General features: G+C 69.0%; 101 protein-coding genes (2 of these 101 only partly in view). 62 read left to right on the top strand and 39 right to left on the bottom strand.

Annotated elements, in window-relative coordinates; translation table 11 throughout:
* Positions 1-132, top strand: the 3' portion of a protein-coding gene (locus HWX00_RS22615; protein WP_049029118.1) for an OprD family outer membrane porin. It extends 1341 nt beyond the left edge of the window; 132 of the gene's 1473 nt are visible here — the last part of the coding sequence; its start codon lies off the left edge, out of view; its stop codon occupies positions 130-132.
* A gap of 54 nt (positions 133-186) precedes the next feature.
* Here HWX00_RS22615 and HWX00_RS22610 read toward each other — a convergent pair whose 3' ends face one another.
* The 3 genes from HWX00_RS22610 to HWX00_RS22600 form a co-directional block, all read right to left on the bottom strand.
* Positions 187-1179 carry a DedA family protein/thiosulfate sulfurtransferase GlpE gene (locus HWX00_RS22610; RefSeq protein WP_034187649.1) on the bottom strand — a complete coding sequence of 331 codons (993 nt, stop codon included), beginning with the start codon at positions 1177-1179 and terminating at the stop codon, positions 187-189.
* A 154-nt stretch (positions 1180-1333) separates the two neighbouring features.
* Positions 1334-1603 (bottom strand): hypothetical protein, encoded by a 270-nt coding sequence (locus tag HWX00_RS22605; protein WP_034187650.1) that lies wholly within the window; start codon positions 1601-1603, stop codon positions 1334-1336.
* 274 nt (positions 1604-1877) lie between these two features.
* Entirely contained in the window at positions 1878-4199 is a 2322-nt protein-coding gene (locus HWX00_RS22600) for a phosphocholine-specific phospholipase C (RefSeq protein ID WP_175027405.1), read from the bottom strand.
* A gap of 580 nt (positions 4200-4779) precedes the next feature.
* Here HWX00_RS22600 and HWX00_RS22595 point away from each other — a divergent pair.
* Entirely contained in the window at positions 4780-5280 is a 501-nt protein-coding gene (locus tag HWX00_RS22595; protein ID WP_175027406.1) for a GNAT family N-acetyltransferase, read from the top strand.
* A gap of 260 nt (positions 5281-5540) precedes the next feature.
* Entirely contained in the window at positions 5541-7142 is a 1602-nt protein-coding gene (locus HWX00_RS22590) for a thioredoxin family protein (RefSeq protein ID WP_059559137.1), read from the top strand.
* Between the two features lie 39 nt (positions 7143-7181).
* On the opposite strand, the gene HWX00_RS22585 is transcribed toward HWX00_RS22590, so the two are convergent.
* Together HWX00_RS22585 and HWX00_RS22580 are read right to left on the bottom strand one after the other, a co-directional pair.
* Complete coding sequence (locus HWX00_RS22585) at positions 7182-7436, bottom strand: DUF4148 domain-containing protein (protein WP_034187851.1); 255 nt, start codon at positions 7434-7436, stop codon at positions 7182-7184.
* Between the two features lie 342 nt (positions 7437-7778).
* A complete protein-coding gene (locus tag HWX00_RS22580) occupies positions 7779-9182 on the bottom strand; it encodes a GntP family permease (protein WP_034187654.1) in 1404 nt (467 codons plus the stop codon).
* 316 nt (positions 9183-9498) lie between these two features.
* On the opposite strand from HWX00_RS22580, the gene HWX00_RS22575 reads away from it, so the two are divergent.
* From HWX00_RS22575 to HWX00_RS22555, 5 genes are all read left to right on the top strand, one after another.
* A complete protein-coding gene (locus HWX00_RS22575; RefSeq protein ID WP_175027407.1) occupies positions 9499-10986 on the top strand; it encodes a sigma-54 interaction domain-containing protein in 1488 nt (495 codons plus the stop codon).
* 54 nt (positions 10987-11040) lie between these two features.
* On the top strand, positions 11041-11568 hold the full coding sequence (locus HWX00_RS22570) for a BON domain-containing protein (RefSeq protein ID WP_034187656.1): 528 nt from the start codon (positions 11041-11043) through the stop codon (positions 11566-11568).
* Positions 11569-11629: 61 nt separating this feature from the next.
* The gene (locus HWX00_RS22565) at positions 11630-11902 is read left to right on the top strand and encodes a hypothetical protein (RefSeq protein WP_080287802.1); all 273 of its coding nucleotides are present in this window, start codon (positions 11630-11632) and stop codon (positions 11900-11902) included.
* A 103-nt stretch (positions 11903-12005) separates the two neighbouring features.
* Complete coding sequence (locus tag HWX00_RS22560; protein ID WP_034187657.1) at positions 12006-12308, top strand: H-NS histone family protein; 303 nt, start codon at positions 12006-12008, stop codon at positions 12306-12308.
* A gap of 572 nt (positions 12309-12880) precedes the next feature.
* Complete coding sequence (locus HWX00_RS22555) at positions 12881-15238, top strand: bifunctional acetate--CoA ligase family protein/GNAT family N-acetyltransferase (protein ID WP_034187658.1); 2358 nt, start codon at positions 12881-12883, stop codon at positions 15236-15238.
* Between the two features lie 635 nt (positions 15239-15873).
* On the opposite strand, the gene HWX00_RS22550 is transcribed toward HWX00_RS22555, so the two are convergent.
* On the bottom strand, positions 15874-16425 hold the full coding sequence (locus HWX00_RS22550) for a hypothetical protein (RefSeq protein WP_034187659.1): 552 nt from the start codon (positions 16423-16425) through the stop codon (positions 15874-15876).
* Between the two features lie 193 nt (positions 16426-16618).
* Entirely contained in the window at positions 16619-17440 is an 822-nt protein-coding gene (locus tag HWX00_RS22545; protein WP_034187660.1) for an IclR family transcriptional regulator, read from the bottom strand.
* Between the two features lie 661 nt (positions 17441-18101).
* On the opposite strand from HWX00_RS22545, the gene HWX00_RS22540 reads away from it, so the two are divergent.
* On the top strand, positions 18102-18950 hold the full coding sequence (locus HWX00_RS22540; RefSeq protein ID WP_034187661.1) for an ureidoglycolate lyase: 849 nt from the start codon (positions 18102-18104) through the stop codon (positions 18948-18950).
* Between the two features lie 92 nt (positions 18951-19042).
* On the opposite strand, the gene HWX00_RS22535 is transcribed toward HWX00_RS22540, so the two are convergent.
* A complete protein-coding gene (locus tag HWX00_RS22535; protein WP_034187662.1) occupies positions 19043-19426 on the bottom strand; it encodes a VOC family protein in 384 nt (127 codons plus the stop codon).
* Between the two features lie 247 nt (positions 19427-19673).
* Here HWX00_RS22535 and HWX00_RS22530 point away from each other — a divergent pair, with 247 nt between their 5' ends.
* A complete protein-coding gene (locus HWX00_RS22530) occupies positions 19674-20318 on the top strand; it encodes a CGNR zinc finger domain-containing protein (protein ID WP_175027408.1) in 645 nt (214 codons plus the stop codon).
* 21 nt (positions 20319-20339) lie between these two features.
* Here HWX00_RS22530 and prpR read toward each other — a convergent pair whose 3' ends face one another.
* On the bottom strand, positions 20340-22322 hold the full coding sequence (prpR, locus tag HWX00_RS22525; RefSeq protein WP_175027409.1) for a propionate catabolism operon regulatory protein PrpR: 1983 nt from the start codon (positions 22320-22322) through the stop codon (positions 20340-20342).
* A 170-nt stretch (positions 22323-22492) separates the two neighbouring features.
* On the opposite strand from prpR, the gene prpB reads away from it, so the two are divergent.
* From prpB to HWX00_RS22495, 6 genes are all read left to right on the top strand, one after another.
* Positions 22493-23386: a methylisocitrate lyase gene (prpB, locus tag HWX00_RS22520; protein WP_059559132.1), complete on the top strand. Its 894-nt coding sequence runs from the start codon at positions 22493-22495 to the stop codon at positions 23384-23386.
* A 49-nt stretch (positions 23387-23435) separates the two neighbouring features.
* On the top strand, positions 23436-24608 hold the full coding sequence (gene prpC / locus HWX00_RS22515; protein WP_034187666.1) for a bifunctional 2-methylcitrate synthase/citrate synthase: 1173 nt from the start codon (positions 23436-23438) through the stop codon (positions 24606-24608).
* An 82-nt stretch (positions 24609-24690) separates the two neighbouring features.
* Positions 24691-27285, top strand: coding sequence for a Fe/S-dependent 2-methylisocitrate dehydratase AcnD (gene acnD / locus HWX00_RS22510; RefSeq protein ID WP_175027410.1), 2595 nt, complete (start codon positions 24691-24693; stop codon positions 27283-27285).
* Between the two features lie 24 nt (positions 27286-27309).
* Positions 27310-28500, top strand: coding sequence for a 2-methylaconitate cis-trans isomerase PrpF (prpF, locus tag HWX00_RS22505; protein ID WP_175027411.1), 1191 nt, complete (start codon positions 27310-27312; stop codon positions 28498-28500).
* Between the two features lie 159 nt (positions 28501-28659).
* The gene (locus HWX00_RS22500) at positions 28660-29718 is read left to right on the top strand and encodes a CaiB/BaiF CoA transferase family protein (RefSeq protein ID WP_175027412.1); all 1059 of its coding nucleotides are present in this window, start codon (positions 28660-28662) and stop codon (positions 29716-29718) included.
* Between the two features lie 367 nt (positions 29719-30085).
* Positions 30086-30367 (top strand): type II toxin-antitoxin system RelE family toxin, encoded by a 282-nt coding sequence (locus HWX00_RS22495; protein ID WP_175027413.1) that lies wholly within the window; start codon positions 30086-30088, stop codon positions 30365-30367.
* A 120-nt stretch (positions 30368-30487) separates the two neighbouring features.
* Here HWX00_RS22495 and HWX00_RS22490 read toward each other — a convergent pair whose 3' ends face one another.
* Entirely contained in the window at positions 30488-30931 is a 444-nt protein-coding gene (locus tag HWX00_RS22490) for a PaaI family thioesterase (RefSeq protein ID WP_034187670.1), read from the bottom strand.
* Between the two features lie 271 nt (positions 30932-31202).
* Here HWX00_RS22490 and HWX00_RS22485 point away from each other — a divergent pair, with 271 nt between their 5' ends.
* Positions 31203-32822, top strand: a complete 1620-nt coding sequence (locus HWX00_RS22485) for a methyl-accepting chemotaxis protein (protein WP_034187671.1) — start codon at positions 31203-31205, stop codon at positions 32820-32822.
* On the opposite strand, the gene HWX00_RS22480 is transcribed toward HWX00_RS22485, so the two are convergent.
* Positions 32795-33904 (bottom strand): AGE family epimerase/isomerase, encoded by a 1110-nt coding sequence (locus HWX00_RS22480; protein ID WP_124608512.1) that lies wholly within the window; start codon positions 33902-33904, stop codon positions 32795-32797. The genes HWX00_RS22485 and HWX00_RS22480 overlap by 28 nt on opposite strands.
* 115 nt (positions 33905-34019) lie before the next feature.
* Between HWX00_RS22480 and HWX00_RS22475 the strand changes: the two genes are divergently transcribed.
* On the top strand, positions 34020-34718 hold the full coding sequence (locus tag HWX00_RS22475) for an MgtC/SapB family protein (RefSeq protein ID WP_034187673.1): 699 nt from the start codon (positions 34020-34022) through the stop codon (positions 34716-34718).
* 346 nt (positions 34719-35064) lie between these two features.
* Here HWX00_RS22475 and HWX00_RS22470 read toward each other — a convergent pair whose 3' ends face one another.
* Together HWX00_RS22470 and HWX00_RS22465 are read right to left on the bottom strand one after the other, a co-directional pair.
* Positions 35065-38454, bottom strand: a complete 3390-nt coding sequence (locus tag HWX00_RS22470; RefSeq protein WP_175027417.1) for a GLUG motif-containing protein — start codon at positions 38452-38454, stop codon at positions 35065-35067.
* A gap of 161 nt (positions 38455-38615) precedes the next feature.
* Positions 38616-40250, bottom strand: a complete 1635-nt coding sequence (locus HWX00_RS22465) for a ShlB/FhaC/HecB family hemolysin secretion/activation protein (protein ID WP_244131186.1) — start codon at positions 40248-40250, stop codon at positions 38616-38618.
* Between the two features lie 295 nt (positions 40251-40545).
* Here HWX00_RS22465 and HWX00_RS37405 point away from each other — a divergent pair, with 295 nt between their 5' ends.
* The 4 genes from HWX00_RS37405 to HWX00_RS22445 all read left to right on the top strand — a co-directional run bounded on the left by HWX00_RS37405 (position 40546) and on the right by HWX00_RS22445 (position 43302).
* Positions 40546-40992: a hypothetical protein gene (locus HWX00_RS37405; protein ID WP_034187676.1), complete on the top strand. Its 447-nt coding sequence runs from the start codon at positions 40546-40548 to the stop codon at positions 40990-40992.
* The gene (locus tag HWX00_RS22455) at positions 40989-42350 is read left to right on the top strand and encodes a flagellar hook-length control protein FliK (protein WP_175027414.1); all 1362 of its coding nucleotides are present in this window, start codon (positions 40989-40991) and stop codon (positions 42348-42350) included. The genes HWX00_RS37405 and HWX00_RS22455 overlap by 4 nt, the downstream gene beginning before the upstream one ends.
* Positions 42351-42523: 173 nt before the next feature.
* Complete coding sequence (locus HWX00_RS22450; protein WP_167361908.1) at positions 42524-42679, top strand: hypothetical protein; 156 nt, start codon at positions 42524-42526, stop codon at positions 42677-42679.
* A 143-nt stretch (positions 42680-42822) separates the two neighbouring features.
* Positions 42823-43302 carry a GNAT family N-acetyltransferase gene (locus HWX00_RS22445; protein WP_124670397.1) on the top strand — a complete coding sequence of 160 codons (480 nt, stop codon included), beginning with the start codon at positions 42823-42825 and terminating at the stop codon, positions 43300-43302.
* 130 nt (positions 43303-43432) lie between these two features.
* On the opposite strand, the gene HWX00_RS22440 is transcribed toward HWX00_RS22445, so the two are convergent.
* A complete protein-coding gene (locus HWX00_RS22440) occupies positions 43433-46492 on the bottom strand; it encodes a heavy metal translocating P-type ATPase (RefSeq protein ID WP_175868145.1) in 3060 nt (1019 codons plus the stop codon).
* Between the two features lie 343 nt (positions 46493-46835).
* On the opposite strand from HWX00_RS22440, the gene HWX00_RS22435 reads away from it, so the two are divergent.
* Entirely contained in the window at positions 46836-48272 is a 1437-nt protein-coding gene (locus HWX00_RS22435) for a DUF1254 domain-containing protein (RefSeq protein ID WP_175029188.1), read from the top strand.
* Between the two features lie 151 nt (positions 48273-48423).
* On the top strand, positions 48424-52239 hold the full coding sequence (locus HWX00_RS22430) for a DUF748 domain-containing protein (RefSeq protein ID WP_175029189.1): 3816 nt from the start codon (positions 48424-48426) through the stop codon (positions 52237-52239).
* A 56-nt stretch (positions 52240-52295) separates the two neighbouring features.
* Here HWX00_RS22430 and HWX00_RS22425 read toward each other — a convergent pair whose 3' ends face one another.
* On the bottom strand, positions 52296-52517 hold the full coding sequence (locus tag HWX00_RS22425; RefSeq protein ID WP_034187681.1) for a hypothetical protein: 222 nt from the start codon (positions 52515-52517) through the stop codon (positions 52296-52298).
* A 252-nt stretch (positions 52518-52769) separates the two neighbouring features.
* On the opposite strand from HWX00_RS22425, the gene HWX00_RS22420 reads away from it, so the two are divergent.
* Positions 52770-54446 (top strand): alkaline phosphatase family protein, encoded by a 1677-nt coding sequence (locus HWX00_RS22420; protein WP_175029190.1) that lies wholly within the window; start codon positions 52770-52772, stop codon positions 54444-54446.
* A gap of 97 nt (positions 54447-54543) precedes the next feature.
* On the opposite strand, the gene HWX00_RS22415 is transcribed toward HWX00_RS22420, so the two are convergent.
* Positions 54544-55440 (bottom strand): LysR substrate-binding domain-containing protein, encoded by an 897-nt coding sequence (locus HWX00_RS22415; protein WP_124670392.1) that lies wholly within the window; start codon positions 55438-55440, stop codon positions 54544-54546.
* Between the two features lie 162 nt (positions 55441-55602).
* Here HWX00_RS22415 and HWX00_RS22410 point away from each other — a divergent pair, with 162 nt between their 5' ends.
* The 6 genes from HWX00_RS22410 (at position 55603) to HWX00_RS22385 (ending at position 60285) form a co-directional block, all read left to right on the top strand.
* Complete coding sequence (locus HWX00_RS22410; protein WP_034187684.1) at positions 55603-56454, top strand: ABC transporter permease; 852 nt, start codon at positions 55603-55605, stop codon at positions 56452-56454.
* Between the two features lie 7 nt (positions 56455-56461).
* Complete coding sequence (locus HWX00_RS22405; RefSeq protein ID WP_034187685.1) at positions 56462-57505, top strand: ABC transporter ATP-binding protein; 1044 nt, start codon at positions 56462-56464, stop codon at positions 57503-57505.
* 26 nt (positions 57506-57531) lie between these two features.
* On the top strand, positions 57532-58620 hold the full coding sequence (locus HWX00_RS22400; RefSeq protein WP_059559089.1) for an extracellular solute-binding protein: 1089 nt from the start codon (positions 57532-57534) through the stop codon (positions 58618-58620).
* Between the two features lie 10 nt (positions 58621-58630).
* Positions 58631-59461, top strand: a complete 831-nt coding sequence (locus HWX00_RS22395) for an ABC transporter permease (RefSeq protein ID WP_175029191.1) — start codon at positions 58631-58633, stop codon at positions 59459-59461.
* 76 nt (positions 59462-59537) lie between these two features.
* Complete coding sequence (locus HWX00_RS22390) at positions 59538-59993, top strand: TIGR00725 family protein (RefSeq protein WP_124608557.1); 456 nt, start codon at positions 59538-59540, stop codon at positions 59991-59993.
* 97 nt (positions 59994-60090) lie between these two features.
* Positions 60091-60285 carry a YqaE/Pmp3 family membrane protein gene (locus HWX00_RS22385; protein ID WP_034187689.1) on the top strand — a complete coding sequence of 65 codons (195 nt, stop codon included), beginning with the start codon at positions 60091-60093 and terminating at the stop codon, positions 60283-60285.
* Between the two features lie 18 nt (positions 60286-60303).
* On the opposite strand, the gene HWX00_RS22380 is transcribed toward HWX00_RS22385, so the two are convergent.
* Positions 60304-61209 carry a LysR substrate-binding domain-containing protein gene (locus tag HWX00_RS22380; protein ID WP_034187690.1) on the bottom strand — a complete coding sequence of 302 codons (906 nt, stop codon included), beginning with the start codon at positions 61207-61209 and terminating at the stop codon, positions 60304-60306.
* 179 nt (positions 61210-61388) lie between these two features.
* On the opposite strand from HWX00_RS22380, the gene HWX00_RS22375 reads away from it, so the two are divergent.
* Positions 61389-62000, top strand: a complete 612-nt coding sequence (locus tag HWX00_RS22375; RefSeq protein ID WP_244131185.1) for a hypothetical protein — start codon at positions 61389-61391, stop codon at positions 61998-62000.
* 79 nt (positions 62001-62079) lie between these two features.
* Here the strand turns inward: HWX00_RS22375 and HWX00_RS22370 are convergent, their stop codons facing one another.
* The 3 genes from HWX00_RS22370 to HWX00_RS22360 are packed head-to-tail and all read right to left on the bottom strand — an operon-like array spanning position 62080 to position 64680.
* Positions 62080-62259 carry a hypothetical protein gene (locus tag HWX00_RS22370; RefSeq protein WP_034187692.1) on the bottom strand — a complete coding sequence of 60 codons (180 nt, stop codon included), beginning with the start codon at positions 62257-62259 and terminating at the stop codon, positions 62080-62082.
* The gene (cydB, locus tag HWX00_RS22365; RefSeq protein ID WP_034187693.1) at positions 62231-63238 is read right to left on the bottom strand and encodes a cytochrome d ubiquinol oxidase subunit II; all 1008 of its coding nucleotides are present in this window, start codon (positions 63236-63238) and stop codon (positions 62231-62233) included. Before cydB ends, HWX00_RS22370 begins: the two co-directional genes overlap by 29 nt.
* A 29-nt stretch (positions 63239-63267) precedes the next feature.
* Entirely contained in the window at positions 63268-64680 is a 1413-nt protein-coding gene (locus HWX00_RS22360) for a cytochrome ubiquinol oxidase subunit I (protein ID WP_175029193.1), read from the bottom strand.
* 503 nt (positions 64681-65183) lie between these two features.
* Between HWX00_RS22360 and HWX00_RS22355 the strand changes: the two genes are divergently transcribed.
* From HWX00_RS22355 to ltaE, 3 genes are all read left to right on the top strand, one after another.
* On the top strand, positions 65184-65516 hold the full coding sequence (locus HWX00_RS22355; RefSeq protein ID WP_034187696.1) for a hypothetical protein: 333 nt from the start codon (positions 65184-65186) through the stop codon (positions 65514-65516).
* Between the two features lie 13 nt (positions 65517-65529).
* Positions 65530-66072, top strand: coding sequence for a YMGG-like glycine zipper-containing protein (locus HWX00_RS22350; RefSeq protein ID WP_175868144.1), 543 nt, complete (start codon positions 65530-65532; stop codon positions 66070-66072).
* A gap of 116 nt (positions 66073-66188) precedes the next feature.
* The gene (gene ltaE / locus HWX00_RS22345) at positions 66189-67202 is read left to right on the top strand and encodes a low-specificity L-threonine aldolase (RefSeq protein WP_034187698.1); all 1014 of its coding nucleotides are present in this window, start codon (positions 66189-66191) and stop codon (positions 67200-67202) included.
* 40 nt (positions 67203-67242) lie between these two features.
* On the opposite strand, the gene HWX00_RS22340 is transcribed toward ltaE, so the two are convergent.
* Positions 67243-68151, bottom strand: coding sequence for an HTH-type transcriptional regulator ArgP (locus tag HWX00_RS22340; RefSeq protein WP_069705697.1), 909 nt, complete (start codon positions 68149-68151; stop codon positions 67243-67245).
* 302 nt (positions 68152-68453) lie between these two features.
* On the opposite strand from HWX00_RS22340, the gene HWX00_RS22335 reads away from it, so the two are divergent.
* On the top strand, positions 68454-69524 hold the full coding sequence (locus HWX00_RS22335; RefSeq protein WP_034187700.1) for an MBL fold metallo-hydrolase: 1071 nt from the start codon (positions 68454-68456) through the stop codon (positions 69522-69524).
* 121 nt (positions 69525-69645) lie between these two features.
* Complete coding sequence (locus HWX00_RS22330; RefSeq protein ID WP_034187855.1) at positions 69646-70305, top strand: glutathione S-transferase family protein; 660 nt, start codon at positions 69646-69648, stop codon at positions 70303-70305.
* A gap of 103 nt (positions 70306-70408) precedes the next feature.
* Here the strand turns inward: HWX00_RS22330 and HWX00_RS22325 are convergent, their stop codons facing one another.
* Both HWX00_RS22325 and HWX00_RS22320 read right to left on the bottom strand, forming a co-directional pair.
* Complete coding sequence (locus tag HWX00_RS22325) at positions 70409-71101, bottom strand: phosphatase PAP2 family protein (protein ID WP_034187701.1); 693 nt, start codon at positions 71099-71101, stop codon at positions 70409-70411.
* Positions 71102-71530: 429 nt separating this feature from the next.
* Positions 71531-72763 (bottom strand): MFS transporter, encoded by a 1233-nt coding sequence (locus HWX00_RS22320; protein ID WP_175029028.1) that lies wholly within the window; start codon positions 72761-72763, stop codon positions 71531-71533.
* A gap of 101 nt (positions 72764-72864) precedes the next feature.
* On the opposite strand from HWX00_RS22320, the gene HWX00_RS22315 reads away from it, so the two are divergent.
* Positions 72865-73848, top strand: a complete 984-nt coding sequence (locus HWX00_RS22315; protein ID WP_175029029.1) for a LysR family transcriptional regulator — start codon at positions 72865-72867, stop codon at positions 73846-73848.
* Positions 73849-73878: 30 nt separating this feature from the next.
* On the opposite strand, the gene HWX00_RS22310 is transcribed toward HWX00_RS22315, so the two are convergent.
* Positions 73879-74517, bottom strand: a complete 639-nt coding sequence (locus HWX00_RS22310; protein WP_034187704.1) for a 2-hydroxychromene-2-carboxylate isomerase — start codon at positions 74515-74517, stop codon at positions 73879-73881.
* A gap of 142 nt (positions 74518-74659) precedes the next feature.
* Positions 74660-75403 carry an IclR family transcriptional regulator gene (locus HWX00_RS22305; RefSeq protein ID WP_404823865.1) on the bottom strand — a complete coding sequence of 248 codons (744 nt, stop codon included), beginning with the start codon at positions 75401-75403 and terminating at the stop codon, positions 74660-74662.
* A gap of 247 nt (positions 75404-75650) precedes the next feature.
* Here HWX00_RS22305 and HWX00_RS22300 point away from each other — a divergent pair, with 247 nt between their 5' ends.
* The 4 genes from HWX00_RS22300 to HWX00_RS22285 all read left to right on the top strand — a co-directional run bounded on the left by HWX00_RS22300 (position 75651) and on the right by HWX00_RS22285 (position 80440).
* A complete protein-coding gene (locus HWX00_RS22300) occupies positions 75651-76637 on the top strand; it encodes a hydroxymethylglutaryl-CoA lyase (protein WP_034187706.1) in 987 nt (328 codons plus the stop codon).
* The gene (locus tag HWX00_RS22295; protein WP_175029030.1) at positions 76634-77926 is read left to right on the top strand and encodes a CaiB/BaiF CoA transferase family protein; all 1293 of its coding nucleotides are present in this window, start codon (positions 76634-76636) and stop codon (positions 77924-77926) included. The genes HWX00_RS22300 and HWX00_RS22295 overlap by 4 nt, the downstream gene beginning before the upstream one ends.
* Positions 77927-78009: 83 nt before the next feature.
* Positions 78010-79317, top strand: coding sequence for an MFS transporter (locus tag HWX00_RS22290; protein WP_049031430.1), 1308 nt, complete (start codon positions 78010-78012; stop codon positions 79315-79317).
* Position 79318: 1 nt separating this feature from the next.
* Complete coding sequence (locus HWX00_RS22285) at positions 79319-80440, top strand: amidohydrolase family protein (RefSeq protein WP_124608526.1); 1122 nt, start codon at positions 79319-79321, stop codon at positions 80438-80440.
* Positions 80441-80455: 15 nt separating this feature from the next.
* On the opposite strand, the gene HWX00_RS22280 is transcribed toward HWX00_RS22285, so the two are convergent.
* The 3 genes from HWX00_RS22280 to HWX00_RS22270 all read right to left on the bottom strand — a co-directional run bounded on the left by HWX00_RS22280 (position 80456) and on the right by HWX00_RS22270 (position 81882).
* Positions 80456-80932 (bottom strand): SRPBCC family protein, encoded by a 477-nt coding sequence (locus HWX00_RS22280; RefSeq protein WP_034187710.1) that lies wholly within the window; start codon positions 80930-80932, stop codon positions 80456-80458.
* Positions 80933-81059: 127 nt separating this feature from the next.
* The gene (locus tag HWX00_RS22275; protein ID WP_059559063.1) at positions 81060-81545 is read right to left on the bottom strand and encodes an SRPBCC family protein; all 486 of its coding nucleotides are present in this window, start codon (positions 81543-81545) and stop codon (positions 81060-81062) included.
* Positions 81517-81882, bottom strand: coding sequence for an ArsR/SmtB family transcription factor (locus HWX00_RS22270; protein WP_175029039.1), 366 nt, complete (start codon positions 81880-81882; stop codon positions 81517-81519). The genes HWX00_RS22275 and HWX00_RS22270 overlap by 29 nt, the downstream gene beginning before the upstream one ends.
* Before the next feature lie 205 nt (positions 81883-82087).
* On the opposite strand from HWX00_RS22270, the gene HWX00_RS22265 reads away from it, so the two are divergent.
* From HWX00_RS22265 to HWX00_RS22255, 3 genes are all read left to right on the top strand, one after another.
* Entirely contained in the window at positions 82088-82618 is a 531-nt protein-coding gene (locus tag HWX00_RS22265; RefSeq protein ID WP_034187713.1) for a GNAT family N-acetyltransferase, read from the top strand.
* Between the two features lie 11 nt (positions 82619-82629).
* Positions 82630-83415, top strand: coding sequence for a YhfC family intramembrane metalloprotease (locus HWX00_RS22260; RefSeq protein ID WP_175029031.1), 786 nt, complete (start codon positions 82630-82632; stop codon positions 83413-83415).
* A 164-nt stretch (positions 83416-83579) separates the two neighbouring features.
* On the top strand, positions 83580-84158 hold the full coding sequence (locus HWX00_RS22255) for a hypothetical protein (protein WP_175029032.1): 579 nt from the start codon (positions 83580-83582) through the stop codon (positions 84156-84158).
* Between the two features lie 15 nt (positions 84159-84173).
* On the opposite strand, the gene HWX00_RS22250 is transcribed toward HWX00_RS22255, so the two are convergent.
* Complete coding sequence (locus HWX00_RS22250) at positions 84174-84758, bottom strand: TetR/AcrR family transcriptional regulator (protein WP_175029033.1); 585 nt, start codon at positions 84756-84758, stop codon at positions 84174-84176.
* 338 nt (positions 84759-85096) lie between these two features.
* Here HWX00_RS22250 and HWX00_RS22245 point away from each other — a divergent pair, with 338 nt between their 5' ends.
* Entirely contained in the window at positions 85097-85801 is a 705-nt protein-coding gene (locus tag HWX00_RS22245) for an SDR family oxidoreductase (protein ID WP_034187716.1), read from the top strand.
* Positions 85802-85859: 58 nt separating this feature from the next.
* Here the strand turns inward: HWX00_RS22245 and fabV are convergent, their stop codons facing one another.
* Entirely contained in the window at positions 85860-87062 is a 1203-nt protein-coding gene (gene fabV, locus HWX00_RS22240) for an enoyl-ACP reductase FabV (RefSeq protein WP_034187717.1), read from the bottom strand.
* 165 nt (positions 87063-87227) lie between these two features.
* Between fabV and HWX00_RS22235 the strand changes: the two genes are divergently transcribed.
* The 6 genes from HWX00_RS22235 to HWX00_RS22210 all read left to right on the top strand — a co-directional run bounded on the left by HWX00_RS22235 (position 87228) and on the right by HWX00_RS22210 (position 92794).
* Complete coding sequence (locus HWX00_RS22235) at positions 87228-87761, top strand: GbsR/MarR family transcriptional regulator (RefSeq protein ID WP_034187718.1); 534 nt, start codon at positions 87228-87230, stop codon at positions 87759-87761.
* Between the two features lie 88 nt (positions 87762-87849).
* Positions 87850-89172, top strand: coding sequence for an SDR family oxidoreductase (locus HWX00_RS22230; protein WP_124608528.1), 1323 nt, complete (start codon positions 87850-87852; stop codon positions 89170-89172).
* Positions 89169-89639: a DUF2269 family protein gene (locus HWX00_RS22225; protein ID WP_059559052.1), complete on the top strand. Its 471-nt coding sequence runs from the start codon at positions 89169-89171 to the stop codon at positions 89637-89639. Before HWX00_RS22230 ends, HWX00_RS22225 begins: the two co-directional genes overlap by 4 nt.
* Before the next feature lie 93 nt (positions 89640-89732).
* Complete coding sequence (locus HWX00_RS22220) at positions 89733-90602, top strand: thiol-disulfide oxidoreductase DCC family protein (protein WP_175029034.1); 870 nt, start codon at positions 89733-89735, stop codon at positions 90600-90602.
* On the top strand, positions 90599-92098 hold the full coding sequence (locus HWX00_RS22215; RefSeq protein ID WP_175029035.1) for a TIGR01777 family oxidoreductase: 1500 nt from the start codon (positions 90599-90601) through the stop codon (positions 92096-92098). The genes HWX00_RS22220 and HWX00_RS22215 overlap by 4 nt, the downstream gene beginning before the upstream one ends.
* Before the next feature lie 72 nt (positions 92099-92170).
* Positions 92171-92794: a glutathione S-transferase family protein gene (locus tag HWX00_RS22210; RefSeq protein WP_175029036.1), complete on the top strand. Its 624-nt coding sequence runs from the start codon at positions 92171-92173 to the stop codon at positions 92792-92794.
* A gap of 81 nt (positions 92795-92875) precedes the next feature.
* Here HWX00_RS22210 and HWX00_RS22205 read toward each other — a convergent pair whose 3' ends face one another.
* Positions 92876-94288 carry a serine hydrolase domain-containing protein gene (locus HWX00_RS22205; RefSeq protein ID WP_175029037.1) on the bottom strand — a complete coding sequence of 471 codons (1413 nt, stop codon included), beginning with the start codon at positions 94286-94288 and terminating at the stop codon, positions 92876-92878.
* A gap of 242 nt (positions 94289-94530) precedes the next feature.
* Here HWX00_RS22205 and HWX00_RS22200 point away from each other — a divergent pair, with 242 nt between their 5' ends.
* The 5 genes from HWX00_RS22200 (at position 94531) to HWX00_RS22180 (ending at position 98625) form a co-directional block, all read left to right on the top strand.
* Positions 94531-94950 carry an HIT family protein gene (locus tag HWX00_RS22200; RefSeq protein ID WP_034187724.1) on the top strand — a complete coding sequence of 140 codons (420 nt, stop codon included), beginning with the start codon at positions 94531-94533 and terminating at the stop codon, positions 94948-94950.
* 252 nt (positions 94951-95202) lie between these two features.
* Complete coding sequence (locus HWX00_RS22195; protein ID WP_167361907.1) at positions 95203-95367, top strand: hypothetical protein; 165 nt, start codon at positions 95203-95205, stop codon at positions 95365-95367.
* A 155-nt stretch (positions 95368-95522) separates the two neighbouring features.
* The gene (locus HWX00_RS22190) at positions 95523-96182 is read left to right on the top strand and encodes a methyltransferase family protein (RefSeq protein ID WP_175029038.1); all 660 of its coding nucleotides are present in this window, start codon (positions 95523-95525) and stop codon (positions 96180-96182) included.
* A gap of 379 nt (positions 96183-96561) precedes the next feature.
* Entirely contained in the window at positions 96562-97002 is a 441-nt protein-coding gene (locus HWX00_RS22185; protein ID WP_034187726.1) for a hypothetical protein, read from the top strand.
* A gap of 786 nt (positions 97003-97788) precedes the next feature.
* Positions 97789-98625 (top strand): bifunctional allantoicase/(S)-ureidoglycine aminohydrolase, encoded by an 837-nt coding sequence (locus tag HWX00_RS22180; protein WP_034187727.1) that lies wholly within the window; start codon positions 97789-97791, stop codon positions 98623-98625.
* 114 nt (positions 98626-98739) lie between these two features.
* Here the strand turns inward: HWX00_RS22180 and HWX00_RS22175 are convergent, their stop codons facing one another.
* Positions 98740-99675 carry a LysR family transcriptional regulator gene (locus HWX00_RS22175; protein ID WP_034187728.1) on the bottom strand — a complete coding sequence of 312 codons (936 nt, stop codon included), beginning with the start codon at positions 99673-99675 and terminating at the stop codon, positions 98740-98742.
* 377 nt (positions 99676-100052) lie between these two features.
* On the opposite strand from HWX00_RS22175, the gene HWX00_RS22170 reads away from it, so the two are divergent.
* The 3 genes from HWX00_RS22170 to HWX00_RS22160 are packed head-to-tail and all read left to right on the top strand — an operon-like array spanning position 100053 to position 102871.
* Positions 100053-101489 carry an NAD-dependent succinate-semialdehyde dehydrogenase gene (locus HWX00_RS22170; RefSeq protein ID WP_175029329.1) on the top strand — a complete coding sequence of 479 codons (1437 nt, stop codon included), beginning with the start codon at positions 100053-100055 and terminating at the stop codon, positions 101487-101489.
* 12 nt (positions 101490-101501) lie between these two features.
* A complete protein-coding gene (locus HWX00_RS22165) occupies positions 101502-101879 on the top strand; it encodes a carboxymuconolactone decarboxylase family protein (protein ID WP_034187730.1) in 378 nt (125 codons plus the stop codon).
* On the top strand, positions 101876-102871 hold the full coding sequence (locus HWX00_RS22160; protein WP_034187731.1) for an NAD(P)H-quinone oxidoreductase: 996 nt from the start codon (positions 101876-101878) through the stop codon (positions 102869-102871). Before HWX00_RS22165 ends, HWX00_RS22160 begins: the two co-directional genes overlap by 4 nt.
* Positions 102872-103048: 177 nt before the next feature.
* Here the strand turns inward: HWX00_RS22160 and HWX00_RS22155 are convergent, their stop codons facing one another.
* Positions 103049-103849, bottom strand: coding sequence for an aminoglycoside phosphotransferase family protein (locus HWX00_RS22155; protein ID WP_175029330.1), 801 nt, complete (start codon positions 103847-103849; stop codon positions 103049-103051).
* Between the two features lie 243 nt (positions 103850-104092).
* On the opposite strand from HWX00_RS22155, the gene HWX00_RS22150 reads away from it, so the two are divergent.
* On the top strand, positions 104093-106213 hold the full coding sequence (locus HWX00_RS22150; RefSeq protein WP_175029331.1) for a penicillin-binding protein 1A: 2121 nt from the start codon (positions 104093-104095) through the stop codon (positions 106211-106213).
* A gap of 8 nt (positions 106214-106221) precedes the next feature.
* Positions 106222-106833, top strand: a complete 612-nt coding sequence (locus HWX00_RS22145; protein ID WP_049030738.1) for a trimeric intracellular cation channel family protein — start codon at positions 106222-106224, stop codon at positions 106831-106833.
* A 31-nt stretch (positions 106834-106864) separates the two neighbouring features.
* On the opposite strand, the gene HWX00_RS22140 is transcribed toward HWX00_RS22145, so the two are convergent.
* The 6 genes from HWX00_RS22140 to HWX00_RS22115 form a co-directional block, all read right to left on the bottom strand.
* A complete protein-coding gene (locus tag HWX00_RS22140; RefSeq protein ID WP_175029332.1) occupies positions 106865-107248 on the bottom strand; it encodes a VOC family protein in 384 nt (127 codons plus the stop codon).
* Between the two features lie 84 nt (positions 107249-107332).
* Positions 107333-108154, bottom strand: coding sequence for a heme ABC transporter ATP-binding protein (locus HWX00_RS22135; protein ID WP_175029333.1), 822 nt, complete (start codon positions 108152-108154; stop codon positions 107333-107335).
* 19 nt (positions 108155-108173) lie between these two features.
* On the bottom strand, positions 108174-109262 hold the full coding sequence (locus HWX00_RS22130; RefSeq protein WP_175868143.1) for a FecCD family ABC transporter permease: 1089 nt from the start codon (positions 109260-109262) through the stop codon (positions 108174-108176).
* A gap of 15 nt (positions 109263-109277) precedes the next feature.
* Positions 109278-110195, bottom strand: a complete 918-nt coding sequence (locus tag HWX00_RS22125) for a heme/hemin ABC transporter substrate-binding protein (RefSeq protein WP_175868142.1) — start codon at positions 110193-110195, stop codon at positions 109278-109280.
* Positions 110192-111283: a hemin-degrading factor gene (locus tag HWX00_RS22120; RefSeq protein ID WP_175029027.1), complete on the bottom strand. Its 1092-nt coding sequence runs from the start codon at positions 111281-111283 to the stop codon at positions 110192-110194. The genes HWX00_RS22125 and HWX00_RS22120 overlap by 4 nt, the downstream gene beginning before the upstream one ends.
* A 49-nt stretch (positions 111284-111332) precedes the next feature.
* On the bottom strand, positions 111333-113049 hold the 3' portion of the coding sequence (locus HWX00_RS22115) for a TonB-dependent hemoglobin/transferrin/lactoferrin family receptor (protein WP_124608539.1). Its footprint extends 554 nt past the window's final position; the window shows 1717 of its 2271 coding nt (coding positions 555-2271); its start codon lies beyond the right edge, outside the window; the stop codon is at positions 111333-111335.

The raw sequence follows: 113049 nt of genomic DNA, 5'->3' as shown, positions 1-113049 counted from the left end.
TTCCAGAGCGGCAAGCTGAAGAACACGAAGGTCACGTTCATCGCGATGTGGCACAACGGTTCGGCACACTACTCGGACGCGACGAACAGGGAGTACCGCCTGGTCGTGAACCTGCCGCTGCACGCGTTCTGATCGACGGGGGCATCGCGCCCCCCGCATCGCGCGGCCGGCCTGCGGGCAGTGTGCTCAGGCCGGCTTGTGCAGCCCCGCGACCGGATCGTTCGCCGCGGGCATCTCTTCCGCGAGCGACGTGAGCTGGCGGCCCGTGTCGCGCCATGCGTCGAGGCCGCCGCGCAGCGCAAGCGCATCGGTGAAGCCCGCGTCGAGCAGGCGCTTCGCCATCAGCGCGGCCGTCACTTCGTTCGGGCACGAGCAGTACACGACGAACTTCTGCGAGAACGGATAGCGCGCGACGATGTCGGCGATCTGCCGCTCGTCGGCGAACTGGGCGCCGGGAATCGAGAACGGGTCGAGCTTGCGGTGCTCGGGCGAGCGCACGTCGAGCACCACCGGCGCGGTGTCGTCGCGCAGCAGGGTGTCGAGTTCGTCGACGCCGATCCGCGCATGGGCGAGCTGGCGGATCAGCGCGCGGCGGCGCATCCAGCGCACGGCCGCATAGATTGCCAGCAGCGCGACGATGACCAGCAGCACCGCGCGGCCGAGCCGGCTCGCGCCGGCGAACAGCCAGTCGATCTGCCGGTAGAACACGATGCCGGCCGCCAGCCCGGCGATCGTCCACAGTGCGGCGCCGAGCGCGTCGTAACCGGCGAACGTGCGATAGCGCGTGCCGAGCGCACCGGCCATCGGCACCGACACGAGCGACAGCCCGGGAATGAAGCGGGCGACCGCGAGCACGCGCACGCCGTAACGGCCGAAGAAGCGTTCGGTCTTTCTCACGCAGGTATCGCGCGACAGCGACAGCCGGCAGATCGTCTTCAGCGTCGTGCCGCCGTAACGGCGCCCCGCGACGTACCACACGGTGTCGCCGATCAGCGCACCGAGCACCGACACCGCCACCACCGTCACGAGCTGCGAGCCGATCATGTCCGGGTGCATCCCGGCCATCGCACCGAACAGCACGAGCGTCGGCATCGCGGGCACCGGCAGGCCGATGGCTGCCGCGAGCACGTTGGCGAACACGAGAAGCGGCCCGTACTGGGCGACGAGGTCACGGAGCATGACGGCTGGCCGAAAAGGAAAGGCGTGGGCAGGAAACGCAGATGGGCCGATTATCGGCCTTTTTCAAGACAACGGCGGGAATGACGGAAAGCGCCTGACGACGGCAGGGGGATGTCGGTGAGCCGGCGCGCTGCGCGTGGCTCACCGACCGGAATCAGGAGAGGGTGCGCGCGAGCGAGGCGGCGCCATGGTTTTCGCCGGGCAGCTCGGCGCCGTGCGAGCGGATCGCCGCGATCAGTTCGGCCGGCGTGATCTCGTAGCGGACCTCGCGGTGGATGCCGGGCTTGCGTTCGTCGATCTCGATCAGCAGCACGCTTTTGCCGTCGCCCGTTGCTTCCAGCCGGAGCGAGCGCAGTTCGCGGCCGTCGGCCGGATCGTGTTCGGTGAGCAGGGTCATTGCCCCGGATGAGCCGGTAGTGCGCATCGAACCTATCCTCGTATCGTGTCGTGGATGCCGTGACGGCAAAGATGTCTTTGTTGACTACAGCTTGACGCAGTTTAACGCGAACGGGCCGCAAGACGGAGCATTTTCGTGCGGTGAAATGAGGGCTACACCACCCATCCTTCTGATGTTTGAGCCATGCGGGGCGGGCGTTTCAGCCGGATCGGCCGCCGCCGCGGCCGGCGCGCGACCGGCGTTCGCGGCCGCGCCGGCGCGGGCGGCGACACGCGGTGCGATGCGTGTCGCCGCGGTGCCGTCAGAAGCGGTCGGCGAGACCCATCGCAGGGTCGCTGACCGAGTGGCGGCCGGTTTCGACGCGGCCGGCCACGCGGCGCGAGAAGCTCGCGTCGCTGTCGGCCGTGACGATGAAGTCGTACCAATGGCCGGTCGAGTCGAGCGCCCAGTGCAGCTCGGCCTGGTCGCCGGCGCGTACCGCGACGGTCCACGTGGTACCGGTGCCGTGGCCGTGGCCATGGCCATGGCCGTGGTCGTCGTCTCCGCCGCGGCCGGACAGCGGCCCGTAGACCTGGTTCGACTTCACCGTGAAGCGCACCGTGCCGCCGCCGTGGTTGCGCAGCCGCAGGTGCAGGTTGCCGCTCGCGCCCGCGTAGCCGACGCGCACTTCCGGATGCGGTGCGCGGGCGCCCGCCAGACGGCTCAGGTCGCCGGTGAAGCGGCGGTGATAGCCGTTCGGCCCGAGTACCCACAGGTCATATTTACCGCCATCGTCGGCGCGCGCGGCCCAGTCGCCGTGCAGCGTCTTGCCCGGCTCGACGACGTAGCGCTGCGGCAGGCGGTCGAGGTGGAGCTTGTCGTAGACGTGAAACACGGCGGCGGCGCGGCCCGTGTTCGCGAACTTCAGCGTGACCGTGCCGGCGCCGGCATCGGTGCGCGCGCTCGCATGCAGTTCGTACGGCAGCGCGCGCGACGGGCGCACGCCGGTGGCCTGCGCGGGCAGCACGGGCGCGGCGGGCGGCACGATCTTCGGGGCGGCCTGCTGCGCGGCGCTCAGCGCGTCGACCCGGCTTTTCGTCGTACGGCCCGCGAGCGTCGGCAGCGGTTCGTCGTTCGGCGTGCGGAAGTTGAACGCGCTCGTCAGATCGCCGCACACCGCGCGGCGGTACGCGCTGACTTGCGGCTCGGCGACGCCGAAGCGCTGCTCGAGGAAGCGCAGCGTCGACGTATGGTCGAACACCTGCGAGTTGACCCAGCCGCCGCGGCTCCACGGCGACACGACCCACATCGGCACGCGCGGGCCCGGGCCGTACGGACGGCCGTCGGTGGCCGGCTGGCTCGACGTGGCCGGCGTGAAGTCGTGGTATTCGACGGCGATGTCGGCGTCGCGCAGCGTATGGCCGCCCGCGAGCGTGCCGTCGGGGCGGCGCGACGGCACGGCCGGCGACGGCATGTGGTCGAAGAAGCCGTCGTTCTCGTCGTAGTTGACCAGCAGCACCGTCTTGCTCCACACCTCCGGGTTCGCCGTCAGCGCGTCGAGCACGGCCTGCACGTACCAGCCGCCCTGCGCCGGGCTCGACGGCCCCGGGTGTTCGCTGTACACGGACGGCGGGATGATCCACGACACTTCCGGCAACGTGCCGTTGCGAATGTCGTCGCGCAACGTTTCGAGAAAGCCGTACGGCATCGTGTTGCCGAAACCTTTCGCGAGCGGGCTCAGCGGATCGTCGATCGCCGGGTCGTAGAACGCGCCGGCAGCCGTCACCGGTTGCGTGATGTCCGTCGACGCCACGTACGCGGGCCGGCGCGCGGCCGGCATCTGCTCGATCGCCGCGCGCCAGTGGCGGAAGCTCATCATCTCGTTGCAGCCGAAGTTGTCGATCAGGCTCTGATAGACCTTCCAGCGCACGCCGGCCTGCTGCAGCCGGTCGGCATAGGTCGTCCAGGTCCAGCCCTGGCTCGACGGGCCGATGTCGTTGCCGCCGTTGAACTGGTTGTTCAGCGCGGCGATCTTCACGCGGCTGCCGTCGGCCGGGCTGATGCCGTTCGGGCCGTTGGTGCCGCTCCAGTAGAACAGGCGGTTCGCGATCGTGCCCGTATGCATTCCGCAGTGATAGTGGTCGCACAGCGTGAACGCATCGGCGAGCGCGCGCTGGAACGGTGCTTCCGCGGCGTCGTAATAGCCCATCGACAGCGGCGTCTTCGCGTCGGGCCAGCGGTTCATCCGGCCGTGATCCCAGGCGGCCTGCGCATCGGCCCACGTGTGCGGCGTGCCGCCCGCCCGCTGCGCGTTGCCCTGGCTCGCGTCGAGGTGATACGGCGTCACGGTCGCGGCGGGCGTCGCCTTCGTGTACGACTGGTAAAACACGTCGCGGCCGTTCGGCGACGGCACCGCGAAGCGGTCGCCGTAGCCGCGCACGCCCTTGAACGTGCCGAAGTAGCTGTCGAACGCGCGGTTCTCCATCATCAGCAGCACGACGTGCTTGACGTCCTTGATGGTCCCCGTTTCATGAAACGCGGGAATGGCGAGCGCGCGGCGGATGCTCGGCGGAAACGCGGACAGCGCGGCGGCGGCGAGGCCGGAAGCGGCGGTCTGTTGAAGGAATCTGCGGCGTGACGTCATGGCGTTCGGATCCTGTGAGGGTGGGAGCGTTCGTGACTTCTTCTGGGGGCGCCCGTGCGTCGTCCCGCAAGGGACGATCCGCGATGCGTGTGCGTTCGGTGCGCCGGCCGCCGGTGGCTCAGGTGCGCGCATCGCGTTCGGCAGACGGTGTCGCACCGAGGCGGCGGCCGTCGTCGCGATCCCGCGCACCGCGCGCTCGTGATGCGCGGGGCAGGGTGTCGGCACACGCCGGCCCGGTGCATGCCGGGCTGGGCGGCGCCCAGTCTAGGGAGGCGACATGACGTCGACGTGATGAAGGCGTGACATCGCGTGTCGCGTTGATGACGTTGCGTGCACAACGATTGGTGCCGGCGCGATGCGTGGTCGAAAAAGGTCAGGAATTACCGGTCGCCGCATGCGCGACCGGGCGGATTTTTCCGATTTTCGGACGAGTCGCGGGATCACTTCGTTGCGGATGCAACCCGGCGTGAGGCGACGTGACCCCCATGTTTCAAATGCATGAAATCGGATAAGCTCGACACGTTGCTGCGCATACGCGCAGTCCGCGCCTGCAGCGCGCCTTTCCGGAACCGGCCCACCCATGACCGACATCTCGATCCGGCACAGCGAGACGCACGACGTCGACGCAATCCGGCAAATCGCCGCGCATCCCGCGGTGTACACGAACACGTTGCAATACCCGTTTCCGTCGCTCGAAAAATGGCAGAAGCGGATCGAGAACGTGCACGAGCGCGGCGTGAGCCTCGTGGCCGAAATCGACGGCACGGTGGTCGGCCATCTCGGCCTGCACTTCGAGCCGAATCCGCGCCGGCGCCATGCAGCGGGGCTCGGCATGATGGTCGACGCGGCCCGTCACGGGCACGGCATCGGCGGCCGCCTGCTCGCGGCGGCGATCGACCTCGCGGAAAACTGGCTGAACATCACGCGTCTCGAGCTGACCGTGTTCACCGACAACCGCGCGGCGATCTCGCTCTACGAGAAGCACGGTTTCCGGATCGAAGGCGAATCGCCGGACTACGCGTTGCGCGACGGCGTGCACGCGCCCGTGTATCACATGGCGCGGCTCAAGGCGCGGCAGTGATGCGCCTGCTGACACGCATGTGACCGCGCGCGCGGCCACGATTCCGCGTGTCATATTCATTCGAGAATTCGTTCGTTTTCCACTGGCTTCACGCGTCGTATCGTCGAACGATTTACCGGTCGCCTCGGCCGGCGTTCGCTGTTCCGATTCGATGCATGCGCGGCGTTGCGCGCCGGCCGGCTTCATCGTCACGGCTTCCCGGCCCTCGTTTCGTGCGCCGCCCTTTCTCGCAACCGTCTCCTTCAACGGAACCCGCTTCGATGAAAACCGCTCTCCGGAATCTGACTGCCGCCTGCCTGTTCGCCGCCGCCGCGGGTGCGGCCTTTGCCGCCGCCACGCCCAGCGGTGCCCCGGTGGCGAGCGCATCGCCCGACGGTACCCATCTGCCGCCCGGCATCGCGTGGCAGCACGGCGACGTCGATGCCGCGTTCGCGCTCGCGAAGCGCACCGGCAAGCCGCTGCTGCTGTACTGGGGCGCCGTGTGGTGCCCGTCGTGCAACCAGGTGAAGTCGACGATCTTCAGCCAGCAGGCCTTCAAGACGCGCTCGTCGTTTTTCGTGCCCGTCTATCTCGACGGCGACACCGAAAGCGCGCAGAAGCTCGGCGAGCGTTTCAAGGTGCACGGCTATCCGACGATGATCCTGTTCCGCCCGGACGGCACCGAAGTGACGCGGCTGCCGGGCGAAGCCGATCTCGACCGCTACATGCAGGCGTTGTCGCTCGGGATGACGGCGGCGCACCCGGTGCGGCAGACGCTTGCCACGGCGCTGAAGAACGGCGCGTCGCTGACGCCCGACGAATGGCGCCTGCTGGCCGACTATTCGTGGGATACCGACGGCGCGCTGCCGGTGCCGGCCGATCGCGTCGCCGAGACGCTGCAGTCGCTCGCGCAGCGCGCGCGGGCGGCCGGCGCGAAGGCCGAAGCGGCGCGCTTCGCGTTGAAATCGGCGGTGGTTGCCGCCTCGGGCGATCCGGCGCAGGCCGGTGCGCTCGACAAGGCGGCGCTCGCCGAATCGCTGCGCGGCGTGCTGCACGATCCGGCGCTGTCGCGCGCCGATTCGGACGTGTTGGTCGCGGCGCCCGCACGCGTGGTCGCGTATCTCGGCGGCGGCGACGATGCGCCGCGCGCGAAGCTGCGCGGCGCGTACGACACGGCGCTCGCGCGCCTGTCGACCGACACGACGCTGTCGTCGATCGACCGGCTGATGGCATTGCACGGCCGCGTGCTGCTCGCGCGCGGCGACGCGCGCAAGGGCGCGCCGCTCGACGCGCCGGCGCTGGCCGACACCGCACGCAAGCAGATCGCCGCGTCGGTGCAGGGCGCCGCGAACGCGTACGAGCGGCAGGCGCTCGTCAGCGAAGGCGCGGACACGCTGACCGACGCGGGGCTGTACGACGAGTCGGATGCGCTGCTGAAGGCCGAGCTGCCGCGCTCGTCCACGCCGTACTACTTCATGTCCGGGCTGGCCGCGAATGCGAAGGCGCGCGGCGACAAGGCCGCCGCGCTCGACTGGTATCGCAAGGCGTACGACGCGGCGAGCGGGCCGGCGACGAAGCTGCGCTGGGGTGCCACCTACTTTGCGAATGCGGTCGAACTGGCGCCGGACGATTCGGCCCGTATCGAGGGCATTGCCGCGAACGTGCTCGCGCAGGCCGACAAGACCCGCGACGCGTTCTACGGAGCGAACCTGCGTGCGTTGACCAAGGTCGTCACGCAACTGAACCGCTGGCGCGGCAGCGGCGCACACGATGCGTCGGTCAGGTCGGTCGTGAAGCAGTTCGACGGCGTATGCGGGAAACTGCCGGCGGGCGATCCGCAGGCAACGGCATGCGCGAAGCTGATCCAGCCCGTGAAGGCGTAACGGCGCAGGGATGCATCGCCGGGCGGGCCGGACGCCGGATTACTGGCCCGACTCCGACGACGCGCCGCGATCGCTGCCGTACCCGGCGGCGTCGTGCTGGCGGGCAATCTTCGCTTCGGCGGAAACGATGCTGGCCGGGTAGAACCAGTCGCTCGACTGGAAGCCGGCCTGCTTCAGCGCCTTGACCTCGGCGCGGACCTGCGCGCGCGTCAGCGGCTGGTTCGACTGGGCTTGCGCGGCGAGCGGGGCCGAGATGGCAAGGGCAATGGCAACGGCTTGGATCAGGCGCTTCATGATCGGGACCTCCAGGATTCCGGTGAATCGCTGCACTTCGTTCGTCGAAGCGCCGCGCGACGTTGAACCCAGTGTAGGCCGGAGCACGCGTGCGAAAAATGCGGTCGCGCCCAACGCAGTGTTTTGTTGCGGGTAACAATGGGTGTGCGGCGGCGCGCCGGATGGCGGCCTGGGGGGGGCGGCGCAAATGCGCGGCGGTGCGGATCGACCGCGGCCGACGAGCGGAGAAATGAAATCGGACCGGATGCGATTTCCGGAAGGCGTTCCGGTTCGCAGGCGGTCCGATCCCGATACGCGGGTCAGGCGGGAGACGGCGTGCGGAACGCCGCCTCATGCCGGCACTTACACGAGCCCCGTCGCGTAGTACACGGCGATCACGAAGAACACCGCGAGCGTCTTGATGACGGTGACCGCGAAGATGTCGCGATACGACTCGCGGTGCGTGAGGCCCGTGACCGCGAGCAGCGTGATGACGGCGCCGTTGTGCGGCAGCGTGTCCATGCCGCCGCTGGCCATTGCGACGACCCGGTGCAGCACGTCCATCGGAATGTTCGCAGCCTGCGCACCCTTGATGAACAGGTCCGACATCGCGGCGAGCGCGATGCTCATGCCGCCCGACGCGGAGCCCGTGATGCCGGCGAGCGAGCTGACCGACACGGCTGCGTTGACGAGCGGGTTCGGGATGCTCTTCAGCGCATCGCTGACGACGAGGAAACCGGGCAGCGCGGCGATCACGCCACCGAAACCGTATTCCGACGCGGTGTTCATCGCGGCGAGCAGCGCGCCGCCGACGGCGGCTTTCGAGCCGGCCGCGAAGCGCTCGCTGACGCGCTTGAACGCGGTCAGCACGACCAGCACGATACCGAGCAGCAGCGCGGCCTCGACCGACCAGATCGCGACGACGGTCTTGATCGACGTCGTGACCGGCGCATGCACGCCCGGCAGCACGTCCGGCGCGACCGTGTACGACGCGGCGCCGTACCACTGCGGGATCAGCTTCGTGAACGCGAAGTTCGATACGCCGACGAGGATCAGCGGCAGGATCGCCAGCGCGGGATTCGGCAGCGACGTCGCCTCGACGCGCTCCGGCTCGTTGACCAGCGACGTGCCGTAACCCTCGCCCTTCGCCATGGCCGAACGGCGGCGCCATTCGAGATACGTGAGGCCGACGACGATGATGAACAGCGAGCCGATCGTGCCGAGCGCGGGCGCGGCCCACGCCGTCGTCTTGAAGAACGTGGTCGGGATGATGTTCTGGATCTGCGGCGTGCCGGGCAGCGAATCCATCGTGAACGAGAACGCGCCGAGCGCGATCGCGCCGGGCATCAGCCGCTTCGGAATGTTGCTCTGGCGATAGAGTTCGGCCGCGAACGGATAGACGGCGAACACCACGACGAACAGCGAGACGCCGCCATAGGTGAGCAGCGCACACACCGCGACGATCACCGCATTCGCGCGCGAGCGGCCGATGTAGCGGATCGCCGCATGGACGATCGACTCGGAGAATCCGGACAGTTCGATCACCTTGCCGAACACGGCGCCGAGCATGAAGACCGGGAAATACAGTTTGACGAAGCCGACCATCTTCTCCATGAAGATGCCGGAGAAGACCGGTGCGACGGCGGCGGGTTCGGTCAGGAGCACCGCGCCGAGCGCGGCGATCGGCGCGAACAGGATCACGCTGTAGCCGCGATACGCAGCGAACATCAGGAACGCCAGCGCGGCGAGGACGATCACGAAAGACAAGGGAGTCTCCTAATGGCTTTGGTTGTTGTTCGATCGCGCGACGCGCCGCGGACCGGCTCAGGGTCGTGCAGGTTTCGTGCCATCGGCCGGATTGCGCCGCCGGACATGGGTCCGCCGCAGGCAGGCGGGCCCGCGCCGGCCAATGTCTGACGATTCTACAGAAAACGTCTCCATCCGGAGACGATATGGCCGTCCGGCCAGCGCGCGAATTCGCGCAGGGCATGCCCGGGCAACGCATTGCGGCGTGTCTCCGGAGTGAGATAATCCGTCTCGTTCCGGAGACATCCGGTCGAAAATACATGGAGACGAAGACACGATGATGAACGACTGGGCCCGCCTGCCCGTCAACTACGGCGACGTGCTGCGGCGTGCCGCCGAGTCGCTGTTCCGGACCTTCGAGGATTCGAGCGCGGGCACGGTGGTCGTCGATCGCGATGCGCGCGTCGTGTGGATGAACGATCGTTACGCGGCGCGCTTCGGCTTCGCCGATCCGCAGCAGGCCGTCGGCCTCGACTGCGAAGCCGTGATTCCGAACAGCCTGATGCGCGAGGTTGTATCGACCGGGCAGCCGATCCTGCTCGACATCATGGAGACGGGCCGCGAGCCGCTCGTCGTCACGCGCCTGCCGCTGAAGAACGAGGCCGGCGAGACGGTCGGCGCGATCGGCTTCGCGCTGTTCGACCAGTTGAAGACGCTCACGCCGATCTTTTCCCGCTATGCGCAGCTTCAGCAGCAGCTGATCGCGACGCAGCGTTCGCTCGCGCAGGCGCGCCGCGCGAAATACACGTTCGCGAGTTTCGTCGGCACGAGTGCCGCGAGCCTCGAAACCAAGCGGCAGGCGCGGCGGGCCGCGCAGGTCGATTCGCCGGTGCTGCTGCTCGGCGAGACGGGCACCGGCAAGGAATTGCTCGCGCATGCGATCCACGCGGCGTCGGCGCGCGCGCTCCAGCCGCTCGTGACCGTCAACGTCGCCGCGATTCCCGATACGCTGCTCGAAACCGAATTCTTCGGCGCGGCGCCCGGCGCGTATACGGGCGCCGACCGCAAGGGGCGCGTCGGCAAGTTCGAACTGGCCGATCGCGGCACGCTGTTTCTCGACGAGATCGGCGACATGCCGCTGCCGTTGCAGGGCAAGCTGCTGCGCGTGCTGCAGGACAAGGAGTTCGAGCCGGTCGGCTCGAACCGGATCGTGCGCGCGGACGTCCGGATCATCGCCGCGACGTCGGCCGACCTGCCGGCGCTCGTCGCGGCCGGGCGTTTTCGTGCCGATCTCTATTACCGGCTGAACGTGCTGACGATCCATGCGCCGCCGTTGCGCGCGCGCGCATCCGACATCGCGGCGCTCGTCTACGCGACGCTCGAGGAGCTGGCCGCGCAGCACGGGCGCGCCGCGCACTGCGAACTGACCGACGACGCGCTGCGGATGCTGTGTGCGTATCCGTGGCCCGGCAACGTGCGCGAGTTGCGCAATACACTGGAGCGCGCGTTGATGCTGTCGGATCGTGCCGTGATCGATGCGCGCGCGCTCGCGCCGTTCCTCGGGCCGGTGCGCGTCTCGACGGACGCCGCGGCGCCCGCGCAGCGGCTTGCCGCGACGCCGGTCGAGCCGCGCGCGGGCGAAGCACCCGGCGCATCCGGGGCGCCGGTCGCCTCGTATGCGGATGCGTTCGCGGCGTGGGAGCGCCAGTTCCTGACCGATGCGCTGGCGGCCTGCGACGGGAAGGTCGTCGAGGCGGCCGCGCGCATCGGGATCGGCCGCGCGACGCTTTACAAGAAGCTTGCGGCACTGGGTATCGACCGGTAGGCCGATCGGCGATGCCGAGGCGCCCGGACGTGAAGCATCGAACAGGAGATCACGATGAAGCGGATCGGCATCGCTGGGTGGCTGGCCCTGTTGCTGGCGACTTCCTCGTTCGCGCAATCCGGCGACGCCGACGCGCCCGAGGCGCGGCGCAACTGGTACAACGATCCGTTCGTCGCGCTGTCGCGGGACGTGGCCGAATGCCCGCTGCCGCTCGGCCCGTGGATGACGCGTGCCGAGATGACGGACGATGCGCATTACCGCGCGGAACGCGGCACGACCTGCTGGCTCGCGCACCGCTGCACGAAGCCGAACTCGTATATGTATGACGCGTCGATCGCCGATGCCGCGAAGGCGCACTTCGCCGGCTCGGATCGCCTGCGCGGCACGAGCCTGTGGATCACCGTGCAGCGACGTTTCATCTACGTCGAAGGATGCGCGGATACGGCGTTCGATCGCCAGGCGCTGCAACGCGAATTCGAGGCGCTGCCGGACGTCGAGCAGGTTTTCGTTCGCATCACCGACGATCCCCGCCGGAGCTTGCCGTACAAGGCGCGCGGGCAACCGGACCGCGCGCCGAATTGACGACGGAAAGGCCGCGCATGGCATACTCGCGACATTCAAAAAAAGGTTGACGGGAAGAACAATGAAACACATGCTTGCGTCGGTCTGGCGGCGGTCTCGGGCGGCCGCATTGTTGGCTCTGGTTGCGGGGCTTGGCGGGTGTGGCGGCAGCGCGCCGCTGTTCACGTCCGACGGACGCCCGACGACACAGGTGCAATGCACCGGTCGCGACTGGAGCAATTGCACGGACAATGCCCGGGCGATGTGCAACGGGGATTTCGAAGTGATCCAGCAATCGACGGATGACGCCGTGCGAAATCTTCTCTTCGCATGCAAGAAGAAAAGCGGTTATTGATCCCGACATGACCGGCTGAGGAGACCACGATCGGGCGAAGCGCTTTTCTGTTTGCTTGGAGTTACCTATTTTTCACGAATAACACTCACGGAGTCCCATCCATATGGCGACCTACAGGCAACTGTCCGCACAGCTCGAACGGCTTCAGCAAAAGATCGACAAGGAACGTGAAAAGGCGATTGCCGAAGCGATTGCCGAAATCCGCGCGAAAATCGAGGAATACGACATTACGCCGGAGGAGCTCGGTTTTCGTCCGATAGGGTCCGCCGTCGCTGCCGCCGCGAAGCCGAAGCGGTCGTTGCCGCCGAAGTACCTGAATCCGAAGACGGGCGAGACGTGGAGCGGCCGCGGGCGGGCACCGACCTGGCTCGGCAAGAACCGCGCACGTTTCCTGATCAAGGACTGACTCCCGAAAATCCTCACCTTTCGTGTGCCGACCGACGGTGCGAATGGCCATGCGGCCGTCGCACCGTTTTGTTTTTGCGCAGTCGCCGTGCGATTTTCCCTGCCGAATGGATGCGCGATGCCGCGCAATTGACGGCCTCCGTTTTGCGAATTCACCGCGATTCGGCCGTATATCGCGTCGAAATCCCGTAAACAACCGTGCAATTACGCCGCGCATGCGCATGGGCATTCGCGATTTTCGCGGTGCAGGCGTGCCGCGGATTCTCATCACCTTTCGCGTATTTGCGCACGGCGTCGTGCTGATCCCGAAGATACTCACCATGGCTCCTGTAAACCCTCACCTTTGAGGAAGCGGCTGCAGCGTCGAGCCGGGTTGTGCGCGTTGTGCGGCGATGGGCTGCCGCGTGTGTTGCAGGTCCATGATGCGAGCGTTGATGCGCGTCGAGTAGTCAGCCGTTCGGCATATAGGCAGCCGCATGCGCTTCGCCTATGCTTGGGGTTCGCGTCGATCGGCGCACGGCCTGTCCGGCCGCATGCCGATCGTGTCGTCTTTCGTCACCGCAGGGAGTCGATGTGACCGTTCGCCATCTCGATGCGTTGTTCCAGCCCAAGTCCGTTGCCGTCGTCGGCGCGTCGTCGCGCGCGGGCAGTATCGGCGCGATGGTGTGGTCGCGTGTGCTCGACGGCGCGTTTCAGGGGCCCGTGTGGCCCGTCAATCCGAAGTACCGGGAACTGGACGGGCATGCGGTCGTGTCGGACGTCGACCGGCTACCCGCGCCGCCGTCGGTTGCCGTGATCTGCACGCCGCCCGCCACCTGGGCCGGCATCGTGCGCAAGCTCGGCGAACTCGGTACGCGTGTCGCGGTGATCGTCGGCGAGGCGCGCACGGACGCCGATCGTGCCGCGGTCGATCGCATGCTGAAGGCGGCGAAGCCGTTCGTGCTCCGTATCGTCGGGCCCGGCAGCCTCGGCGTGTTGTCGCCCGCGCGGCACGCGCATTTCGGTGCGCCGGCCTATACGGCGCGATCGGGCGGCGTTGCGTGGGTGTCGCAATCGAACGCGCTGACGAACGCGGTGCTCGGCTGGGCCGACGCGCGCGGCCTCGGCTTTTCGCATGTCGTCGCGCTCGGCAGCGAGTCCGACGTCGATGCAGGCGACGTACTCGATTATCTGGCGAGCGATCCCGGCACGCGCGCGATCCTGCTCGAACTCGATACCGTGCGCGCGGCGCGCAAGTTCATGTCGGCCGCGCGCGCGGCCGCCCGCAACAAGCCGGTCCTCGCGTTGCGCACCGGGCGTGCCGATCCCGGCGACGCACTCTATACGGCGGCGTTCCAGCGCGCGGGCATGGTGCGTGTCGATGCGCTCGACGATCTGCTCGACGAGATCGAGACGCTCGGCGTCGGCCGCGTCACCGCGCGCGGCGCGGCGACGCTCGTCACCAGCGACGCGGGTGTCGCGAAGCTGGCGGTCGATGCGGTCGCGGAAGTACGCGTCGCGCTGGCCGACTGGCCGCCGGCGGCAACCTCGGCCGTATCGGCCGCGCTGCCGCATCTGGCCGCGCCCGGCAATCCGCTGACGCTGGGCGACGATGCACGCCCCGAGCACTTTGCCGCGGCGATCCAGGCGCTTGCGCCGTTCCCGCAAACGGGCACGCTGTTCGTCGTCCATTCGACGTCCCACAGCGCGCCGGCCGATTCGGTTGCACGCACGCTGATCGACTCGCGGCAATACGCGCATCGCGGCATCCTCGCGTGTTTCTTCGGCGCGGTCGATGCGGCGACGCGCGATGCGCTGCACGCGAACGGCATTCCGGTCCATACGACACCGCAGCGGCTCGCGCGCGCATATGCGCGTCTCGTCGACTACAACCTCGGGCGACAATTGCTGATGCAGACGCCCGAAGGCACGCCGCCGCAGCCGGCCGAATGCGTCGCGTCGGCGCAGGCGGAAGCGCGCCGGATGGTCGAAACCGGCCAGCATGAACTGGCCGGCGATGCCGCGTTGCGCTGGCTTTCCCATTTCGGCTTGCATGGCGAGCAGGCTGACGAGCCGGCGGGCAGGAAAGTCGTCGATATCACGGTCGACATGTACGACGATTCGAACTTCGGTCCGGTGTTCCGCTATGCCGTGCCGCCCGCGGACGGTGTCTCGGCGCCATTCGTCGTCTACGGCCTGCCGCCGCTGAATACCGTGCTCGCGCGTGCGGTGATGGAGCGTTCGCCGTATGCGCGCAGTACGCCCGTCGAGCCGACGCTCGACGCGGTGACGGCGTTGTCGCAGGTCGTCTGCGACGTCCGCGAAGTTGTCGCGCTGTCGGTCACGCTGCGCGTGCTGTCCGACGGCGCGCGCGTGATCGCGCCGCGCATCACGCTGGCCACGGGGCGCAGCCGGCTCGCGATCATGCCGTATCCGCGGCACCTCGAACAGACGCTCGAGTGGCGCGGCGAGACGGTGACGATCCGCCCGATCCGTCCGGAAGACGAAGCCGCGCACAACGAACTGCTCGGCGCGATGACGCCGGACGATCTGCGGATGCGTTTCTTCGGCGCGGTGCGCAGCTTCGATCATTCGCAGGTGGCGCGCATGACGCAGATCGATTACGACCGCGAGATGGCTTTCATCGTGTCGTTCACCGACGCGTCGGGGCGCGACCACACGCTCGCGGTGGTGCGCGCGGTCGCCGACCCCGACAACGAGACGGCGGAGTTCGCGATCGCGGTACGTCCCGATCAGAAGGGCAAAGGGCTCGGCAGGCTGATGATGGCCCGCATCATCGACTACGCGCGTTCGCGCGGAACCGCCTGGATGGTTGGCGAGGCACTGCGCGAGAATTCGGCGATGATCTCGCTCGCGAAGTCGTGCGGCTTCACGGTGTCGACCACGGAGGAGCCTGGCGTCGTGGGCTTCAGGATGAAGCTGCAGCCGTAGCGGTGGTCGGCTGCGTGAAGCGAGGAGGCACCGTATGCAAGTGGACGGCTCCGGCATTCACCATGTTGCACATTCACTCAGGAATGCAAAGTATTGACATGCGCTTTCGGAAGAAGCGCCTGAATGTACCGAGCCGTTGCCAGGTCGATGCCGGCGGCGTCTGAAGGCGCTTGCCGAGCACCGCGTTGCCTGCTCCGCATGGCCTTTACGCGAGGTATTCAAGCGCTTTGCGCACCGCATGCCGGCGTCGCCAATTCGGATCGACCGTAAAGGTGAGATTTTTCGGGAGCGGCCAGTGAGCGTTTCCGGGAATGTGTGGTGAGCCGATACGGGAGCGTTCGGTGAGCCTTCCCGGGGGCGACCGGTGAGCCCTTGCGGGAGCCGCCGGTGAGCCTTTCTAGGACGTCTCGGTGAGGGCTTGCGGGAGCATCCGGTGAGGATATTCGGGAGACCTTGGTGAGCGTCTTCGGGAGCCTTCGGTGAGCGTGTTCGGGAGGTGTCGGTGAGCGCCTGCGGGAGGCTGAGGTGAGACTTTTCGGGAGCGGGTGGATGCACCGCTCCCGTGAGCGCGGCGCCGGTCAATGCGGGCGCCGCGCCGGGGTTCGGGCACGCATGAACCGTGCCCGAGGCCGCATTTACGCGGCGAGTTTCGACGCCGCGTCGTTCACCTGGTCGCGCGAAATCGCGAGTTCCTCGAGGTGCGGATCGGCATAGACGGCGCCGGTTTCGCGCTCGAGGCGGGCGATCGTCAATGCACAGCGCGCGGTGTCTTTCGGCATCGCGATGAAGCGCTTGACCGATTCGCCGGACGTGAATGCGTCGAACAGCGCGCCGCGCACGTCGTCCGGAAGCGTCTTGGTCCACTGGTACGGCTTGCCGTTGAACGTGATCGACGGCGGCAGCGTGCGTTCCTTCTTGGTCGCCGTGATGAGCCCGTAGGTGCGGGCCGCGTCGCCGATCTGCTCGGGCGAGAAGAGTTCGTCGGGTGTGATGTCGAACTGCTCGATGTAGTTTTCGATCGCCTGCATTGCGGCGGCGCGATCGTCGCGCTTCTGCTGCGCGCGCGCGACGATATCGCGCAGCTCGTCCGCTTCGTCGGGCGTGATCGTGAAGCTTGCCTGCTTCTGCTGAAGTTCGGAGAAACGCTGGAATTCTTGATCGTTCAGAAGTTTGGCCATGACATCCATCGGACACGACGGCCGCGACAACCGGCCATCGTAGTTTTTGAGAGGGCCGCTATTTTAGCGTAGCGCCGCGAGCGCACGATATGGCACCGCAAATCGTGCATCGCATATCGCGCACCGCACCTGCGTCGCGCGCAACCGGGGGGGGCGGCGCCGCTGCGCCGTCCCCCGGTGTGCATCGGGAAGCATCCGCGTGTCAGCAGATCTCGATGCGTCCCATCGACAGATGGGAGGCCGTGTCGCGCAACCCTTCGACGACGAGGTCGACGGACGGGGCCGCATGCGCATCGATCCGGCGCATGTACGGGCAGGTCAGCACCGCGATCGCATGGCCGGACGGCCCGAGGATCGGCGCGCTCAGGTCGGTCACGCCATAGGCCTGGCGGCTGTCCTGGCGCAGGTAGCCATCCTGCCGGATGGACTGGCACGCGTACGCGAGTTCCTGCTCGTTCAGCGGCGCCTCGCCCTTGACCTGGCGATGCTCGGCCAGCATGTGCGCGCGTTGCTCGGGGCCCTGGAACGACAGCATCACGCGTCCCGACGCCGTATCGGCGAGCCCGATGCGCGAGCCGAGCCGGACCGACACGCCCCACGGGCCGGGCCCGTCGACCTGTGCGATCACCAGCAGGTTGCCGCGATCGTAGACCGACAGGTGGCACGACTGTTCGGCCGCATCGGCGAAGCGCTGCATCGGCGGCAGGGCTTCGGCGATCAGCCGGCTCATCGGCGGATGCCGGTGCGCGAGCGCGAACAGCTTGAGGCTGAGCGTGTAGCGATCGCCGCCGGTCGAGCGCATCACGTAGCGGCGAGCGACGAGGCGTTCGAGCATCCGGTAGATCTCGCTCGCGTTGCGGCCGAGTTCCTTCGTGATTTCGGTGCGGGTGAGTCCTTCTTTCTGCTCGGACAGGAGTTCGAGAATGTCGAGCCCCTTGTCGAGCGCGGGGGCGCGATAGCGGTCGATAGCGGCCATCGATTCCCGTGCGTCGCAGCCGGGAAGCGGGTCGTTGGTTGTCTGCATTGTCGATGTGAGGTTGGGGGATTACCGTCAGTCGGTTGGCGACGCACGCTGGCCGGTTCTGCACGCGCATAGGGTGGGCCCGCGAATGGCGATGAAAGCCATCTGTTCGAGCTTAGCAATAAACATGCAGTGTGCAATGCAGCGTCTTTTTACCGATCATTACCGAACAAGAACGGATTGGCAAACGTTCTCGATGACAGGGGCACCCCGAATATCCAGTATTCATGGTCTGATGGCAGGCGATGCCGGCCAGCCCGACCGGTCGGTCGAGGGATGCGTATCCCATGCTGCGCCGCAATGTCCGCAGGCACGCCAATAGTCGGTATCCGTTGCGCGCCATTTCACGGTGCGCGGCCGATGGTACAAAGTCGGGCGGGCCAGCGACGGCGCGGCCGCGCGTGAAGCCGGCCGGCATGGTCCGGCACGCGTCGCGGGTGCCGGGCCGTCGTCGCCGATGCGCAGACCGGCGGCCGCCCGCTCGATGCGCGCCGTACTGTTCGTACGACGCCGCGATCGCTGCGCCCGCGCGACCTTCGCGCGTCGACGGCCCGCCGGGTGCGGTGTCGACGCGCGCAATCGACGATCGACAATCCGTCCGGTGCGCGGCCACGAAGGGCCGCGTCGCCGGTATCCTGTCCCATTCGACAACAGAGGTAGCACGATGAAACTGCTTCGCTATGGCCCGTCCGGCCAGGAAAAGCCCGGTATCCTCGACGCGGCCGGCCGGATTCGCGACCTGTCCGCACACGTGCCGGATCTTGCCGGCGACGTGCTGTCCGACGCGGGTCTCGCGCGGCTGCGCGCGATCGATCCGGCCACGCTGCCGCTCGTAGCCGGCGAGCCGCGCATCGGCGCGTGCGTCGGGCACGTCCGCAAGTTCATCGGCATTGGTCTGAACTATGCCGATCACGCGGCGGAAGCCGGCATGCCGGTCCCGAAGGAGCCGGTCGTGTTCGGCAAATGGACGAGTTCGATCTGCGGTCCGAACGACGGCATCGACATTCCGAAGGGTTCGGTCAAGACCGACTGGGAAGTCGAACTCGGCGTCGTGATCGGCACGACCTGCAAGGACGTCGCCGAAGCGAACGCGCTCGATTACGTCGCGGGCTATTGCGTCGTCAACGACGTGTCCGAGCGCGAATGGCAGATCGAGCGCGGTGGCCAGTGGGACAAGGGCAAGGGTTTCGACACGTTCGGCCCGATCGGCCCGTGGCTCGTCACGCGCGACGAAGTGCCCGATCCGCAGCGTCTCGACCTGTGGCTCGAAGTCGACGGCCACCGTTATCAGAACGGCAACACGCGCACGATGGTGTTCACGGTCGCACAGTTGATCGCGTATCTGTCGACCTGCATGACGCTGCAGCCGGGCGACGTGATCACGACCGGCACGCCGCCGGGCGTCGGCATGGGCATCAAGCCGTCACCGGTGTTCCTGAAGGCCGGCCAGACGGTGCGCCTCGGGATCGACGGGCTCGGCGAGCAGTTGCAGCCTGCGCGCGACGCGCGGTAACCGGCGCCGGCGTGCCAACACCCGAAAGGGCCCGATTCCGCAGGATGCGGAATCGGGCCCTTCGCATTTGTCTACGGTGAATCCACGCGGCGTCACACGATGTTGTCGAGTTCGCAATGCGCTTCCAGCCGATATCCGTCGGGATCGACGACGAACGCCGCGTAATAGCCGGGACCGTAGTGTTCGCGCTTGCCCGGCCCGCCGTTGTCCTGGCCGCCGTGCGCGAGCGCGGCGCGGTAGAACGCGTCGACCTCGACCGGCGACGCGGCCTTGAACGACAGGTGCAACCCCGAGTCGGGATCGGCGACGACGGGGCGCGCCGCGTGCTGCAACCACAGCTCCGGCTCGGTCGTGCCGTACCCGATGGAACCGTCGTCGCTATACAGCCGCTTGTAGCCGAGTGCGCCGAGCGCGTGGTCGTAGAAGGTGCGGCTGCGGCCGATGTGTGCAACGCCGAACGAAAGGTGATCGATCATTTGTGGCTCCTTGGACTGAAAGGGGACGTCGGTGCGGCAAACCTGCTCATGACCGCCATGCAAGCCGCTTGTAGCGGAGTGTGCCGAGCGTGCTGTCGTGGAACGTGCGGCCGTTGTGGATAACGCCATACGAAAGACGATCGATCGACTGTGGCTCCCTGGACCGAGGCGGTTGTCCGTGCAGCAGACCTATTTATAACTACCATGCCGGTTATGTTAGAAAGTGCCCGGAGGCTTGTCAACCGGCATGGTGGTTAGATACGATCGCATCATGAGCAAAACGCAACCTTCCGTCGCGACGGACTGCCTGATTCCATCGCCGCCCGAGACGCTGGGCATCGATTTCATGAACACGCTGTACTGGCGCGGCAGCGATCCGCCGACGGAAACCTTCGGCACGCTGGACGACCTGCTGGCGTGGTGCCGCGAGCACGCCGGCGTGCCGGCCGGCGTGGCGGAAGCCTGTCGTGCACGTGGGGTGGAGGAAGGCGAGCCGGCGCTGCTGGCGCGTGCGCTCGCGTTGCGCGAGGCGTTGTATCGGCTCTTTCATGCGCAGGCCGAGCAGCGCGAGCCGCACGCGGACGACCTCGCGCTGCTCGGCGGTTTTCTGGCGGAAGCGTCGCCGCGCGTCGCGCTGGCGCGCATCGACGGCGGTTATGCGTGGCGGGTCGGGAGCGCGGGCGCGACGCTCGCCGGGTTGCTGAGCCCGGTGCTGTGGTCGGCGATCGACCTGCTCGGCGGCGCGCGGTTCGCGAAGGTCAAGCGCTGCGCGAACGACGCGTGCCAGTGGTTGTTCATCGACGACAGCAAGAACGGCAGCCGCCGCTGGTGCTCGATGTCGTCGTGCGGCAATCGCGCCAAGGCGTACCGCCACTATCACAAGGCCGACTGACAGACCGGCCGTCCGCCGGGCTTATTTCGCCGACAGCTTCCGCCACAGCGTCGTCTTGCTGATGCCGAGCATCGCGCACGCGCGGTCGCGGTCGCCGCCGCACGCGTCGAGCACCGCGCGGATCTCGTCGGCTTCCGCGCGACGGCGGCGCGCGTGCAAGGTCTGCGCGTCGTCGGTGTCGGCCGCGTCGGGCGCCGCCGCGAACAGTTCGGGGGCGATCGTCCGCAGCGCGTCGGGATCGAGCGTGCCGCACGCGGCCGCGGGATCGTTTTCATCGGCTTCCTCGGCGAGTTCCACCGCGATCCGCTCGATCACGTTCTGCAGCTCGCGCACATTGCCGGGCCACCGGTAGCGCGCGAGCGTCGCCCCGGTCGCGTCGAGCACGCGCGCGGCGTCGCCGGCATCGCGCAGGCGTTCGGCGAGACGCGATTCGCGCCGTGCAGCCTGCACGAGCAGCGCCGCGGCGAGCGCGGGGATGTCGGCCGCGCGCTCGCGCAGCGGCGGCAGGCCGACGTTCAGGATGTTGAGCCGGTAATAGAGATCGGCGCGGAACGTGCCGGCCTCGACGGCCGCGAGCAGCGGCCGGTGCGTCGCGGCGATCACGCGCACGTCGATGCGGATCGGCTCGGTCGAGCCGAGCCGGATCACTTCGCGCTCCTGCAGCACGCGCAGCAGCCGGCTCTGCAGCGACGGCGGCATCTCGCCGATCTCGTCGAGAAACAGCGTGCCGCGATGCGCGGCCTCGAACAGGCCGGTCTTGCCGCCGCGCCGCGCGCCGGTGAACGCGCCTTCCTCGTAACCGAACAGCTCGCTCTCGAGCAGCGCTTCCGGAAACGCGCCGCAGTTGACCGCGACGAACGGGTAGCTGCGCCGCGCGGACAGCCCGTGCAGGCTCTGCGCGATCATTTCCTTGCCGGTGCCGCTTTCGCCGAGCACGAGCACGGTCGCATCGGATTTCGCGTAGCGGCGCACGAGGTCGCGCACGCGCGTCATCGGCGCCGAGGCGCCGACCACGTCGTCGAGCGCGTAGCGCGCGGCGAACTGCTGCGTGGTCGGCTGCGAACGCAACGCGCGGTCGAGCCGTTCGACCGCCCGCGATTCCTGGAACGTCAGCACGCTGCCCGACGTCACGCCGCGATCGACGAGCGGCCCGCGATGCACGACGTAGCGCACGCCGCGTACGGTGGCGAGCGCGTCGCCGTCCTCGCCGCGCAGCGTGCGCAGCTCGGGCCGCAGGTCGACGAGCGCGCGGCCGACCGCCGCCGCGGGTTCGACCCCGAGCGCCGACGCGAGCCGCTCGTTGATCGCCTCGACGCGGCCGTGTGCGTCGAGCGCGACCACGCCGTCGCGCAGATGCTGCAGCAGCGTGTCGAGCCGCTGGCGGCGGAACGCCTCGGCGTGCGTCGCATACGCGACCTCGAGCGCCGTCTCGACAGCCTTGCGCACGGAGGCGTGCGAATACAGGAACACCGCGCCCATGCCGGCACTCGCCGCGAGATCGGTGACGAGGCCGGGGCCGACGATCGTCTCGATGCCGCGATCGTGCAGGTCGTGCACGCAGGCTTCCGCTTCCTGCGCGGACTGATATGACGCAAACTGCACGTCGAGGCCGTACGCGGCGACGAAGCGGCGCACTTCAGGCGGGGTGTCCCCGGCGCTGACGAGCGCGATCCGCGACGCGTCGCGCCGGGCGCGCGCGAGTGCCTGCATCACGTCGAAGCCGGTCGGCGATACCACCACCACCGGCACCGGCGCACGCGTCTTCAGGAAGCCGCCGTTCGAGCCGGCCGCGACGATCACGTCGGGCCGCGCGGCACCGGCCTCGGCGATCGCGCCGAGCGCATCCTCATACGCGCGCGTCACGATGCGCACGTCGGCGCGTTCGTCGAATTCGCCGGCGATCTCGCGAAACAGGTCGCGCAGGCGGCTGATGCCCATCGCCCAGATGCGCGGGCGCACCGTGCGATCGGCCGGGCCGACGGGCTTGGTCGAGGAGAGGTCCATGACGATCGATTATGCGCGTGAGATTTCATTTTTGAAACATGAAATTGCCGAATTGAAATCGGTGGACATCGTGCCACCCGGACCGGTTGCTTAAGAATCAGGGGGTTAGCGACGTTTCGCGCGCTGGCCCGGTCCTTGCTGTTATCAGGCATTCCATCAGGAGGCCGTTCATGAGCAATACGCATCTTCAGAGCGCCGGCGCGAAATTTCGCGCGGCAGTCGCGGCGGAACAGCCGCTGCAGGTGGTCGGCGCGATCACCGCGTACGCGGCCAAGATGGCGCAGGCCGTCGGCTTCAAGGCCGTCTACCTGTCGGGCGGCGGCGTCGCCGCGAACTCGCTCGGGATCCCCGATCTCGGCATCAGCACGATGGAAGACGTGCTGATCGACGCGAACCGGATCACCAACGCGACCGACCTGCCGCTGCTGGTCGACATCGACACGGGCTGGGGCGGCGCGTTCAACATCGCGCGCACGGTCCGCTCGTTCATCAAGGCCGGCGTCGCGGCCGTGCACCTCGAGGACCAGGTCGGCCAGAAGCGCTGCGGCCACCGCCCGGGCAAGGAAGTCGTGCCGACCGAGGAAATGGTCGATCGCGTCAAGGCCGCGGTCGATGCGCGGACCGACGACCAGTTCGTGATCATGGCGCGCACGGATGCGGCCGCCGCGGAAGGGATCGACTCGGCGATCGAGCGCGCGGTCGCGTACGTCGAAGCCGGCGCGGACATGATCTTCCCGGAAGCGATGAAGTCGCTCGACGACTACCGCCGCTTCAAGGCAGCCGTGAAGGTGCCGATCCTCGCGAACCTGACCGAGTTCGGTTCGACGCCGCTGTTCACGCTCGACGAACTGCGCGAGGCGAACGTCGACATCGCGCTGTACTGCTGCGGCGCGTATCGCGCGATGAACAAGGCCGCGCTGAATTTCTACGAAACGCTGCGCCGCGACGGCACGCAGAAGGCGGCCGTGCCGACGATGCAGACGCGCGCCGAGCTGTACGACTTCCTCGGCTATCACGAATACGAACGCAAGCTCGACGAGCTGTTCGCGCAGGGCAAGAAGTAACGCGGCCCGCCCCCCGATACAGGCATCTGGAACATTGGAGAACGGAAACATGAGCGAGACGAAAGACGCAGCAGCACCGGCCGCCGCAGGCGCATTCAAGCCGAAGAAATCGGTGGCGCTGTCGGGCGTGACGGCCGGCAACACGGCGCTGTGCACGGTCGGCAAGACCGGCAACGACCTGCACTACCGCGGCTACGACATTCTCGACGTCGCCGAATCGTGCGAATTCGAGGAAATCGCGCACCTGCTCGTGCACGGCACGCTGCCGAACCTGACCGAACTGGCTGCATACAAGACCAAGCTGCGCGCGCTGCGCGGCCTGCCGAGCGCGCTGAAGGCGGCGCTCGAGCAGATCCCGGCGTCCGCGCACCCGATGGACGTGATGCGCACGGGCGTGTCGGTGCTGGGCACCGTGCTGCCGGAGAAGGACGACCACAACCTGCCGGGCGCGCGCGACATCGCCGACCGCCTGATGGCGTCGCTCGGCTCGATGCTGCTGTACTGGTATCACTTCTCGCACAACGGCAAGCGCATCGAGACGGAAACCGACGACGACTCGATCGGCGGCCATTTCCTGCATCTGCTGCACGGCAAGACGCCGTCGAAGTCGTGGGTCGAGGCGATGCACACGTCGCTGATCCTGTACGCGGAGCACGAATTCAACGCATCGACGTTCACGGGCCGCGTGATCGCGGGCACGGGCTCGGACATCTACTCGGCGATCACCGGTGCGATCGGCGCACTGCGCGGGCCGAAGCACGGCGGCGCGAACGAGGTCGCGTATGACATCCAGAGCCGCTACAGCTCGCCGGACGACGCCGAAGCGGACATCCGCCGCCGCGTCGAGAACAAGGAAGTCGTGATCGGCTTCGGCCACCCGGTCTACACGATCTCCGATCCGCGCAACAAGGTGATCAAGGGCGTCGCGCACAAGCTGTCGAAGGAAGCGGGCGATCTGAAGCTGTACAACATCGCCGAGCGCCTCGAGTCGGTGATGTGGGAGGCGAAGAAGATGTTCCCGAACCTCGACTGGTTCAGCGCGGTGTCGTATCACATGATGGGCGTGCCGACCGCGATGTTCACGCCGCTGTTCGTGATCTCGCGTACGTCGGGCTGGAGCGCGCACATCATCGAGCAACGCATCGACAACAAGATCATCCGCCCGAGCGCGAACTACACGGGCCCGGAAGACCTGCAGTTCGTGCCGATCGAGAAGCGCTGAAACACCTGCCGCGCGCGCCGATGCCCGTGATGCGGGCGGCCGGCGCGCGCGGAACGTCATACCCCGATTCCCGCCCCACATCATGAATACCGCCAACCGCAAACCCCTGCCCGGCACGTCGCTGGACTATTTCGACGCGCGTGCCGCGGTCGACGCGATCGCGCCCGGCGCCTACGACACGCTGCCGTACACGTCGCGCGTCCTTGCCGAAAACCTCGTGCGCCGCTGCGACCCGGCGATTCTCGCCGATTCGCTGAAGCAGATCATCGAGCGCAAGCGCGAACGCGACTTCCCGTGGTTCCCGGCGCGCGTGGTGTGCCACGACATCCTCGGGCAGACGGCGCTCGTCGATCTCGCCGGCCTGCGCGACGCGATCGCCGACGGCGGCGGCGACCCGGCGAAGGTGAACCCGGTCGTGCCCGTGCAGCTGATCGTCGACCACTCGCTCGCCGTCGAATGCGGCGGTTTCGATCCGGACGCGTTCGCGAAGAACCGCGCGATCGAGGATCGCCGCAACGAGGATCGCTTCCACTTCATCGAGTGGACGAAGAAGGCGTTCGAGAACGTCGACGTGATCCCGCCGGGCAACGGCATCATGCACCAGATCAACCTCGAGAAAATGTCGCCGGTGATCCAGGCGCACGACGGCGTCGCGTACCCGGACACCTGCGTCGGCACCGACAGCCACACGCCGCACGTCGACGCGCTCGGCGTGATCGCGATCGGCGTGGGCGGCCTCGAGGCCGAGAACGTGATGCTCGGCCGCGCGTCGTGGATGCGCCTGCCGGACATCGTCGGCGTCGAGCTGACCGGCAAGCGCCAGCCCGGCATCACCGCGACCGACATCGTGCTCGCGTTGACCGAGTTCCTGCGCAAGGAGAAGGTGGTCGGCGCGTACCTGGAATTCCGCGGCGAAGGGGCGGCGAGCCTCACGCTCGGCGACCGCGCGACGATCTCGAACATGGCGCCCGAATACGGCGCGACGGCCGCGATGTTCTTCATCGACGGCCAGACGACCGACTACCTGCGCCTCACCGGCCGCAGCGACGAGCAGGTCAGGCTCGTCGAGACCTACGCGAAGGCGGCCGGCCTGTGGGCCGACACGCTGGCCAACGCGCGGTACGAACGCACGCTGACGTTCGACCTGTCGAGCGTCGTGCGCAACATGGCCGGTCCGTCGAACCCGCACAAGCGGCTGCCGACGTCCGATCTGGCCGCGCGCGGGATCGCCGGCCAGTGGGAAGAGAAGCCGGGCGAGATGCCCGACGGCGCGGTGATCATCGCCGCGATCACGAGCTGCACGAACACCAGCAACCCGCGCAACGTGATCGCCGCGGCCTTGCTCGCGCGCAACGCGAACGCGAAGGGCCTCACGCGCAAGCCGTGGGTGAAGAGCTCGCTCGCGCCGGGCTCGAAGGCGGTCGAGCTGTACCTGGAAGAAGCGAACCTGCTGCCCGAACTCGAGAAGCTCGGCTTCGGCATCGTCGCGTTCGCGTGCACGACCTGCAACGGGATGTCGGGCGCGCTCGACCCGAGGATCCAGCAGGAAATCGTCGATCGCGACCTGTACGCGACGGCCGTGCTGTCCGGCAACCGCAACTTCGACGGCCGCATCCACCCATATGCGAAGCAGGCGTTCCTCGCGTCGCCGCCGCTCGTCGTCGCCTACGCGATCGCCGGCACGATCCGCTTCGACATCGAGAAGGACGTGCTCGGCCACGACCGGGACGGCAAGCCCGTCACGCTGAAGGACATCTGGCCGACCGACGAGGAGATCGATGCGATCGTCGCGTCGAGCGTGAAGCCCGAGCAGTTCCGCAAGGTCTACGAGCCGATGTTCGCGCGCAGCGCCGACGCCGGCGAGCGTGCGGCGCCGCTGTACGACTGGCGCGCGCAGAGCACGTACATCCGCCGCCCGCCGTACTGGGAAGGCGCGCTGGCCGGCGAGCGCACGTTGAAGGGCATGCGTCCGCTCGCGGTGCTCGGCGACAACATCACGACCGACCACCTGTCGCCGTCGAACGCGATCCTGCCGGACAGCGCGGCCGGCGAATACCTCGCGAAGATGGGCCTGCCGGAAGAAGACTTCAACTCGTACGCGACGCACCGGGGAGACCACCTGACCGCGCAGCGCGCGACCTTCGCGAATCCGACGCTGATCAACGAGATGGCGGTCGTCGACGGCGCGGTGAAGAAGGGCTCGCTCGCGCGCGTCGAGCCGGAAGGCAAGGTCATGCGGATGTGGGAGGCGATCGAGACGTACATGAACCGCAAGCAGCCGCTGATCGTCGTGGCCGGCGCCGACTACGGCCAGGGCTCGTCGCGCGACTGGGCCGCGAAGGGCGTGCGGCTCGCGGGCGTCGAGGCGATCGCCGCCGAAGGCTTCGAGCGGATCCACCGCACGAACCTGATCGGGATGGGCGTGCTGCCGCTCGAGTTCAAGCCGGGCACGAACCGCACGACGCTCGGCATCGACGGCACCGAGACCTTCGACGTGATCGGCGAGCGTACGCCGCGCGCCGACCTGACGCTCGTGATTCACCGCAAGAACGGCGAGCGCGTCGCGGTGCCGATGACGTGCCGGCTCGACACGGCCGAGGAAGTGTCGATCTACGAGGCGGGCGGCGTGCTGCAGCGTTTCGCGCAGGACTTCCTCGAATCGTCGCAGGCGGCCTGACGGGCGCACGGAGAGAACACAGACATGGCTCATATTCCTCAAATCAGGATTCCCGCGACCTATATCCGCGGCGGTACCAGCAAGGGCGTGTTCTTCCGGCTGCAGGACCTGCCGGACGCCGCGCAGGCGCCGGGCGCCGCGCGCGACGCACTGCTCCTGCGCGTGATCGGCAGCCCCGATCCGTACGGCAAGCAGATCGACGGGATGGGCGGCGCGACGTCGTCCACCAGCAAGACGGTGATCGTGTCGAAGAGCACGCGGCCCGGCCACGACGTCGACTACCTGTTCGGCCAGGTCGCGATCGACAAGGCGTTCGTCGACTGGACCGGCAACTGCGGCAACCTGTCGGCGGCCGTCGGCCCGTTCGCGATCAGCGGCGGGCTAGTCGATCCGGCGCGCGTGCCGCGCGACGGCGTCGCGACCGTGCGGATCTGGCAGGCGAACATCGGCAAGACGATCGTCGCGCACGTGCCGGTCACGAACGGCGCGGTGCAGGAGACGGGCGATTTCGAGCTGGACGGCGTCACGTTCCCGGCCGCCGAGGTGCAGCTCGAATTCATGGACCCGGCCGCCGAGGAAGAGGGCGCGGGCGGTTCGATGTTTCCGACCGGCAATCTCGTCGACGATCTCGCGGTGCCGGGCGTCGGCACGCTGAAGGCGACGATGATCAACGCGGGCATCCCGACGATCTTCGTCGAGGCGGAAGCGATCGGCTATACGGGCACCGAGCTGCAGGACGCGATCAACGGCGATGCGACGGCGCTCGAGAAGTTCGAGACGATCCGCGCGCACGGCGCGCTGCGCATGGGCCTGATCGATACGCTCGACGAAATCGCGACGCGGCAGCACACGCCGAAGATCGCGTTCGTCGCGAAGCCGGCCGACTACGTCGCGTCGAGCGGCAAGCGCGTGAACGCGGGGGATGTCGACCTGCTGGTGCGCGCGATGTCGATGGGCAAGCTGCACCACGCGATGATGGGCACGGCGGCGGTCGCGATCGGCACGGCCGCGGCGATCCCCGGCACGCTCGTCAATCTGGCGGCGGGCGGCGGCGAACGCAACGCGGTGCGCTTCGGCCATCCGTCGGGCACGCTGCGCGTCGGCGCGGAGGCGCGGCTCGAGAACGGCGAGTGGACCGTCACGAAGGCGATCATGAGCCGCAGCGCGCGCGTGCTGATGGAAGGCTGGGTGCGGGTGCCGGGCGACGCGTTCTGACGCGCGCACCGGCACGCGCATGACGCGCCGCGATCCCTGCGAAGCGGAACCCGCTGCGCAGGGATTTTTCGTTTGCGGCGCGTGTGCCGGATGCAAGCCGCCGCACGAAGCACCGCGCCGGCGCAAGTGCCGACGCGCCGACCGGGACAGGAGAATCGCATGCCACTCGATACGCCGCTTTCGGGCATCCACATCGTCGAATTCGAAGGTCTCGGCCCCGGCCCGCTCGCGGGCTGGATGCTCGCCGGGATGGGCGCGCGGATCACGCTGATCGCGCGTCCGTCCGGCCGGACGAGCGCGCCGGACGCGTTGCGGGCCCGCAACGGCGATCTGCTGCGCGAAGGCAAGACGATCGTCGAACTCGACCTGAAGGCGCCGGCCGGCCGCGACGCCGCGCTCGACCTGATCGCGCGGGCCGACGCGCTGATCGAGGGGCTGCGGCCCGGCGTGATGGAGCGGCTCGGCCTCGGGCCCGACGCTTGCGCGCGCCGCAACCCGAAGCTCGTGTACGGACGGATGACCGGCTGGGGCCAGCACGGCCCGCTCGCGGCCGCGGCCGGGCACGACCTGAACTACGTCGCGCTGACGGGGCTGCTGTCGCTGTCCGCGCCGCGCGACGGCCGGCCGGGGCTGCCGCCGACCGTCGTCGGCGATGCCGGCGGCGCGCTCGGGCTCGCGTTCGGGATCGTCTGTGCGCTGCTCGACGTGCGCGGCGGCGGCCCGGGGCGCGTGGTCGACGGCGCGATCGTCGACATCGTGTCGATGCTCGGTTCGCTCGCGCTGTGGGCGCGCGCGAACGGGCAGCTCGACGGCGCGCAGCCGAGCCTCTTTCACGATGCGCCGTTTTACGACGTGTACCGCTGCGCAGACGGAGAGTGCGTGACGATCGGCGCGCTGGAGCCGCCGTTCTATGCGCTGCTGGTCGAACGGCTCGGGCTGGCCGACGTCGATCCGGCATCGCAGTACGACCGCGCGCGCTGGCCGGCGCTGAAGGCGCGTTTCGCCGACGTGTTCGCTCGCCAGCCGTCCGCACACTGGCGCGCGCTGCTCGAAGGCACCGACGCGTGTTTCGCGCCGCTGCTGAGCGTGGCCGACGCGGCCGCGCATCCGCATAACGTGGCGCGCGGGATTTATCGTACCGACGAGAGCGGGAACCTGAGGGCGCGTGTGGCGCCGCGCTTTTTGCCGCTGGCGGGGGAGGAAGCGGATCCGGCGTAGCGTGCACGTCGATCTGGCCTGGTGCGTGAAAAACCGCGGTTCGGCACGGCAGCGGTGGATTTAATGGGTGCTTATTCAGGTGCTGAATTTGGGGCCAAATAAAGCATAATCGTTGCCTGGCTGGAGAAGGAATCGACATGCCTTACACCATGCTGGCCAGCGTGACCGCGAGCGTTTCGGCGCTGAAACGGAACCCGATGGGGACGGTCGCGGCAGGAGAGGGTTTCCCCGGTCGCGATTCTGAATCACAACGAGCCTGCGTTCTATTGCATTCCGGCGAAGACGTGGGGCGAACGTCTGCAAGACATTGAAGACAATGCGTTGGCCGATTCGCGCGCCAAGGAGAGGGTCGTCAAGGTCACGCTGAATGACCTTTGAACGTGCCTTTCTCGAATCTGCATTGAGGGAGTGGAAGAAGCTCGATCGCACTGGTCGCGATCAATACAAGGCCAGGCTTGCCGAGCGGATCGAGCATCCTCGCGTTCCCTCGGCCGAACTGCATGGCCACCCGGATCATGACAGGATCAAGCTGCGCGGCGTCGGCTACCGACTCGTCTACGAAGTACGCGATTCGGAAGTTGTCGTTCTGGTCGTCGCAGTCGGCCGGCGTGAAGGCGATGCAGTCTATCTTGCCGCGATGAAACGTTAGGTCGGGACGCGCTGTACATGTGAGCGGCGTGAGCGGTCTTGCTGCGGCGCCCGGCCATCGGGTTCGAATCCACCCACGTCGTTCGGCGTGCCGACAATCGCTTTCGCCCGTTCAGGTCGGTCAGGCCGTTTCCGCCGGGCCATCCGGCATCTTGCCGTCGCCGACGCGGTTGATCGTGCCTTGCGCGATCGCGACGAGGCGTTCGTGATCGCCGTCGATGACGAACACATGACACTGGCAGGTCGCCTGATGCCGCCCTGCGTAGACGAGCTTCGCGCGCGCGACGAGCGTGCCGTTCACGGCCGGCCGCAGGTAGTTGATCTTGTATTCGGCGGTGATCACGCGCGGGCCGAGCACGAGCGCGCCGGCGAACGTCAGCGCATTGTCCGCGAGATAGCTGATGACGCCGCCGTGCACGAAACCGTGCTGCTGCCGCAGTTCGTCGCGCACGGGCAGACACAGCGACACTTCGTTGTCGCCGATATGCATCAGCTCCGTGCCCAGCAGCATGCTGAACGGTTGCGCGCGCAATGCGCCGCGCGCGTGGTCCGTGATGTCGGTCATCGAACTTCCCTCGAAATGCGTGCCCGCTTGCGCTGAACTCTAGGAAGGGGGCTGCGGATAAGCAAGGAAATTCGTTCACGTTTCGTGCAAATTACGGCGTGACGCGACGCGATTATTGCGTCGAATACCGAAGATCTCCCCTGTTTGCGGGCGATTCCGAGGGAATGCGCGGGCAACGCGAACATTGCCGCCTTCCGCTCCTAAAGTCCGACGAAGAAATGCCGCTAATGCCGGGGCATTGCCTCATCGTCCGCTTTCCAGGAATCTCCCCATGTTCGGAAAAATCAAGCTCGCGTCGGGTCTGCTCGGCGTGTTGACCGTGTTTTGTCTCTTCCTGCTCGCGATCGAAGCGCTCGGCTTCTGGGCGCTCACGTCGACGCGCAGCGGCGTCGACGATCTGTCGAACGTCGCGATCGCGCAGGTCGACGCGGCCAGCCGGGCGACCGAGCAGTTGCTCGACGCGCGCATCAACCTGTCGCGCGCCGGTACGCGGATGGTGCGCGGCGGCCCGAAGCCGGAAGACATCATCCGCCATGCCGGCGCGTCGCTCGCGGAAGCGGACAAGGCGTTCGCCGTGCTGACGGCCGCGCAGCCGGTCGACGACACGAACCGCGCGCGCGTCGCGGCGCTCGCGGAGCGCTATCGCGCGCTGCGCGGCGCGCTGGGCGAACTCGTGCAGTTCCTCGACGCGGACAACATCCAGGCGTTCCTCGACCAGCCGACGCAAGGCATCCAGGACGCCTATATCGCCGAGCTGCACCGCTTCACCGACTATGGCGGCGCATCGAGCCGCGCGGCGCTCGACACGATCGACGGCGGCATGCTGTGGTTCAAGTCGGTCGGCATCGTGCTGCTGGTGGCGATGCTCGCGGCGAGCGCCGCGATCTACGCGGCCGCGCGGCGCGCGGTCGTCGCGCCGCTGGAGGACGCCGGCCGCCATTTCGAACGGATCGCGCAGGGCCGGCTCGACGAAACCGTGCGCGCGGGCGGCGTGTTCGAGATCGACCGGATGCTGCGCGGCCTTGCCGCGATGCAGACGAGCATCGCAAGCACCGTGCGCACGGTGCGCCACGCGTCCGACGCGATCCACCTCGGCGCGGGCGAGATCGCGGGCGGCAACGCCGACCTGTCGGCGCGCACGGGCACGCAGGCTGCGTCGCTCGAGGAAACCGCCGCGAGCATGGAGGAGCTGACCGCGACCGTCCGGCAGAACACCGACAGCGCCCGCGCGGCGAGCGCGCTGGCCGACGCGGCGCTCGAGGCGACGAGCCACGGCGGCGGCGTGGTCGACAGCGTGATCGACCGGATGCGCGGCATCGCGCAAAGCTCCGGGCGGATCGCGGAGATCATTTCGGTGATCGACGGCATCGCATTCCAGACCAACATCCTCGCGCTGAACGCGGCGGTCGAGGCCGCGCGGGCCGGCGAACAGGGGCGCGGCTTCGCGGTGGTCGCGGGCGAGGTGCGCTCGCTCGCGCAGCGCAGCGCGCAATCGGCGAAGGAGATCAAGGCGCTGATCGAGGATTCGGTTGCGCAGATCAACGGCGGCGCGGAACTCGTCGAGCGCGCCGGCGACGCGATGCGGACGGTGTCGGCGTCGATCACGCGCGTCGTGCAGACGATGTCGGAGATCACGGCCGCGTCGGTCGAGCAGAGCGTCGGGATCGAGCAGGTGAACCAGGCCGTCACGCAGATGGATCAGCTTACGCAGCAGAACGCGGCGCTGGTCGAGGAAGTCGCGGCGGCGGCGGCGTCGCTGAACGACCAGACCGCGCACCTGATGCAGGCCGTGTCGGTGTTCGAACTGGGTGACGGACGCGCCGCCCGCGGCGAACGCGCGGCGCCGTCGTTCGCCGGGACGGGTTACGAGCCGGCCGGCAGCGCCGCGTAGGCGGTGGCGAGGTGGTAGGGCGTCGTCGACGGCATGTCGGCGCGCGACACCTGCCCGTCCGCCGTCTTGCACTCGAACCAGCCGCGCGGATGCAGGAACCGCGCGGCGAACCGCTCGATCTGCCGCGCCAGCGGCGCGGAGGCCGGCGTGCCGCCGTGCGTCGCGAGCGCGCGCAGGTATTCGGTCTGCGCCCAGATCCGCTGTGTGCCGTCGACGCACGCGCCTTGCGCGTCGAGCGCCGCGCGGACGCCGCCCGTTTGCGGATCGACGCCGTATTGTTCCGCGAACGCGAACGCGCGCGACAGCGCGGCGGGGAGCCCGGTCTGCGCGAGCCGCGCGCCGGCCGCATCGACCAGATAGAACCACTCGAATTGATGGCCGGGCTCGAAGCGGTTGTCGGCCGCGCCCAGCGGCAGCTCGGCCACGCAGCCGGTCGCCGCGTCGACGAACGTGCGCTCGACGGCCTGCGCGGTGCGCAACAACGCATCGTCGAACGCCGCGTCGCCGAATGCGTCGGCGGCCGCGAGCCATGCTTCGGTCAGGTGCATCAGCGGATTCTGCAGCGCACCGCTGCCGGATGACGAGAAATCGGCGTGGCGCGCCGCATCGAGCAGTGCGTCGCCGGGGCGCGGGGCGAAGCGATCCTGGATCAGCGCGGCCGTCTCCGCGGCCACCGTGCGCGCGTCGGCGTCGCCCGAAGCCGCATGCCATGCGGCGCACGCAAACACGACGAACGCGTGCGTATAGAGATCCTTGGTCGTATCGAGCGGCGCGCCGCGCGCATCGACGCTGTAGATCCAGCCGCCGTGGCGCGCGTCGCGAAAGCGGCGGCACAGCGCGTCGAACAGCGTGGCCGCGTGCGCGGTGTCGCCGGCCTGCGCGAACACGAACAGTTGCCGAGCGCACGCCATTGCGCGATAACGGGTGACGGGCAGCGGCGCGTGGGTGGCCGGATCGACGGCCTCGAACGGCAGCTGCAATGACGGGTCGAACCCTGAACCTCGCCAGATCGGCAAGACGACGTGCGCGAAATGGTGGCGCAGCTGGGCGGCCTGGGCGGATGCGGAGTCGGAAACGGGCATGGCGGGGTTGAGCGCTTGGATCGAAACGTGTCGGCACGGCCCGGAGGATCGGCGCGGCCGGGGCCAAGGATAAAACATTCCGCGCGGCCGGCACCAAAAAAAGGAGAGAAATCGGATGCTCAGCAACCTGGAACTCGTGATGCGGCTCGTTCTCGCGGCGGCGCTCGGCAGCGTCATCGGCTTCGAGCGCGAGCGCCTGTCGTGGGCGGCGGGCCTGCGTACGCACATGCTGGTGTGCGTCGGCTCGACACTGATCATGATCGTGTCGGCGTTCGGTTTTGCCGATGTGCTCGGCAGCAGCGACCACATCATGCTCGACCCGTCGCGGATCGCCGCGCAGGTCGTGTCGGGCATCGGCTTCCTCGGCGCGGGCTCGATCCTGCTGCGCGGCGAGATCGTGCGCGGGCTGACGACGGCCGCGAGCCTGTGGTCGGTCGCCGCGATCGGTCTCGCGGTGGGCGGCGGGCTCTACGTCGCGTCGATTTCGGCGACGATCATCATCCTGATCATCCTGGCCGGCATCAAGCCGCTGGAGCGGCGCTACTTCACGGTGCGCCAGCGGCGCCAGCTCGCGCTGACGGTCGTGAGCGGCACGCTGACGTTCGACTCGCTGCATGCGGCGCTCGGCCCGGACAGTGCGCGCGTGAAGCAGTTCATCGTGCAGCGTGCCGACGACACGGGCGAGCACGACGAGGTGCGCATCGCGCTGGCGCGGGTGTCGGAACTCGAGTACCGGGCGATCTGCGACAAGCTGCGCGGGCTGAAGGGGGTGACGCGTTTCGAAGAAGGCAACGGATTGTCGGGCGACGAATAGGCCGAAGCGGTTGCGGGGCTGGCGACGATGGCCGATCACGGATTCCGTTCGACGACCGGTTGCGCGTCCGTAGGCCCCAACCCCTTTCCATGACCGACGCTTCGTAACGGGCCACGCGGTTCCGATGAACTGCGGCGCGCGGAACAACGCGACGCTCGATCAATGCCGCGTGTCGCTGCCGGGATCGGACTCGCACAACGTCGACACGGTAATGTGGTCGATGGCGAGACACGCGAACGGATGACCGGCGATGTGCGACCGCCCTTGCCCGGGCGGCCTGGATGCATGGCGGGCGTCGGACCTGCCTGTCTGGCTGGCGAGGCCCGACGCCCGCGCGCGTTCCCGCTTAGTCTTCCACGCGACCGCCGCCGATGTTGACCGCGACCTTCGGCGAACCGGCGGCGTCGCCCGTCGCCGTGTTGCCCGACAGCAAGGAAGCGTTGAAGCCGGCAAACGCACCGTATCTGCCGGCTTCGGTGGAGACGACGCGGCTGCTGGTCGTCGATCCCTTCACCACGCCGAAGTTGCCGCCGACGAGGCCGCCCACCCATGCGCCGCGCCCGCCATGGACCGCACCGCTCGAGGACGAGGCCGTGATGAACCCGGCGTTGTTGCCGACGAGGCCGCCGACGAAGTGTCCGCCCGAACCCTTGACGGTGCCCGACGCATGCGAGTTGTCGACTGAACCCATGAGCGAGCCGACGAGACCGCCGATGTCGCTCATCGGCCCCCCCTCGACGTCACCCGATGCCGAGGACGAGCGGATGTTGCCCTTTTCGTTCGCGCCGACGAGACCTCCCACCGTGCTGCCGGCGCCGGCTTTGACGTTACCGCTGGCTTTCGTGCCCTCGATGTTGCCCCGGTTGAGGCCGACGAGACCGCCCACGTTGCTGGCGGCCAGGGCCGTGACGTTGCCGGACGCCGCCGACGCGTTGATCACGCCGATGCTGAGGCCGGCCAGGCCGCCGGCCGTGCTCGCGTTGCCGGCCGAGACATTGCCAGACGCCTTCGAGGTGGCGATTCGGCCGTTGTTGATGCCGACGAGACCGCCGGCCGTGCTGTCGTTACCGACCAGCACCGCGCCTTCGGCTTCGGATGCCTCGATGGAACCGTCGTTCAGCCCGACGAGCCCGCCTGCCGTCGATGCGTAGCCGGCCGTAACGCTGCCGCGTGCCGACGCGTTGCGGATGAGGCCGTTCTTGTTGTGCGCGACGAGGCCGCCGACCAGGCTTTCATTGCCGGCCTTGACATTGCCGCTTGCCTTGACGTTCTGCAGCAGACCGGTGTTCAGGCCGATGAGGCCGCCCGCCATGCTCGACGCGCCCGCTGTCACGTTGCCCTTGGCCTCGGCATTGGCGACCTGGCCGGCGTTCGAGCCGATCAGGCCGGCCGCCTTGCTCAGTGCGCCTGCCGATACGTTGCCGCTGGCCGTCGACGACGAAATCTCGCCTTCGTTGACGCCGACCAGGCCGCCGGCGATGCTGATATCGCCGACCGTCACCGTGCCGGTTGCCTGCGTTTCGTCGATGCGGCCCGCGTTGCCGCCGACGAGGCCGCCGGCCACCGCGTTGGAACCGGCCGTCACGCTGGACGACGACGACGAGTGGCGGATGACGCCGCCGAAGTCGTTGACGCCGACGAGGCCGCCCAGCATCGCCAAAGGACCGTTGCCGGTTACGCTGCCGGCGCTCGACGAATTCAGGATGAGGCCGTTGTTATAGCCGGCGAGGCCGCCGGTCGCCCCGTCCCGTGCGACTGTCACGCGCATGTTCGCATGGCTGTCGGTGATCTCGCCGCCCTCCGAGAACTTGCGGTTGGCACCGACGAGGCCGCCGGCATAATAGGTCGATCGATCGGCGTCGAGACGGCCGGCCACGGTCGCGCCGTCGATCCGGCCGTTGATGTTGGCGCCGACCAGGCCGCCGGCTTCCGTCACGCCCCGAGCCGTGACCGTGATGTCCGTGGCCTTCACGTTCGAGATCGTGCCGAAGTTATAGCCGACCAGCGACCCGATCGATTCATTGCGCGCCGACGACGTCGCGCGGATGCCGTGCAGCGCGAGGTTGCCGATCCAGCCCATGTTGGAGCCGAACAGGCCGACGTTGGGGCCGTTGGGATTGCTGATGGCGAGTCGGCTGATCGAGTTGCCGAGGCCGTCGAATACGCCGACGAAGGCGCTGCCGTTGTCGATGGTGATGAAGTTCGCTCCGGCGCCGTCGATCGCATTGCCGAGCACATAGTTGCCGGCCATGTTCGACGCGATGTTGCGCAGATCGGCGAGGGTGTGCACCACCTTGTAGTCCTGGCCGTTCGCGCGATACGACGAATACGGGCCCGACAGCGTGACCACGGCCCGGGCATTCGCGAGCACGTGGCCGTTGCGCGAATTCAGTTCGAGATGCGCGTTGCGGCCGGTGAGCTTGACGGCATTGTTCAGGCGGATCCGGTCGCCCGCATTGAGCGTCAGGCGCGCGTTCGCGCCGGTCGCCGACAGCGTGTCGCGCAGGTCGACGTTGGCCTTGCGCGACGTCAGCGTCAGCGCGTTGTCGCTCGTCCACGACACCGGGGCGCCGACCGTCAAATCGCCTTGCGTGTTCGCCAGCTCGATGCTGGTGGTGTCGAGATTGCGCGACAGCGTATCCGTGTCGATCGAGCGCCCGCTGATGTTCGGACCGTTCACGCCGGCGTTCGCCGCTTCGATCGTCCACGTGCCGGCCGTGCTGCCCGAACGCGTGTCGACGCGCGTAGCGGCAGCGACATCCACACGCTCGCCGCGCGTCACGACCGCCCCCACCGGCGCGCCGTTATCCGCCGCGCTCGCGTCGAGCTTGCCGCCGACCTTGACCGTGCCGCCGTCGAGCGTGATCCGGCCGCCGCGACCGGACAGGCCGCGCGCCTCGATCACGCCGGTATTGTTGACCACCGCGCCGAGCAGATCGCCGGCCGCGCGTGCGTTCATCAGCACTGCGCCGCCGTCGGCCTTCAGCAGGCCGCCGTTGTTGACCTGCGCGTCGACGGCGCCGCGTTCGACCTGCAGGTTCAACAGCCCGTTGCCGTCGAAGTTGACGTTGAAGGCTTCGCCGGCGCCGAGTGCGACGCTGCCGAGCTTGGCCTGGATCACGCCCCGGTTCGACACGCGCGCGCCGAGCAGCGCGACGCTGCCGCCCTCCGCGGCGGTGAGGGTGCCTTCGTTGACGACGGAGGCGCCAGAGGTGCCGGCGAAGCGATAGCGGCCTGCGAGGAAGTCGGCATCGGACAGGTTCTGGGTCGACGCGACCAGGCCGCCGACGTTGACCTGCGCGCCGCTGCCGAACATCACGCCGTTCGGGTTGACCAGGAACACCTTGCCGTTGGCGTCGATGGCGCCGTGGATCTGGCTGCCCTGGTTGCCGAGCACGCGGTTCAGCGCGATCGACTGGCTGCCGGGCTGATGGAACGACACGCGCTCGCCGTGATCGACGCTGAAGTCTTGCCAGTTGGTGACGAGCTTGTCGGTGTGCTGATTGATCGACATCGAGCGGCCATCGTTCGAGCGGCTGATGTCGGCCTTCCCGTTGGCGACGGATTCGCCGCTGGGCAACGCGAACGCGGGCAGCGCGGCAAAGCCGAGCAGCGATACGGCGGCGACGGCCGCGCGCTTGCCGCTGCCGGTCTTGCCGCGGCGGCGCGCGGTTTCCCCGACCGCGGCCCAGCTGCGCCGGACCAGGTTCCATACCAGGGCATAGGTCTTGTTCATCGTTATTGTTTCCTCAAGGTTGGGTCGATTCGCCGACATCGACGGGCATGCGTGACGAATCGATACGGGCAGGGCGGGAATGAGCGCCCCGTCGTGTCGCGGACAGCGAAGCTGTCTGCGGTTGCCGTCCGGCCAGGGCCGGACGGGCAGTCGGCGGCCGCTCAGAAATACTGCGCGGCCTGCAGCCACACGCTCGGCGCGCGCGTGACCGTCTGGATCGAGTCGGCGGCGCCGAGCGGCCACGCGGCCGTGACGCCGAGTTGGCGGCCCGCGCCATACCAGTTCAGGCTGAGCCCCGTGCCCGACAACTGCAGCGTGTTGAGTTCGTTGCGCCAACGCTGCTTGTTGAACTGGACGCGCCCGGTATCCAGGAACGCGCCGAGTTGCCAGCCCGGGGCAGCGAGATAACGCAGCTCGACGCTCGCCTGCCAGCCCTGGTCGCCGCTGCCGGCGCCGAGCCCATACGCGCGCACGCCGTACGGGCCGCCGAGGCTGAATTTTTCCGACGCGTCGAGGTTGCGCGACGCGAGTTGCGCGCTGAACTGCGTGTAGAGCTGGAATGGCGCCCCGAGAGACTGCAGACGCAGTGCGTTGAGGTTCAGTTTCGCGAACGGGCCGTGCGTCTTTGCGAACGCATTCGCCTCGAAGGGATCGTTGCCGCGCAGCCGCCCGATGCCGAGCGTCATCGAGAACGCATTGCGGCCGCCGCCGAAGCGATCGTCGTCGCTGTTGCCGCTCAAACCGAACGACCACAGGCCGACGTTCTTGTCGCTGAGGGTGTCGAAACTGCCGTAGTACTCGTGGAGGTTCTTGTTCTCGTAGGACACCTGGGCGTCGAGGCGCGCGCGCCGGCCGCGCAGCAGCGGCTGGATCACGAACGCGCTCTGCACGTTCGCGCTGCCGCGATAGTCGAGCGCGCGGAAATCCCCGCCGAGCCGATAGGTCATGTCGGAATAGGCGACGCCGATCCGGGTCGACGCGGGGCCTACCGGCACCTGATAGGCGGCACGGTAGTAGCGCTGCCGGGTCTGACTGGTGAGGCCGCGCAACGACAGTTGATCGCCGAGCCGTAGCGGCGCGTTGACGTCGAGGATGCCGGTGGCCCGATAGCGGCCGGTGAGCGGATCGCCGAAGTTGTCGAGTTCGAGCGAGCCGGTGGCGAAGCGGGCGCGCTGCGCCGTGACGGCGAGATCGGTCGTGCCGGGTTCGGCGCCCGCGCGCAGCGTGCCTTTCGCATCGACCCCCGGCAACTCGTCGAGCAGGGTCAGGGCACGCTCGAGATCCGCGCCGCGTACCGCGTCGCCGGGCCGCAGCGCGCCGAGCGGCTGGCGCAGCACGCCGTCGAGCACGCGCGAATCGTTATCCAGTTCGATCTTCCCGTAGCGGCCTTCGACCATCGCGATGCGGACGACACCATCATCGATGTCCTGACGCGGCAGATAGGTGCGCGCCAGCACGTAGCCGCGGGCGCGATACCAGGCGGTGACGCGGTCCGCGGCGGCGCGCAGTTCGTCGAAGCCGAGGTCGCGGCCGACGAGATCGGCGAGCAGCGCCTGAAGCTGTGCATCGTCGGCGAGCCGGTTGCCGTCGAACGCGAACGCGCGCACCGGCACGCGCGGGCCGTCGGCCGAGTCGGGCGCGCGGCTGTCACCGTCAGCCGACGGTGGAAGCACGATGTCGGGTGTGACGGGGGCCGGCAGCGCAGGGCGTGTCGTTTCGACGTCGCGCAGTGATTGTCCGGCTTGCGGGACCTGCGCGTGGGCGAGGCCCGGGAGCGCGAGGGCAACGGCGAGCACCTGCGCGAGCGCGCTGGTTGTCGATGCGGCGGCGCAGCGGGTGCCGCGAGGCGGCGAATGCGCGTGGCCGTCCGGCGGGCGCGCGTTGCCGGCCGCCTGGCGTTCTCTGGCGTGAGTGACGGCGGTGGCCGGATCGTACGGGCTGCTGACAGGGAAAATTTCCGACCTCGGGCGATTGGGTTTGGGACTCGGCTCGGCTGGCGAATCGGTTGGTTCGAGCGTCGACGGATGTTATGAAACGTTCGTGCCGGTGAAAATTGAACGAGTACGAGAGGCGGTGGGTTGTTGATCTGTCTTGTCGGATTTTGCGAAGGCAGGTGACAAACGCGAGCGTGCGCGGGTGGCGATGACGTGGGCTCTCGCGATCTTGACGGCGATCCCGATCGCGTACGGATGGGATCAAGTCGATCGAATGGCTGGCCACCCCAAGTACCGCGACGGCTTCGTGAGCGACTGTCCGACCGGTCAGATCGAGTGCGAGCCGTTCATCGTGGAGCGTGCCGACGGCACGGGGGAGCATGACCCGGTGCGCATCGCGCTGGCGCGGGTGTCGGCACTCGCATACGCGGCGATCTGCGACGAGTTGCGCGCGTGGCCGGGTGTCGCGCGCCTCGACGGCGGACACGGCCGGTCGGGCGATGAATACCGTGAATCGGCTGCGGGGCGTGCGACAATGGCCGATCACCGATTCCGTTCGACATCCGGGTCCGCGCCTGTGGGCCCCGCTATCCGATTTCCATGACCGAATCCGTTTCCACGCCTCGCCCCCGTTCCCGTTCCACCCGTTCGTCGGCCCGTTCCCGCCAGCGCTCGGCCGCTGCCGCAGGCAGCACGTCCGCCCGGGCGACGGCACGATCCGGCAGTGCGCCGGCCGGCGACGTGCCGCGGGACGAACGGACGCTCGACCTGTTCGGCGATCCGGTGCTCGAGCCGGGCGAGCGCATGCCGGTTGCGGCGCGCGATGACGCGATCGGGGAAGCCGATGCGGCCGGTGCCGACGACGGGCGACAGGCCACGCTGGACGGGTTCATCGCGCCGGAGCCCGAGATTGCGGCCGGACACGCGGCAGCCGAAGGCGCGGCGCAGCCGGAAGGCGGGGGCGCGGCCGAGAGTATGTCGACACCTGAAGGCGGTTTGGCTGCGAACGTCGACGGTCCATCCGCCGATGGCGGCGCCATGAAGTCAGCCGATTTGCCTGCCGCCGACGGTGTTGCGACGACGGCCGAGGTCTTTGCGGCCGACGGCGCCGAGAAGGCGGCGGCCACGCTGCAAGCGGCCGCTGGCGCCGCGGCGAAGGCAGCCGAATCGCCAGCGGCAGAGGCTGAAGTTGCGAAGCCGGCCGCTGAGGCTGTGGCCGTCAAATCCCGCGAGGGGAAATTTTCCGGCGAGGCCGTGAGGGAGCGCCGCCCGTCGTCGGGCGGCAAGCGCCGGGCGGCTGCCGGTGCGAGCGAAACGGCGGCGAAACAATCCGCGCCGGCTGCGACGCGCGTCGACGCGGCGCCGGAAGCGGCTGAAGCGAACCGCTCGCCGGACATCGCCACCGCGCCTGTCGCGTCACCGATGCCGGTAGAGGCTGCCGAGCCGGCAAGCATCACGAATTCGGCGACAGCCAAGGAGGCTGCCGCGCAGCCCGACGTTCCGCAGCCGCCCGTCACGCAGCCGGTGGCCTCCGTTGCGTCCTTCGTCACGAAGCCGTCGTCGGAGCGCGCGCACCCGGCCGCGCCGGCCTTCGATCCGGATACGCACCTGCGCCCGCTGACCGACCGGCTCGCCGTGCTGCAGTCCGACGTGGACGGCGTGACCCGCGCGGCCGATCGCGAGATGCGTCGCGTCAACCGTCTGCTGCTGGCACTGGCCGTCGTCGTGTTGGCGGGACTCGTCGCGCTGGTGATGCAGACGCGGCAGATCGCGCACCTGAAGCAGGACGCGGCCGCGAAGCAGCAGCGGATCGATCGACTCGCGGCCGACCTGTCGACGCAGCAGGCGACGCTGATGACGCTCGAGGAACACCACGAAGCGCTCCTGTCGCAAGTCGACCGGCTGCAGCGCACGGCGAACCGCGAGGCGGCGGTTGCCAAGCGAACCCGTCGAACGCGTTAATTAATCCGACCCTATCCTGCGGCCCTTACGGGGCAAGGATTACCGTTTCGCGCCGACGATCCGCTGTCGCGCGCGTGCGGCAAACTGATGCGGCCCGCTGGCAGAGTTCAGGGAAAACCCTTAGAATGGAGTCAATCTAAGGGAAAACCCTAGCCCTCTGTCAGGAGTCTCAAATGAGCTTCATCTTCGCCCTGCTGCAAAAGATCGACGACCTGTTCGTGTCCCCGCACCTGCCGCTCGACGCCGAATATTCGTATGCCGCGCGTCGCGCCGAAGCCGAGCGCGTGCGTCGTGCGCACCTCGTACCGATCGTCCTGTATCGTCGCTGATTCGCTGATTCGCTGATTCGCTGATTCGCTGATTCGGCGCGGCGTCCGCCGAACCTGTCCGCCCGTTTTCCACCGCCGCATCGCGCGCCGGTGCGACTGTCCCGCTACACTGGAAGTCCGATTCCGTTCACGGCGACCGGGCCATGCTGCAGATGCGGCCGATGACGGCCGGCGAATTCCACGCGTACCGCACGCGCGCCATCGACGGCTACGCGCGCGATCTCGTGTCCTCCGGACAAAATGCTGTCGAAGATGCGGCCGAGCGTGCGCGCGCCTGCTTCGATACGCTGCTGCCGGACGGCCTGCTGACCGCCGGCCAGACCCTCGTCATGCTCGTCGACGGCGCCAGCGGCGACGCGGTGGGCGACCTCTGGTACGCGATCGTCCCCGAAGGGCCGAACCGCACGCTGTTCATCTACGACCTCGACATTGTCCCGTCCCGGCGCCGCCAGGGCTGGGCCACGCGCGCGCTCGATGCGCTCGATGCCGAGGCGCGCCGGTATGGTGTCACCGAGATCGGGTTGTCGGTGTTCAATCACAACACGGCGGCGCGCGCGCTGTATCGTGCGTGCGGCTTCGCGCCGATCACCACGACGTTGATCAAGCCGGTCGTGTCGGACTGAATCCGCCGACCGGCCCGTCCCGCCGATCCGGTGCGCCGCAACCGGCATATGCCGGCTACCCTCCCGACCCTTCCGGCTGGACGATGGCCGAACGGTCATTCTGCCGTCCGGCCATCGCCCCCCGCACGCATCAGCGTGCGCGGCCTTTCCATCTCCGCAGCAGCAATGCGTTGGTCACGACGCTGACGCTGGAAAACGCCATCGCCGCGCCCGCGATCACCGGATTCAGCCAGCCGAGCGCCGCGAGCGGCACGCCGACCAGGTTGTAGACGAACGCCCAGAACAGGTTCTGCTGGATCTTCCGGTACGTGCGTTTCGAGATGTCGATCGCGTCGGCGACGAGCGCCGGATCGCCGCGCATCAGCGTGATGCCGGCCGTGTGCATCGCGACGTCCGTGCCGGTCGCCATCGCAATGCCGACATCGGCCGCGGCGAGCGCGGGCGCATCGTTGATCCCGTCGCCGACCATCGCGACGATGCCGTCGTGCGTGCGCTTCAGTTCGGCGACGACGCGTGCCTTGTCGTCGGGCAGCACCTGCGCATGCACTTCGCCGATGCCGAGCGCCGCCGCGACGGCCGCCGCGCTGCCGCGGTTGTCGCCGGTCACGAGCACGCTCGCGACGCCGCGCGCCGACAGCGCCGCGATCGCGTCGCGGGCGCCCGGCTTCACGGTGTCGCCGAATGCGATCAGCGCGAGCAGTGCGCGCGGCGCATCGGCACGCATCAGCCACGAGATCGTGTTGCCTGCGCGTTCGAGTTCGGCCGCGCGCGCGCCGAGCTCGGGCGGCACCGCGATGCCGAGTTCGTCGCGCCAGCGCGTGCTGCCGAGCGCGAGCCGCTGCCCGCCGACGCGCGCTTCCACGCCGCGTCCGGCCACCGCGCGGGCATCGGTCGCGACGGCCGGCGGCGTCGTGTCGCCGCGCGCGGCAACGCCCGCATCGTGTGCGGCGACCACGGCACGCGCGAGCGGGTGGTCGCTCTGGCGCTGCACCGCCGCCGCGAGCGCGAGCGCTTCGTCGCGCGGCACGCCGACGGCGTCGAACGCCGTCACGGACGGCTTGCCTTCGGTCAGCGTGCCGGTCTTGTCGAAGGCGATCACGGTCGTGCGCTGCGCGAGTTCGAGCGCCTGCGCGTCCTTGATCAGCACGCCGTGCCGGGCCGCGACGCCCGTGCCGGCCATGATCGCGGCGGGCGTCGCGAGGCCGAGCGCGCACGGGCAGGCGATCACGAGCACCGCGACCGCGTTGAGGATCGCGGTTTCCGTCCCGGCGCCGGCGATCAGCCAGCCGACCAGCGTCAGCACGGCGATGCCGAGGATCGCCGGCACGAACACTTCGCTGACGCGATCGACGAGCCGCTGGATCGGCGCCTTCTCGGCCTGCGCGGATTCGACGAGGCGGATGATGCGGGCAAGCGTCGTTTCCGCGCCGATCGCGGTGGTTGCGACGACGAGCGCGCCTTCGCCATTGATCGAGCCGGCCGTGACGGGGTCGCCGTCGTCCTTCGGCACGGGCAGGCTTTCGCCGGTGATCAGCGATTCGTCGATGTGCGAGCGGCCCGACACGATCCGGCCGTCGACGGGCACGCGCTCGCCCGGCCGGATGCTGACCTGCGTGCCGACGCGCACCTGCGCCAGCGGCACGTCGCGTTCGACGCCGTGCTCGACGACGCGCGCACGGTCGGGCCGCAGCGCGTTCAGCGCGCGGATCGCCTCGGTGGTCTGGCGCTTCGCGCGCGATTCGAGCCATTTGCCGAAGCGCACGAGCGTGACGATCACGGCCGATGCCTCGAAATACAGGTGGCCGGGATGCGCGGGATCGCGCAGCAGCATCCACAGGCTCAAGCCATAGGCGGCCGACGTGCCGAGCGCGACGAGCAGGTCCATGTTGCCGGTGCGCGCCTTCACCGCGTGCCAGGCCGCGCGGTAGAAGCGCGCGCCGAAGCCGAACTGGACGAGCGATGAGAGCACGAGCTGGAGCCAGCCCGGCAACATCAGATCGATGCCGAACGGCGCGACGAGCATCGGCGCGATGAGCGGCGCGCTCAGCACGGCGGACCCGATCACGAGGTTGCGTTCGCGGATGGCTTCGCGGCGCTTGCGTGCATCGGCATCCTGCGCGGGGCGGGCCGGTGGCGCGTCGGCGCCGGCCGGTGCGCCGGCCGACGGCGCGGCGACGAGCGATGCCTGGTAGCCGGCCGTGGTGACCGCCGCGATCAGCGTGGCAGCGTCGAGTGCGCCGGCGCCGTGCACCGATGCGCGCTCGGTCGCGAGATTGACGGACGCGCGTGCGACGCCCGGGACGGCGGCCAGCGCCTTTTCGACGCGGCCGGCGCAGGACGCGCAGGTCATGCCGCCGATCTCGAGTTCGAGGTCGGCGGAGGCGGGCGAGGCTGTGGCCGGCGCGGCGGCGGCGACCGGCGTCGCGCCATAGCCGGCCTGCTTCACGGCGTCCGCCAGTTGCGATGCCGAAACGCCCGCCGCCGCGTCGACGGTGGCACGTTCGGTCGCGAGGTTGACCGACGCGCGCGTGACGCCCGGCACGTTGGCCAGCGCCTTTTCGACGCGCGACACGCACGACGCGCAGGTCATCCCGTCGATATCGAGTTCGATGCTGGCAGGCGTGGCGGGGGCGGCGCTCGGAATGGCGATATCGGGCGCCGTCGGCGTCGCGCCATAACCGGCCTGCTTCACGGCATCCGCCAGTTGCGACGCGGAGACGCCCGCCGCTGCGTCGACGGTGGCACGTTCGGTCGCGAGGTTGACCGACGCGCGCGTGACGCCCGGCACGTTGGCCAGTGCCTTTTCGACGCGCGATACGCACGACGCGCAGGTCATTCCATCGATATCGAGTTCGATCGTGGCCGCCGGAGCACGCGCCGTCGCTGCCGCGGACGGCGTGTCCTCATGCAACCCGTGAGCCGCGTGCGTCGTCGCGCCGGCTTCGAGCGCCGCGTCGCGCACCGCCGCACGGTAGCCGGCCTCGCCGATTGCGTCGACGAGCCGGCCGGGCTCGACCGTGTCCTGCGCGGTCACCGTCGCCGTGTGCGTGTCGAGATCGACTACCGCATCGACGACGCCCGGCACGGCGGCCAGCGCGCGCTGCACGCGGCCCGTGCAGCCGCCGCAATGCATGCCGTCGACGCTCAGTTCGATCGTTTGCAGCGCCGCGGAGGCAAGTGGTTCAGTCATGTCGGATTCCCCAGAAACGCGGTTCGTGCCGCGAATGATTCCAGTATCAACATTCCCATGATGGCAAGGTCAAGCGTCTGCAACGGTCTCATCCATCATTTGAATGGGGGTTGGATCACTCCGAGCCAGCGCCGCCCGTGCCGATCGCGCTCGAACTACCGCCCGACCCGTTATTCGGCATATTGGGGGATGCCCTTAGGCGCTATGATACCGGCCTGACATCAGCGCCCACCGTTGCGAAACGTTGCAAAACGGCATCCGGGCAGGCTGGGGTGCCTTGCATTCGCCGTTCGCGAGACGAACAAGGCGTTGACTCAAAAGAACGATATTCGGCCAGTAATCGATGATTGAAAACCTGCAGGAATCAGTTTCGCTGCGGCGCGCGTGCGCGTCGCTGGCCATGGCGGTGGTGCTCGCGGGGTGCGCGTCGCAACCGGACGCGATCCAGCGGAAAACCGGCTGGATGCGCGCCGAAGTCGCCGACTCCTATGTCTATGCGTATCCGCTCGTGCTGATGGACGTCGCGAAGGAAGCGGCGACGGGCGGTGACGGCGCGCAACCGGGGCAGGCGCCGCTCAACACGCTGCGCCACGCACAGGCGCTGCCGCCCGTCGGCGCGGTCAATCCGCCGCTGCCGGGCGTCGACACGCTCGATTCGACCGGCTGGCTCGACGTCGCCGCCGAACCCGTGATCGTCACGCTGCCCGATACCCGCGGCCGCTACTGGGACGCGCGCGCACTGGACATGTGGACGAACGTGTTGTGGTCGTCGTCGAGCGTCGCGGCTCGGGGTGCCCGCGGCGGCGCGCGGGCGCAAACGATTGCCTTCGCCGCGAAGGACTGGCAGGGCACGCTGCCGAAGGGCGCGCTGCGGATTGACGTGCCGTCCGCCAACGCGTGGCTCGAAGTGCGGCTGCAGACGAGCGGCGGGCGCGACCTGACGAACGTGAAGAAGCTGCAGCGCGCGATCCGCGTGGTGCCGCTGTCTGTTTACACAGGCGCCGCGCGCGGCGCGTCGGTCGCGGTCCATGCGGGCAGTGCGCCGGCCGAAGCGGTGAGCGGCGGCACGCCAGCCGAGCAGGTGGCCGCGCTCGACCCGAAGGCGTTCTTCACGCGCTTCGCGCAGGCGCTGCAGGACAACCCGGCGCCGGCCGACGACGCGCATGCGCAGGAACTCCTCGGGGACATCGGCGTGACGGCCGGCTATCCGGTGCTGTGGACGGGCGACCGCCTCACGGCCGCGACGGCCGGCGTGGCCGAGGCGCGCGCGCGGCTCGTGACGCCGCCGTCGAACCTGCTGAACGCGAACGGCTGGAGCTGGATCGGCGACACGGCCGGCAAGTACGGCCAGGACTACGCGCTGCGCGCCTATGCCGCCTACACGCAGTTCGGCACCGCGACGCGCGACGACGAGACGCTCGCGGTCGTCCGCGTCGACAGCGACGGCCATGCGCTGAACGGCGCGAACCGCTACGTGCTGCATTTCGCGCCGGGTGCGCTGCCGCCGGTGCGCGCATTCTGGACGCTCACGCCCTATACGACGAGCGGCGCGCTGCCCGACGTCGGGTCGGCGCGCCGCTCGCTCGGCGATCGCGACCGGCTGCGCCGCAACCACGACGGCTCGATCGACATCGTCGTATCGGCGTCGCCGGGCGCCGCGCATGCGGGCAACTGGCTGCCGGCGCCGCGCACCGATTTCGCGCTCGCGTTGCGCCTGTACGCACCGAAGCCGCAGGCAAGCGACGGCACGTGGATGCCGCCCGTCGTCGTCCGGAAATGAACGGTTGACCGCCGCGGTTGTCCGACCCGCGGGCGCGGCGGCCGCATCCGACCCTCGTACCGTCACCACCTGAGCCTATACTTTCGGGATAGCGTGCGCGGCCGCCCGGTTGTCCGGCGCGGCCCGGCATCCATTCCCGAGGCATTCAAGCATGGCAAGCGCAGACAAAGAAACCGTACCCTCGACCCTCCATGCCCTCGGTGGCATTGCACGCTCGCGCCGGACCCGGCGTATCGGCATCGGCGTGCTGATCTTCCTCGTATTGTTCGGACTGCTCGGGTTCTTCGCGGCGCCGCCGCTGATCCGCCACGTCGCCGAACAGCAACTGAGCAAGCAGCTCGACCGGCCGGCCACGATCCAGCGCATCGCACTGAACCCGTACACGCTGAACCTCGAGGCCGACGGCATCCACCTCGGCGAGCGCGGCGGCCAGGGCGACTTCATCGACATCGGCAAGCTCGTCGTGAGGCCGTCGTGGTCGTCGCTGTTCCGCGGCGCGCCGATCGTCAACGAAATCCGGCTCGATTCGCCGCGCTTTCACGTCGTCCGCTACGACGCGCAGCGCTTCAACTTCACCGACCTGATCGAGAAGTTCTCCTCCGGGCCGTCGCCGAAGCCCGACAGCAAGCCGACGCAGTTTTCGGTGTCGAACATCCAGGTCAACGACGGCCGGATCGACTTCGACGACCGCCTGCTGAATGAGAAGCACGTGGTCGACAACTGGACGCTCGGAATCCCGTATATCGCGACGCTGGCCTCGAAGACCGACATCTTCGTCGAGCCGAAGCTGCGCGCGCGCTTCGACGGCAGCCCGATCTCGATCGACGGCAAGACCAAGCCGTTCGCGCAGTCGCGCGAATCGGAGGTCGCGCTGAAGTTCGATCGCCTCGACGTGCCGAAGCTGATCTCGTACGTGCCGGCGAAGCTGCCGGTGGCCGTGACGAGCGGCCTGCTGAGCAGCAACCTCACGGTCAATTTCGTGATGAGCGGCGAGACGCCCGCGCTGCGCGTGTCGGGCACCGTCGACCTGAACGACGCGAAGGTGACGGACCTCGCGTCCGCGCCGCTGTTCGCCGCGCGCGGCGTCCACGTCGCGGCGGCCAGCCTCGAGCCGCTTCGCAACGCGATGCACTTCGACGAGATCAGGATCGACCAGCCGGTGGTCGACCTGTCGCGCGACAAGCAGGGTGTGCTGAACGTCGAGAAGCTCGCCGCGCAGCCGGCCGCCGCGCCGAAGGCCGAAGCCGGCAAGCCGGCCGCGTCGGGCGCTGCCGCCGCTTCCGGTGCCGCGGTCGCCGCGGCCAGCGGCGCGAAGGCCGACACCGCCGCCGCCGCCGCGAAGGAAGCGCCGCCGCTCGACCTGACGATCCGTCATTTCGCGATCGACGGCGGCACGGTCAACGTCGACGACCGCGTGCCGGCGACGCCGACCGCGATCTCGCTGACGAAGCTCGCCGCGACGCTCGACGGCTTCTCGCTGCGGGGCAAGACGCCCGCGAAATACACGGTGTCGACGTCGCTGTCGCGCGGTGGCGACCTGACGGCCGAAGGCGCGTTCAGTCTCGCGGCGAAGCAGGCCGACACGAAGCTGACGGTCGCCGCGCTCGCGCTGCCGGCGCTGCAGCCGTACCTCGGCGAGGCGACGCGCGCGCGCGTGCTCGACGGCACGCTCGGCGCGACCGTCAACGCGAAGACCGACTGGGGCAAGACGCCGCTCGCGGCGGAAGTCGCCGACAGCTCGGTCAGCCTGAAAACGCTGAAGATTGCCGCACCCGACAACAAGGCGGCCGCGATCGTGCTGCCCGACGCGAGCGCGAAGATCGCGAAGGTCGACGTTGCCGCGCGCACCGTGGAGATCGCGAGCGTCGACGCGAGCGGGCTGGCACTCGACGTGAAGCGCCTGAAGGACGGCAAGATCGACCTCGCGGCGCTGGCCGAACCCGCGCAGGCGGCCGTGCCGAAGCGCACGGTCGCGCGCAAGGCCGCGGCCGCCGCGCCGACGTGGCACTACCGGATCGACGCGCTGAACGTGAAGGATGCGTCCGCGAACTTCACCGACCTGTCGACGCCGCGCCCGGTGAAACTGGCGATCAAGCCGCTGGAGCTGTCGGTGCAGAAGCTGAGCGACGACATGACGAAACCGCTGCCCGTGCAGCTGAAGGCGACGCTGAACCGCAAGGGTTCGCTGAACGTGACGGGCGACGTGACCGCGCAGCCGCTCAAGCTCGGCCTGAAGATCAACGGCAACCGGCTGGATGCGGCCGCGTTCGAGCCGTACTTCGGCAGCGCGCTGAACGCGACGATCGCGAGCGCGCTGCTCAACGCGCAGGGCAACCTGACGTTCGCGCAGGTGAAGGACACGCCGCGTGCGACCTATCGCGGCGACGTCGCGCTGGTCGACGTGCGGATGCTCGACAAGGCGACGTCCGACCCGTTCGCGGGCTGGCGCTCGCTCGCGCTGTCGAACCTGAAGGCGAACTACGACGAGAAGGGCACCGATGTCGACGCCGCGCGCGTGACGTTCTCGAACTTCTACGGCCGCGTGCTGCTCGATGCGCAGGGGCGGCTGAACCTGAAGGACGTGGTCGCGAAGGAGACGGGCCCGGCGCAGTCGCTCACGCGCGACGCGAGCAAGGGCGAACCGGTGCCGCTGTCGCCGGGCGTGACGCCGCCCGCCGCCGCGCAGGCCGCATCGGCTGCCGCCGCCCGGCAGGCGTCCGCGCCGGCCGCCGCGTCGGCGACGGTGGTCGTGAAGGCCGCACCGCAGCCGCAGAATCCGGTGCGGATGCACTTCGGCCAGCTCGTGCTGCAGGACGGCCGCGTGACCTACACGGACAACTTCATCAAGCCGAACTACACGGCGAACCTCGTCGCGATCAAGGGCACGGTCGGCGCGTTCGGCACGGATTCGACGACGTCCGCGCCGGTCGACGTGGCCGCGAACCTCGCGGGCAACGGGCCGATCTCGATCAAGGGGTCGGTGAACCCGCTGATCGAGAAGCCGGCGCTCGACCTGACGGCCACCGCGCACGACATCGAGCTGACCAACCTGACGCCGTACTCGGCGAAATACGCCGGTTATCCGATCACGAAGGGCAAGCTCAACGTCGACCTGCATTACCAGCTCGCGAACGACCAGCTGTCGGCGAACAACCACATCTTCATCGACCAGCTGACGTTCGGCGACCGCGTCGAGAACGACACCGCGACGAAGCTGCCGGTGAAGCTCGCGATTTCGCTGCTGAAGAACACGCGCGGCCAGATCGACGTGAACCTGCCGGTGTCAGGGTCGCTGTCGAATCCGGAATTCAGCGTCGGCGGGCTGATCTGGCACGCGGTGCTGAACCTGATCGCGAAGGCCGTCACGTCGCCGTTCACGCTGCTCGCGAACGCGTTCGGCGGCGGCGGCGAGGATCTCGGTTACGTCGAGTTCGCGCCGGGTTCGTACGAGCTGACCGACGCGCAGCAGAAGAAGCTCGACACCGTCGTGAAGATGCTGACCGAGAAGTCGTCGATCCGGCTCGACCTGATCGGCCGCGTCGATCCCGCGCAGGACACGCCGGGGCTGCGCGACGCGTACGTCGAGCGTCTGGTGCGCCAGCAGAAGCTGAAGGACGTGGTCGGCCAGGGCGAGAGCATCGATCCGATGTCGGTGAAGGTCGACAAGGCCGAATACTCGAAGTACCTGACGCGCGCGTACAAGGCCGCCGACTTCAAGAAGCCGCGCAACCTGGTCGGGCTGCAGAAGACGCTGCCCGATGCGGACATGAAGCAGGCGCTGGCCGATCACGCGCCGGCCGACGACAACGCGCTGCGTGCGCTCGCGCAGCAGCGCGCGCAGGCCGTGCGCCAGTACCTCGACGGGAAGATCGACTCGAGCCGCGTGTTCGTCGTCGCGCCGAAGCTCGACGCGAAGGGCATCTCGGACAAGGGCGCGACGACCCGCGTCGACTTCGGGCTGCAGTAAGCCTTGCCGCGATCAGCCGCCGCGCCCGCACCGGTCGGGCGCGGCGGCTTTTTTTGTCAGCGCGCGGCGATCGCCGGTTCGCGCTTGTCCAGTTCCTTCCTCGCGGCCAGCGGCAGACGCGCGTCGTCCCACTGCGTCAGCCATTCGACTTCCTTCGCGGTGAAAACCTGTCCGTAGTTGCGCAACGCGTACTGCAGCGCGTCGACGACGTGGTGGCGAATGATTTCGGGGGTGCGTGCATCGTCCAGCACGAACCGGAGAGCTTCCAGGGTCGACATACTCGTGCTCCGGGTCAGGGAAAACCCTTTATCACACACCAATAGTCGCGGGCCAAGCCGAAAAAAAATCCGGCCGCACGGGTCGGCGCACGCAAGAGCCGCGTATTGCGACCGATTCTTGTCATTTGCGATTGGTTACGTTTGACAGAGAACAGAAAGCCTCGCTTCATGCGACCGCCGCACGATCCGGCGATATTTTGCGCGCCGGATGGCAAGTCGTGCAGTTCAAACGTCAATCGATGAGGTGGGGTGATGATTTCCAGGTTCGTCAAGCAACGAAACATGGCGGTGATGGTGGCGGGCGCGCTGACGCTCGCAAGCGCGGGCGCGCATGCGGCGCAGCAGGACGGCGACAGCCAGGGCGAGGGCAACGGCCATGCGGGCCGCGTCGTGAAGCACGTGCTGCTGCTGAGCGTCGACGGTCTGCACGAGCAGGATCTCGCGCGCTGCATCGGCGCGAATGCGTGCCCGAACATCGCGGTGCTCGCGAAGAGCGGCGTGACGTACGCGAACGCCTATACGCCGGGCCTGTCGGATTCGTTCCCGGGCCTCGCGGCGCTCGTGACGGGCGGCTCGCCGAAGACGGCCGGCCTGTTCTACGACGTGTCGTATGACCGCAACCTGTATGCGCCGGGCGATACGACATGCTCGGGTAAACAGGGCTGGAACGTCGTGTTCGACGAAACGACCGGCATCGACGCGATCGACGGCGGCAAGCTCGTGCACCTCGACGGCGGCGGCGCGTTCAACCCGCAGGCGATTCCGCACGCGCGCGTGAACGGCCGGTGCGTGCCCGTTTATCCGCACAACTACGTGAAGACCAACACGGTGTTCGAAGCCGTGAAGGCCGGCGTGCCGAACGCGCGCACCGCGTGGGCCGACAAGCATGCGTGGGGCTACGACTGGCTGAACGGCCCGTCGGGCACCGGCGTCGACGACCTGATGCGCACCGAGATCAACTCGATCGACCCGGCGACGAACACCGACTACACGGATGTCTACTCGCACACCGCGCGCTTCGACAACCTGCACGTGCAGGCGCTGGTCAACCAGATCGAAGGCCGCGACTCGACCGGCACGAAGAGCGCGCCGGTGCCGACGCTGTTCGGCGCGAACTTCCAGACGCTCAGCGTTGCGCAGAAGTCGCCGGTCGCGAAGGGCGGCGGCTATCTCGATGCCGACTTCACGCCGAACGGGCAGGTCGCGAACGCGATCACGTACGTCGACAACGCGATCGGCCGTATCGTCGCGGCGCTGAAGCAGGCCAACCTGTACGCGTCGACGGCCGTGATCGTCACGTCGAAGCACGGCCAGTCGCCTTCCGATCACACGAAGCTCGTGAAGAACGGCGACACGCTGACGAAGCTGCTCGAAACGAACAACTACCTCGACCCGAACGGCAACTTCGGCCAGAACAGCACGGCGACGGGCAACCTGAACGACGGTTCCGGCCTGGTCGGCACGGGCTTCGTGCAGACCGACGACGTCGGCCTGATCTGGCTGCGCGACCGCAGCCAGCGCACGGCCGTGGTCGAGACGCTGAAGGCGAACCTGGGTTGCAACGCGCCGGGGATCTGCGCGGACGGTGCGCAGGCGTCCATCCTGTACGGCGCGGCGCTGGCCGAGCGCTTCGGCGATCCGGCCAACGGCCGCACGCCGGACATCATCGTCCAGCCGAATCCGGGCGTGATCTACACGTCGAGCACGAAGAAGGACGAGGAGCACGGCGGCAACGCGCCGGACGACAGCCACCTCGGCCTGCTCGTGTCGTATCCGGGCGTCCATCGCGCGCGCACCGTGAACGATCTCGTGGGCACGAAGCAGGTCGCGCCGACGATCCTCGCGCTGCTCGGCGCCGACCCGCGCCTGCTGCATGCGGTCGTGGCCGAGAACACACGCGTGCTGCCGGGGCTCGGTATCGGGCGTTGACGCGGCAGGCCGGATGCCGCCGCCGGGCGGCGTCCGGTGCAGCGCGCGTGGCCGGGCGGCGGCGCGCGCCGCTCGTTGTCGGGGCGACGTGGGGCGCCTACGCGCGCCCGGCTTCGTCCAGCATCCAGTCCCTGAACCGTCTCAACGCCTCGCTCGTGTCGAGGCGCTCCGGCGCGTAACACAGGTAATGCCCCTGTGCGTCGACGTCGACCGGTGCGTCGAACGGCTCGACCAGCGTGCCCGCCGCGAGATTGTCGAGAATCAGGAAACGCGGCACGAGGGCCATCCCGAGCCCGGCCTGCGCGGCCTGGATCAGCACCGAATACTGCTCGAAGCGCGGGCCGGCCAGTGCGTTCATCTGCGACGCGCGATGACGCTCCGCCCACGCGGACCACGCGATTTCGGCCTGTTCGTGCACGAGGCGCGGTGCGGCGACCGCATCGGCGGGCGTATGCAGCGCATGCCGGGCGGCGAATTCGCGCGAGCAGACGGGCACGAAGGTGCGCCCGCCCAGGTAGTCGCTGCGCACCCCTTCCCATCCGCCGTCGCCATAGCGGATCGCCGCGTCGAGTCCGAACGGGAACACGTCGCCGGGCGCGAGATGGCGGCGAAAGCTCAGCGTGACGCCCGGCGCGGCGGCGAGAAAGCGCGTGAGGCGCGGCAGCAGCCACTTGGTCGTGAACGTCGGCACGCTCGCGATCGTCAGCAGGTCGCTGTTCTCGCGCGCGCTCAGCAGCTCGATCGACGCGTTGCCGATTTCGCGCAACGGCCCGACGACGCGTGCGTGATACACCTGGCCCGCCCGTGTGAGCGCGAGGCCGCGCCCCTCGCGCACGAACAGCTTCACGCCGAACAGCGCTTCGAGGTTCGCGATCTGCCGGCTGACCGCGCTCGGCGTCAGGCCCAGTTCGCGGGCCGCGTAGGAGAAGTTCAGGTACTTCGCGGACGCGGCGAATGCGTGCAGCTCCGCCACGTTCGGATACAGGTGCTTCATGGCGGGCTGTTCCGTCCTTGCACAGGTCGATGCGCGCTTTTTACGTTTTTTTCATGACGATGCCATGTCGAAACCGCACACTGCGCCGGCTTCGACAACGCAAGCCGGCCTCGCCCGGCGGGCGTCGCACGAAGTTTTCCCCGATCGTCAGCGAGTGTGCTCATGCATCCGTCAACCGCCCCGGCATTGGCCGACGGTGTTCCGATTCGTCGTAACAGAACAGCGCATCCACGTGTCGGCCGCCTGCTGCTGCAGGCGCTGCTCGCGGTGTTCGCGCTCTACCTGCTGCTGCCGATCGCGTTGCTGCTGATCGGCTCGGTGGGCGCATCGTGGACGAACACGTTGCTGCCCTCGGGTGTCACCGGGCACTGGTTTGCCGACCTGGCCGCGAACCGGAGCTTCACCCGCGCGTTCGGCGTGAGCTTCATGGTGGCGCTGGCGTGCTGCGCGCTCAACGCGGTGATCGGCCTGCCGCTCGCTTACGCGCTGCATCATCGCGCGCAGGCCGGCGGCGGGTTCGCGACGCGCGTCGTGATGCTGATGCCGGTCGCCGTGCCGGCGCTGACGCTCGGTTTCGGCTACATCGCGATCTTCAGCGGCGACACGCTGCCGTGGCTCGGCACGCTGCCGCTGATGATCGCGGCGCACGCGGTGCTGACGTTGCCGTATCTGCTGCAGACGCTGCTCGGCGACCTGCGCCACCTCGGCCTCGCGCGGCTCGAGGCCTGCGCGGCGACGCTCGGCGCGACGCCGTTGCGCCAGTTCGTCACGATCGTGCTGCCGAACCTGCGGCACAGCCTGTTTTCCGGCCTCGTGATGGTGGCGGCGCTGTCGATCGGCGAATTCCAGATCTCGAACCTGATCGCCGGCTTTCGCTACCGGAATTATCCGATCGTGCTGCTGCAGGCGTTCTACGGCGCGACCGGGATGGCATGCGCGGCCACCGTCGTGCTGCTCGTGCTCGCGGTGCTCGCGACGCTCGTGTCCGTCGGCACCGTGCAACGTCTGAAGTGAGTCATCCATGAGTCTCGAATTCGAACACGTCAGTTTCCAGTATCCGGGCGCCCGCCATGGCGTCGACGACGTCACGTTGTCCGCCGCGCAGGGCGAACTGCTCGCGGTGATGGGGCGCAGCGGCTCCGGCAAATCCACGCTGCTGAGGCTCGCGGCCGGGCTGCTCGACGGCTGGCGCGGCCGCATCGCGATCGGCGGCGCCGACGTGGCCGGCGTGCCCGTGTGGCGTCGCGAAGTGGGGATGGTGTTCCAGCATTACGCGCTGTTCCCGAACCTGTCGGTCGTCGACAACGTCGCGTACGGGCTGCGCATGCGCGGCGTGGCGGCCGACCTGCGGCGCCGGCGCGCGCTCGACATGCTCGAGCGGGTCGGGCTGGCGGCCCATGCGACGCGCGGCGTCGCGATGCTGTCCGGCGGCCAGCAGCAGCGCGTCGCGCTCGCGCGGGCGCTCGTGATCGAGCCGAAGCTGCTGCTGCTCGACGAGCCGCTGGCGGCGCTCGATGCCGGCATCCGCCACCAACTGCGCGACGAGATTCGCGCGCTGCAGCGCGCATGCGGCGCGACGACGCTGTTCGTCACGCACGACCAGGACGAAGCGCTGAGCATGGCCGACCGCGTCGCGATCGTCGACGGCGGCCGCGTGCTCCAGGCCGGCACGCCGCGCGACCTGTACGAACGCCCGGCCACCGCGCAGGTCGCGCGCTTCGTCGGGCATTCGACGCTGCTGCGCGGGCAGGTGCGCGCGCACGGCGAGATCGACGTGCGTTTCGCGACCCTGCGTGCGGAAACGGGTGCGCATCGGCCGGGCGACGCGATCGCGGTGCTCGTGCGGCCCGAGCACGTGCAGGCCGATCCGCCGGCGCACAGCACGAATCGCATCGAAGGCCGCCGCGGCGACGTGCGGTACTTCGGCGCGACGCAGCGCTACGACTTCATTCCGGACGGCTCGGCCGACGTGCTGCTGTGCGAAGGGCGCGAGCCGGCCGTGCGCAGCATCGCGCTCGACCCGCGCCATCTGCTCGTGCTGCCGGCAGCGCCGGACGCGCACTGATTCCTTTCGTTTAACGGAGATTCACGATGATTGCAGGCTCCCCTCTTGTGAAAGCCATGCGCGCCCGCGTGCTGGCGCTGTGTGCGCTCGCGGCGCTCTCTTGCGCGGCGGCGCAGGCCGCGCCGCTGTACCCGGGCGAAGACGCGCTGTACGCGAAGGCGGCCGACGAAGGGCTCGTCGTGTCGTTCGACACCGGCCCCGAATGGGCGAACTGGAAGGCGCTGTTCGCCGAATTCCGCAAGCGCTATCCGAAGGTCGAGATCACGTACAACGACATCGGCTCGGCCGCGACCGTCGTCGCGCTCGACAAGTCGCGCCGCCGCCCGCAGGCCGACACCGCGTACTACTTCGCGGCGTCGGCGCTCGATGCGGCCGGCAAGGATGTCGTCGCGCCGTTCCGGCCGGTCAATTTCGACAAGCTGCCGGGCGTGTTCCGCGCGACCGACGGCCGCTGGTTCGCCGTGCATTCGCTGAACATCGCGTTTCTCGTCAACCGGAAGCTCGTCAAGAACGTGCCGCAGCGCTGGTCCGACCTGCTGAAGCCCGAGTACCGCAACGCGGTGGTCTATCTCGATCCGCGCTCCACGGGGCAGGGCCAGGTCGCGGTGTTCGCGGCCGCGTATGCGAACGGCGGCAGCGTCGAGAACCCGAAGCCGGGCGCGGACTTCTTCGGCAAGCTGAAGCAGGCCGGCAACGTGCTGCGCGTCGAGGGCACGACGCCGTACGCGAAGTTCGTGAAGGGCGAGATCCCGATCCTGATCGGCTACGAGAACGACGGACTCAAGGCGAAGTACGCGGACGGCATGGGCGACGCGGCCGACATCGTGATTCCGCAGGACGGCAGCGTGTCGGCGCCCTATGCGATGAGTCTCGTGAAGAACGGCCCGAATCCGTCGGCCGCGCAGCTCTGGCTCAACCTGGTGATGAGCGACGTCGGGCAGGCGCTGTTCGCGCAAGGCTACGTGCGCCCGGCCGTGCCCGGCACGCCGGTCGCACCGGAGGTCGCGGCGAAGCTGCCGAACGCGCCGCAGGTGCGCCCGCTCGATGTCGCGAAGGCGGCGGCGCGCAAGGCCGAGGTCGACCAGCTCTGGTCGCAGGCCACGCTCGGCCAGTAAGGGGCACGGAATGCCGGCCTCCTTACCCGCGCGCGGCGTGCTGCGCCGTTTCGGCGCGCTGCCCGCCGCGGCCTTGCTCGCGGTGTGCTTCGTGCTGCCGCTGGCCGCGCTGGTCGGCGCCGCGTTCGACGGCGGCGGCCGTGCGTTCGCGGCGGTGTGGCGCGATCCGCTCGTCGCCGACGCGATCGTGCGCTCGCTCGCGCTGGCGATGAGCGCCGGCACGCTGTCGGTCGGCGTCGGCGTGCCGGTCGCGTTCGCGCTGGCCGGGCAGTCGCCGGCCCGCCGCCATTGGTCGCTCGCGCTGCTCGGCGTGCCGCTCGCGTTCTCCGGGCTGGTGATCGCGTACGGCTTCATCCTCGCGTTCGGTCGCGCGGGCTTCGTGACCACGCTGCTGGCCGCGCTGGGCGCCGATCCGACCGTGGTCGGCGGCGCGATCTACACGATGCCGGGGCTCGCGTTCGCCTACGCGTACTACCTGATTCCGCGCGTCGCGCTGATGATCTACCCGGCGCTCGCGAATCTCGACCGGCGGCCGCTCGACGCCGCGCTGACGCTCGGCGCGCGGCCGTGGCGCGCGTGGCTCGACGTCGCGTGGCGCGAGCTGTGGCCGTCCGTCGCGTCCGCCTGGTGCCTCGTCACCGCGATCGCGCTCGGCACCTACGGCACGGCGATCGCGCTGGCCGGCACGCAGATCAACATCCTGCCGCTGCTGATGTATCTGAAGCTGTCGGACGGGCAAACCGATTTTTCGCAGGCAGCCGTGCTGTCGATCGTGCTGACGGCGATCTGTACCTGCGTTCTGGCACTGGGAGAAGGCCTTGTTCGCCAACGACGTCATTGAATGCGCGTGGTCCGAACCGGCGCGCGACGCGCTCGCGCGGCTGGCGCAGCGGCAACGCGGCGCGCGCCGGCACCGGATGCCGGCGGGCCTGATCGGCCCGCGCGACGCGACCGACGAGCAGATGCGCGTCGCGGAACGGATCGCGCACGCGGTGGCGTCGACGGGCGTGGCGCTCGTCGGCGGCGGCAAGCAGGGCGTGATGGAGGCCGCCGCGCGCGGCGCGCATGCGGCCGGCGGCTGCGCGATCGGGCTGTTGCCCGAGGACGATGCGACGCTGGCGAATCCCTACCTGAGCGTCGCGCTACCGACCGGGCTCGGCATCACGCGCAATGCGCTGGTCGCGCGTGCGTCGCTGTGCCTGATCGCAGTCGGCGGCGGGCTCGGCACACTGTCCGAAATCGCGCTCGGGTTGCAGTGGGGCAAGCCGGTATTCACGATCTGCGGTGCGCCGCAGGTAGCGGGCGTCGAGTGCTTCGACGAAGCGGACGCGCTCGTCGCGCGCGTCGCGCAGTGGCTGGCGGATTCGGCGTAGCGCCGATGGGGCGCCGGGCACGGGCTTGAAATGACGGGCGCCACCCGTCATATTGGCTGCGCATCACCCGTTCAACGACGCACCGAGAGGATCGTTCATGCGCCTTCTGCTTGCCCTGCTGCTGCCGTGGTTCCAGTTTTTCACGATCGGCCGCCCGATCGCCGGGATCATCTGCCTGGTCCTGCAAATCACGATCATCGGCTGGCTGCCGGCCGCGATCTGGTCGGTGTATGCGTTGAGCCAGTACAAGACCGACCGCAAGATCGACGCGGCGTTGCGCGAGCGGCGGTGACGCGGGCATCGCCGTCCGTTACCGCGGCGGCGGGCCGTCCAGTTCCTCGGCTCGCGCGAATAGCCAGTCGACGAACGTGCGCAGCGCCGGATCGCCGTCGTTGCGATACAGGCAATGAAACGGCGGCCCTTCCAGGTGCACTTCCGGAAACAGGGCAACCAGCCGGCCGCTCGCGAGCGCGTCGCGCACCACGGCGCGTGGCGCGAGGCACACGCCGAGCCCGCTCGCGGCCGCCTGGATCAACAGGAAGAACTCGCGATAGAACGGCCCGCGCAGCGTTTCGGTGACGTCCGTGCCGGCCTGGTGGAACCAGTATTGCCACGCTTGCGGCAGCCCGGCGTAGTGGAGCAGCGGCGCGTTGCGCAGGTCCGCCGGCACGCGCGCCCGTTCGAGCACCGGATGGCCGGGCGCACACACGGGGAGCGCGACGTTCGCGAGCAGCGGGCGCGACACGAAGCCCTTGCGGCGGAGCTCCGGCGTGTACCGGCGGATCACGATGTCGCACGTTTCGTCGATCTGGTCGCGCTCGGCATCGGCGTTCGTGACGAGTTGTACGTCGATATCGGGATGCGCGGCCTGGAACGCGGCCAGTTGCGTCAGCAACCATCCATGCGCGAACGACACCGAGGCATTGACCCGGATCGCATGGCCGCCGACGGGCTCGAACATCTGCCCGGTCGCCTGCGCGAGCCGTCCGAGGCAGCTCGCGACGTCGACGAGGTAATGCCGCGCGCGCGGCGTGAGCCGCAGCGAACGCCCGTCGCGTTCGAACAGCTTCTGTCCGAAGAACGATTCGAGCACGCGGATCTGCTGCGCGATCGCGCTCTGGGTCACGTTCAGTTCCTCGGCGGCGAGGGTGAGGCTCTGCAGGCGGCCGGCGGCTTCGAAGCTGCGCAGCGCGTTCAGGGGCGGCAATCGGCGCATCGTGAGATCGCGAAGAAAAGCTACACAGTGAGTCTGAAAATGTCGTTTGTCGCGGCTGTGGCGCGTCCCTAAGATGACGCCGACAGGAGAAAACCGCGATGACGATCATAGCGCCCCCCGATTGCCGATCAACAGGAATTCGCCGCCGCCTTCTCGACCGCCGCACGGCGCGGCGCGCGATGCGCCGCGTGGCAGCGGTGCCGCCGGTGCGCGGTCGCGGTGTGCTGGCGCTCGCCTGCGCCGGGCTGCTGGCGATGCTGGCCGGGTGCGCGGCGAAGCCGCAAAACGAACGTCAGATCGGCAGCGGCGGATCGTTGGTGCGCTACAGCGCCAGCCAGACCGAAATCGACCTGACGGACAGCGAACAGCAGACGCTGCGCATGATGAGCGATCGTCGTTATGCGGGGGCGACGCAGGCGCGCACGCTCGACGCGGCGGCGGCCGTGCTGCGCGCGCAGGGCTATGCGCCGGTGACGGTCGATCGCGATATGGGGCTGATCGAAGGCGGCCGCAGCGACACGCTGGTTCCGAAGTGGCGGCAACTGCTGCGCGGCGCGCTGAAGGCGAGGATCGGCGGCTTGCCGGCCAAACCGGATCACGAGCGCGTGGCCGCCGTCGTCGCGGTTCGCGTGACGCCGGCGCGCGACGCGATCGTGCGCGCGCGTTTCGACCGCACGGTATGGGACAGCAACGGCGATTCGCGGATGAAGACCGTCGTCGAGCCCGATTACTACCGGGCCTTCTTCAGCGCGATGGACAAGGCGATGTGCACGACGTCGTGCGAGCGGTGACCGGCTCGAAGCCGCGACCGCCAACGACAACGAAAAAAAAGCCGCCCCGACCGTCGTTCGACCGGGGCGGCCGCCTGGCTTACTTCACGGCGAACAGCGTCAGGTTCATGAAGATCTTGAACGCATAACCGAGCGTGACGGCGCCGATCACGCCGCCCGCCCACAGCACGACGAACCACATCCAGCCGCGCATCCGCGGCCGTGGCGCCTCGGGCGGGCGATCGGCGGAATCAGTGGTGGTAGTAATGCTGGTCTTCATGGCGCACCTTGCCTCGGAATACCCAGTAACCCATCGTCGTGTAGGCGATGATGATCGGGAGGATAACCGCTGCGCCGACCAGCGTGAAGGTCTGGCTCGAACGCGGCGCCGCCGCTTCCCAGATCGTCATCGTCTGAGGAATCGCATACGGGAACAGCGTGACGAGCAGGCCGACATAGCCGAGCAGCACCAGCGCCAGCGCGAGCACGAACGGCGTCATGTCGTGCCGGTCGCGTACCGCGCGGCGCATCCACACCGCGCACCCGGCGACCAGGAACGGCACCGGCAGCAGGCGCCAGAACAGCCCCGAGTCGAACCAGCGCTGCGCGATGGCCGGATCCTGCAGCGGCGTCCACAGGCTGACGACCGCGATGAAGCCGAGCAGCACGACGGTCAGCGGCCACACGACGCGATGCAGGCGGCGCTGCAGGTCGCCTTCGGTCTTCGCGACGAGCCAGCAGCAGCCGAGCAGCGCATAGGTGACGATCAGGCCGAGGCCCGTCAGCAGGCTGAACGGCGTGAGCCAGTCGAACGCGTCGCCGGCGAACACGCCGTCCTTCACGTTGATGCCCTGCAGGAACGCGCCGAGCGCGATGCCCTGGAACAGCGTCGCGCCGGCCGAGCCGCCGATGAACGCGAGATCCCACAGCTGCTTCGTGCGGCGCGCCTTCGCGCGGATCTCGAACGACACGCCGCGAAAGATCAGGCACACCAGCATGAAGATCAGCGGCAGGTACAGCGCGGACAACACGGTCGAATAGACGATCGGGAACACCGCGAACAGCCCCGCGCCGCCGAGCACGAGCCACGTCTCGTTGCCGTCCCATACGGGGGCGACCGTGTTCATCATCAGGTCGCGTTCCTTCTCGTCCGGGAAGAACGGGAAGACGATGCCGATGCCGAGGTCGAAGCCGTCGAGCACGACGTACATGAAGAGCCCCAATGCGATGATCGCGGCCCAGATTACGGTGACGTCCATAGATTTTCTCGTATTCGGATGGGGTGGGCTCAGACGGTCTCGATCAGCTCGTCGACGGCCGACATCGGGCGGCGCGCGGTGTGATCGGGGCGCGTGTCGGGCGTGTCGTCGTGCTTCACGTCGGGCAGCGCGGGGCCGGCCTTCATCAGCTTGAGCATGTAGTACACGCCGGTGCCGAACACGAGGAAGTACACGATCACGAACGTCATCATCGACAGGCTGACCTGCTGCACCGACAGCGGCGACACGGCCTGCGCGGTACGCATCACGCCGTACACGACCCACGGCTGGCGGCCCGCTTCGGTCGTCACCCAGCCCGCGAGCAGCGACACGAAACCGGTCGGGCCCATCACGAGCGCGAAGCGCTGGAACCCCTTCGATTCATACAGGCGGCCGCGGCGGCGCAGGAACCAAGCGAGCGCCGCGAGGCCGATCATCGCGAAGCCGAGGCCGACCATGATCCGGAAGCTCCAGAACACGACCGTCGAGTTCGGGCGGTCTTCCGGCGGGAACTCCTTCAGCCCGCGGATTTCGCCGTCCCAGCTGTGCGTGAGGATCAGGCTGCCGAGGTGCGGCACCTGCACCGCGTAGCGCGTCGTTTCCGCCTTCATGTCCGGGATGCCGAACAGATTGAGCGCCGTGCCGCCCTTTTCGGTTTCCCACAGCCCTTCGATCGCGGCGATCTTCGCGGGCTGGTGCTTCAGCGTGTTGATGCCGTGCTGGTCGCCGATCACGGCCTGCAGCGGCGCGAGCACGAGCAGCAGCCACAGCGCCATCGAGAACATCTTCTTCACGCCCTTGTCGCGGCGCCCCTTCAGCAGGTGCCACGCGCCCGTCGCGGCCACCACCAGCGCCGCGACGATGAACGCGGCGATCGCCATGTGGAACAGGCGGTACGGGAACGACGGATTGAAGATGATCGCGAACCAGTCGGTCGGCACGACGCGGCCGTCGACGATCTCGAAGCCCTGCGGCGTCTGCATCCAGCTGTTCGACGCGAGGATCCAGAACGTCGAGATCAGCGTGCCGATCGCGACCATCAGCGTCGCGCCGAAGTGCGCGCGCGGGCTCACGCGGTTCCAGCCGAACAGCATGATGCCGAGGAAGCCGGCTTCCAGGAAGAACGCGGTCATGACCTCGTACATCAGCAGCGGCCCGGTGACGGCGCCGGCGAAGCTCGAGAAGCCCGACCAGTTCGTGCCGAACTGGTAGCTCATCACGACGCCGGAGACGACGCCCATCCCGAACGCGACCGCGAAGATCTTCGACCAGAACAGACAGAGGGTCTTGTAGTACTGCTTGCCGGTCTTGAGCCAGCGGTATTCGAGCACGGCGATGAAGCTGGCGAGGCCGATGCTCAGTGCCGGAAAGACGATGTGAAAGGAGACGGTGAACGCGAATTGCAGGCGGGCCAGATCGAGGGCCGAAAGTGCGGTGTCCATACCAGATGACCGAAGCTGACGATACCCGCCGGCGGGTGCCGGCGGACCCCGGCGGACAGGCGTCGGGGTTGGCTGGAGTATGCGTCGCGATGTTGCACCGCGAAATGCGCCAACTCGTCGCAGATGTCCAGCCCGCCGCGCGCGATGTCGGGATAAATCGTTGATTCGTATCAAGAAGCCTGTTCGCGGCGCGCACGACCATGGCGTGGCGGTCTGACGCACGTGCGTCAATATGGCGCGCCGCGTCATCGGAACGGTTTCGATCGTCCGGAAACGGCGCGGCGGGCAGCCCGTGCGCGGCGCGCGAGGCAGCCGATCCGTTTCGGCGCGTTAGCGCGTAATGCACGCGGCCGTGGCGGCGGGCCGTCGCCGGGAGCGGCTGTCACACGGGTAACGCCGCGCAACATTGGCGCGGCCGGCCGTAATGGATGCCGGATCGCGCGCGGCGTAGCGTTTCGGGTGTCGGGTTCGTATCGGCGAACCGGCCTGCTGGAGAACGTGACGTGAATGGATTGAAGCTCGCGCTGGGCGCGGCAGCCGCGGTGGCGTTCGCGACGGGCGGCGTGGCGCATGCCGCCCGGGTCGGGGTCTATGTCGGCCCCGGCTTCGGCTACCCGTATTACTACCCTGTCGTCCCCGCGCCTTACTACTACCCGCCGCCCGTCGTCGCGGTACCGGTCGATCCGCCGCCGCCGCCCGAATACGTCGAGAAGGGCCAGCCGCAGGACAACGGCGACGCGAACCTCTGGTATTACTGCGACGCGTCGAAGCACTACTACCCGTATGTGAAGACCTGCAAGTCGGGCTGGCGATCGGTGCCGGCGCGGCCGCAGTGACGGAGGCGCGACGATGACATCCGCATTTCGATTCTTGCGCGTGCCGGCCGCGCTGGCGCTGGCCGGCTGCCTCGGCGCCTGCGCGTACCTGCCGACCGGGCCGAGCGTGATGGCGCTGCCCGGCACCGGCAAGTCGTTCGACCAGTTCCGCGCCGACGACGGCAGTTGCCGCCAGTACGCGTTCGGGCAATCGGGCGGCGTGAGCGCCGGGCAGGCGTCGACCGCCAGCGCGGTCGGCAGCGCCGCCGTCGGCACCGCGCTCGGCGCGGCGGCCGGCGCCGCGTTCAACGGCGGCACCGGTGCGGCCGTGGGCGCCGGCGCGGGGCTGCTCGCGGGCAGTGTCGTCGGCGCGGGCGCCGCGCAGGGCTCGGCCTACGACGTCCAGCGCCGCTACGACTACGCGTATCTGCAATGCATGTACGCAACGGGCAATCGCGTGCCGGTGCCGGGCGGAATGAGTGGCGGCGGGTATGGCGGCGGCGGATACGGCGGCGCGCCGCGCGCGGCGCCGCCGATGCCGCCGGCCGGCGTCCAGCCGCCGCCGCCGCGATACTGACCATGCGATTGCCGCTCGACGGGCGGCACGCGCTGCGTGAATTGCGTACACTCTGAGTCTCGTTTCGGCAGGGCCGGGCGCAGCGATGCCGGCCCGCGTTTACTCAGGGCATAGCGATGATCGATTTACGCAGCGATACCGTGACACGTCCGAGCCAGGCAATGCTGGCCGCCATGACTGCCGCCGAGACCGGCGACGACGTGTGGGGCGACGACCCGACCGTGCTGCGCCTGCAGGCGGTGACGGCCGAGCGTGCGGGCAAGGAAGCCGGCCTGTTCTTCCCGAGCGGCACGCAGAGCAACCTGGCCGCGCTGATGTCGCATTGCGAGCGGGGCGACGAGTACATCGTCGGCCAGCTCGCGCACACCTACAAGTACGAAGGCGGCGGCGCGGCCGTGCTCGGCAGCATCCAGCCGCAGCCGATCGAGAATGCGCCGGACGGCACGCTGCCGCTCGCGAAGATCGCCGCGGCGATCAAGCCGCTCGACAATCACTTTGCCCGCACGCGCCTGCTCGCGCTCGAGAACACGATCGGCGGCCAGGTGTTGCCGGACGGTTATGTGCAGGAAGCCGTCGCGTTCGCGCGCAGCCGCGGGCTGTCCGCGCACCTCGACGGCGCGCGCGTGTGCAACGCGGCCGTCGCGTCGGGGCGCCCGATCGCCGAGCTGTGCGCGCCGTTCGACACCGTGTCGATCTGCTTCTCGAAAGGGCTCGGCGCGCCGGTCGGCTCGGTGCTGGTCGGCAGCCGTGCGCTGATCGAACGTGCGCAGCGCTGGCGCAAGGTGCTGGGCGGCGGGATGCGGCAGTCGGGCATTCTCGCGGCGGCGTGCCTGTATGCGCTCGACCACAACGTCGAGCGGCTCGCGGACGATCACGCGAATGCCGCGCATCTCGCGGCAGGCCTCGCGCGCATCGACGCGGTGAAGGTGCTGTCGCATGCGACGAACATGGTGTTCGCGCAATTTCCCGAAGCCGATTGCGCGCCGCTCGAGGCGTGGCTCAAGGCGCGCGGGATTCTCACGCAGATGTTGTATGCGTCGCGCTTCGTCACGCACTGCGACGTGTCGCGCGCGGATATCGATACCTTCCTCGGCGCGGTCGGCGACTACTTCTCGCAGCGGCGCGCGTAACGGCCGCGAGCCGGCTTCGTCGCCGGCTCGCCACCTCACGTCATTTCGGCAGCGGCGCGAGCAATCGGCGCGCCGCTTCGACGACGCGCGCCGACAGCGACGCCATCGTCGGCGACTGCACGGTCCACGCGTGCCAGTACAGCGTGACATCGGTCGGATGCGCGGGCGCGAGATCGACGAGCCCTTGCGCATCGAGCGGCGTCGCGCCGATCAGCGGCTCCGGCACCATCGCGTAGCCGAGCCCGTGCCGCACCGCCGCGAAGTGCGAGTGGGTGCCGGGCACGTAGTGGCACGGGTACGCGCCGTCCGGCAGCCCGAACTTTTCCTTCAGGAACGACGACTGCAGCGTGTCGCGCCGTGAATACGCGACGACGGGCGCCTTGCGCGCGCTCGTGCGGTTCAGCCCGCGCGGGAACCAGCGCACCGCGAACGCGGCGGCCGCGAGCAGCCGGTAGCGCATCGTGCCGAGCGGCGTCGCGATGCAGCCGCGCATCGGCTTCGGTTCGGTCGTCACGCAGCCGACCGCCATCCCGCTTTCGAGCAGCGCGAACGTATGGTCCTGATCCTCGACGATCAGCTCGAACAGGATGCGCTCGCCCGCGAGCACGGATGTCAGCGCGGGCAGGAACCACGTGCCGAGGCTGTCGGAATTCAGCGCGATCGTCACCGAGATCGGCGATTCGCGCTCGGTCGCGAGCGTGCTTTGCAGGTCGGCCTGCAGCAGCGCGACGCGGCGCAGATGCTGCAGCACGCGCTGGCCGGCCACCGTCGGTCGGCATGGCCGCGTGCGCAGCACGAGCGGCGTGCCGAGGCTGGCTTCCAGCGCGCGGACCCGCTGCGTGACGGCGGACGCGGTCACGTGCAGGCGCACGGCCGCCTGCTCGAAGCTGCCGGTGTCGGCGACGGCCAGCAGCGCGGCGGCCTGCTTCGGATCGATCGTCATCGACATGTCGGTGGCATTCCTGTGAACTGTGACGAAAACAGGCCGTAGTGTAAGGCAGTGCGCGCAACCATCCGGGCGTGGCGAATCGTCCCGGCGTGTGCGATTCGTCTTCGGAATCGGTCGCCGCGCACCGTACCCCGGCGGCGCATGCATTTTGATCTACGCTGTAGGGAGGGCGAAACGCAACGCGCGCGATGCCGCTCGCGCGACGGCGATGTCATCATGCCGACGCCGGTGCCGGACGACGATGTGCGACACGCAGGCCCGCCCCCACCTCACCGAAGAACCGGCGACGGAGAACCCGAGCGATGATCTTCCGGCAACTTTTCGATCCGCAATCGTCGACTTACACGTATCTGCTCGCCGACCGCGCGTCGCGCGAAGCGCTGCTGATCGACCCGGTGTTCGAGCAGGTGCGCCGCGACGCGGCGCTGCTCGACGAACTCGGGCTGCGGCTCGTCGCGACCGTCGACACGCACGTGCATGCCGATCACGTGACCGGCGCGTGGCTGCTGAAACAGCGCACGGGCAGTGCGATCGCGATCTCGGCCGCGAGCGGCGCGCAGGGCGCCGACCGCTACCTGAACGACGGCGACCGCTGTGCGTTCGGCGCGCGTTACCTGACCGTGCGCGCGACGCCCGGCCACACGAGCGGCTGCATCAGCCTCGTGCTCGACGACGAATCGATGGCGTTCACCGGCGATTGCCTGCTGATCCGCGGCACCGGCCGCACCGACTTCCAGCAGGGCGACCCGCGCGCGCTGTATCGCGCGGTGCACGGCCGGCTCTTCACGCTGCCGGCCGCCTGCCTGCTCTATCCGGCGCACGACTATCGCGGGCTCACGGTGACGAGCGTCGGCGAGGAGCGGCGTTTCAATCCGCGCCTCGGCGGCGACCTCAGCGAGGACGATTTCGCGGGCTACATGCGCAACCTCGGGCTCGCGCACCCGCGCCAGATCGACGTCGCGGTGCCGGCGAACCTCCAATGCGGGGTCGCCGCGAACGCGCCCGATGCCCAGGCGGCGCCCGATTGGGCGCCCCTCGTCTATACGTTCGCCGGGTTCTGGGAAATCGATCCGCAGTGGCTCGAGGATCATCTGTCGGCCGTGCAGGTCGTCGACGTGCGCGAGCCGGACGAATTCACGGGCCCGCTCGGCCACCTGCCCGGCGCGACGCCGATTCCGCTCGGCGAACTGGCCGCACGCGCCGGCGAGATCGCGCGCGACCGGCCGGTCGTGACCGTGTGCCGGGCCGGCGGACGCTCCGCGCAGGCCACCGTGATCCTGCTGAAGGCCGGCTTCGACGCGGTCGCGAATCTCGGTGGCGGGATGCTGCGCTGGCGCGCCGAGGGGCGCGTCGTGATGGACGGCCGGTCGTAGCGATCCGAAGCCGAAAAAAATGCCGGACCGATGTCGAAACGGCCCGGCGCCGTTCGTCGTCCAGGTATCCGACCACGTGGCGCCGCACGACGCGGCGACCACCACCCAGAGAGGCCGCGCGATGATGCCGACGCTTTACGCCCATCCCTTTTCGTCCTACTGCCAGAAGGTGCTGACCGCGCTGTACGAGAACGGCACGCCGTTCGAGTATCGCCTGCTCGCGCACGACGATCCGAAGCCGATGCAGGAACTGACCGCGCTGTGGCCGCTGAAGCGCTTTCCGGTGCTGGTCGAGGCGGGCCGCACGGTGATCGAGGCGTCGATCATCATCGAGTATCTCGGCCTGAACCATCCGGGCCCCGTGCGCCTCTTGCCCGACGATCCGCACGCCGCGCTCGAGGTGCGGATGATGGATCGCTTCTTCGACAACTACGTGTCGACGCCGCAGCAGAAGGTCGTGCACGACGCGTTGCGCCGGGAAGGCGAACGCGATGCACGCGGCGTCGCCGATGCGCGCGCGATGCTCGATACGTCGTATGCGTGGCTGGACCAGAAGATGGCCGATCGCGAATGGGCGGCCGGCGATCATTTCAGCCTCGCCGATTGCGGCGCGGCGCCGTTCCTGTTCTACGCGGACTGGACGCACCGGATCGATCCGCGGTTCGCGAACGTGATCGCGTACCGCAAGCGTCTGCTCGCGCGGCCGTCGTTTGCGCGGGCGGTCGACGAGGCGCGGCCGTTTCGCGCGTTCTTCCCGCTCGGCGCGCCCGATCGCGACTGACGTATGCGGCGGGCGCGCGGCGCGCCGCTGCCGCGCAGGGCCGGCAGCGCATGCCGGGGCGACGGAACGACAGCAGCAGGGGCAGCATCGCGGCACCGGCCCGTCACATCGTCTGCGTGACCGACTGCGCGAGCGTCAGCAGTTCGTCGAACTGCGTGATCAACTCGAAGCACAGCAGGAACGCGAGCGTATAGGCCGGCGCGGGGAAGCGCCGGATCGTCTCCAGCACCTGCGGCGCGAAGCGCGACCGGATCGCGTCGCGCGTCAGCAGCCACGCGATCGCGATGCCGATCGCGGCGCCCGCGATCAGGTCGGTCGGGTAGTGGAAGCCGAGATACGCGCGCGGCAGGCAGATGAAGACGACCGAATACAGCAGCGCGACGATGCCGATGCGGCGCGCGATGATGAAGATACCGGTCGCGATCGCCATCCACAGCATCGCGTGATCGCTCGGAAACGAACTCCATGCCTGCAGCGTCGCCGCGCGCAGTCCGGCCGACGGGAAGTGCAGGTGGAGATCGGGGTTGTAGATCGGCCGCACGCGGAACGGCAGCACCTGGGCGAGCACCCGGCCGATCGCGAGCGCGACGAGCCCGCTCGCGATCGTCGCGACGACCAGCTCGCGTTGCCGGTCGCGGTTCGGGCCTGGCTGGAACCACAGCCAGCACAGCACGGGAATGAGCACGAAGCCCTTGAATGTGTACAGGCCGGCAATCACGCGAATCGCGTGATTCATCAGCGGGCCGAACGTCACGTGGGTGAGGAAGATCTGGATCGAGGTGTCGAAATCGTTCATGTTCCGGGCGACCCGGGCGGACGCGCAGCGCATGACAGGCGGCCGGCAGGATCGGAAAGCGCGCTCGCACCGGAGCGCAACGGGGGCCAGTATGTCAGCCGTTATTTCGAAGAAAATGCGAAAAAATACCGGGAATCCCCTGATAAAACGGGGTTGTGCGATGGGGTCGGATGGCAACGCACCGCGCGGTGCGGCAGGGGCGAATCGTCCGACGTTTGCGTGCAGGCGTGCACCGCTGTTGCAAAAATTAATCGGTTGAACTGGCTAATTCGTCAGGCGGATGCGGATCTTGCAGCGAATGAACGAATGCACGCGTCGGTGCGTCCGAATCTGCCGGGCCGCGCAGCATCATGCATGCGCCGATCGAAAATAAAAGAAAAGGCGGGCAAGCCCGTGGGCCTGCCCGCCTCGTCCTCGCGACGGCGGATGTCAGTTGCGACAGATCCGCACCGCGAGCGCGGCCAGCGACGTCGCGACGGCCAGCGCGGTCACGGCATTCCAGCCCAGTTGCGCGAGCAACAAACTGCCGATCGCGGCGCCGGCCGCCATCCCGATGAACATCCCGACGAACAGCACCGCGTTGAGGCGGCTGCGCGACGCGGGATCGATCCGGTAGACGATGGCCTGGTGCGCGATCAGCGTCGCCTGCACGCCGAGATCGAAGCCGATCGTCGCGAGCGCGAGCAGGACGAGCTGCGCATGCGGCGACATCAGCGGCGCGGCGGCCATCGATGCGAACGACAGCGTCGCGATGCCGATACCGATGCGCGTGACGCGCTCGGGGCCGTGGTGGTCGGCCAGGCGTCCGGCGATCGGCGCGGCCAGCGCGCCGGCGGCGCCCGCGAGGCCGAATGCGCCGGCAGCCGCGCTGCCGAGATGGAACGGCGCGCCGTGCAGCATCACCGCGAGCGTCGACCAGAATGCGCTGAAGCCGATGGCAAGCAGTCCCTGCGCGAGCGCGGCGCGACGCAGAGCCGGATGATCGCGCCACAGCGCGCCGAGCGAGGCGATCAGCGCGCGGTACGGCAGCCGCGTGGTCGGCTCGAAGCGCGGCAGCCCGCGCGCGGCCACCCAGCCGATTACCGCGACGCTGACGGCCGCGAGCGCGAACATCGCGCGCCAGCCGGCCGTTTCGGCGATGAAGCCGGCCACGACGCGCGACAGCAGGATGCCGAGCAGCAGCCCCGTCATCACCGTGCCGACGATGCGGCCGCGATGCGTGTCGTGCGCGAGCGTCGCGGCGGCCGGCACGACGTCCTGCGCCATCGTCGCGGCGAGGCCGATCGCGAAACTCGCCGCGAGCAGCAGCCCGAGAGACGGCGCGATCGCCGCGAGCAGCAGCGCGACGACCAGCGCGGCAGCCTTGATCACGATCACGCGGCGCCGGTCGAAGCGGTCGCCGAGCGGCGCGAGCAGCAGGATGCCGAGCGCATAGCCGAGTTGCGTGAGCGTCGGCACGAAGCCGATCGCGCGCGCCGATGCGCCGAGATCGGGCCCGAGCGCGCCGAGCATCGGCTGCGCGTAGTAGAGCGGGGCGACGGCGAGGCCGGCGGCGGCCGCGAGCAGCAGCACGAGCCGGCGATCGGGCATCGAATGGGCGGCCGGATGGGCCGGGGCGTGCGCCACACGGGGCGCGGCGTCGAGACGGGTCGGGGTGGACATGGTGTGCATCCTCGGTTGGATAACGGGATGGACGCGAGTGTGGCGGTACGCGGCCGGCCACGGTAGTGCCGCCTCGCGCAGATTTGTTATACGCTGCACGAATGACCGAAAAATCTTCTGCTTCTCCCGTCGCTGGCGGGTCTCAGCGCGTTCAGGCCGTGCCGGTGGACGGCGCCGGCTATCGTTTCGAGCTGATGGAAACGTTCGTGCGCATAGTCGAGGCCGGCAGCCTGTCGGCGGCCGCTGCGCAACTGCATACGACGCAGCCGACCATCAGCCGGCGGCTGCAGGCGCTCGAACGTTCGCTCGGCATGCGGCTGCTGCAACGGACGACGCATACGATGCGGCTGACCGTCGACGGCGAGCGTTGCCTCAAGCGGGCGAAGGAACTGCTGGCGAACTGGGCGGCGTTCGAGGCCGATTTGCGCGGCGCGCAGGAGGAGCCCGACGGGCTGCTGCGCGTCGCGGTGCCGCACGCGTTCGGGCAGGAACGTTTCGTCGCGCCGCTCGCGCAGTTCCTGCGCGACTACCCGCGCGTGTCGGTCGAGTGGCTGCTGCAGGACGAGGTGCGCGATTTCGTCGGCAGCGGCATCGATTGCGCGATCCAGGTCGGCGAGCCGACCGATCCCGGCGTGGTCGCGATCCGGCTGACGAAGGTGCCGCGCTTCGTGGTCGCCGCGCCGTCGGTGCTGAACGGCGCCGATCTACCGGGCGACCCCGACGCGCTGGCCGGGCTGCCGTGGCTCGCGTTGCGCACCTACTACCGCAACGAACTCGCGCTGACGCACGCGGTCACCGGCGACACGCGACGCATCGCGATCCGGCCGCGCATCACGACCGCGAACCTGTATGCGCTGCGTAGCGCGGCGCTGCTGGGCGTCGGTGCGTGTGTCGGCTCGTCATGGATGCTGGCCGGCCATCTCGCGCGCGGCGAGCTCGTGCATCTCGCGCCCGAGTGGCAGGCCGCGCCGCTGCCCGTCTATCTGACCTATCCGCACGCGCAGTTCTATCCGTCGCGGCTCGTGCGGTTCGTCGCGATGATGCGCGAGGCCGTGCCGACGCTCGTCGAAGGGCGCGAGGCATGATCGCGCAGGCGCGCGACGGCGGCCGTGCCGTCAGCCGCGCCGGATGCCTTCCGGCAGCGCGCTGATGCGGCGCACCTCGGGCGAGTCGAGCCACGCGCGCGACGTCGCGCAGTCGACGAACATGTCGGTCGCGTCCTCGCCCCAGAACAGGTCGCCGTCGAGCGCGAAGGTCGGCACGCCGAATACGCCGTCGGCGATCGCCCGATCGGTGTTCGCGCGCAGCGCGTCCTTGACCGGCTGTGCCTCGACGGCCGTCACGCCTTCCGGAAAGCCGACGGCTTCGCATAGCGCCGCGAAGCCGTCGGGCGTCGATACGTCGTGGCCGTCGCGCCAGATGTGCCGGAAGATCCGCCGGATCGCGTCGCGCGAACTGCCCATCGCGATCGCGAGGCGCAGCGGCCTGATCGGGTTGAACGGGTGCGCGGGCGGCATCCGGAACGCGATGCCGAGCTTGTCCGCGCGATATTGCGCGTGACGATAGGTGAAGACGCGTTTGGCCGCGATCTCGGCCGGCGCTTTCTGGCCCCAGTGCGTGAGCAGCGCGCCGAGCACGATCGGCCGCGGCTCGAACGCGGCGGCCGGCGGCAACCGGTCGAACTGTTCCTGCTGCAGATAGGCGAACGGCGAAACGAAATCGAAATACCAGGCGGCGGGGCGTGCGGCGCTCATCGCGATTGTCTCCTCGTGCGGGTCCGGTTGGCGGTTATACGCCCGGTGTGCATGCGGGTGGCACACCGGGCGTGCATCGTCGGCCAGTGTCGCATGCGGCGGCCCGTCGTGCCGTCGCATCGCCGCTGTCGTGCGCAATCGCCTACGACCGTGCAGCGTCGTCGGCCGACGACGCGAGCCGGGCGAGGCTGTCGCGCACGGCGGCCGCGTCGTAGCGCGTGCCCGCGCCGCCGAGCGCGACGGTCGCCTTCTGCGCGAGCGGCAGCAGCATGGCGAGCGCCGCGGCCATCGCCGGCGCGGCGGCGAGCCGCGATTTCGGGCCCGACACCGTCAGCGCGCCGACGCATTCGCCGGCCGCGCCGAACACGGGCACGGATGCCGATGCCGTCTCGGGGTCGCGCTCGCCGTACGACGCGGCCCACAGCTGTTCGCGCACGTCGTCCCAGCGGGCGTCGTGGGTGTCGGTGAAGGCCAGCAGCACCTTCCCGGACGCGCCCTGGCGAACCGGAAATTCCTCGCCGACGCGAATCGACACGCGCACGGCGCGGGCCGGTTCGACGCGATAGAGCACCGAACGCATGTCGCCCTGGCGCACGTAGAACGAAGCCGTTTCGCCGAGTTCGCGGCTCAGCGCCTCGAGCAGCGGCTCGATCACCGGGCCGACGCGGAACGAACGCTGGTACAGCGCGGCGAGCCGCAGCGGCTCGTGCCCGATCGCGTACTGGCCGTCGTCGAGCTTGCGCATGAAGCCGCCGTGTTCGAGCGCCGCGAGCAGGCGCAGGATCGTGCTCTTGTATAGCCCGGTGCGGCGCGACAGCTCGGCGAGCGACAGCCGGTCGTCGGTCTGGCCGAACGCACGGAGGATCGCGAACGCGCGATCGAGCACGGCGACGCCGCTGGATGCTTCTTCGGCCGCCGGATCGGACGTGTCGCTGGTATGACCTGCTTGATGCGTGGGCACTGACTGCTTCCTTCGAATGATGGTCGGCCCACTATATCGTTCTGTCTGACAGAACTCAAGTTCCATAAAATCGCGATTTCACGGGTATACCCCGCTTACCGCTCGTTCGCTGCCCGCCTAAAGTTCTGTCAAACAGAATGATGTTCTTTCAGATAGAACGATGAGGTGTCGAATGAGCGTTTCCGAATATCCGAAGGTGCTGGTCAGCGAGGTCGGTCCGCGCGATGGGCTGCAGAGCATCAAGGCCGTGATGCCGACGGCCGGCAAGCTGCGCTGGATCACCGCGCTGGCCGCGGCCGGCCTGCGCGAGATCGAGGTGGGGTCGTTCGTGCCGGCCCGGCTGTTGCCGCAGATGGCCGACGTGCGCGAAGTCGTCGCGCATGCGCGGGCGATTCCGGGGCTGCACGTCGCCGCGCTCGCGCCGAACCTGCGCGGTGCCGAAGGGGCATTCGACGCGGGCGTGCACAAGCTGACGCTGCCGGTCTCGGTCACGGAAGCGCATTCGCTGGCGAACATCCGCAAGACGCCCGCGCAGATGATCGACGAAGTGCGCGCGATCGTCGCGCTGCGCGATGCGCGGTATCCGTCGGTGCAGATCGAGGCCGGCGTGTCGGTCGCGTTCGGCTGCACGATCGCGGGCGCCGTCAGCGACGACGAGACGATCGCGATGGCCGCCGCGATGGCCGAATGCGGTGTCGACGAAATCGGCTTGTCCGATACCAGCGGTTATGCGAATCCGGCCCAGGTGCGCCGGCTGTTCACGCGGCTGCGCCGTGAAGTCGGCGACAAGGCGGGCGGCGCGCATTTCCACAACACGCGCGGGCAGGGGCTGGCGAACGTCGTCGCGGCGCTCGACGCGGGCGTGACGACGATCGACGCGAGCCAGGGCGGCCTCGGCGGGTGCCCGTATGCGCCCGGCGCGACCGGCAACATCGTGACCGAGGATCTCGTGTTCCTGCTCGAAGCGATGGGATACGACACGGGGGTCGACGTCGACGCGCTGCTCGCCGCGCGCGCGATCCTGCATGCGGCGTTGCCCGCCGAGGCGCTGTACGGCCACGTGCCCGATGCGGGCTTGCCGAAGGGTTTCCGCTATGCGGACGGGCGTGTCCCGTCGGCCGCGCAACCGGAAGGATGCCTGGCGGGAGTCGCGCAATGAACGAACGCCAACCGGCCTCGGCGCTGCCGTACGCAGGCGTGCGCGTGATCGAGATGACGCACATGGTGATGGGCCCGACCTGCGGGATGCTGCTCGCGGATCTCGGCGCGGAAGTGATCAAGATCGAGCCGATCGCGGGCGACGGCACGCGGGCGCTGCGCGGTTCCGGCGCGGGCTTCTTCGGGATGTTCAACCGCAACAAGAAAAGTCTCGCGGTCGACGTGAAGGATCCGCGCGGGCTGGAGATCGTGCTGCGGCTCGTCGCCACGGCGGACGTGTTCAGCGAGAACTTCAAGAGCGGCACGCTGGACCGCCTCGGCCTCGGCTATCCGTCGCTGCACGCGCTGAATCCGCGCCTCGTGTACGTGTCGCACAAGGGCTTCCTGCCGGGCCCGTACGAGCATCGCACCGCGCTCGACGAGGTCGTGCAGATGATGGGCGGCCTCGCCTACATGACGGGCCCCGAAGGGCGGCCGCTGCGCGCGGGTGCGAGCGTGAACGACATCATGGGCGGCATGTTCGGCGCGATCGGCGCGATGGCCGCGCTCGCGCAGCGCGAGCGCACGGGCCGCGGCCAGCAGGTGCAGAGCGCGCTGTTCGAGAACAACGTGTTTCTGGTCGCGCAGCACATGATGCAGTTCGCGGTGACGGGGCAGGCCGCGTCGCCGATGCCGAGCCGCATTTCCGCGTGGGCCGTCTATGACGTGTTCTCCGTCAAGGACAACGAACAGATTTTTCTCGCGGTCGTGTCGGACACGCAATGGGCGCTGTTCTGCGATGCATTCGGCCTGGCCGCGCTGAAGGACGATCCGCGCCTCGCGACCAACAACATGCGCGTCCAGGCGCGCGAATGGCTGCTGCCCGCGTTGCGTGCGCGGCTGGCGTCGTACTCGGCCGCCGAGATCGGCGCGATCTTCGAGTCGACCGGTCTGCCGTACGCGCCGATCACGAAGCCGCAGGACCTGTTCGACGATCCGCATCTGCGCGCCACGGGCGGCCTCGAAGCCGTGACGCTGCCGGCCGACGCGAGCAGCGCCGGGCGGCCGGTGGACACGCGCACCGCGCTGCTGCCGCTCACGCTCGCGGGCGAGCGCCTGCGGCTGCGCTCGGCGCCGCCCGCGATCGGCCAGGACACGCATGCGCTGCTCGGCGAGCTCGGCTACACGCCCGACGACGCGCGTGCGCTGATCGACGCCGGCGTCGTCGCGGGCCGGGGCGGCGCGGACGACGCGGCGCACGGCGACGGGCCGGGCGGCGCGCCTTCGCCGACTGAAGTGGCGAGCGCGTAGCGCGGCCGCGATCCCCCGAACGAACACAGGCAGCCCGGCCGCGCCATGCGCGGACGAGGACCGCCGTATCCATGGAGACGAACATGACATCCGCTTCCCCGGCGCTCGCCGCCGACCGCGAGACCGACACGTCGGCCGAGCAGCGCGCCGTGCGCAAGGCCGCATGGCGCTTCATCCCGCTGCTCGCGCTCGCGTACTTCTTCAACTACCTGGATCGCACGAGCGTCGGGTTCGCGGCGCTCACGATGAACCGCGATCTCGGGCTGACCGCGACGCAGTTCGGCTGGGGCGCGGGGATCATGTTCGCGGGCTACTGCGCGTTCGAGGTGCCGAGCAATCTCGCGCTGTACCGCTTCGGCGCGCGCCGCTGGCTCGCCCGCATCATGATCACGTGGGGGCTGATGGCGGCCGCGACCGCGCTCGCGACCGGGCCGACGAGTTTCTACGCGATCCGGCTGCTGCTCGGCATCGGGGAAGCCGGCTTCTTTCCGGGCGTGATCTTCTTTCTCGCCGTGTGGTTTCCGGCGAGCTACCGCACGCGCGTGCTGGCGTGGTTCACCGTGTCGACGCCGCTGTCGTCGCTGATCGGCGGCCCGCTGTCGACGTGGCTGCTGCAGCTCGACGGCGTGCTCGGGCTCGCCGGCTGGAAATGGATGTTCATCGTCGAAGGGCTGCCGGCGTGCGCGCTCGGTTTCCTCGTCCTGAAGCTGCTGTCCGATTCGCCGGCGCATGCCGCGTGGCTGTCGGACGACGAGCGCGCGGCGCTGCAGCGCGCGTTCGAGCGCGAAGGCGCGGCGGCCGGCCGCAAGAAGGGCTTCGGCGTCGCGTTGCGCGACGTGCGCGTGTACGTGCTGGCGCTGATCTCGTTCGGCTTCACGATGGGCTCGTACGGGATCGGCATCTGGCTGCCGCAGATGCTGAAGGCGCACGGCATGTCGACAATGCAGACGGGCTGGCTGTCCGCGGTGCCGTACTGCTTCGCGACGGTCGCGCTGCTGTGGTGGGCGAAGCGGGTGGACCGTCGCGGCGGCCCGGTCGCGAACCTGGCCGTGGGGCTGTGCATCGGCGCGGTGGCGCTGGGCGTGTCGACGCATTTCCTGACGCTCGGGCCGGCGCTCGTCGGCATCACGTTCGCGTTGATCGGCACGATTGCCGGCCGCACGATCTTCTACACGCTGCCGTCGCGCTTCCTGTCCGGCCAGGCGGCGGCCGGCGGGCTGGCGCTGATCAACTCGATCGGCGCGCTCGGCGGCTTCGCGGGCCCCTATCTCGTCGGCTACCTGAAGGACAGCTTCGGCACGTTCACGGCCGGCATGCTCGGCCTCGCGATCGTGCTGGCGATCACGACGCTGCTCACGCTGTCGCTGTACGCGTTCGACCGGAGCGAATGACATGGATACGATTTCGATCAAGCGACGCCGGTTGCTCGGCGCGGCCGCGGCCTCGTTCGCGCTGCCCGCATGCGCCGACACGCCGGCCCACGATGGAGCTTCCCGCATGACGACGCAAGGCAACTATCTCGCGGTCCGCCCCGACTGGCTCGCGTCGGCGCTCGAACCCGCGCTCGAGCCGGACCTTCCGATCGTCGACGCGCATCATCACTTCTACGAACGGCCGGGCTGGATCTACATGCTCGACGACTATCTGCAGGACGCGCGCTCGGGCCACCACATCCAGGCGTCCGTCTACATGCAGGCGCAGACGCGCTATCGCGATTCGGGGCCGGCCGAACTGAAGCCGGTGGGCGAGACGGCCTACGTGGCCGGCGTGACCGAGCCGCTGCAGCACGGCCCGGTGGCCGTCGCCAAAGGTATCGTCGGCCATGCGGACCTGCGGCTCGGCGCACGCGTGCGCGACGTCCTGGAAGCGCATCTCGAAGCCGGACGCGGCCGGTTCCGCGGCGTTCGGCACCTGACCACGTGGGATGCCGATCCGACGCTCGCGAATCCGCTGTCGGCGGTGCCGCGCGGGCTGCTGCTCGATCCCGCGTACCGGGCCGGCGTCGCGCAGCTCGCGCCGCTCGGGCTGTCGTACGACGCGTGGCTGTTCTTTCCGCAACTCCCCGAACTGTTCGATCTCGCGAAGGCAAACCCCGACACGCGGATCGTCGTCAATCACTGCGGCGGCGTCGTGCGGATCGCCAGCTATGCGGACAAGCGGCCGGAGGTGTTCGAGCGCTGGTCGGCGTCGATGCGTGCGCTCGCGCAACTGCCGAACGTTTACGTGAAGGTCGGCGGCCTCGGGATGCGCATCAACGGGTTCGATTTCGAGAAGGGCGCGACGCCGCCGTCTTCCGTGCAGCTCGCCGACGCGTGGAAGCCGTGGATGATGACCTGCATCGACGCATTCGGTCCTGGCCGCTGCATGTTCGAGAGCAATTTCCCGGTCGACAAGGGCTCGTATTCGTTCGTCAACGGCTGGAACGCGTTCAAGCGGCTGACCGCGCAGGCCAGCCGGGACGAGCGCGACGCGCTGTTCCGCGGCACGGTCACGCGCGCCTACCGGCTCGGCTGACGCGCGTGCGCGGCGTCACCCGGCTTCCACCAGCGCGGCCAGCCGCGCCAATGCCATCCGCCAGCCCGTTTCGTTGTCGGCGGCCGGCACGCCGGGCGGCACCCCGTCGTGCACGGCATCCACGCGCGTGCCGCCGGCTTCGTCGGACAGCGTGATGGTGATCGTCATCGCGCCGCGCAGCATTGGATCGTCGGTTTCGAACACGTCGATCTCGACGATCCGCTCGTCCGGCACGAGCGTGACGAAGCGGCCGTGATAGGTATCGGTGCGCGCGGTGGTCTTGCCGGTGTCGGCCGACGGCGCGTCGTAGCTCAGCGACACCCGCAGCGCGCCGCCTTCGCGCGCATCGTACGCGTGCACGCGGCACGTCATGCCGTCGGGCACCTTCCACTGCTCGACCGCGTGCGGATCGAGCAGCGCGCGGTAGACGCGCCCGCGCGGTGCGTTCAGGTGCCGGCTGACCCGGGTGGAATGCGTGTGCGTGTGCAACATGTGGCCTCCCGCGGAACGCGCGCGACGGTGCACGCCGGCGGCCGGCGTGTCGTCATGCTTCCTTCAGGAATCCTAGGCGCGGGCGCGGCGGCATGCAATGGCTGCCCGCGCGGGCGCGTTCAGCCGTTCAACGCAGGGCGGCGGCGAAGGCATCGAGCTGCGTGATGCACGTGTTCCAGCCCTCGAAAAAGCCGAGCGCTTCGTGGCGCTCGCGCGTCGCGGCATCGGGATGCATCACGCGCGCCTCGTAGCGGCTGCCCGCGTCGTCGTCGGCCATCGTGACGATCGCCGTGAAGCCCATCCACGGCGTCTGCGGCCGCCAGCCCCCCGCGAGCATCGACGTGAACGCGATGCGCGATTCCGGCACGATCTCGAGAAAGCAGCCGGGATTGTCGCTCGTGCCGCCGTCGGGGCCGCGCATGAACGTGTGGAAGGCGCCGCCCGGGCGCAGGTCGAATGCGCGCACGTCGGTGGTCCACGGCTTCGGGCACCACCATTCCTTCAGCAATTCGGGGTCGGTCCACGCGCGCCACAGCGCACGGCGCGGCGCGTGCAGCGTGCGCGTGATGACGAGATCGTGGGCTTCAGCGGGGTCGACGGGACTGGCTGACATCGTGCTCCTCCTGATGATGGCGTTCGACGAATTCGACGAGGCGGTCGGATCGCGCCTCCCACAGCGCGCGCTGGGCGGCGAGCCATGTCTCGGCCTCGGTCACCCGGCTGACCACCAGCGCGCAGGTGCGCGAGCGGCCGGTTTTCCGGGTCTGCACGAGGCCGCTGCGCTCGAGCACCGCGACATGCTTCATGAACGACGGCAGCGCCATGTCGAACGGCGCGGCCAGCGCGGAAACGGTTCGCTCGCCCTGGCCGAGTACGCTGACGATCGCGCAGCGCGTCGGATCGGCGAGGGCGTGGAACACGTCGCTGATACCGGGTTGAAAGTTATCCATTCGGCTAAGTGTAGGCGACGTGACGGGTGATGCAGCGGAAATTTTCATCGCGTACGATGATGGGGCGGTAACGCGCGCCGACCGGGCGCGGCGTTGCCGGACGCCTGCCGCCGTTTCTTGAGCCTCGACGACCGGCCGGCGTGCGTTTGGGATCCCGGCCCATGCTGAAACCGTGCGTGCGGCCTGCCTGACTACCGGAGAGGGCATGACCGAATCTGTTACCGTCCGTCGGATCGACGCACGCGACGCGATGCGCTGCGTCGACGCGCTGGCCGACCTGTTGATCGATTGCGTGGAAGGCGGCGCATCCGTCAGCTTCATGTTGCCGATCGCGCGGCCGACCGCCGTCGCGTTCTGGACGCGCGTGGCCGAGGGCGTCGCGAACGACGAGCGCATCCTGCTCGTCGCCGAGGATGCGGCGGGCCGGATCGTCGGCACGGTGCAGGTCGTGACCGCGCAGCCCGAGAACCAGCCGCATCGCGCGGATATCGCGAAGATGCTCGTCGCGCGGCACGCGCGCCGGCAGGGCATCGCCGCGCGGCTGATGGCGGCGGCCGACGCGGCCGCGCGCGACGCCGGCAAGACCGTGCTCGTGCTCGACACCGTGACGGGCGGCGACGCCGAGCGGCTGTACGAGCGGGCCGGCTGGCAGCGCGTCGGCGTCGTGCCGAACTACGCGCTGATGCCCGACGGCGCGCTCTGCGCGACGACCTATTTCCACAAGCAGCTCGCGTAACGACAGCCGTCATGCATCCCGTCGCCCCGGCGCTGCTGTGCACCACGCTGGCGGCCGGTGTCGCGGCACTGATCGCGCCGGTGTGGCTCGCGGTCCGCTGGCGGCGCCGCACGCAGGTGCCGCTGCACGTGTTTTGCTACGGCATGCTGACCTTCTTCGTGTTCCAGCCGCTGCTGCGCCTGTCGTGGCAGGCGCCGCTGTTCCACTGGCTCGGAACCAGTCCGCGCTGGCATCTGCCGATGCTCGTGTTCGCCGCGTTGACGGCCGGGCTCTTCGAGGAATGCGGGCGCTGGGTCGCGTTCCGGTATCTGTTGCCGAAGCGGCACGATGCGCGGACGGCCGTGATGCTCGGGCTCGGGCACGGCGGGCTGGAAGCGATGCTGCTGGTCGGCGTGGGGTTCGTCGCGCTCGGCACCGGCTACCTGCTCGCGCACGCGGGTGTCGTCGTGCCGGCCGGCATGCGCTCGCTGATCGGGTCGGAGTTCGCGGGGATGACGCTCGTGTCGCCGCTGCTCGCGCTGTTCGAGCGCGTGAGCGCGATGGCCGCGCATGTCGGGCTGTCGCTGATCGTGCTGCAGGCGTTCGTGCGCGGCGCGAAACGCTGGCTCGCGTATGCGATCGCGTTCCATTTCATGTTCGACCTTGTCGCGGTGCTGCTGACGCGGTACTGGCACGTCGAGACCGTGCTGGTCGAGGTGCTCCTGTTCGTGTGCAGCGCGGGATTGCTGTGGCTGGGCGTGCGCGTGAGCCGTCGCGGAGCGGGCGCCGGCGCGACCCGCACGGAGCATGCCGCGTGACGCGAGTGGCCGGCGTCGGGCGTACGCGGCGCCTTCGCGGCCGCGCCGGGCGCTGCCCGGCGGCCGGTTTTCCCGCGGCATGAAAAGCCGGACCGGAAGCGCCGCCGGTCCGATACCATTCACGCCGGAAGACTTCAACGAAACGCCAGGGAACCTCCGCCTCGATGAAACGCTCACACGTCGCCTTCGCCCTCACGGGCCTGCTCGTTGCGCTGCCGATTGCCGCGTATGCGCTCGTCAAGCCGCTGCGCATCGTCGCACCCGCGCTGCTGCCCGGCGTGTCGTGCCCGAGCGCCGACATCTGCACGGACGATGCCGCGAAGCTCGGCGACGCGCAGCGGCTGTATCGCGACGGCTATGCGCGCGCGGCGGCGGCCGTCGGCCCGTTTCACGATGCGCCGCGCGTCGTGTTCTGTTCGACGCGCGCGTGTGCCGACGCGTTCGGCCTGGGCGCGCGCGCGGCGCTGACACTCGGCAATTTCGGGGTGGCCGTCGCGCCGCGCGGCTGGACCCCCTATTTCATCGCGCACGAGCTGATCCATCATCGTCAGGCCGAAGTGCTCGGCAACCTGGCCGTCGCGACCAAGCCGCGCTGGCTGATCGAGGGGATGGCGTATTCGCTCAGCGACGATCCGCGCCATCCGCTTGCGCAGCCGTTCGAAGCGTGGCGCACGCGTTTCGATGCGTGGCATGCGGCGCTCGGCGGGCAACCGCTGTGGGATGCCGCGCGGGCGGTCGAGTAGCGCGGGAGGGCGGCGTTACGCAGGCGTGCCCGGGTCGCCGCGTCCGGCGCCCAGCGTCTTGCGTCCCGCGTCGAGGATCTCGTCGGCCAGCGCGCGATCGGTGCCCGCGACCGCGCGCGACAGCACGAGCGCGCCGACCATCTGGCTGAAGACCGCCAGCGTGTCGCGACGTGTCTGCTCCGGCGTCGCGCCTTCGGCCGCCACCATCGGCGCCAGCCGGTCGAGATACGCGGCGAGACCGTGCGCGTAGCATGCGCGCGCCGCGTCGGTCAGCCGCGCCGCGTCGCCGGCGAAGCCGGACAGCGGGCACCCGGCCTCGACGTTGTCGCGATGCGCGGCCGACAGGTACGCCGCCACCTGTGCGTCGAGACTGCCGGCGTTCGGCGAATCGGCGCGGTCGTGCATCGCCTTTTCCATCACTTCGGCGACGAGCGTGTCTTTCGACTTGAAGTGGTTGTAGAAGCCGCCCTGCGTGAAGCCGGCTTCCTTCATCAGCTCCGTCAGCCCGACGGCATCGACGCCGCGCGCGCGGAACAGCCGCTCGGCGGCCGCGACGATCGCGCTCCGGTTCTCGGCGGCCTGCTGTCTTGATACGCCCATCGATCTCTCCCTGATTTTGCCGATCGCGTCGATTGGAAAACACAATGGCGATCACCATTGACATGAGGGCGTGGCGCGAACAGAATGCACCGCAAAGACAATGGTGATCGACATTGACATCGAGTGTAGTCGACTTGGCCGGCGATGCAAAGCCACGGCCGGACACGGATGGCAGTCGGTCGGCGTCTTTGGCGCCGCGGCTATCGGGCGGCGGACGGCTCGCCGCCCGCCGTCGGCGGCGCACCGGTTCGGCAAGCAATGGCAACCTCGTTTTCCACCGGATCTCATGCGCGCGGCGAGCCGGCGCGCAGGCGATTCATCATGCGAAAGGAACGATCATGAAGATCGAAGGTGCAGTCGTTTTCGTGACGGGCGCGAACCGCGGGCTTGGGCTCGAGTTCGCGAAGCAGGCGCTCGCCAGAGGCGCGCGCAAGGTCTATGCGGCGGCGCGCGATCCGGCCACCGTGACGCTGCCGGGCGTCGTGCCCGTGAAGCTCGACGTGACCGATCCGGCGGCCGTCGCCGCGGCGGCCGATGCGGCCCGCGACGTCACGCTGCTGATCAACAACGCCGGCATCGCGCGGCTCGGCAGCCTGACGGACGACGGCGCGCCCGACGCGCTGCGCGAGCACTTCGAAACCAACGTGTTCGGGATGCTGGCGATGTCGCGGGCGTTCGCGGGCACGCTCGCCAGCCACGGCGGCGGCGCGATCCTGAATATCCTGTCGGTCGCGAGCTGGGTGAACCGGCCGATCCTGTCGGGCTACGGCGTGTCGAAATCGGCCGCGTGGGCGCTGACCAACGGGCTTCGCCATTCGCTGCGCGAACAGCATACGCAGGTCGTCGGGCTGCATGCGGGGTTCATCGATACCGACCTGACGGCCGGCCTCGACGTGCCGAAGGCCACGCCGGCCGACGTCGTGCGCCAGGCCTACGAGGCAATCGAAGCAGGAGAAGAGGAGGTGTCGACCGACGAATTCACGCGGCAGGTGAAGGCCACGCTGTCGTCGGGCGTCTATCTGGAAGAGCCGGCGCCGCGTTGACGCGGCCGGCAACGCGGCCCCGCCGCCCGCTCGATGAGCGCGGCGGCGGGGCGTTTCGTCAGACCGTCGTGTCGATGATGCCCGGGATCTTCACGTCCGGGTTCACGTCCGCGTCGTAGTCGACACCGGCGATCTCGAAGCCGAACAGCCGCAGGAAGTCGGTCTTGTAGCCGGCGAAGTCGGTCATCTCGTACAGGTTCTCGTTGGTCACCTTGTCCCACATCGCGACGACCTTCTCCTGCACCTGCGGATCGAGCTCCTTGTAGTCCGCGCGCAGGCGGCCTTCCGCGTCGATGTGCGGCGTCGCGCCGTACAGGCTGTCCTTCAGGAGCCCGTACACCTGCTCGATGCAGCCTTCGTGCGTGCCGGCTTCCTTCATCACCTTGAACAGCAGCGACAGGTACAGCGGCATCATCGGGATCGCCGAGCTGGCCTGCGTGACGACGGCCTTCAGCACCGACACGCGGGCATCGCCGCCGTGCGCGGCCAGCTTGTCGCGGATCGACAGCACCTTCTTGTCGAGATCCTTCTTCGCTTCGCCGATCGAGCCGTTCCAGTAGATGTCGTGCGTGATCTGCTCGCCGAGATACGTGAACGCGGTGGTCTTCGCGCCGTCGGCCAGCACGCCGGCGTCGGCCAGCGCGTCGATCCACATCTGCCAGTCCTCGCCGCCCATCACCGCGACGGTGCCGTCGATCTCTTCCTGCGTCGCCGGTTCGAGCGCGACGTCGCGGATCACTTCCTTGTCGGTGTCGAGGCCGCGGAACGTGACGGCCTTGCCGACCGGCTTGAGCGTCGAGCTGATCGTCTCGCCCGTCTTCGGATGCGTGCGGCGCGGTGCCGCGAGGCTGTAGACGACCAGATCGACCTTGCCGAGATCCTGCTTGATGGTGTCGATCGTGACCTGCTTGACCTTGTCGGAGAATGCGTCGCCGTTGATGCTGCGCGCATAGAGCCCCTTTTCGGCGGCGAATTTCTCGAACGCGGCGCTGTTGTACCAGCCGGCCGTGCCGGGCTTCGTTTCGCTGCCGGCGCGCTCGAAGAACACGCCGAGCGTGTCCGCGCCCGAGCCGAATGCGGCCGAGATCCGGGCCGCGAGGCCATAGCCGGTCGACGCGCCGATCACGAGCACCTTTTTCGGGCCATTGGCGATCGGGCCGTGCGAAGTCACGTAGTCGATCTGTTCCTTGACGTTGGCCTCGCAGCCGACGGGATGAGTCGTCACGCAGATGAAGCCACGCACGCGCGGTTTGATGATCATGGAAAAACCTCTGTCTATCAGAAAGGCGGGGACGGCCTGAAATCGGAAAATCCCGCGCATTGTAAAGGAAGCGGCCGATCGCGGGCGGGCGCGGCCGGACGGTGTCGGATCGCCCCGGTTATTTCTCTCTTGACAGAAATAACTGAAATGAATAAATTTCCCGACATGGAACTCACACCGATTGCCGAACGATTCATTCTCCACTGGGGCGAAATGGGCTCGCGGTGGGGCGTCAACCGTACCGTCTCGCAGATTCACGCGCTGCTCTACCTGGCCGGCCGGCCGGTCGCGGCCGACGAGATCGCCGACACGCTCAACGTCGCGCGCTCCAACGTCAGCACGAGCCTGAAGGAGCTGCAGGCGTGGCGGCTCGCGAAGGTCGTGCACGTGCTGGGCGACCGCCGCGACCACTTCGAGACGTCGACCGACATCTGGGAGTTGTTCAAGCTGATCGTCGAAGGGCGGCGGCAGCGCGAGATCGAACCGACGCTCACGGTGCTGCGCGATTGCCTGACGAGTCCGGAGATCGCGAACGAAAGCCGCGAGACCGAACAGCGTATCCGCGACACGCTGCAGTTCGTCGAGACGCTCACGACCTGGTCGGACGAGATGCTGCGGCTCAAGCCCGATACGCTGATGAAGGCGCTCGGCATCGGCGCGAAGATCAGCCAGACGGTCAGGCGCAAGCCGTCGAAGTAAGCGGTAGCGGAAGTGCGGGCGGGCAGCCCGCTTTTTTGGGGGTTGATATTTCTGTCTTTACAGAAATAACTGTAAATAGAGGATGAAGATGAACGCAATCCTGCCGTCGGCGCGACAGCACGATCGCACCGGCGCGCGCAGTATCACCGTGCTCGTCTGCGGCGCGAGCGGCTTCATCGGGCGGGCGCTGTGCGCGCAGCTCGAAGCCGGCGGCCATCACGTGCTGCGCGGCGTGCGTCACGCGGCCGGCCCGCGCGACATCGCGATCGACTTCGCGCGGGACGTCGATCCGCAGGCGTGGCTGCCGCGGCTGACGGGCGTCGACGTGGTGGTCAACGCCGTCGGCATCCTGGCCGACCGACGCGGCGCGACGCTCGACGCCGTGCACCGCGCCGCGCCGTGCGCGCTCTTCACCGCATGCTGCCGCGCCGGCGTGCGGCGCGTGATCCAGATCTCGGCGCTCGGCGTCGAGCGCGGCGAGACGCGGTACTTCGCGAGCAAGCACGCGGCCGACCGGTTCCTGCGGACGCTGCCGATCGATTCCCGCATCGTGCGCCCCGCGCTCGTCTACGGCGCGGCCGGCGCGTCGGCGCGGTTGTTCCGGATGCTCGCGAGCCTGCCCGTGCATGTGCTGCCGGCGGGCGGCCGTCAGCGGCTGCGACCCTTGCACGTCGACGATCTCGCGGAAGTCGTCGCGCGGCTCGTCGTGCAACCGGACGATGCGGCGGAGGCCGGCAACCGGGTGATCGACGTGGTCGGCGGCGACAAAGTCGAATACCGCGAGATGCTGGCCTGCTACCGGGCCGCGCTGGGGTTTCCGCCGGCTGCGCGCGTGACGCTGCCGGGCCCGCTGGCCGGCGCGGCGGCCGTCCTGTCCGGCATGCTGCCGGGCGCGATGTTCACGCGCGACACGTGGACGATGCTGCGCGCCGGGAACACCGGCGATCCGTCGGCCACCGCGGCCGTGCTCGGCCGGCCGCCGCGCGTCATCGGCGGCTTCATCGGCACGGAAAGCGCTGCCGCGCTGCGCCGCGAGGCGCTCGCGATGTGGCGGCGCCCGTTGCTGCGCGGCGCGCTCGCGATCGTGTGGATCTGGACGGCCATCGCGAGCGCGTTCATCCATCCGCTGCACGCGAGCCTCGCGCTGCTCGCGCCTGCGCACCTGACGGGGCTGCCGGCGTTGCTTGCGCTCTATGGGGCCAGCGCGCTGGACTTCGCGTTCGGCATCGCGACCGTCGCCGCGCCTTCGCGGCGCCTGTGGGCTGCGCAAGCGGCGCTGATCGTCGCGTATTCGGCCGTGATCGCGGTCACGATGCCGGGCCTGCTGGCCGAACCGTTCGGTCCGGTGCTCAAGAACGTGCCGATTCTCGCCATCCTGTTGATCCTCTTTTCAGAAGAAGAACGCGCATGAATACCTATCTCGTCATCAAGGCGCTTCACATCCTGTCCTCGGTGCTGCTGGTCGGCACGGGGTTCGGCACCGCGTTCTACCTGTTCTTCGCGAACCGCACGCGGTCGGTGCCCGCGATCGCGGCCGTGTCGCGGCTCGTGGTGCGCGCGGACGGGTGGTTCACGACGCCGGCCGTGATCTTCCAGCCGGCGTCCGGCTTGTGGCTCGCGCACACGGCCGGCTGGCCGTGGCATACGCCGTGGCTGCTCGCGTCGATCGTGCTGTACGCGGTCGCCGGTGCGTGCTGGCTGCCGGTCGTGTGGCTGCAGCTCGAACTGGCATCGATGGCGAGGCTCGCGCACGCGAACGGCGATGCCGCGCTGCCCGAGCGCTACTGGCGCTACGCGAAACGCTGGGAACTGCTCGGTTATCCGGCGTTTTTCGCGATGCTGACCGTCTACTTCCTGATGGTGGTCAAGCCGATTTAAGCGTGTCGCCGCCGTGCGGGCGCGGCGGTTCGAGGCATCGGCATGCAGTCGATCGATTCATGATGCTTTCGATAAAAAGAAGGAGTGCAAATCATGAGCGCAAGTGAACTGGAAGTTTACTTCGACGGGCGATGTCCGTTATGCGCCGCGGAAATTCGGCGTCTCGCGGCGCGCGACGCGCGACACCGGCTGACGTTCGTCGATATCGCCGAACCGGGCTTCGACCCGGCGCCGCTGGGCGTCGACCTGCCCGCGCTGAATCGCGAACTGCATGCGCGCCTGCCTGACGGACGCATGCTGACCGGCGTCGACAGCGTCGCGGCCGCCCATGCGCTGGCCGGGCGCCGCTGGCTCGCCTGGCTGCTGCGCGTGCCGGCCCTGCGCGGCGTGCTCGCACCGCTGTATCGCCGCTTCGCACGCAACCGGCAGGCCGTTTCGCGCTGGCTCGGGTATCACGCCGAAGCGCGCTGCGACGACGCGGCGTGCGGGATCGGCGAGGCCGCCGGACGCAGGGCATCAGCGCGCCCCGCACACGACACCCGGCGCCGCGTCGTCGTGAACTGGATGGGGGCGGTCGCGATCGTGCACCTGCTGGTCGGCGCGGTCGTGCCGTGGATGGCCGGCGCGCCGTGGCTCGATGCCTATCACCGCGGCATCGAACTGCATTTCTGGGCAGGAACGGCGCCCGACGCCGCACGTGCCCAGCAGGTCTGGTGGATGTCGCTGGCCGGCGCGACGGTACAGTGCGCGTCGGTCTGGATGTTCGCGCTCGTCCACCTCGGCAGCCGGTTGCGCAAACGGGAAGTGTGGGGCTGGCTGCTGGCCGGCCTGTCGATCTGGGCGCCGCAGGACATGCTGTTGTCGTGGCAGGCGCATGTGCGGGGCCACGTAGCGATCGACCTCGTCGCGCTCGTCGCGATGGTGCCGCCGCTCGTCTGGCTGTGGAGGAGGGATACCGTATGAACACCTTGCCTGCTTTCGACTGGGCGCTCAACCTGCTGATCGCGCAGGGCGCGATGGGCGCCTTCGATACGCTTTATCACCACGAACTCACGCAGGACCTGCCGCACAGCCCGCGCGCGCGGCTCGAACTGGCGATTCATGCGGTGCGTTCCGTGTTGTACGGCCTCGTGTTCGCATCGATCGCGAACGTTGCGTTTCACGGGGCGTGGGTGGCAGCGCTCGCGGCGGTCGTACTCGTCGAAGTGGCGCTGACGTTGTGGGACTTCGTCGTCGAGGACCAAAGCCGCAAGCTGCCGGCCACCGAGCGCGTGCTGCACACGCTGCTGGCCGTCAACGGCGGCGCGCTGTTCGGGATGATCGCGATGCAACTGGCCGTGTGGGCGCACGAGCCGACCGCGCTGCAGCCGCTCGATCCCGGCTGGCGCGGCTGGCTGCTCAGCCTGTTTGCCGTCGGCGTGACCATATCGGGTGTGCGCGACGGGATCGCCGCGTGCCGGATCGCACGCCGGGTGCCGGCCGCCAATCCGTTCGCGGGTCAGCCGCCGGGCCACGTGCTCGTGACCGGCGGGACCGGCTTCATCGGCGAAACGCTCGTGAACCGGTTGCTCGATGCCGGGCATACCGTCACGCTGCTGGCGCGCGATCCGCTGCGCGCGGCCTACCTGTTTGATGGCCGCGTACGCAGCGTGACGTCCGTCGAACAACTGCGGCCGCACGAGCGTGTCGACACGGTCGTCAATCTCGCGGGCGCGCCGGTGCTGGGCGCACGCTGGAGCAAGCGCCGGCAGGCGCGGCTGCTTGCGAGCCGCGTCGGCGTCACGCAGGCGCTGACGCGCTGGGTCGAGACCGCCGAGATCAAGCCGCGCACGTGGATCCAGGCATCCGCGATCGGCTACTACGGCGTGCGTCCGGCCGACGAACGGCTCGACGAGGCCAGCAGCGCCGGCACCGGCTTCATGTCCGAACTGTGCCGGCAGTGGGAGCGTGCCGCGCAGCCGCTCGAACGCCACGGCGTGCGCACGGTGGTGCTGCGGCTGGGCATCGTGTTCGGCCCCGGCGGCGCGTTGCGCCCGATGCTGCTGCCGCATTACTTCGGGATGGGCGGGCGATTCGGCGACGGCGCGCAGGTGATGAGCTGGATTCACCGGGACGACGTGCTGCGGATCGTCGCGCGCGCGATGTCGAGCGCGGGCATGCGCGGCGTCTACAACGCGGTCGCGCCGGTGCCGCTGACCCAGCGCGCGTTCGTGCAGGTCGTGTCGAAGGTGCTGCGCCGCCCCGCGTGGCTGCACGTGCCGGCCGCGCCGCTGCGCGTCGCGATGGGCGAGATGGCCGAGCTGCTGCTGGACGGGCAGCGCGTGATGCCGGCGCGGCTGCATCGGGAAGGATTCATGTTCCGCTTCCCGACGGCCGAGCATGCGCTGCGCGACCTGACGAACCGGCCGCACGCCGATTTCGCGGGGCCGGCCTGCCGTTTGCCCCGCCGTCGTGTATAAATTCGGCGTGAACGTGCGCGGGGCGTGTCCTGCGTCCCGCGCGCTCCGCATCCGACCTCACAAGGAGACTGCATGCTGCACGTCCTCGGCAAGATCCCGTCCATCAACGTCCGCAAGGTGCTGTGGCTGTGCACCGAACTGAACCTGCCGTTCGAACAGGAAGACTGGGGGGCGGGCTTCCGCACGCCCCACGATCCGGCCTATCTCGCGCTGAATCCGAATGCGCTCGTGCCGGTCATCAAGGATGACGACTTCGTGCTGTGGGAATCGAACACGATCATCCGCTACCTCGCGAACCGCCATGGCGGCGACGCGCTCTATCCGGCCGAGCCTCAGGCGCGCGCACGGGTCGACCAGTGGATCGACTGGCAGGGCTCGGACCTGAACCGCTCGTGGGTCGGCGCGTTCCTCGGCCTCGTGCGCAAGTCGCCCGATCACCAGGATCCGGACGGCATCGCGCAGTCGATCGCCGGCTGGACGAAGCACATGCAGGTGCTGAATGCGCAACTCGACAAGACGGGCGCGTACGTGGCCGGCAGTACGTTCACGCTCGCGGACATTCCGATCGGCCTGTCGGCGAACCGCTGGTTCGGCACGCCGTTCGCCCATCCGGAATTGCCGGCGGTGTCGCGCTATATCGAACGTCTCGCGACGCGCGAAGGCTTCAGGCAGTACGCGGGCAGCGCGAATCCGTAAAGCCGGGCAGGCCGCGTGTGAAGCGGCGGCGTTGCAAGTGCTGCCGCTTCACGCGCGCGTCATCGATTCACGCGCCCGCCGTCACGCGCCGGGCGCCGGCACCGCATCGAGCACGCGCGCGAGAAACGCCTCGTGATTCCACGCGGCCTCCGGCCGCGACAGCCCGAGCCGCACGACCACCAGCTGACGGCTCGGCACCACGCTCACGAACTGCCCTTCATGGCCGACCGCATGAAACGCGTCGGCCGGCATCGCGGGCGCGTTCGGATCGCGATCGTTGAACGGCTCCGGCACCTTGACCCACAGTTGCGCGCCGAACGTCTGCCGTGCCGACTGCGGCGTCGCGCGCGTCAGGTAACGCACCCAGCCCTGCGGCAGCAACTGCTGCCCGTTCCACCTGCCGTCCTGCAGCAGCAGTTGCCCGAAGCGCGCCCAGTCGCGCGCGTTCGCATACAGGTACGACGGCGCGACGAGCGTGCCGGACGCATCGGGCTCGAACACCGCGCTGCGCATCCCGAGCGGCGCGAACAACGCGCGGCGCGGATACGAGAGATAGTCGCCGTCGCTGCCGCCGAGCGCTTCGCGCATCACACGCGCGACGATCGCGCTCGTGCCGCTCGAGTAGTACCACTGCGTGCCGGGTGCCGCGGCGAGCGGTTTCGCCGACGCGAACCGCGCCATGTCGGGCTGCGTGAACAGCATCACGGCGACGTCGGAGAGCGGGTCGTCATAGTCCTCGTTGAACTGCAGGCCGCTCGTCATCCGCAGCAGCTCGTCGAGCGTGATGGCCGCGCGCGCGTCGCCGCTGCCGCGCCATTCGGGCAGCAGCGCCGACGCATCGGGCGACAGCTTGTGCTGCGCGACGAGCGTGCCGATCAGCGCGGCCGTCACGGTCTTCGTCATCGACCAGCCGGGCAGCGGCGTATCGGCCGTGAAGCCGGGCGCGTAGCGTTCGGCGATCACCTGGCCGCGCCACATCACGACGACCGCGCGGGTGCGCCGCGGCCGCGCCGGATCGGGTTCGTCGAACGCGCGGTCGAGCGCGGTCCGCAGCTTGTGCGCGTCGATGCCGGCGGGCGGCGTGGCGGGGGCGGGCGGGGTGGCCGGCGGGTCGGGAAGCGGCGGCAACGCGGCCGGCAACGCGGTCGACGTCGCGCCGGGCGAGGGTCCGGGCGCGAGCGTGCAGCCGAGCCCCGGCCGGAAGTCGGCTTCGCGCTCGGCGAAACCGGCGAAGGTCGCCGTCGCGCGATGATGGTCGGGATCGATCGACGGGCGCACCAGCTTCAGCAGCGGATGCACGCCGGCCATGATGTCCACGTCGATCACGGACGCGGCCGGCCGGCCCGATACGAACACGCCCGAACACAGCGCCTTGGCCGCATAGCCGGTCGCGATCGGCGCGAGCCGGGACAGCATGTAGCCCGTGTAGCCGATCGCGGCAACGAGCGCGAGTGCGACACCGCGCAGCATCAGCTTCTTGAGGGGGATCGTCATGCGCGAGCGTCCTCGGTGGCGTGCCGGCCGGCAACGATCCGGCAGTGTCTCAGGTTTGGGCGATGCGTTGCAATCGCGGCCGCGTGACGTGCGATGACGACCGCATGCGTTCGCGCGGCCGCGTGTCCGGCGGCTCGCCCCGTGTTGCGCGTCGCGCAAGTTGATGTCCGGGCGGCCATCGGCCGATAATCGTCCGGCATTGGCCACCCGGCCCAACTGTCCAACCGAGATCGGAAAACGCCATGACCTACGACAACGACAACCCGTTCGCGAAAATCCTGCGCGGCGAACTGCCTTGCGTGAAAGTCGCCGAAGACGATGCGACGCTCGCGATCATGGACCTGATGCCGCAGGCCGACGGTCACGTGCTCGTGATCCCGAAGGAGCCGGCCGCGCAGATCTTCGAGCTGTCCGGCGACGCGGCCGCGGCCGGCATCCGCATGACGCAGCGCGTCGCGGCGGCGGTGCGCGCGGCGCTCGAGCCGGACGGCGTGTTCATCGGCCAGTTCAACGGCGCGGCGGCCGGCCAGACGGTCCCGCACGTGCATTTCCACGTGATCCCGCGCCGGGAAGGCGTCGAGCTGCGGATGCATGCGCGCGAGATCGCGGACGCCGCGACGCTCGAGGCGCTCGCGCAGCGCATTCGCGCGCATTTCGTGTAACGGATCGATTGCATGCGGCCCGGCAAGGGCCCGGCGGCCGGCCGCCGCCCCGCACCCGACTGTTTCAGCGGTCATGCGAGGTAACACGTGTAACCGCCGGCGAAACTCGGCCGGCCAGGCCCGGCGCTAGACTCCGCGCATTGCATCATCGAGCGACACGACAGGCGGATCGCCTCGTCGTGCCGGCCGCCGCCGTCGCGGCGGCGCGGCCTTCGCGAGATGCCATTCGTCTTTCGCGCCGGGAACCGAGCCATGTCCAGAATTCTCATCACGCTTGCCCTGATCGGCGGCCTGTCCGGCTGCTACGTCGCGCCGCCGTACGGTTACGCGCCCGCGCCGGCCTACTACGGCTATGCGCCCGCGTATTACGCGCCGCCCGTCAGCGTCGGGATCGGCGGCAACTTCCGCATCCGCTGATCGCCTCCGGGCGGGCGTTCCGGCCGCAGGGGCACGGTGCGCCGCCTTTCGCCGGGCGATCCGCCGGGCGTCGCGTGCCGCATGACGGCGGCGCACGGCGCTTCGCGAGCGCGCTTCCTATACTTCACGGGAAAGCGCATCCCCGCGAGGCCGTCATGGCAGTGACCCCTAAGGTCGTCGTCCTGTCGAGCGTATCCACGCTCGTCTATCTCGGGCTCGCCGTTCTCGGCATCGGCGGGTTCGCTGCGTTCTTCTCGCATCCGCAGCTGACCGTCGTCGCGATCGCGACGCTCGCGATGGCCGTGGCCGCGCTGTTCACCGAAGGCAACCTGAGCAGCGGCGAGCGTGAAAATCGCGACAACCGCTGGGTGCTCGCCGCATTCGCGGTGAGCGGATTCCTGCTCGCCTACGTGCCCGCGCTGACCGACCGGCTCGAAGTCTGGACCTTCGGCGGCGACACGGTGCGCTGGCTCGGTGTCGTGCTGTACCTCGCGGGCGGTGCGTTGCGTATCTGGCCCGTGTTCGTGCTCGGCAGGCGCTTCAGCGGGCTCGTCGCGATCCAGCCGGGCCATACGCTCGTGACCGACGGCATCTACCGCCATATCCGCAATCCGAGCTATCTCGGCCTGCTCGTCAATTCGGTCGGCTGGTCGCTGGTTTTCCGCTCGGGCATCGGCCTGCTGCTGGTCGGGCTGACGCTGGTGCCGCTCGTCGCGCGGATCCGCTCGGAGGAGGCGCTGCTGCGCGCGCATTTCGGCGCCGAATACGACGCGTATTGCGCGCGGACGTGGCGGTTGCTGCCCGGCGTGTACTGACCCCGTCATCCTTCCCCGTTGCCGTCGTTCGGGCGCCTGCTCACGACGCGTGCCCGATGTGTTGCCACGTGTGTCTCGAACGTGCGACGACGCGCAGGGCCGGGCTCTCTCCGCGCTGGTCGGGACCCTCGCCGGAGCCAATGCCGGCGCGGGTTTGGCGCAATTTCGGGGTGCCCGTCCGACCTTCGTTATTCGTAAACAACTTGTTACCAGAATGTCCACGGCAAGGCGGCGGGACCGGTGCTATTCTTCGCCGCAAGCTCATTGAAATGAATTGGTCCGCGGTTCGGCACAATGCCTGACCCGACGTCGATCGATTCAGATCGTCGTAGCGAGCGGACCTTCGATAACCAGATTGCGAACAAGGAAGAATACGGGAATGTGGAAGAAAATCGCCCCCGCTCTCGTCGTCGCCGCGCTGACCGGCACGACTGCACTGCCGGCGCTGGCCGGTGACATGAACAACGCGCTTGGCGGCGCGCTCGGCGGGGTAGCCGGCGCGGCAGTCGGCGGTGCGCTCGGCGGCAGCACGGGCTCGGTGATCGGCGGCGCCATCGGCGGCGGCGCGGGTGGCGCGGTGACGTCGAACCGTCGCGAGCGCACCGGCGCAATCATCGGCGGCGCACTCGGCGGCGGCGCGGGGACCGCGGCGGGCAACGCGATGGGCGGCCGCACGGGCGGCCTGCTGGGCGCGGCCGTCGGCGGCGGCGCCGGCGCGGCGCTCGGCGGCAACATGTCGCGCAGCTCGTACGAGCGCGACTATGGCGATCGCGGTTATCGCCACCGCAAGCATCGTCACCACCACCGCGACTGGGACTGATCGCCGCGAGCGCGGCACGGTGCGCGACATGCGCACCGGCGCGCCGACGGCGTCGGCACCCGACGCGAGATTCGGCCCGGCGGCCTGCCGGGCCGTCATCGCCGGCCTCACCGGCGTGTCCCTTCGGCTTCATCAGCCGCCGCCTTGCGCCCGATCGACGGGCCGGCCATCCATCTCCCCCCGTGTTTCCCCGTTGCTCGACGACCTGACCTGCCGCGCATGAACGCGTCCGGGCAGAATCGGCGTGCGCCATCGCGGATCGTTCTTCCGTCCGTTTCAGCCTGACGACCCCGTCGCAGCGATCCGCTGCCGCAAGCCCGTCGTTTCCCCCTCGATTCGCATGACCGGACATGACCTGGCCGTTGCCTGGCCGTCAGGATTTCCCTGATGGCCCGCCCGCCGCGCCATGGCCCTTCACCGCGCATCGCGGGCGCCGGCGGGTAGTGGGAAATCGAATGGATGTCATCGCAACATTTAATTGGTCGATCGCGATCGACTTCGCTATCGTCGGCGGTGCCCGCGTACGGAGTCGAACCGTGCCGCCCGCCGCGCCTCGCCGCATGACCGCGAGCGCCGCGGCCGGCCGCCGGACCCGACAACCCGGGTCGCCGCGTCCGATGAACCGGACGGACCCGACGCGAAGCCTGGCCGACCGAACGAAGGCGCACGCGCTTTCAAGCCACCCCGGCAACGATGTCCCGCCGCCGCATGCGTGCCCCACGCGCGTGCGAACCGCCCGATGCCGTTTGCGCCAGGGGCCGGACCAACCCATTGCCTGGATGCACTATGTCTAAGACAACGTATTACGCGCCGCATGGCGGCCACCCGCCGCAGACGGATCTGCTGACCGATCGCGCGATGTTCACCGAGGCGTACGCGGTGATCCCGAAGGGGGTGATGCGCGACATCGTCACGAGCTGGCTGCCGTTCTGGACGAACACGCGCCTGTGGGTGATCGCCCGCCCGCTGTCGGGTTTCGCCGAAACCTTCTCGCAGTACATCGTCGAAGTGAATCCGGGCGGCGGCAGCGACAAGCCCGAGCAGGACAAGAACGCCGAAGCCGTGCTGTTCGTCGTCGAAGGCGAGGCCGAGCTGACGCTGCAAGGCAAGCAGCATACGCTGAAGCCGGGCGGTTACGCGTTCATTCCGCCGGGCGCGGACTGGACGCTGCACAACGTCAGCGATGCCGCGGTGCGCTTCCACTGGGTGCGCAAGCACTACCAGGCCGTCGACGGCATTCCGCTGCCGGACGCATTCGTGACCAACGAGCAGGACGTCGAGCCGATCCCGATGCCGGGTACCAACGGCGCATGGGTGACGACGCGCTTCGTCGACATGAGCGACATGCGTCACGACATGCACGTGAACATCGTGACGTTCGAGCCGGGCGGCGTGATTCCGTTCGCGGAAACGCACGTGATGGAGCATGGCCTGTACGTGCTGGAAGGCAAGGCCGTCTATCGCCTGAACCAGGACTGGGTCGAGGTCGAAGCGGGCGACTTCATGTGGCTGCGCGCGTTCTGCCCGCAGGCCTGCTACTCGGGCGGCCCCGGCCGCTTCCGCTACCTGCTGTACAAGGACGTGAACCGTCACATGAACCTGTTGCTGAACCCGGCGCGCTAACGCGCCGCCACGCAGGTCGGACACGAAAGCCCGCCGGTGCAAGCCGGCGGGCTTTTCTTCATGGGTTTCCGCGAGTGTCCGGCGCGGCCCCGACCACGCCGACCGTGAAGCCGGTCATGCGACCGCGATGGCGAGTTCCTCCGCATACGCATTCAAGCGGTCACCGACCCGCACCTTCAGGACATCGATGAACCGTTTGATCTTCGCGTCGACGAACTGACGGGACGAATACACCGCATACACGTTGCGCTGGGCGGTGTGGAATTCGGGCAGGACGCGAACGAGCGATCCTTTGCGCAAATCGTCGATCGCCGAGAAGGCGGCGATCAGTCCGATCCCCGCGCCCTCCTGCAGTACCGTGGACATCGCATCCATGTCGTTGATACTGAAGTGCGATCCCGACGGACGATACACGGCCTCGCCGGCCTTGCCTTGCAGATGCCATTCGTCCGGTGCGTAATCGACCGTGCTGAGGCGCACGCACGTGTGATCGGCGAGATCTTCCACGCACTCGGGCGCCGGATGCCGCGCCAGATAATCGGGCGACGCCGCCAGAATGCAGTGGCTTGCGCCGATCTTCTGGCTCACGTACGCCGAGTCCGGCAGCGTGCGGGCAATCACGACCGCCACGTCGAGCTGCTCTTCGAGCAGATTCGGCATCCGCTGCGACAGCATGAGATCGACCGATACCTCCGGGTAGGCGCTCCGATAGGCCAGCACGGCTTGCGCAACAAGTTGGCGGCCCAATCCCGGAACCGCATGCACGCGCAATACACCACGCGGCTCCAGCAGCGCATCGCGGGCTTCCGCTTCCGCTCGTTCGATGTCCGAGAGGATCGCAACGCTGCGCTCGTAAAAACGCCGCCCCGCATCGGTCACCACGAGCCGTCGCGTCGAGCGCTGCAGCAACCGCGTGTTGAGATTGTCCTCAAGTACCGATACCGCTCGGGAAATGTTGCCGACAGTCGTATCGAGGTGGTTCGCGACAGCCGTGAAACTGCCCATCTCGACCACTTTCGCAAACACCGACATGGTGTGAACCTTGTCCATTACGCACCCTGGCTTTGAATTTTTCGTCGAATCGCCGCGTTCCGGCCCGCGCGAGCCTGTGATGATAGGGCCCGTGCCTGTTTCGTGCCGTCAGCGTGAAATCCCGTGTCGTTTTTATGCATCCTTTCAATATGCCTTCGTGCCGACGGGGCGATTTTCTCTCCACAGACAAGATTCATTCTTTCCGGCCCCTCTAAGTTGCCGCCCGCTTCACGCCTAGACTGAGTCCCGAAGTCAGGCAGTCGGAGCACCGACGTTTCGAACCCGGGCCCAGCCCGATGCGGCGGATCATCCCGACACGGCGTGGCGTGGGTTCTCCTGTCCGGCTCGCCGCGAACTTAAATTGAATCGTAATCCTAATCATAGAGGTCAATGCCATGGACATCACGTACGACGCACTTCATCTTTTCATCAACGGCGAATGGATCGACGCGGGCGGACGCGAAACGGCGCCGGTGATCAATCCCGCCACGCAAATCGAGATCGGACGCGTCCCGCTGGCGACGGCAGCCGATCTGGATCGCGCCCTGCAAGTCGCCGCCCAGGCGTTCGACGTCTGGCGCCGCACCGTGCCGGCCGCACGCGCGCGCATTCTCAAGCGCGGCGCGGAACTGATGCGCGAGCGTGCCGAGCACATCGCTACCGTCATGACGCTCGAGGAAGGCAAACCGCTGGCGGAAAGCCGCGACGAAGTCCTGCGTGCGGCCGACTACTTCGAATGGTTCGCCGAAGAGGCGCGCCGCATCGACGGCCGCGTCGTGCCGTCCAACCGCCCGGGTGTGCAACAGATCGTGAAGAAACAGGCGATCGGGCCGGTCGCCGCATTCACGCCGTGGAATTTTCCGGCGATCACCCCGGCGCGCAAGCTCTCGGCCGCACTCGCCGCCGGATGCAGCGTCATCATCAAACCCGGCGAGGAAAGCCCCGCCACGGCGCTCGCGCTGGCGCGCGCACTGGATGACGCCGGTTTGCCGAAGGGCGTGCTTCAAGTCGTATTCGGCGTGCCCGACCAGGTGTCGAAGCACCTGATCGCGTCCCCGGTCATCCGGAAGGTGACGTTCACGGGCTCGGTGCCGATCGGCCGTCTGCTGTCGGCGCGCGCGGCCGAAGGCGTCAAGCCCATCACGCTGGAACTGGGCGGCCACGGGCCCGTCCTCGTATTCAACGATGCGGATGTGGAAAAGGCCGCGGTCGAAGGCGCGGCGAATCGCTTTCGCGGCACGGGCCAGATCTGCATCTCGTCGACGCGCTTCCTGATCCAGCGCGACGTCTACGACGCGTTCGCCGGTCACTTCGTGCGTGCGGCCAACGCGCTCAAGGTCGGGAACGGCATGGAGGCCGGCACGCAGGTCGGGCCGCTGGCGAATCCGCGCCAGCTTGCCAAGATGGAGGAACTCGTCGCCGACGCGGTGGAACGTGGCGCAACGGTTCTCGCCGGCGGAAAGCGTATCGAGGGCGAAGGGTACTTCTTCGAGCCCACGGTCCTCGCCGACGTGCCGAAGGACGCGCGCGTGATGCAAGAAGAACCGTTCGGCCCGATCGCGGTGCTGATGCGCTTCGATGGCCTCGCCGACGGGCTCGCCGAAGCGAACCGGTTGCCGTACGGGCTCTCCGCCTATGCGTTCACGAGCAGTGCGCGCATGGCCATCGATGTCGCGGACGGTCTCGAGGCCGGCATGATCGGCATCAACCAGTACCGCATCGTTTCGACCGAACTGCCGTTTGGCGGCATGAAGGAAAGCGGCCACGGCTCGGAAGGCGGTGCCGAGGGCATCGAGTACTACCTCACGCACAAGTTCGTCAGCCAGGCTTGAAGGGGAATCGCCATGTCTCACGCAGATTTCGGCAGCCCGCGGGAAGCCGCACGCGCCTTTACGCCGACGCTCTCGGCATTCGTCGACGACACGCTCTATCCGCGGATCTGGAGCGATCCGGCGCTCTCGCCGCGCGACCGCAGCCTCGTGACCGTCGCCGCGCTGATCGCGGGGGGCCATCTCGACGAGTTGCCGGCGCACCTGCGCCGCGCGTTGACGAACGGCGTAACGCGCGAAGAACTCGCCGCGGCGATCACTCACCTCGCGTTCTATGCGGGGTTCCCCGCGGCGATCTCGGCATCCGCCGCGGCGCAGGCGACGCTTGGCGCACCAACCCGGTCCGACGATTTCGCCGGCCATTCATCCACGACGCAGGAAGGTTCGAAATGAAAGCCATCACATTCAACGAATTCGGCGAGGCCGAGGTTCTCCAGCTCGCCGAGGTCCAGGCACCCGAGGTTCGTCCCGACGATCTGCTGGTACGCGTCCATGCCGCGGGCGTGAATCGCGCGGATCTGACGCATCGGCGAGGCGGATACGGCCGGCCGAACTTCGGCGACTCGACGATCATGGGGCTCGAAATCGCCGGCGAGGTGATCGAGACCGGACCTGCCGTGCAGGGTTACAAGGTCGGCGATCGTGTCATGGGCGTCGTGGGCGGCGGGGCCTATGCGGAACTGGCGCGCATCGACTGGAGAATGGCGATGCCCATTCCGGCGACGATCGACTACGTGCATGCGGCTGCCATACCGGAAGTCTTCGTCACCGCGCACGAAGCGTTGTTGCATCTTGGCCGCTTGCAGCGCGGCGACTCGGTGCTCATTCATGCCGCGGCGGGCGGGGTCGGTTCCGCGGCGGTCCAGTTGGCCTATGCAACCGGTGCGACGATATTCGCGACTGCCGAAGCTTCGAAGCTGGAACGGATCGTTCAACTGGGTGTGGACCATGCGATCGACTACAAGACGCAGGATTTTTCGGAAGTCGTAGCCAGCAGGACGGACAAACGCGGTGTCGATGTCGTGATCGATTTCGTGGGCGCGCCGTATTTTTCCCGGAATGTCGCGTCATTGGCAAACGGCGGCCGGCTGGTGCAGGTCGGCATACTCGGCGGCGGCGGTGACGTGAGCGTGGGTCTCGAACAGATCCTGTACCGTCATCTGCAAATCATCGGCACGGTGATGAAGTCGCGCGACCCGCGCGAGAAACACGCGATGGTGCGGCGGTTTCGCGAACATTGGCTGGACCGCTTCGCGGGCGGGGCAGGCCTGGAGCCGGTCGTCGACAGCGTGTTTCCGCTCGCCGATGCCGCGGCCGCTCATCGACGGATGGAGTCGGCCGTGAACGTGGGCAAGATCATCCTGACGATGAACGAAAACAGCTGACGTGACGCTTGTTCACGTCGCATGCCGGCGCATGAAGCCGTCCGGCAGTTGCGTGGAGCGAAGCGGCCCCTCGGCGCAACCAGCGCGAGCGACCGCTTCCGGCCGGATACCGGTTGTCCTCGCCGCTTTCCCTTGGAAATCCGGTATGGACCCGCTCTTCACGGTCGGGGCGTATTGCTACAGGCCGAGCGCGATTGCCGCGAGTTGCGCAACCTGCAGCCGCGTATCGGGCGGCAGGCCGTCTTCCATCAACCATACGGCCGACAGGCCCGACCACGCGAGAATCCATTGCAGCAGCCGCTGCCGGTCGAGTTGCGCGGCGTCGGTCACGAGCGCGACGCGCCGCTCGAAACGCGCGGGATCGACCGCGATGTCGTGCGCGGGATTGCAGAACAGGTTCGCGTAGTCGAACGTGCGCTCGCCGCGCAGCCCCTTCGGGTCGATCGCGAGCCAGCCGCGATCGCCGAAATGCAGGAGGTTGCCGTGATGGATGTCGCCGTGCAGGACGACTTCGTCGACGGTCGGGGCGGTTTCGGTCAGCAGCTGGCGTGCGACCGCGGCCGAGCGGCGCAGCACGTCGTCGCCCGCGTCACGCGACAGCCATGCATGGAACCACTCGTGCAGCGGCACGACCGGCGGCAACCGCGGCGCACGATGCGCGTGCAGCCGCGCGACGACGTTGCAGGCGATGCGTATCGTGTCGTCGTCGTGGCCCGCTGCCGACAACGCGGTGAGCGTCGGCGCCGGCTGCGCGCGTTCGAGCAGGATCGCGTCGCCGTCGTGCAGCCACACGCGGGCGGCGCCTTGCCCGTGCCACCAGGCCATCAGTGCATTGCCGCGCCGCTCCTCGTCGCAGGTGGCGACCTTCAGCATCGCGGGCCGGCCCTGCCAGACCACGGGCAGCAGGCCGCCGCTCGCGGTCAGGATCGCGCCGCCGTCGGGAACGAGGCCCCACAGGCCAAGGTATCGATCGAACATCACACGATGGTACAAGCGAACCGGAGCGCGTGCCGCGTGCGCGCTGCGGCGACGATACGCCGCAGGCCCGCACATGCCGCGCGGAAGGCTTCCGGCGCGCTTTCCTGAATAAAATTTAGCCTGCCAAACTTTGGCTAAAGAATGTTCCGGTTTCGGGTGATCCCTTCGACAATGCGCGCCTTCCGTGAACGGTCGACGCTCCTCTCGCGCCGGCCGTCGCGGGCACTGAAGAAGGAGCCCGACATGACCGACCACACCGCCAACCCGCCACCGCCACCCGCCCCGCCGCCGCGCCGCGGACGCGTGTGGCGCACGCTCGCGGGCGTGCTGCTGGGCCTGACGCTTGCGTGCGCGGGCATCGTCGTTTGGACGATCAATCGCATCTGGACGCAACTGCCGTCCGTCGAGCATCTGGCCGTCTATCGTCCCGCGCTGCCGCTGCGGATTTTCTCGCGCGACGGCGACCTGCTGGCCGAATACGGCGTCGAGCGGCGCGAGTTCGTGCCGCTCGAACGCATCCCGCCGCTGATGCGGCACGCGCTGCTCGCGGCCGAGGACGCGAAGTTCTACGCGCACGGCGCGGTCGATGTCGGCGGCCTCGCGCGCGCGACGTTCGCGAACGTCGTGACGGGGCAGCCCGGGCAGGGCGGCAGCACGATCACGATGCAGGTCGCGCGCAACTTCTACCTGACGCGCGACAAGGTGCTGAGCCGCAAGCTCGCCGAGATCCTGATGGCCGCCAAGCTCGAGCGCGAGTACAGCAAGGACAAGTTGCTCGAGCTGTACATGAACGAGATCTACCTGGGCGAGCGCGCGTACGGTTTCGCGGCCGCCGCGAACGTGTATTTCGGCAAGCCGCTCGACGCGCTGAGCGCGGGCGAAGCGGCCGTGCTCGCGGGGCTGCCGAAGGCGCCCTCCGCGTTCAACCCGGTCGTCAACCCGGCGCGCGCGACCGCGCGGCGCGACTACGTGCTCGGCCGCATGCATGCGCTCGGCCAGCTCGACGACGCGACGTATCGCGCGGCCGTCGATGCGCCGATCGTGCTGGCGACCACGCCGCCGCCGGGGATCGTCGCGGCGCCGTACGTCGCCGAGCGCGCACGCCGGATGATGGTCGAGCGGTTTCACGACGACGCTTACACGCTCGGCCTCGACGTGACGACGACGATCTCGATGCGCGACCAGCGCGCGGCCGAAGCGGCGCTCGAGCGCACGCTGAACCGGCAGCCGCGCGCGAAGCGCGATGCGCGCAATGGGCTCGAGGGCGCGCTCGTGTCGCTCGATGCGGCAACCGGCGACATGCTGGCACTGGTCGGCGGCGCGAATTTCAATCGCAACGTGTTCGACCATGCGCTGCAGGCGTATCGCCAGCCGGGCTCGAGCTTCAAGCCGTTCGTCTATTCGGCGGCGTTGGAGAAGGGCTACTTCCCGGGCGTGCTGGTCGACGACACGCAGCGCACGCTCACGCGCGCGGAAACCGGAGCGCAGCCGTGGCGGCCACGCAATTTCGGCAACCGCTACGAGGGCTTCATCCCGGTGCGGCGGGGGCTCGTGCGCTCGAAGAACCTGGTCGCGGTCAGCCTGATGCAGGCCACCGACGCGCGTTACGTGCAGCAGCATGCGGTGCGTTTCGGTTTCGACGCGCAGCGCAATCCGGCGTCGCTGCCGCTCGCGCTCGGCGCGGGCGCCGTGACGCCGCTCGAACTCGCGAGCGCCTACAGCGTGTTCGCGAACGGCGGCACGCGGATGGAGCCGCGCTTGATCCTGTCGGTGAAACAGCGTCACGGCGGCGCGATGTACGAGGCGACCGCGCCGTCGGGCGAGCGCGTCGTCTCGGCGCGCAACGCGTTCGTGATGGACAGCATGCTGCGCGACGTCGTGCGCGCCGGCACCGCGCGCGGCGCGCTCGCGCTGCGCCGCGACGACGCGGCCGGCAAGACGGGCACGTCGAACGGGTCGAAGGACGTATGGTTCGCCGGCTACTCGTCGGGCATCGTCGCGGTCGCGTGGCTCGGCTACGACACGCCGCGCCCGATGGGGCGCGCGACCGGCGCGACGCTCGCGCTGCCGGTCTGGCTCGACTACATGAAGACGGCCGTCGACGGGCGCACGTCGGTCGACGCGACGCCGCCGCAGGACGTCGCGCTCGTCGATGGCGACTTCGTCTACGCCGAATACGCGCACGGTGCCTGCACGGCCGACGTGCCGGCGTATATTCGCAGCCGCTTCGCGTGCGGCGGCGCGCCGGCAACCGACAAGCCCGACGCGCCGGGCGACAGCGGCAAGCCCGACGAGCCGATGCCCGCGGCTGTCGATGCGGCCGAGCGCGAACGTGTGCTCGACCTGTTCCGGACCGACGACTGACGCGCGCCATGCATACGCTTTATCTGATTGCGATCGTCGCGGAAGCGATGTCGGGGGCGCTGATGGGCATGCGCCGCGGGATGGACCGTTTCGGGCTCGCGCTCGTCGGCGCGGTGACGGCGCTCGGCGGCGGCACCGTGCGCGACGTGCTGCTCGGCCACTATCCGCTCGGCTGGATCGCGCATCCGGAGTATCTGGTGATCACGCTGGTCGCGGCGACCGTCGCGTCGTGGGCCGCGCGGCACGTCGCGCGGATGAAGACGCTGTTCGTCACCGTCGATGCGATCGGCCTCGCGGCGTTCACGATCATCGGCTGCGACGTCGGCGCGTCGACCGGCATCGCGCCGATCATCGTCGTGCTGGCCGGCGCGATCACGGGCGTGTGCGGCGGGATGCTGCGCGACCTGCTGTGCAACGAGATGCCGCTGATCCTGCGCGAGGAGCTCTATGCAAGCGTCGCGTTCGTCACCGGTGCGCTGTACGTCGGCATGCCACATCTCGGCATCGACGCGGATGTCGCGACGATCGTCGCGCTCGCGGCCGGGTTCTCGATGCGGATGCTCGCCGTGCGGCTCGGCTGGAAGATGCGGACGTTCGGCGCGGCGGACCTGGAGCACTGAGCGCTCGCGGCCGCGCCGGCCGGGACGGCGTTCAGTCGGGCTGCATCATCTGAAAGACGTTTCCTTCCGGATCGATGCCGTCGACCATCCGGTACGGGAAGCCGTCGTAGCGCTTGAGATCGCGCACGGCCACGCCGTCGCGGGCGAGCCGGTCGCGATGCGCGTCGATATCGGCATCGATCCGGAAGACGAGCTTGACGTGACGGGTGCCGGCGTTCGCGTGCGCGGGCACGGCCGCGTGGCGGAACGCCGGGCCGGCCCGATGCAGCGCGAGTTCGACCGCACCGGCGTCGAGCACGACCCATTCGCCGTCGATCTCCTCGATGACGGGCAACGCGAAATACCGCCGGTAGAACGCTTTCAGCAACGCGACGTCGTGGACGTACAGGATGATGCGAGTCATCGGAACGGGCATGGGGCGCCTCGAAGGAAAGGGGCAAACGATCTCGAATGAAAGCGGCGGACGATGGCGGGGCATCGAGCCGTGCGGCGCCCGGCGCTACGCGGGCACCATCACCGGCGGCGCACCGTCGCCGGTGTCCACCATCTTTACCGCGAATCCATAGCATTGCGCGATATGCGCGGGCGTCATCACGTCGCGCGGTGCGCCGTGCGCGACGATCGTGCCGTCGGCGAGCATCGCGATCGTATCCGCGTGCCGCGCGGCGAGGTTCGGATCGTGAACGATCGCGAGCACGCCGAGCTGCCATTCGCGTGCAACCGCGCGCACGGTGTCGAGCAGGCGATGCTGGTGCGCGAGATCGAGCGCGGCGGTCGGCTCGTCGAGCAGCAGGTAGCGCGGGCCGCGTTCCGCTGCGTCGTCGTCCGGCCACAGCTGCGCGAGTACGCGGGCGAACTGCACGCGTGCGAGCTCGCCGCCCGACAGCGTCGTCACGTCGCGGCCGACGAGCGCATCGGCGCCCGCGCGTTCGAGCGCATGCCACGCGATGTCGCGATCGCGGTGCGACGTCGCGCCGCTGCGTCGCGCATGCGGATAGCGGCCGAGCAGCACGATTTCGTCGACGCTGAACGGGAACGCCGGCTGCGCGGCCTGCGGCAGCACCGCGCGCAGGCACGCGAGCCGCGGCGCGTCGATGCATTGGAGCGGCTCGCCGTTCAGCGTGACGTCGCCCGTCACGCGCACGCCGTTCGGCGCGATGCTGCCGGTCAGTTCGCCGGCGAAGGTTTTCAGCAGCGTGCTCTTGCCCGCGCCGTTGCGGCCGAGCAGCGCGGTCACGCGGCCGGGTTCGATCGACAGCGACAGGTCGCGCAGGATCGCGTGGTGCCGGCGGGCGACGTCGAGGTGGTGGGCGGTCAGCATGGTCGTCGTGAGGAAGGGATTACCCGCCGAGCGCGCCGCGGCTCTTCCACAGCAGCGCGAGGAAGAACGGTGCGCCGAGCAGCGCGGTCAGCACGCCGAGCGGAATGTCGGCCGGCGCGGCGACGGTGCGCGCGGCGAGATCGGCGGCGAGCGTCAGCAACGCGCCGAGCAGGGCGGCGCCGGGCAGCACGATGCGCTGGTCGGGGCCGCACGCGAGCCGCACGCAATGCGGCGCGACGAGCCCGATGAAGCCGATGATGCCCGCGCACGAGACGAGCGCGCCGACCGCGAGCGCGACCGCGACGAGCACACGCCGCTTCAGCCGCTGCACGGGCACGCCGAGATGCAATGCCTCGGTTTCGCCGAGCTGCAGTGCGTTCAGCGCGTCGCGTTCGCGCGCGAGCAGCACGCAGCCGATCGCAACGCATGGCACGACGGCCGCCAGCGCGGGCCATTGCGCGCCGCCGAGGCTGCCGAGGCTCCAGAAGGTCAGCGAGCGCAACTGCGCGTCGTCGGCGACGAACGTGAGCAGGCCGATCGCCGCGCCGGCCAGCGCGTTGATCGCGATGCCGGCGAGCAGCAGCAGCGGCAGCGCGAGCCGGCCGCGCGACGCGGCGAGCCGATAAACGAGCGCGGCGACCGCGAGCGCGCCCACGAACGCGGCGACGGGCAGCGCGGCCGCGCTCACGTGCGCGGCAAAGAGCGCGGGGCCGAGCACGATCATCGTCGTCGCGCCGAGCGCGGCGCCGCTCGACACGCCGACGAGGCCCGGATCGGCGAGCGGATTGCGGAACAGCGCCTGCATCGCGGCACCGGTCGCGCCGAAGCCGCCGCCGACCAGCAGCGCGAGCGCGACGCGCGGCGCGCGGATGTCGAGCAGCACCGCGCGCGCCTGCTGCGCGGCGGCATCGCCGCTCAGGGCGGCCCAGGCCTCCGCGAGCGGAATGCGATACGCGCCGACGCACAGCGCGACGACGGACATCGCGCACACGAGCACGGCGAGCGCGGCGAGGGTGAACGGCGCCAGGCGGCGCGACGTGCCGACGCGCGCGGCGCCGGCGCGCGAGGCGGGCGACGGCGCGGAGAAGGGCGAAGCGTGAGCGGGCATCGAGATGATCCGGAATCAGGCGAGCGCATCCGACAGGCGTCGGTGCAGGGTCGTGACGGCGAGCGGCAGGCGCGGGCCGAAGCCGAGCAGCAACAGCGCGTCGAGCGACACCACGCGCCGCGCGCGGCCGGCCGGCGTCGCACCGAAACCCGGCGTTGCCAGTAGCGCGGCGCGACCGCCGACGGCGGCCAGCCCTTCGTCGGAGATCAGCACGACGTCGGGCGCGGCGGCCGCGAGTGCCTCGGTCGTCAGCGGCTTGTAGTGATCGAAGCCCTGCATCGCGTTGCGCGCGCCCGCATAGCGGATCATTGCGTCGGCGGCCGTGCGCTGGCCGGCGACGAGCGCCTGGTTGCCGGTATGGTTCAGCACGAACAGCACGCGCGGCGGTTGCACGCCGGCAGGCGCGCGCGCGGCGACCGCGTCACGCGCGGCCTGCCAGTCGCGCTCGAAACGTTGCAGCAACGCGGTGCCGGCCTCGCGCACGTCGAGCGCCTGCGCGATGCCCGTGATCTTCGCGCGCACCGATTCGACGTCGTGGCGTTCGTCGAACGTCGTGATCGTGACGCCGGCGCTTTTCACCTGCGCGATCGCGGTGGGCGGGCCGGCTTCCGCCGACGCGAGCACGAGATCGGGGCGCAGCGACAGCAGCCCTTCGGCCGACAGCGCGCGCTGGTAGCCCACTTTCGGCAAACGCTTCGCGGCGTCGGGATACGTGCAGGTCGTGTCGGCGCCGACGAGCCGGTAGCGTGGCGTCTCGGCACCGCCGAGCGCGAACGCGGTTTCCGCGAGCGCGCCGCCGATCACGACCACGCGCTTCGGGGCGGCCTGCGCAGCCTGGGCGAGCACGCTGCCGGGCAGCACGCCCGCGAGCGCGCCGGCCGCCGCGCCCGCGAGCACGGCGCGGCGGCGCGGATCGAACGGCCGCGCGCTCACCGCGCGCCCCCGCGTGCGGCCGCCGGCAGCGTCGCGACGAGCGCACGCCAGTCGTCGCGTTCGACCTTGCCCGGCTTGCGTTCGCCGAACAGCAGCGCGACGTGGTCGCCCTGCCGGTCGAACAGTTCGAGCGACGTGACGATGCCGTCGCTCGTCGGTTTCTTCACGACCCAGGCGGCGGCGATCAGGTCTTCGCGGACATGCAGGTTGAAGCCGGGGTCGAGCACGTTGATCCATGCGCCGACCTCGCGCACGTTCGCGACGGGACCCGTGTGGATCTGGATCATCCCCGCGTTGCCGACAAACACCATGATCGGCTGGCCGCTTTGTGCCGCCCGCTGAAGCACGTGGCGCAGCGCGTGCGCGGTTTCGACCGGATATGCATGGTGCGGCTCGGCGAGACGCAGCGCCTGCATGCGGCTCACGCCGAAGCGCTGCGTGATGCCGAAGAACTGGTGCGTGTCGGTCATCGCTTCCCACGCGGCGCGGAAGCCCGCGACGTCGATCTCGGTGTCGGCACGCTCGGGTGTTTTCGGTGCGGCGGGCGCGACGTCGAGGCCCGGCTCCTGCGACGGCGCACGCCAGCGTTCGACGAACGCGTCGTACGCGGCGTGGTCGCTGTGCGCGCGCAGGTACACCTTGTGGATCGCATGGCCTTGCGCGTCGAAGAACTGCAGGCTCTTCAGCGGGCCGTGCGCGGTTTCGTCGCGCACCGCGAACGCCGACACCCAGTGACGATAGAAGATGCGCAGGTCGATGTCGCCGAGCGCGAGGCCGACCGGGCCGTCGTGGCTCATCTGCGCATATTCGCCGTCCTTCTCGTGGACGGCCGTGTCGTTGCGCGTGAGCGCCATCACGCGGCCGAGGCGCGGCATTTCCTCGAACATCGCCGGGAAGCGCGCGTCGAGCCGCACGACGTGCTCGCCGACGAACGCGGCAAGCGCCTCGCCTTCGCTGACGCCGAGCGCCTGGGCGACGTCGCGGTTGCGCAGCTGACGCTCGGTCTTGAGCTTGATGAATGCGTCGCGCAGCGCGGCGGCCGCACGGGCCGGGCCGGCCGATTGACCGGGAAGGGCGGATTGCATCATGTCGGACTCCTTCAAGTAGCGGTTGGGGTGGGTGCGCGGGCGATGCGCATCAGAAATCCACTTTCATGCTGACGGCGACCGTGCGGCCGGGCGACGAATACGCGTCGAGCACCTGCGAATCGGCCGCGATGCCGCGCACGTCCGACCAGTTCCAGTACTTGCGGTCGAACAGGTTGCGGATGCCGATCGTCGCGCTCACGTGCTTGTTGAAGCGGTAGCCGCCGCGCAGGTCGACGACCAACGACGACGGCGGCGTGAAGCACGCCTTGTTCGAGCAATCGGACTTGTCGACGTCCTTGTCGCGTTTCGCGGCCTGGAACAGCAGGTCGGTCTGCACGAACCAGCGCTCGCTCGGCTCATAACGCACGCCGAACACGGCGGAGAAAGGGTTGACGGTGTTCAGCGGCTGGCTGGCCGCGCCGTCGTTCTGCGTCGAGCCCTTCGTGAACGCCATCGCCGTCTTCAGCGTGATGCCGTTCGGCATCACCCATTCGGCGCGGCCTTCGAGGCCGTGGATGCGCGCGTCGGCGAAGTTCACGTACTGGAACACGAACGGGTCCGACGGCCGGCCGGCGCCGGCGATCGTCGTGCGCGAGATGAAGTTGCGGTAGCGGCCCGTGAACGCGGCCGCGCTGTAGCGCACGACGCCGTAGCCGGTGCCGGCCTTGCCGCGCAGGCCGGCTTCGAACGTGTCGCTCGTCTCGGGCTTCAGGTTCGGATTGCCGATCGACGTGTAGCCGTACACGGGGTTCGAGAAGCTGCTGTTCACCTGGTCGGGCGTCGGCGCGCGGAAGCCGTGCGCGTACTGCACGTACGGAATGACGGCCGGCGTGATCTCGTAGAGCACGGCGACGCGCGGCGACAGTTCGTTCGCACTCGTCGACACGGCCTTGCCGGTGAACAGCGGATCGTTTTCGGTCGGGCTCAGCCGGTACGTGTCGAAGCGCAGGCCCGGGGTGACGAGCAGGCGGCCGTAGCCGATCTGGTCCTGCACGAACGCGCCGAACAACGTGTAGTCGGTGTCGGGGAACGCCTTGTTCGGGAACGCTTCGCCGACGCCCGGCACCGTGCCGTCGCGCAGGTTCGTCACGCGCGACAGGCTGCCGTCGACGCCATACAGCAGCTTGTGCGCGAACGGGCCGGTCGCGAAGCCGCTTTCGGCGAACGCGGAGCCGCCGAACGTGCGTTCCCGGTACTGGTTGTCGCGCGAACGCGATTTCAGCGGCGCGCCGCGCGTCTCGAACGCGTACTGGTCCTGCTTCGCGTCCTGGTAGTAGAACTGCAGGTGCGCGGTCTGGAACCAGCGGAACGCGTCGTCGCGGAAGTCGTAGTCGACGCTGAAGCGGTTGCGCTCGAGCCGGTCGTGGGTCGTGAGGCCGAGCGTGGTCGGCGGGTTGATCGCCGACAGCACGTCGGTGCTCACGCGCCGCTGCACCGTTTCCGCGGTGAACTTGAAGGTGTCGCGCGTGGTGGGCGTCAGCACGAGCTTGCCGAGCAGCGATTCCGAATAGACGTCCTGCGGGTTCGACGTCGTGCGCAGCGTGCTCGCCGAATGGTTGCTGCCGCGCGTATCGACTTCGTGGCCGCGCCGGCCGTCGGCGATGATCATCCCCTGGATGCGGTCGTTGCCGCCCGCGGCCGACACGGTCGCGCCGATGCTGCGGTCGGCCGAGTCGTAGCTTGGCCGGAACGAGAAGTAGTACGGCTTGTCGTAGATCGACAGCAGGTCGCGCGGGTCCTTCGTGATGAAGTTCACCGCGCCGGTC

The organism is Burkholderia seminalis DSM 23518 (genome assembly GCF_902832885.1).
GTDB classification, from domain to species: Bacteria; Pseudomonadota; Gammaproteobacteria; order Burkholderiales; family Burkholderiaceae; genus Burkholderia; species Burkholderia seminalis.
The sequence above is the reverse complement of the archived record's forward strand: the minus strand, read 5'-3'. Positions and strand labels throughout refer to the sequence as shown.

Excerpts from the sequence above, each read along its gene's own strand:
- HWX00_RS22610 (WP_034187649.1), bottom strand. The coding sequence starts at position 1,179 with ATGCTCCGTGACCTCGTCGCCCAGTACGGGCCGCTTCTCGTGTTCGCC.
- HWX00_RS22605 (WP_034187650.1), bottom strand. The coding sequence starts at position 1,603 with ATGCGCACTACCGGCTCATCCGGGGCAATGACCCTGCTCACCGAACAC.
- HWX00_RS22600 (WP_175027405.1), bottom strand. The coding sequence starts at position 4,199 with ATGACGTCACGCCGCAGATTCCTTCAACAGACCGCCGCTTCCGGCCTC.
- HWX00_RS22595 (WP_175027406.1), top strand. The coding sequence starts at position 4,780 with ATGACCGACATCTCGATCCGGCACAGCGAGACGCACGACGTCGACGCA.
- HWX00_RS22590 (WP_059559137.1), top strand. The coding sequence starts at position 5,541 with ATGAAAACCGCTCTCCGGAATCTGACTGCCGCCTGCCTGTTCGCCGCC.
- HWX00_RS22585 (WP_034187851.1), bottom strand. The coding sequence starts at position 7,436 with ATGAAGCGCCTGATCCAAGCCGTTGCCATTGCCCTTGCCATCTCGGCC.
- HWX00_RS22575 (WP_175027407.1), top strand. The coding sequence starts at position 9,499 with ATGATGAACGACTGGGCCCGCCTGCCCGTCAACTACGGCGACGTGCTG.
- HWX00_RS22570 (WP_034187656.1), top strand. The coding sequence starts at position 11,041 with ATGAAGCGGATCGGCATCGCTGGGTGGCTGGCCCTGTTGCTGGCGACT.
- HWX00_RS22565 (WP_080287802.1), top strand. The coding sequence starts at position 11,630 with ATGAAACACATGCTTGCGTCGGTCTGGCGGCGGTCTCGGGCGGCCGCA.
- HWX00_RS22560 (WP_034187657.1), top strand. The coding sequence starts at position 12,006 with ATGGCGACCTACAGGCAACTGTCCGCACAGCTCGAACGGCTTCAGCAA.
- HWX00_RS22550 (WP_034187659.1), bottom strand. The coding sequence starts at position 16,425 with ATGGATGTCATGGCCAAACTTCTGAACGATCAAGAATTCCAGCGTTTC.
- HWX00_RS22545 (WP_034187660.1), bottom strand. The coding sequence starts at position 17,440 with ATGCAGACAACCAACGACCCGCTTCCCGGCTGCGACGCACGGGAATCG.
- HWX00_RS22540 (WP_034187661.1), top strand. The coding sequence starts at position 18,102 with ATGAAACTGCTTCGCTATGGCCCGTCCGGCCAGGAAAAGCCCGGTATC.
- HWX00_RS22535 (WP_034187662.1), bottom strand. The coding sequence starts at position 19,426 with ATGATCGATCACCTTTCGTTCGGCGTTGCACACATCGGCCGCAGCCGC.
- HWX00_RS22530 (WP_175027408.1), top strand. The coding sequence starts at position 19,674 with ATGGTGGTTAGATACGATCGCATCATGAGCAAAACGCAACCTTCCGTC.
- prpR (WP_175027409.1), bottom strand. The coding sequence starts at position 22,322 with ATGGACCTCTCCTCGACCAAGCCCGTCGGCCCGGCCGATCGCACGGTG.
- prpB (WP_059559132.1), top strand. The coding sequence starts at position 22,493 with ATGAGCAATACGCATCTTCAGAGCGCCGGCGCGAAATTTCGCGCGGCA.
- prpC (WP_034187666.1), top strand. The coding sequence starts at position 23,436 with ATGAGCGAGACGAAAGACGCAGCAGCACCGGCCGCCGCAGGCGCATTC.
- acnD (WP_175027410.1), top strand. The coding sequence starts at position 24,691 with ATGAATACCGCCAACCGCAAACCCCTGCCCGGCACGTCGCTGGACTAT.
- prpF (WP_175027411.1), top strand. The coding sequence starts at position 27,310 with ATGGCTCATATTCCTCAAATCAGGATTCCCGCGACCTATATCCGCGGC.
- HWX00_RS22500 (WP_175027412.1), top strand. The coding sequence starts at position 28,660 with ATGCCACTCGATACGCCGCTTTCGGGCATCCACATCGTCGAATTCGAA.
- HWX00_RS22495 (WP_175027413.1), top strand. The coding sequence starts at position 30,086 with ATGACCTTTGAACGTGCCTTTCTCGAATCTGCATTGAGGGAGTGGAAG.
- HWX00_RS22490 (WP_034187670.1), bottom strand. The coding sequence starts at position 30,931 with ATGACCGACATCACGGACCACGCGCGCGGCGCATTGCGCGCGCAACCG.
- HWX00_RS22485 (WP_034187671.1), top strand. The coding sequence starts at position 31,203 with ATGTTCGGAAAAATCAAGCTCGCGTCGGGTCTGCTCGGCGTGTTGACC.
- HWX00_RS22480 (WP_124608512.1), bottom strand. The coding sequence starts at position 33,904 with ATGCCCGTTTCCGACTCCGCATCCGCCCAGGCCGCCCAGCTGCGCCAC.
- HWX00_RS22475 (WP_034187673.1), top strand. The coding sequence starts at position 34,020 with ATGCTCAGCAACCTGGAACTCGTGATGCGGCTCGTTCTCGCGGCGGCG.
- HWX00_RS22470 (WP_175027417.1), bottom strand. The coding sequence starts at position 38,454 with ATGAACAAGACCTATGCCCTGGTATGGAACCTGGTCCGGCGCAGCTGG.
- HWX00_RS22455 (WP_175027414.1), top strand. The coding sequence starts at position 40,989 with ATGACCGAATCCGTTTCCACGCCTCGCCCCCGTTCCCGTTCCACCCGT.
- HWX00_RS22450 (WP_167361908.1), top strand. The coding sequence starts at position 42,524 with ATGAGCTTCATCTTCGCCCTGCTGCAAAAGATCGACGACCTGTTCGTG.
- HWX00_RS22445 (WP_124670397.1), top strand. The coding sequence starts at position 42,823 with ATGCTGCAGATGCGGCCGATGACGGCCGGCGAATTCCACGCGTACCGC.
- HWX00_RS22440 (WP_175868145.1), bottom strand. The coding sequence starts at position 46,492 with ATGACTGAACCACTTGCCTCCGCGGCGCTGCAAACGATCGAACTGAGC.
- HWX00_RS22435 (WP_175029188.1), top strand. The coding sequence starts at position 46,836 with ATGATTGAAAACCTGCAGGAATCAGTTTCGCTGCGGCGCGCGTGCGCG.
- HWX00_RS22430 (WP_175029189.1), top strand. The coding sequence starts at position 48,424 with ATGGCAAGCGCAGACAAAGAAACCGTACCCTCGACCCTCCATGCCCTC.
- HWX00_RS22425 (WP_034187681.1), bottom strand. The coding sequence starts at position 52,517 with ATGTCGACCCTGGAAGCTCTCCGGTTCGTGCTGGACGATGCACGCACC.
- HWX00_RS22420 (WP_175029190.1), top strand. The coding sequence starts at position 52,770 with ATGATTTCCAGGTTCGTCAAGCAACGAAACATGGCGGTGATGGTGGCG.
- HWX00_RS22415 (WP_124670392.1), bottom strand. The coding sequence starts at position 55,440 with ATGAAGCACCTGTATCCGAACGTGGCGGAGCTGCACGCATTCGCCGCG.
- HWX00_RS22410 (WP_034187684.1), top strand. The coding sequence starts at position 55,603 with ATGCATCCGTCAACCGCCCCGGCATTGGCCGACGGTGTTCCGATTCGT.
- HWX00_RS22405 (WP_034187685.1), top strand. The coding sequence starts at position 56,462 with ATGAGTCTCGAATTCGAACACGTCAGTTTCCAGTATCCGGGCGCCCGC.
- HWX00_RS22400 (WP_059559089.1), top strand. The coding sequence starts at position 57,532 with ATGATTGCAGGCTCCCCTCTTGTGAAAGCCATGCGCGCCCGCGTGCTG.
- HWX00_RS22395 (WP_175029191.1), top strand. The coding sequence starts at position 58,631 with ATGCCGGCCTCCTTACCCGCGCGCGGCGTGCTGCGCCGTTTCGGCGCG.
- HWX00_RS22390 (WP_124608557.1), top strand. The coding sequence starts at position 59,538 with ATGCCGGCGGGCCTGATCGGCCCGCGCGACGCGACCGACGAGCAGATG.
- HWX00_RS22385 (WP_034187689.1), top strand. The coding sequence starts at position 60,091 with ATGCGCCTTCTGCTTGCCCTGCTGCTGCCGTGGTTCCAGTTTTTCACG.
- HWX00_RS22380 (WP_034187690.1), bottom strand. The coding sequence starts at position 61,209 with ATGCGCCGATTGCCGCCCCTGAACGCGCTGCGCAGCTTCGAAGCCGCC.
- HWX00_RS22375 (WP_244131185.1), top strand. The coding sequence starts at position 61,389 with ATGCGCCGCGTGGCAGCGGTGCCGCCGGTGCGCGGTCGCGGTGTGCTG.
- HWX00_RS22370 (WP_034187692.1), bottom strand. The coding sequence starts at position 62,259 with ATGAAGACCAGCATTACTACCACCACTGATTCCGCCGATCGCCCGCCC.
- cydB (WP_034187693.1), bottom strand. The coding sequence starts at position 63,238 with ATGGACGTCACCGTAATCTGGGCCGCGATCATCGCATTGGGGCTCTTC.
- HWX00_RS22360 (WP_175029193.1), bottom strand. The coding sequence starts at position 64,680 with ATGGACACCGCACTTTCGGCCCTCGATCTGGCCCGCCTGCAATTCGCG.
- HWX00_RS22350 (WP_175868144.1), top strand. The coding sequence starts at position 65,530 with ATGACATCCGCATTTCGATTCTTGCGCGTGCCGGCCGCGCTGGCGCTG.
- ltaE (WP_034187698.1), top strand. The coding sequence starts at position 66,189 with ATGATCGATTTACGCAGCGATACCGTGACACGTCCGAGCCAGGCAATG.
- HWX00_RS22340 (WP_069705697.1), bottom strand. The coding sequence starts at position 68,151 with ATGTCGATGACGATCGATCCGAAGCAGGCCGCCGCGCTGCTGGCCGTC.
- HWX00_RS22335 (WP_034187700.1), top strand. The coding sequence starts at position 68,454 with ATGATCTTCCGGCAACTTTTCGATCCGCAATCGTCGACTTACACGTAT.
- HWX00_RS22330 (WP_034187855.1), top strand. The coding sequence starts at position 69,646 with ATGATGCCGACGCTTTACGCCCATCCCTTTTCGTCCTACTGCCAGAAG.
- HWX00_RS22325 (WP_034187701.1), bottom strand. The coding sequence starts at position 71,101 with ATGAACGATTTCGACACCTCGATCCAGATCTTCCTCACCCACGTGACG.
- HWX00_RS22320 (WP_175029028.1), bottom strand. The coding sequence starts at position 72,763 with ATGTCCACCCCGACCCGTCTCGACGCCGCGCCCCGTGTGGCGCACGCC.
- HWX00_RS22315 (WP_175029029.1), top strand. The coding sequence starts at position 72,865 with ATGACCGAAAAATCTTCTGCTTCTCCCGTCGCTGGCGGGTCTCAGCGC.
- HWX00_RS22310 (WP_034187704.1), bottom strand. The coding sequence starts at position 74,517 with ATGAGCGCCGCACGCCCCGCCGCCTGGTATTTCGATTTCGTTTCGCCG.
- HWX00_RS22300 (WP_034187706.1), top strand. The coding sequence starts at position 75,651 with ATGAGCGTTTCCGAATATCCGAAGGTGCTGGTCAGCGAGGTCGGTCCG.
- HWX00_RS22295 (WP_175029030.1), top strand. The coding sequence starts at position 76,634 with ATGAACGAACGCCAACCGGCCTCGGCGCTGCCGTACGCAGGCGTGCGC.
- HWX00_RS22290 (WP_049031430.1), top strand. The coding sequence starts at position 78,010 with ATGACATCCGCTTCCCCGGCGCTCGCCGCCGACCGCGAGACCGACACG.
- HWX00_RS22285 (WP_124608526.1), top strand. The coding sequence starts at position 79,319 with ATGGATACGATTTCGATCAAGCGACGCCGGTTGCTCGGCGCGGCCGCG.
- HWX00_RS22280 (WP_034187710.1), bottom strand. The coding sequence starts at position 80,932 with ATGTTGCACACGCACACGCATTCCACCCGGGTCAGCCGGCACCTGAAC.
- HWX00_RS22275 (WP_059559063.1), bottom strand. The coding sequence starts at position 81,545 with ATGTCAGCCAGTCCCGTCGACCCCGCTGAAGCCCACGATCTCGTCATC.
- HWX00_RS22270 (WP_175029039.1), bottom strand. The coding sequence starts at position 81,882 with ATGGATAACTTTCAACCCGGTATCAGCGACGTGTTCCACGCCCTCGCC.
- HWX00_RS22265 (WP_034187713.1), top strand. The coding sequence starts at position 82,088 with ATGACCGAATCTGTTACCGTCCGTCGGATCGACGCACGCGACGCGATG.
- HWX00_RS22260 (WP_175029031.1), top strand. The coding sequence starts at position 82,630 with ATGCATCCCGTCGCCCCGGCGCTGCTGTGCACCACGCTGGCGGCCGGT.
- HWX00_RS22255 (WP_175029032.1), top strand. The coding sequence starts at position 83,580 with ATGAAACGCTCACACGTCGCCTTCGCCCTCACGGGCCTGCTCGTTGCG.
- HWX00_RS22250 (WP_175029033.1), bottom strand. The coding sequence starts at position 84,758 with ATGGGCGTATCAAGACAGCAGGCCGCCGAGAACCGGAGCGCGATCGTC.
- HWX00_RS22245 (WP_034187716.1), top strand. The coding sequence starts at position 85,097 with ATGAAGATCGAAGGTGCAGTCGTTTTCGTGACGGGCGCGAACCGCGGG.
- fabV (WP_034187717.1), bottom strand. The coding sequence starts at position 87,062 with ATGATCATCAAACCGCGCGTGCGTGGCTTCATCTGCGTGACGACTCAT.
- HWX00_RS22235 (WP_034187718.1), top strand. The coding sequence starts at position 87,228 with ATGGAACTCACACCGATTGCCGAACGATTCATTCTCCACTGGGGCGAA.
- HWX00_RS22230 (WP_124608528.1), top strand. The coding sequence starts at position 87,850 with ATGAACGCAATCCTGCCGTCGGCGCGACAGCACGATCGCACCGGCGCG.
- HWX00_RS22225 (WP_059559052.1), top strand. The coding sequence starts at position 89,169 with ATGAATACCTATCTCGTCATCAAGGCGCTTCACATCCTGTCCTCGGTG.
- HWX00_RS22220 (WP_175029034.1), top strand. The coding sequence starts at position 89,733 with ATGAGCGCAAGTGAACTGGAAGTTTACTTCGACGGGCGATGTCCGTTA.
- HWX00_RS22215 (WP_175029035.1), top strand. The coding sequence starts at position 90,599 with ATGAACACCTTGCCTGCTTTCGACTGGGCGCTCAACCTGCTGATCGCG.
- HWX00_RS22210 (WP_175029036.1), top strand. The coding sequence starts at position 92,171 with ATGCTGCACGTCCTCGGCAAGATCCCGTCCATCAACGTCCGCAAGGTG.
- HWX00_RS22205 (WP_175029037.1), bottom strand. The coding sequence starts at position 94,288 with ATGACGATCCCCCTCAAGAAGCTGATGCTGCGCGGTGTCGCACTCGCG.
- HWX00_RS22200 (WP_034187724.1), top strand. The coding sequence starts at position 94,531 with ATGACCTACGACAACGACAACCCGTTCGCGAAAATCCTGCGCGGCGAA.
- HWX00_RS22195 (WP_167361907.1), top strand. The coding sequence starts at position 95,203 with ATGTCCAGAATTCTCATCACGCTTGCCCTGATCGGCGGCCTGTCCGGC.
- HWX00_RS22190 (WP_175029038.1), top strand. The coding sequence starts at position 95,523 with ATGGCAGTGACCCCTAAGGTCGTCGTCCTGTCGAGCGTATCCACGCTC.
- HWX00_RS22185 (WP_034187726.1), top strand. The coding sequence starts at position 96,562 with ATGTGGAAGAAAATCGCCCCCGCTCTCGTCGTCGCCGCGCTGACCGGC.
- HWX00_RS22180 (WP_034187727.1), top strand. The coding sequence starts at position 97,789 with ATGTCTAAGACAACGTATTACGCGCCGCATGGCGGCCACCCGCCGCAG.
- HWX00_RS22175 (WP_034187728.1), bottom strand. The coding sequence starts at position 99,675 with ATGGACAAGGTTCACACCATGTCGGTGTTTGCGAAAGTGGTCGAGATG.
- HWX00_RS22170 (WP_175029329.1), top strand. The coding sequence starts at position 100,053 with ATGGACATCACGTACGACGCACTTCATCTTTTCATCAACGGCGAATGG.
- HWX00_RS22165 (WP_034187730.1), top strand. The coding sequence starts at position 101,502 with ATGTCTCACGCAGATTTCGGCAGCCCGCGGGAAGCCGCACGCGCCTTT.
- HWX00_RS22160 (WP_034187731.1), top strand. The coding sequence starts at position 101,876 with ATGAAAGCCATCACATTCAACGAATTCGGCGAGGCCGAGGTTCTCCAG.
- HWX00_RS22155 (WP_175029330.1), bottom strand. The coding sequence starts at position 103,849 with ATGTTCGATCGATACCTTGGCCTGTGGGGCCTCGTTCCCGACGGCGGC.
- HWX00_RS22150 (WP_175029331.1), top strand. The coding sequence starts at position 104,093 with ATGACCGACCACACCGCCAACCCGCCACCGCCACCCGCCCCGCCGCCG.
- HWX00_RS22145 (WP_049030738.1), top strand. The coding sequence starts at position 106,222 with ATGCATACGCTTTATCTGATTGCGATCGTCGCGGAAGCGATGTCGGGG.
- HWX00_RS22140 (WP_175029332.1), bottom strand. The coding sequence starts at position 107,248 with ATGCCCGTTCCGATGACTCGCATCATCCTGTACGTCCACGACGTCGCG.
- HWX00_RS22135 (WP_175029333.1), bottom strand. The coding sequence starts at position 108,154 with ATGCTGACCGCCCACCACCTCGACGTCGCCCGCCGGCACCACGCGATC.
- HWX00_RS22130 (WP_175868143.1), bottom strand. The coding sequence starts at position 109,262 with ATGCCCGCTCACGCTTCGCCCTTCTCCGCGCCGTCGCCCGCCTCGCGC.
- HWX00_RS22120 (WP_175029027.1), bottom strand. The coding sequence starts at position 111,283 with ATGATGCAATCCGCCCTTCCCGGTCAATCGGCCGGCCCGGCCCGTGCG.